This window comes from Marispirochaeta aestuarii, assembly GCF_002087085.1.
In the GTDB taxonomy this organism is placed as follows: Bacteria; Spirochaetota; Spirochaetia; order JC444; family Marispirochaetaceae; genus Marispirochaeta; species Marispirochaeta aestuarii.
In genome coordinates this window covers 1-115,343 of sequence record NZ_MWQY01000007.1, presented here as the reverse complement: position 1 = coordinate 115,343, position 115,343 = coordinate 1, and the positions used below count along the sequence as shown (strand labels likewise).

Genomic DNA, 115,343 nt, shown 5'->3' with positions numbered 1-115,343 from the left:
CAATACCAGCAACAACATTCGGGCCAGCAGCAGTACGTACAATGTCACGGACCCCGGGGCAAGCGATCCCGATTACACGGTCAGCGACATAAGCATGTATGCCCCGTATGTGACCGGCGGCAGTCCTGTGGAGGAGAGTTTCAGTATTGCCAATATCGGAACCAACGGCTCGGAAAATGTGACCTGGACCGCTTATGCTTCCTATAACGCGGTCCCTGATGCGGGGGAGGAGATCGGAAGCGGAACGGTGGGGCCTTTGAACGGCGGGCAGACCTTGTCCAATATTCCGACTCTGGGGGCTGTCTGGCCCGCGACGCCAGGGGAGTACTACCTGATTATAGAAGTACAGGCCCCTGACGAGATTAATCCCGATGATTACGCCGTATCCGCCGGCAGGTTTACCGTCAGCGATCCTCCTGATTACGAGATTCAGTCCGTAACCTTTCCCCTTGAGGCAGAGGCAGGCACTTCAGTTACCGGCGGATTTATACTAGAGAACAGCGGGAGCGGAGATGGAAGAAAAAACATCTTCTGGGAGGTCTTTTTGAGCTTCGATACGGGCTTCAGCGATGATGATCTGGAGATCGGTTCCGGTTCTGAGAGTCCCCTGGATGCAGGAGATAGTTTTTCCATTCATGCGGAGGATCTGGATATAAGCAGCTGGCCGGCGTACGGTCGCTGTTACATCCTTGTGCGTATAAGCGCTTCGGATGATCATATCCTTTTGAACAACAAATATATATCTTCGGCAGTGGAGTTGTATTTCGTTGATTCCGAAGGGGCCGATCATTCAGGCCTTTCTAATGATGGTTCAGGTCCAAGCCCGAACCCTTCGGGCACGCCAATTCCTAATACCCAGTATATCGGCAGTCTTGAAGTCGGACAGACCCTGGTTGTGCGGGGATGGCTCGATGATTCCGCCCTGAATGACAAATACGATACCTTCTCCTTCGATCTGGAGCCCGGGATCAGCACTATAAGTTCATACGCTGTATGGTCAACAGGTGATGATGCTGGCGCACTGCACCTCTGGGATGATTTTAAGAGTGATTTCATCAGCGCGGATAATGTTGCAGATCGTGAGCCGGATATCGGGAGTCTCAGTGTTACTGGATGGATACCTCCGGAGACAGCATATGTCGGGATTGAGTCATACGAGTATATTGTATATGGGAATCCAGCCTATGAGATACCCTATACTATCTACATTTCTGGAGAGGAATAATCGGGGTTTTTTGTCGGTTTTTCTCCCAGCAGCTCTTTCAGGTTCTCCAGAAACTGCAGCAGAAGCTCCCGCTGGCGGGCACTTTCCGCGGTGGCCGTGGGGGGGGAACTGGAAGGATTGTTCTCCAGGTAATCGGTAATGGCCACGACATCCCGGAGGGCTTCGGTTTTACCTTCCCGGCGCTGTTCCACGCCATACATATCAAGAACTTCATCAGCGTTCCTGTAGAGATCGGGATACTGCCTGCGGACCTCTTCGCTGGCCAGGGCCTGCCGGATAAGCAGCTTGGTGTTCAACAGAGTAATGAGGGCTTGCCGGGAAGCTTTTGACTCTTGCGTCGAGGAGCCCTCTGCATATCTTGAGCGGAGCAGGTCAAGCTGTTCCAGGAGCAGCCGGCGTCTTTCCTCCTCAGCCCTGGCTTTCTCGATACGTGCGGTATCTTCTGCGGGGATCTCTTCCCTGATGACCCTGGTAATGATTACCGGTTCCGGCTGTGCCTCGTTTTCACTGCGTAAATGATAGCCCGCGTCCATCAGATGGGTAACCAGCTGATCCAGGGGCGGCGCCTGCCTTTCCAGAATTCCCAGGGCTTCCCGGTAGCGGTCCACGGAAGCCTGGTACCTGGCTTCCCGGTAGAGCCTGTCCCCTTCTGCAAGGCGTTCTTCGAGAAGACTGCGCTCCCGGGCCAGCTGACCTTCCTCTATCTCCTGAAGACGGGCATAGCCGGTTTCAATCTCCGGTATTGTGTTCAGGGCTTCAGTATAGGCCTTCCCGGCCTCTTCCAGATTTCCTTCACTGAAGAGACGGTTGCCTTCTTCAACCCTGGCGGAGACGGATGCCAGCAGAGGGCCGAAGCGTGGAAGCTCCCCGCCTGTGCCGGCTTCAACGGCAATAAGGCGGCGCAGGGAGCCTAGAAGAAACTGTTCGACTTCCATTCTGTTATTCAGAACCATTATGGTTTCGGCGGCGCTACTGTTGATAAATTCCTCTATCCGATCGAGCTGCAGAGAGGCTTCCCGGTATTCTCCCCGCTGCAGCTGTGTATTGACGCCGTCATACATGGACAGAAGATGCTCCTCCACGAGAGTTTTCTGACCCTGCTGCCGATTGAGGGTCTCCAGCCTGTTCAGGGCGGCACTCCGGTCGGCCCCGGCCTCTTGAACAGCCCGGGCAGCCTCATCCCTGGCCGTGGCAAGCCTTTCCTGGATACTTTCCTGTTCTGTTCTGGCGCTGCTCAGGGCCTGCCGGTACTCCTCCATCTGCTGGTTCAGTTCCGCGGAGCGTTCTTCCAGGCGGGCTTCGAGTTCGGCGTTTACCGCGGCGAGCTGTTCCTCGTATTCCCCCTGCTGCTGCTCCCGGTAGCGGGAGAGCTGTTCATCGAGGTCGACTTGGTCGAGTCCGGCTGCCAGAAGGCGCCGGCGCTCCGCCTCGAGTTCCCGGGACATCTCTTCCTTCAGCTGGGCCTCCCTGCGCAACAGCTCGTTTTCTGTTTCGGCGATCAGGGCGACCCTGGCCTCCTGGGCTTGCCGGAGCTGCCGGTTTATGGAATTGATCTCTTCTTCCTTGCGGGCCAGTTCCTGGCGGGATTCCTCCCTCACGGCGGAAATTATCCTGCTTTCCGCGGAACTGATTCGCCCGGCAGGGTCGACCTGTGATGCCTCTCCCCGGTTGAAGAGGAAAAAGAGGCCTGTTCCGACGACAAGCATCAGGACTGCGGCGGTCAGGTTCAGTATGACAGGGAAACGGGCGCCCGAGGAGAGGGCAGAGAACTTCAGGGTCTCATCGGTTATGGCAAGACGGTTCTGTTCCAGGATGGAGTCCATCTCCGCCATGATTTCCTGCTCTTTTGTCCGCCGCGGGTCGAGGGATTCAATATCTGCGGAAGGTCTTCCGGTGATTCGTTCCTGGAGGCTTCGGGCCTTCCTCAGAAGACCTTGAGAAGGATGGAGGGGTCTCTCCCGGAGCATCCGGGCCCGTGAAAGAAGGCTTCCCATTATAAACGGCTCCGGCTGCCGGCATTACACAGGTTGACTCCCGGGAAATAGAGTTTATACTCAAAAGTATCTATGACCATACGGCGAAAGATCATTCTGATTGTCCTGCCCCTGTTGATGACGCCTCTTTTAATGACGGTCCTCGTCTCTTCATTATCGGCACGCAACGGTATAAGTATAATAGCCGCGGAGTTCCTGCGTTTTAAGAATGATACCGTTCTCAACTATGCCCGCAGCCAGTGGGACCTGCTGATGAACAACGGCTTTGATTCTGATCCGGAGTTCGTTGCTGCGGCAAAAGAAGCCGTCTCGAGCTTTGCGGGCACCATAATCCGCAGCGATACCGAGCTCATCCTTGCTGTGGACAGGACGGGCAGTCCCGTACTGGCTACCCGGAAGATAGAGCTTTCTCCGGCGGAGCAGGAATCTCTGGCTGAAAGCTTTGCGAAGGAACTGGAAGGCTGGCGGAGGCTGCGTCTCGCAGGGGAATCCTATGTAGGCCAGGCCGCATTCTTTGCCCCCTTTGACTGGTACATTCTCAGTACGGAAAAGGAGGAGGTCTTCTATGCCGCTCTGGGCCAGATTTACCGTCGTACGGCGATAATCCTGATTCTCTCCCTGGCTGCGGCAGCAGCCCTTCTGATTGTATTCTCCAATATCCTTACCCGCCCTCTGAATGCGATGGTGGATGTCATCCGGGAGATCATCTCCACGGGGGACCTGTCAAAAAAGGTAAGTCTCCAGTACCAGGACGAGACCGGCCAGCTGGGGCATTACTTTAACCTTATGACGGGGGAGCTGGATAAAGCCTACTCTCAGATAAAGAAGTACGCCTACGAAATGGTCCTGGCGAAAAACCGGGAAACACGAATTCGCCATATTTTCCAGAAATACGTTCCCAATAATGTGATTGAACAGTTCGAGGAGGCCCCGGAATCGATGCTGAAGGGGGACAACCGGGTGATGGCGGTGCTCTTTTCCGACATCCGTTCCTTTACCACGATTTCCGAGAATATGTCTCCGGATGTGCTTGTGGAGTCCCTGAACGGCTATTTTGAGAAGATGGTGGATGTAGTCCTCGCAAAGAACGGCATCGTCGACAAGTATATCGGGGATGCCATCATGGCCTTCTTCGGCGCCCCGGTGAAGGGTGACAACGATGCCCTTCTGTCGGTGGAGGCGGGGCTCGGGATGCTGTCCTCCCTGGAGGTCTTCAACAGACGGCAGCGCAGTCTGGGCATGCCGCCCTTCAGGATCGGCATCGGCATAAATTACGGTGTCGTGACGGTGGGGAACATCGGGTCGGAAAAGAAGATGGACTATACCGTCATCGGTGACATGGTAAACCTTGCCTCCCGGCTGGAAGGACTTACCAAGATTTACCATGAGCCGATAATCGTCTCCGAGTCGGTTCAGCAGCGGGTGGCGTCAAGCTATCCCTGCAGGCTGATTGACAGGGTAATCGTAAAGGGAAAAAGTTCCGCCGTACGCATCTACACTGTACGGGAGTCCCTGTCCGAGAAGGAGAAAGAGGCCTGGGAGATCTACCACGCGGCCATGGACCTGTATATCCGGCGGGATTTCGCCGAAGCGGGAAAGCGCTTTGAGCGGGTACTGGAGCTGCTCCCCCGGGATTATCCGGCGAAAATGTACCGGAAGCGCAGTGAAGATTTTTTCAGGAACCCTCCCCCCGCAGACTGGCAGGGGGAATCGGTCATGACCTCAAAATAATTCAGAACCGTGCAGCCCCTTCTACTTGCGGAAGGGCATTTCGACCCTGTAGTCGGGATAATCCGAGCGTTCGATCTCCAGAACAATCGCCGTACCCATGGATACCGGTTTGGTAAGCTTGTAGAACTTGCCGGTCTCCGGGCAGGAGAAGGAGACGGTCAGGCCGCTCATGCCGCCGGATACGTCAAAGTCTTCCACCGTGGCTTCGGAAAAATCGAAGTATACGTTTTCCGATGTATCGAGGATCCGGATGTTCTCCACCGACAGTTCCCAGACCGCGTCGTAATTGGGATCCAGCCAGGTACCGACGGGGAAGTCGCCCATGTCGATGCCTTCGGCGCTCAGGAACATCAGGGAGAATGTAAGTAGAACCAGGATAAACAGTGTTTTTTTCATGCTTCACTCCTCATTGTGTGATTATTAAATTGTACGTCCCGGGCAGGGTAAAAGCAAACCCCGGTGTGTATATTGCGGCGGATGCTCTTTTGGATTATGCTCCCTGTATGCCTGAACGACGAGCCAGAATCATTGCCCGGGCTTCGGTGATCGGTATAGTTGCCAACGCCCTGCTCTCGGCGGCGAAAATCATCGTCGGGTTCATTGCCGGCAGCTATGCCGTTATCAGCGACGGAATCGATTCTGCCACGGACATCCTTACCTCCGCGATCACCCTGGTAACCATCAATATCAGCGAAAAACCGCCGGATGTTAATCATCCCTACGGGCACACCCGGGCCGAGACCATCGCCACCAAGCTGCTGAGCTTCATTATCTTCTTTGCCGGCGCTCAGCTGGCGATCATCACCATACAGCACCTGATCTCCGGAGAGGTTTCCTCGGTTCCCCGGACCGCCGCTCTGGTTGTAACCGGAGTTTCAATCATCGGAAAACTCGGACTCGCCATGTACAAGTACCGGGTTGGCTGTTCAACGGGCAGTTCCATGCTGATCGCCGATGCGGCGAACATGCGGAACGATATCTTTATCTCCCTGACGGTGCTGGCAGGACTCTTTGCGACCCATGTGCTGCATATGCCGGTGATCGACCCGATCATCGCTTTTCTCCTCAGCATCTGGATCATGCGGGTCGCCCTGGGGATCTTTCTGGAGACCTCGGTGGAGCTGATGGACGGACAGGCCGATCCGGAGATCTACCGGAAGATCTTCTGCGCGGTCAGCGAGGTAGAAGGGGCCATGAATCCCCACCGGACCCGGGTACGCAGAATCGGCAGGCTGCAGGTTGTGGATCTCGATATAGAGGTCGACGGCAATGCCACGGTTCTGCTGGGACACAGGATCGCGGGCCGGGTGGAGGAGGCCATAAAGCGGGAGATCCCCGATGTGTACGACGTAATAGTTCACATAGAACCCCGGGGCAAGGGGGAGCATCGTGAGCGATACGGCCTTTCTCAGCAGATCATGGACGAGGAACAGAACAGCTGCTGATCAGAGAATGACCCCGTCCTTGAAAATCGCTATCTCCCGGTAGCCGTGTTCCTCGTTTCGGGTACGCTTCCCAGAGGCATGATCAAGCACAACTCCCATCAAATCCTTCCGCAGGGTCTCCATCAGGGTTCCGGGCTTTGAAACCAGGTCTCCGGCGCTGAAGTCGATCCAGTGCGCTTTCCTGACCGCCAGGTCGTTGTTGCTGGCGATCTTGACCGTGGGGACCGGCGAGCCCAGGGGGTTTCCCCTTCCGGTGGTAAAGAGGATTATCTGGGCGCCCGCGGCTGCCAGGGCGGTTACCGACACGATGTCGTTGCCGGGTCCCTGGAGCAGGTTGAGCCCCGGGGTCTTCAGCACCTGGCCGTAGCGGATAACATCCGCCACCGGGGCGTCCCCGCTTTTCTGGGTACAGCCCAGGGACTTGTCCTCCAGGGTGGATATTCCCCCCTTTTTATTGCCGGGACTGGGATTTTCGTAAACCGTCTGGTTGTGCCTGAGAAAGTATTCCTTGAAACTGTTGATAAGGGAGACAATCTTTCCGTAGACGTTATGGTCCGCTGCACGGTTCATGAGGATCGTCTCGGCACCGAACATCTCCGGCACCTCCGTCAGTATCGTGCTGCCCCCCTGGGCGATCAGGTCGTCGGAAAAGGCCCCTACCAGAGGGTTCGCCGTAAGGCCGGAGAGTCCGTCGGAACCTCCGCACTTGAGACCGACGACAAGTCTGGATGAAGGAAGCTCCCGGCGCCGGAAGCCCGCGGCATAGCTGATACAGCGCTTGAGGAGCTCCCTGCCGGTCTCGAGTTCATCCTCCACATCCTGGGTAACCATCCACCGGATGCGCTCATCGTTCCAGGATCCCCGTTCCTTCAGAAGCTCGATGAAGCTGTCCATCTGGTTGTTTTCGCAGCCCAGACCGATCAGGAGTACGGCTCCGGCATTGGGGTGCTCCGCAAGTCCCGCCAGGATACTGCGGGTGTGCTCATGGTCGTCCCCCAGCTGGGAGCAGCCATAGGGATGGGGAAAGGCGTGGATGCCCTCCACGTTCTCCGGCAGGGGAAGGCCGCTCTGTGCCAGCATCTGGGTTGTTCTGTTCACGCAGCCCGAGATGGGAATGATCCAGACCTCGTTGCGGGTACCGGCCTTGCCGTCGGGACGCGGAAATCCCATAAAACTGCGGGATTCCGCCGCCTGAAGGCGGGAGTCAACCGGTTCGTAGTCGTACTCCAGGGTTCCGGAAAGAGAGGTTTTCAGGTTGTGTACATGGATGTGGTCCCCGGCTTCGATATTCTGCAGGGCGGTACCGATGGGGTAGCCGTATTTGATAATGCTGCTTCCCGCCTCGATGCTGCGAAGGGCGAACTTGTGGCCCCGGGGGATTTCGCTCCTGCAGATTAGCTGAACATCCTCGATGTTCAGGGTTTCTCCGGCCTTCAGATCTTCAACTGCGACAGCTACATTGTCTCTGGTGTGAATGCGATAGGTGCTCATTGATGGGTGTATCTTCCTTATAAAAGGTCTTTTATTGCGGCGAGCATACCCGCCCGCTGAATGTTTTCAAGGTGTGCGGCAACGGCTGACGCAAGTCCCTTTAGCCCGGTCAGGTCCTCTCCCCAGAACCGGGATTCGGCAAGGGCCGCTTCTGCCACTGCCTTAAGGTCCTTTGAGCCTTCTGCGTGTTCCGTCCACAGGCCGCGGAAGAACTCCAGGACCTCCTGGTTGTCGGTAATCCGGTAGGTCCTTCCCCCACGGGTCCCGCTGAGGCTGCCGTTCTTGAGCTCGCTCCCCCGGTAAAAGCGTATCAGTGCCGCCAGGGAGAAGCTTAATATCCCGGGGACTTCCTTTTTCCGGGAGATATAGTCCTTCAGGGACGGAAGGACCCGGGCCTTGAACTTTGAAACAGAGTTCAGGGATATATCCAGCAGGTAGTGGGTTATGAAGGGGTTGGAAAAGCGTTCCAGCACCTCGTCGGCGTATTCCTTCAGCTCTTTTTTGGGCATCTCCATGACGGGCATGATCTCGTCGAAGATGCCCTTCTTCATGAAGGAGGCGACCACATTGTCGGCGAGACACTCCCCCACGGTTTCCATCCCCGCCAGGTAGGCCGCGGGAACGGTCATGGTGTGGGCGCCGTTGAGGATTCTCACCTTCCGGGTCCGGTAGGGGGTCATGTCATCGGTCCAGACGACCCGGATATCCGCATCCTGGAGGGGAAACTCCTCTTTCAATTCCGCCGGACCCTCGATAACCCAGAGATGAAAGAGCTCTCCGGTGTCCAGAAGTTTGTCCCGGTAACCCAGTTCTCCCTCGTACTCAACAGCCTGCTCCCTGGGGTAGCCGGTTACAATGCGGTCCACCAGGGTGTTGCAGAAGACATTGGCTTCCAGTATCCATCTCCGGAAATCCTCCGGCAGCGTCCACTCCCGGGTAAGCTGAAGAACGATTCGCTTCAGGTTGTCCCCGTTGCGGTCGATCAGTTCACAGGGCAGAAACACCAGACCCTTATCGGCCGCACCGTGGAAGCTGGAAAAACGCTGATACAGCAGCTGAACCACCTTTCCCGGAAAGGAGGCCGATGGGGCATTCAGGGGAAGTTCCTCCGGGGTGTAGGCTATTCCTGCCTCGGTGGTGTTGGAGACGACAAACCTGAGTTCCGGGTTTTCCGCGGCCCTTAGAAACGCATCGAAATCCCTGTAGGGATTTATGCCGCCGCTAACGGAGGCGATCACCTCCTTCTGCTCGATTACCGAACCCTTGCGCAGGCCCCTCAGAAAGAGGGTATAGATTCCTCCCTGCTCGTTAAGTTCCTCCACCATTCCCCGGGAAATAGGCTGCACTATCTGAACGCTGCCGTTAAAAACCCCGGCGCGGTTCATGCGGTCGATCATCCAGTCCACGAATCCCCGGAGAAAGTTCCCCTCCCCGAACTGCAGGACCTTTACCGGCCGGACCGTCAGATCCGGGGCCTGGATCTCCGGGGGGAATGTAAATGACGCGGCGTTTTCTCGTGACAACTGCTTCATCTTCTTACTCCTTTTTTCCCGTAAACGGGGAGGTACTCTCCCGGAGTACCAATTCCGGCCGTACCAGGGTGATTTTCGGGGGATCTTCCCCCTCCAGAACCCTGGACAGGATCGAAACGGCGGTTTCTCCCATCTCTTCGGGCCGGCTGTTAACGGAACTCAGTTCCGGATCGGTACTTCGGGCAAGCAGGGAATCGTTGAAGCCGGTGACGGAGACCTCCCTTCCGGGAATTCGTCCCAGCTTTTTGAGCCCCTTTATGACCCCGGCGGCACAGACGTCGTCTCCGGTCACAACGGCACTGAAGGGAACACCCAGTTCCGCAGCCCGCAGTACCCCGTTTATCCCGCCTTCGATTCCCTTTCCTGTTTCAATAACGGCAGCCTCAGCGTTTTCAAGACCCGCCGACTCCATTCCCCGGCGGAAACCGGAGAGTTTGCGCATGGCGCTGAAGGTGGTGGTGTCCCTGATGTAAATGATATCCCGGTGTCCCAGGGCGCTGAGATGGGCTACGCAGGCGGAAATTCCCTGGGCCTCATCGCAGACTACCGACCAGATGTTATCCCCCTGAAGGTCCCGGTTGAGCATGATTACCGGAATCCTGGCCGCCACGTGGCGTATGGCCTCCTCGAGCTCCCGGTTGTCGAAGTAGGAGCCTACCAGAATGATACCGTCCACCTTTTTGGTGGTCAACAGTTCCAGATAGTGAAGCTGGCGCTCCGGGATACCTCCGGTGTTACAGAGTACCGTGGTGTAGCCGGATCGGGAAAAAGCCTGTTCGATGGCGTGGGTGACGGTACCGAAGTAGAGGTCTCTGACGTCCACGGTCAGTACTCCGATGGTATGCATGCTGCCGTAGACCATGCCGCGGGCAAAGGCGCTGGGGGAGTAGTGGTGCTTTTCCAGGATCCTTTCAATCCTGGTCCGGGTTGATTCCTTGACCTTGGGGCTGCCGTTCAGTACCCGCGAGATTGTAGCTATGGATACCCCGGCCTCCCGGGCTATGTCGTAGATGTTCATGGATCCGCCAGTCCGTCTCCCGAAGATTTGTAAGCGCTTTCAGCTGCAGCTTTCATAACATCACAGAGGGGGCCGGATGTCAACATCGGCTTATTGCTGCTTAAGCGGGAATTCCAGAACAGTAACATTTCCCATTTCCGGCTCCCTCCGCAGACTTCCGCCGAGCTGATCGGCGAAGGCCTCGTTCAGTCGGATTCCCAGTCCCCCTTCCCGGGGCTCACCGCCGGTATTTCCTGAATCCCGGTACCTGAGGGTAAGCATTCCCCTGGTGTCCAGCCGGGTGGAGATGCTTATTGTATTCTGTGTTTCCCTGGAGCTTCCGAAAGAGTGTTTCAGGGAGTTGGTAATTAATTCGGCGATTATCATCCCCACGGGAATGGCCGTCTTTATCTTCAGTTCCACCGGATCTGCATGGATTCGCACTTCCGGCCGCTTCTCTTTTTCCTCCGCGGCGGCGGCGTTTATCATGTTCTCCGTCAGGTCCTTCAGATAGGCATCCAGGCGGATGTCCGGGGTGTCCGCATTTTCGGAAAGGTGCTTATGGACCCGCTGAATGGAATATACCCGGTTGATAAGCAGTGTCAGAATCTCCTCGTCCCGGGGATCAAAGAGGTTGTTCTTCTGCAGCTCCAGGAGGCTGATCAGCGTGGCAAGGTTGTTTTTTATCCGGTGCTGGTTCTCCCTCAGCAGGGCTCTGTTCTGATCCAGGGCCTCTGTCAGTTCCTCCTCGGCCTTTTTGCGCTGAACAATCTCCTCTCTGGCAAGCTGGTGCAGCCTTCGGAGTTCCGCGCTTCTGTTATGCTCCCGCGTTACATCCTGTACCGCGAAAAGTGCCAGGACCTCGCCTTTATCGGTATTGATGGAGGAGACGGTTATATGGTGGACCTGAGGGGGCATCCCCTGTTTGCGGCTGGGAAAGAGCCCCGCGTGGAGCTGGGGAGAGAAAATCGCCGGCGGACCCCCGTTAAAGAGCAGCTTGAGCCGGGAAGCGTATATCTCTCTGTTGAAAAGGGGAAAGAAGCTCCGTATATCCTGGTCCCGGATCTCCTCCAGGGTGATTCCGGTCCAGTCCTGCATACAGATGTTCCATCCCCTGACGGTGAAATCCCTGTCCATAAGACAGATCCCCAGGGGAATACGATCGAATATCGAGTAGTCCATGGCTCAGGATGTTCCCTGGCTGGCAGTGTTGTAGTCTTTCAGCCGGGATTTGAAAAGATCAAAGGCCCCCAGGGTAAAAAAAAGCAGAATATGGCCGCTTATATCCAGCTTGTTGATAAAAAACCGGGTTTTTACCAGCAATGCCGTGGTGCTTCTGATCTCCTCCGTGCGCCGGAGAAGAGAATCGATTTCGCCTTCCATGTACTGGGGTACCGAAAAGTTCAAATGCAGCCCCAGGCTGTTGCTCATGGTCCCGATTATGGCATTGATAACCACGTTCCCGACTTCGCTGATGGTTGCGGCCTGAAGCGCATCCAGGTCGGTTTCCGGAGCAAGGTCCTGGGTGATTGCCGAGGCCAGCCTGGCGGCTTCGGCGGTGTTGAAGATAAGCTCCACCTCCCCGATCAGTTCCCCGGCATAGCTCATACGCACCCCGGCCAGGGATCCTTTGTACTCAGCTTTAAGCTGCTCCTTTAGCTCCTCCATACCAACAACCGAGAGAACGGGGGCTTCGAGCTTGATGGGACTGTTGAGCATTGCGTTCAGGACTTCCGCCCCCTGCCGGACACCGGAGTCTATCAGGGTCTGGATATTCTGTTTTTCCAGTCTGCCGATGGAGGTCATTCTTTTGACTCCATAAGCTCCCGTACAAGCTTCTGCAGTTCCTCCGGCCGGGGCGGTTTGGTCATGAAGCGGCTGGCTCCGAGGGAAAGGGCTTTTTCCCGGGTGGAATCCTGAATATCCGCACTCAGCACTATGACCGGCGGCGTGAGTTTTTTCAGGGAAAGCTTTTCCAGCACCTCGAGCCCGCTGATTCCCGGCATCAGCAGATCAAGAACGACCACATCGCAGGAGCCGGGAAGAATCTTTTCCAGGGCCTCTTCTCCGGACGCGGCGGTATCGATGGTGTAACCCGTGGGGGCGAGGTATTTGCTTAACATTTGCCGGGAGATCATGGAATCGTCCACAATCAGTACCTTGTTCATGTCTGGCTCCTGCTTTTCCTCAAGCATATAGAAAATTCTTCTCTATATCCAGTGAATCTGTATACAAAAACGCTACTTGCGCCGCAGCTCTGCTCCGGAGTAGTATTGGATTGTACGGATACCGACAAGGAGAGATTGGTGAAGCTGCGGATAATTCATGCACCACTGGTTCCTTACGGAGAGGCCCTGACAATTCAGCAGAAGCTCAGGGAACTTCGTCAGGGGGAGGAGATTCCGGATACCCTGCTTCTTCTGGAGCATCCTCCGGTGGTGACCCTGGGCAAGCGGGGAGACCACGGGGACCTGCTGCTTTCCAGGGAGATTCTGGCGCAGAAGGGAATCGATGTCGCGGAGATCGACCGGGGAGGCCAGATTACCTATCACGGCCCGGGTCAGCTGGTGGGCTATGTAATCGTCAACCTGTATCATCACCAGCGGAAGCTCCGGCTCTTTGTCGAACGCCTGGAAAGCTCGGTGATCCGTTACCTGGCAGAATACCACGGTATAGAAGCGGGCCTGAGCGAGGAGCATGTCGGGGTCTGGGTGAAGGATGCCAAAATCGCCGCCCTGGGTATCAGCATCAGCCGCGGGGTTACCATGCACGGTTTCGCCCTGAATATAAACTGCGATCTGACACCCTTCAGCTATATAATCCCCTGCGGGATTACCGATAAAGGGGTTACCTCCACCCGCATGCTTACAGGGCGCGAATCCGACATGGAGCGGGCCCGTCTTGACTATGCCGGAGTCTTCCGGGATACCTACGGCTATAGCGAAACAGAGGAGTTTTCATGGGACGATCTGAACATACTCATCAGCGAAAACCGGACTGGCTGAGAATCCCCGTCCGGGGAGGGCGGGACCTGAACAGGGTAAAGGCCCTTCTGAAAAGCCTGCATCTGAACACGGTCTGCGTCGAGGCGAATTGTCCCAACCGGATGGAGTGTTTCGCCTCCCGTACCGCGACCTTCATGGTCCTCGGCTCCGTCTGCACCCGGAACTGCCGTTTCTGCAATGTCAGCCCTGGAACGCCTGAGCCTGTTGATGCCGAGGAGCCGGTCAGGCTTGCCCGGGCCGCCCGGGAGTTGGGACTGCGTCATGTGGTGGTGACCTCCGTAACCCGGGACGATCTGCCCGACGGCGGAGCGGGACACTTTGCGGCGGTCATCCGGGAGCTTCGGACCCGGCTGCCTGAAGCCAGCATCGAGGTCCTGATCCCGGATTTTCAGGGTGATCCCGATGCTCTGGCCACGGTAATCGAGGCCGGGCCGGAGGTGATCAATCATAACGTGGAAACCGTGCCGCGGCTCTACTCCAGGGTGCGTCCCCAGGCGGATTACCGCAGATCCCTGGAACTCCTTAAGCGGGCGGCGGACTGCGGAAGACCCATGGCGGTAAAAACGGGGTTGATGCTGGGGCTGGGGGAGACCCGGGAAGAGGTTCTCGAACTTTTCGATGATCTGCGCCGTGCCGGATGCGACTTTTTAACGATCGGTCAGTACCTCGCCCCGTCATCAGAGCACTACCCGGTGGCGGAGTATGTGAAACCTGAAGTATTTGACGATTATCGAAAAGAGGCGGAAAAGCGGGGCTTCCGGCATGTTGCATCCGCTCCCTTTGTGCGCTCCTCCTACAAGGCCGCGGAGGCCCTGGAGGGAAAAGCTGAGGCCTAAGCCGGATTATCGTTTTCCGGTAAACAGGTAGACAGCCGATTCTTCCGAGGCCGGCGTTGAGCCGTAATCCTCCCAGACGCTTATATTCTTCAATCCGGCTTTTAAAAAGGCCGCCGTTACAGTTTCCCGGCCGACAGGGAGAAGAGAAGTTTCAAAGCTTTTTTCAAGGCTCTTTGCGGGGTTCCGGTTGAATTCCACCCGCAGGGTACCTGTAAAAAGAATATGTTCCCTTTCGTAGCGGTAACGCCGGAAAAAGCTGAGCTTCAGATCATCCGTTTCCGTTCTCAGGGGAGGCAGTTCCTCCGGCCTCTCAGCGAGGATGCGGTCGTAATTGAGGAGCTGTATCGCAAGTCTGCCCCCCTCTGCCAGTAAAGATGCGAAGCCGGAGATTACCCTGTTCAGCTCCTGTGGGTCCTGCACATGGGCGATGGTGTTCCCCATGCAGAGCAGGGCACTGAAGGAGCTGGGCGTATACAGTTCGGCGGCTTCCCTTAGACCGGCTTTTCGGAAGTCGACGACGCCCTCTGTTCCAGCGGCTTTCTCCTTCGCCTTTCGGACCATCTCGTCATCGGCGTCGAAGCCTGATCCGGGAATGCCTTTGCGGACAATATGCAGCAGCAGTTCCCCCGTACCGCAGCCGGCGTCCAGCACCGGTCCCGTACCGGCACAGTCCAGAGCCCACTCCTTCTGTTCCCGGGATGGAGGAAAGAGAAGGTCATAATACTCCGACAGGGATGTGTAAAAGTCCATTCGTTAATTCTCCGCCAGACTGGCGTCAAGGGAGTCGGATTTCGGGACCCGCACAGCGGAAACCTGATTCCCCAGCACGTCGTAGGCGATCCGGGGGTTCCGTATATCCGTTGCCCGGGACCCGTTGACGTAGAAGACATAGCGGTGGTAACCCTTATACAGCCTCAGCCTGAGCCTGTATTCTCCCGGTGAACTCTCCTTCAGGGAATGGCTGAAAGGACTCCAGTGGTTAAAATCCCCTGCCAGGCGGACCTTCTGTCCGGGGCTTCCCAGATAGACGAATTCCACCGTACCGTCGGAATGAAATACCGGTGTCTCACCCCGGCGGGGCGGGCGCTGGGGAACGGGGCTCACGGAAATGGGAATGCCCCTGCTGTCGGGTACCTGCTTTGGGTTGCTCGGATCCCGCATCCACAGACCATCCACGATAATCCTGTATTTCAACTCCTGCCGGTCCCGGGGCAGGGACTGGAGAGGATAGGCGAATACAAAGACACCGTTCTGGTTTTTTTCGTAGATATGCATCCTGGTAAAATCTTCATGTTCAAAGGCCGCGGCTACATAGCGGACCGGGTTCCGGGACGAATAGGTCAATACCAGGTGTTCCGATATGACCCCCGGGGCCTCGGCTCCGGACAGTGAATGAAGATACGCGTCGAGGTTGGGATCATAGCCGTTTTGAGCGTTCAGGGGGCTCAGGGCACAGAAGAGGACGAGGAGTATCCATGGGGAGATTGCTCTGTTCATCATCATGATTTTCGGCCTGATAGCGGATTCTCTTAATCTGGGATACAATGGGGGAAATTCTTTACTTGAACAGAGTGGATAATTTGCCGAAAATCGGAGAGATCGAAAGGAATATCTGTGCCCAGGCTTGAAGAGATAGAACAGTTTAAAGCGGAACTCAACTCCCTCGGACATGAACCCTCCATTCTGGCCGAGCGCGGGGAACGTCTCGAGGATATTTCCGCCCCCGAGGCGGAACTGGACGAAGACCTGGATGCCCTGCTCAACCTTTCCGGGGAGAGTGAAACCGAAGAGGAGCCCTTCGGGGGAATCGAAGAGGAAACTGCTCCGGAGCTCCCTGACGAGGATGAGGATATCTTCGGTATCGATACCGGGGAAGACCAGATGCCTCCGGTGGATACCGGAGAGGAAGATGACTTTTCCATTCCCGAAGACCTGCTCTCCGGACTGGATTTTGAGGAGGAGACCGGCGAAGAGTCCTCCGCCGGAGAGGATGAGTTCTCCCTGCCTGACGAGTTTGATCTCGCCGGGGAGGAGCCGGGGGAAGAAGCATCTGATGAAGGCTTTGCGCTTCCTGACGATATAGCTCCATCCCCGGAGGGGGAGGAAAGCTTTGATGAGGGATTTTCCCTGCCCGATGAGCTGTCGGAGGATCTCTTTTCTCCGGAGGGGATGGATTTTACCGGGGAAGAGGCTGGAACCGAGGAAGCGGAAGAGCTGGCTGAAGAGTCCCTGGACCTTTCGGAAGAAGATTTCAGCCTGCCGGAGGAAGAGGCATTTTTTCCGGAGGAACAGGAGACGCCGGAGGAGGAGCCTGAGGGGGTCGAAGAGTTCGAGATTCCTGAGGAGTTTGCCGAGGCCGCGGATATCCTCTCCATGGAGGATGAGGAACCGGCGGCTGAAGCTGAGGATTTCAGCCCTCCCGATACGGCCGAGGAGATTCCCGAAGAGGAGGAGCTCTCCTTCGATGACGATGATATCGGGGAGATGGATTTCTCCATGCCCGAGGGCTTTCCCTTCGAAGAGGCGGAAGCCCCCGAAGCTCCTCCCGCAGCGCGATCTGGCGAAGCTGTCAGCGATGACTTTGAGATTCCCACCGCCGGAGACATTGAAGACATAGACGAGGCCAATTTCGAGGTAGACGAGTTCAGCCTGGGCGATCTGGGGGAGCAGTTCGGCGAGATCGAGGAGCCCCTGGATACCCTGACCGAGGAGGAGCTGAATCCCGCACTGGCGGTGAGTGAAGAACTCCCCTCGGGAGACGAGGAACTCGATCTGGATGAAGATGAGTTCCAGCGCCTGCAGGAGACCCTCAATCAGCAGCCCCTCAACCTGAAGATTGCAATCGAAGAGCTTATCGGGGAGCAGAACCTGAGCGGCCCCCATCTGCAGAAGCTTGTTCGGGCCCTGGTGGAGGGGAAAAGCTCAAAAGAGCTTGCTGCAATAGTAGGCTCCATAACCGGAAAGAAGATCCGTATTCCCAGCCGTTACGAAAAACGGAGCGGCGCCGAGTTCGAAGAGGAGAAGGGGACCTTCGCCTATGCCTTCCGGCAGAACATCCTGCCGATTCTCCGCCTGGTTGCCGGGGGTGCCCTGCTCCTGGGAATGATCGCTTTTCTGGGATTTACCTTCGTTTACCGGCCGATTCACGCCATTGTTCTCTACAACGCCGGGTATCGCCACCTGGAAGAGGACTCCTACCGGGAGGCCAACCTCTTTTTTGACGACGCCGTGGAGGAGTGGCGCTATAAAAATCAGTATTTTCGTTTCGCAGAAGGTTTTCAGGATAAACGTCAGTACAGCCTGGCGGCGGATAAATACGAAGAGCTCCTCAGGGGTCATATCAGTTTCGGAGACGAGGCCGGAGGGCAGATTGTAAAACTGCCGGATATCAAGCGGATCCGCGGAAAGGAGCGCCAGGCCCTGCTCGATTACGCCCATATGGAGTCCGACAAGCTTGAGAACTTCGAGCACGCTGAAAAGCTGCTGGCGGTCCTTCTGAATCAGGACAAGTATGACTACGAAGCGCTGCTTGCCGCGGGGGACAACTATCTTGACTGGGGAGAGTACGATTACGAGCGCTACGAGGAGGCCCGACGCTCCTACGCAACACTGATTCAGCAGTACGGGGCCAAGTACGAGCTGCTGTTTCGCATGCTCCGCTATTTTATTCGCACCGATAATTATACTGAAGTAACCCGGCTCAAGGAGCAGTTTCAGGCGAATTCCCGTCTGGAAGTGGAGCCCGATGCCTATGCGGAGCTGGGGGGATACCTCCTGGACAAGAATGATATCGGAGATGTGCGTCCGATTCTTCAGCGTGCCATGGATGCGGACAGAACCCTGCCGGAGACACATTATCACCTGGCCCGCTATTTCCGGCGGGTGGAAGAGCCGGTGGAGGAACGTAAGGCCCTGGATTTTGCGGAGTACTACTTCGAAGAGGTCCGGCCGCTGGGTAAAACCAGGCTGAAACTGCTGACGGATACCTATGACCGTCAGGGTGAGGCGGATTACGAGGACGGGCAGTATCTGACGGCGGAGGAGTACTTCCTGAAGGCCAGAGACCAGTACGAGGATGCCCTGGAACGGAGAATCCTGGAGCCCGAGAGCATGTTCGGCCGAATCTATCGCAACCTGGGCAACCTGTACTACTACATAGCCGCGGAGTTCGATTCAGCCTTCGATATGTTCAGCGCCGCCCAGGAGAACGGATACAAGAGTCCGGAGATGCATTACAAGAAGGGGTATATTCACTATAACCGGGAAGATTATCGGGATTCCCTTGCGGAGTTTCATCTGGCGGCTGACCTGTTCTCGCTGAATGAAAACCTGCTCTTTGCCACCGGAAACGCCCTCTTTATGCGATCCGATTTTTTCGCCGCCCAGGGCTATTACACCCATCTTCTGGACAGGCTGGAACAGCAGCGCCGGGAACTGAGCGTCCTGCTGCCCGATGAACGGGAGGAGGACCGGGCCCTGATTGAACGCCTTATTCGGGTCAATAATAATCTCGGGGTCACCCTGCAGCGTCTCTCCCTGGCCACCGGAGACAGGGAGAAGTTCTCCCGGGCACTGGTCCACTTTACCGACTCCATGGAGATGTTCGATCTTCTGGGGCGGGACCAGGAGACCATGGAGCGGGGCAGCGCCGTCAATCTGGGCTACCTGAACCAGCGGGCCATGCTCTACCCTGTGGAGAACTACGATCTGCAGATCTATCGGGATATACCTCTGGACCTTGAGACTCTTTCTATGCGCTGAAGGCTCTTCTTATGCCCTGAAGTCCAGGCTAAACCTGGACCATCCAGCCGTGGCGGTCTTCCCGGGATCCGTACTGAATCCCCTTGAGGTCCACCTGGAGTTCCCGGGTGGTATCGCCGATCTTTCCGCCGTTGAATACTTTGGTCTGTCCCTTGTGGGTGATGGATTCGAAGTAGCTGATTCCGGCGGCCGTACCGGTTACGAAGGCCTCGACGGCTGAATCCATGACCTCGTGGATGGAGATTCTCCGTTCTTCCACGTTGACTCCCAGGTCCTTCGCCAGCTGAATGACGCTTGCCCGGGTAATGCCCGGCAGGATTGTATCGCTCAGGTCGGGGGTAACCAGGGTTCCGTTCTTTAGTACGAAGAAGATATTGCAGGAAGAGCCCTCTTCAACGTACTCCTTGTGTTCAGCGTCCAGGAATATGGCTTCCATGTAGCCCTGGGCTTCCGCCTCTTTCTTTGCAAGAATCGGCACCACGTAGTTGGCATCACATTTTATCCAGCCCGTACCCCCGGGAAAGGCCCGTACCTTGTCGGTGGTTACCGCCTTGCTGTTGCCGGGGCGGAAGTAGGCACCCACGGGTGTGGTGATTATTACAACCCAGGGGCTGACGCTCAGGCCAAGACCGATGGCGGGTTCCGAGTAGCTGAAGGGGCGTACGTATACCGCATGACCTTCGGCAAAATCCCCGGCCTCCCAGGCGGGATCATAATCCGGGGCAAAACCGATATCCCTGTTGCGCCGGACCGTCTCGCGGACCGCCTTTACAAAGGTCTCCTCCGGGTAGCTGGGCATCTTGAGCCCCTCCATGGAGCTGCGGAAGCGTCTGGCGTTCCGGTCGGGCCGGAAGAGCTTGAGACTGCCGTCCTTCTGGGGAAAGGCCTTGAGTCCCTCGAAACAGCCCATACCGTACTGGGTTGTATAGTTGACCAGCGGGAGATCGGCAAAGGAGTTGCGCCGTGCAAGCAGCTCATTGAGCTCCGCTTCGCCCATGGCCGCCTCCTGTGCAGGAGTTTTGTGAGGTTTTTCCTGAAACTCCTCCTTCCAGCCGGAGTTCTCTGATTGAGCGACATAGACCCATGGGTATATGGAGAGGGTAAATCCCTTGGCGGCCATTTGCGGCACCTCCCGAAAATGTGTTGATTGCACCGATCATAATAAACCTGTAAAGGGAGATGGTCAACGAGGGGACTTAACAAAAACTTAAGTAACTTAAGAGAAATTTACCTCTCTTGCGGAGGGAACTGCTCTGGGCTACTATAAATCCGTTATGAAAAAGGAAAGCATCGTTCCGAATGTAATGATCCTTGCCGGAGGTTCCGGTACGAGGCTCTGGCCTGCATCCACGAAGGAAGTTCCGAAGCAGTACATGGCCGTCCGGGATGGCAGGAGTCTTTTGAACCTTACCCTGCAACGGGCTGCCGCCCTTCGTCCCGAACGGATCATGATCGTCACCCTGGCGTCCCAGGCGGAACAGGCTGCGGAGGAGCTGGCAACCTGGGCAGGAGAGGAACAGGGGGGGCTTCCGGAGCTCATTGTGCTGCCGGAACCGGCGGCCAGAAACACAGCACCGGCCATAGCCGCAGGTGCTGCAGCTCTGGAGCAGCTTGGCGGTGAAAACGAGGCTGTCCTGGTGCTTCCGGCTGACCATTTGATTGAGCCGGTGGAACGATTTGCTTCGGATATTGCTTCTGCAGCAGATGCAGCCTCCGCGGGGAGTATCGTCACCTTCGGCATAGCCCCCACACGGCCTGAAACGGGATACGGTTATATAGAAGCGGGTGAACCGATCTCCGGAGAGATGGGGAAAAGGCAGAAAATACGGAAAGTCCGTCGCTTCCGGGAAAAACCGGATTCCGCCACAGCGCAGCAGTTTCTTGAGGCCGGGAATTTTACCTGGAACTCCGGTATGTTCCTTTTCAGCCTTGGGGCATTTGTAGCGGAACTTGAACAGCATGCCCCGGAAGTGCATCGTCTGTATACGAGTCTTCTCTCCGTCTCTGTGAAAACGTCCGCCTCAGGGGTTTCCGTCATCCTCGATTCTCCGGAGGTCGCGAGAATCTACACAAGCGCTCCTTCCATCTCCATAGACTACGCGGTAATGGAAAAGACAGACCGCGCCGCGGTGCTCCCGGCCTCCTTCAGCTGGAACGACATCGGCAGCTGGGATGAATATTCCCGGGTATTCCCTGAAAGCGTTCCCGCCCGGGGGGAGGTCTCTTCTGAAGGCTGTTTTGTGCTGTCCGATCTTCCTGTATCCCTTGTGGGGGTTCGGGACCTGATTGTGGTAATACGCAACGGCCGGGCCCTTGTCTGCCGTAAGGGAGACAGTCAGGGGGTAAAGGATGCGCTGAATGAGCTGCCGGAAGAGTGGCGGTGAGAAGAGAAGAGGTTGCCACGGAGTTGCGGAGAACATTGAGGGAGTAGAAAGGGGCAGCGTTATTACGGCGGAACGCAGTGACAGTCGGGGTAGGAACCGCGCAGAGTACGCAGAGGAAGAGGAGGGAGAAACGGAAACAGGGAACAAAGATGGGGAGGATGGGAAGGATAGATCGCAAAGGGGCAAGAAGATCATTGAGAAAACCGGAATAGAAATAGATACATCGTGTAGATTATGCAGAGTAATAGGAGAGAAAAACTGGCTGGTTTTCTGCCTGGGAATTTGAAGATTCTGTGAGCCTGCAGCATTCTTTGTGAGCTTTGTGAGGAAGAATTTCACCCGATGCCTGCAGGAGGAATAAGAAAAGTTTTATTATCAGATATGCGAATATTGAATCATTGCCTTTTGAAAGTAATTACTATATAATTACAGATAGTGAGGGACGGCATGATAATATCGGTAATTCCCATTGGTAATTCAAAAGGCATAAGAATCCCCAAGGGTATCCTTAAGCAGCTTGAGATTGATGAAAAGGTTGAACTGGAAGTCCGGGATAAGGAGATTCTGATCAAACCTGTTAAAACCAGACCACGGGAGGGCTGGGAAGAGGCTTTTACAGAGATGCATAAGAATGGAGATGATGCTCTGATGTTTCCAGAAATACTTGATCAGGAATCCTTTGAATGGGAATGGTAATACGCCAATATGAGGTTTTTCTTGTTAATCTTGATCCCACCATCGGGCATGAAATTCAGAAAACGAGGCCATGCCTGGTTGTTTCTCCAAACGAAATGAATTCCTCGATCAAGACAGTTATTATTGCACCTATGACTACAAAATCTCATAGCTACCCCACCAGAGTTTCAGTGCATTTCCAAGGAAAGAACGGCTGGGTAGTACTTGATCAGTTGCGAACTGTGGACCAGTCACGTTTAATAAGGAAGCTTGGTATAGTCAGGAAAAAGGAGATCGAGAAGATTAAATCCGTACTGCAGGAAATGCTTGTTGATTAGGGGATCGAAGAGAAGAAGGGGGAACACCGATGGGGATGATGGGGAAAGCCACGGAGCCGCTGAGGTCTGGCTACCGCTTCTTTTTCTGGCTATTAAGAAGAAATCTCCATGAGCCCGGTGTCTCTGTGGTTCAAGGGTATTTCTCGGGAAATTTTACCTGAACGCTTCTTCTGCTTCCCGGTCCAGTATACGTACTATTTCCCGGGTGAACTCCATGGCGGCCCTGCGTTCTCCTCCTTCAAAGGGTTCGAGCAGGTTGTAGGCCTTGACCTCACGCTCCATGAGTCGGAACCAGGTCTCCCGCTGACCTAAAATGGGAATAAGTACATCCCGGGCACCGGAACGCTGTTCTTCTACAAAGGAGAACCTGCTTGCCAGGGTGGAGAAGGCTTTGGCCTGGGACAGATAGAGGGGTGCAAGCGGAGCGAGGTCGTAGGACGGAAGGCCCTTTAGCGGGGCTGCGGGTTTGGGTTCCAGCTCATCCAGGAGCTTCCGGTGGTTTTCCGAAGCGCTCCGGGTAATTTCTTCCACCCGTTTTTTAAAATTGGCCGCCAGTCCTGCGGCTTTTTCCCGGGGCATGCTTGCGGCAAGGCGCCTGGTTTCGGCGAGTTCCTTTTTATAGATGCTGATCTGCATGAGGATCTGTTTTATATGGGGATTTTTCTGAAGCTCAGGCTTGTTTTTCAGGCGTTCCGACACATCTGCAATGACGGTTTTAAGGTCCGTTGCCGAAGCCCTGGCGTTCTCTTTCTCCTGCTCAGGCGGTTCGTGTTTAGCCCTGCGGATCCGGATGGATCCCCTGCACATGAGGTGCTGGATCATGGAAAGATAGAGCCCATACTGAAGCCGATCGGCCCATTGCCCGATTTTATCGAAACCCCGGGCGTCGTATTTGAGGGATTCTATAAGCTCGAAGCTCCGGGATAAAAAGGATCGTTTGTATTCGACGATCCCGAGATCGACACAGTTTTGGAGCTCTTCCAGACGTTCCTTAAGAAAGGCTGCGGGGAAGGCGAAAAAGTCCTGCATGGTGTACAGGTCCTTTGCCTCGGAAAAAAAAAGCGACCAGTCTCCTTTTATTTTATTTTCCAGTTCGCCGTCCGTCATCAGAATTACTAATGTATAGCAGGGTCCTTTTTTACGCAATTATCCTGACAAAGAAAAATAGGCGGAATTTATTAATCCATTATCTTTTTTATGTCCAATATATTAAGCCACCGGCCGAATTAATTTTGTGTTAAATCAGTTTACCGGCTGAAAAAGGGTAACAAACGGAAGAAAGGCCGGGAAATAAATAGTTATTATTGAAACATTTATGTAACTTTTTTTACGCCGCGCTATTGCCCCTATTTTCTATTTTTTCTTGACAGCCCATATACCGGTTGCTATACTGACGTCAATAAATAATAAAAAGGGGACAACGCTATGCCGTGTTGCATGGTGCCCCTAAAAACGATGGAGGAAGGACAATTATGAAGAAGTTACTAGTCCTTTTTGTAGCTCTGGCTGTTGCCTCTACCGCATTTGCGGCGGACTTCAGCTTCTCTTGGGACACCGATTTCGGTTGGGCCGCTGGTGACAATGGTACCGGTGATGTGTACAACTCGAAAGTTAATGAGATGGAGTTGGCGGTTGCTGCTGATGTTGATGAATACAACTCATTCTCTACCCAGATCGAACCCGGTGCAACCGAATCTGCAAGCGATACCACTACGGTTACAAGTGCACAGATGTTTGACCAGCTGTTCATGGACAGCGTCAAGATTACCACTGACCTGGGTGCATACTTTGCGCTTTCCGGAGTCGGCCTTACGTGGACCAACGGTTACTTCGATGCCGGCGACCAGGAATATGCCGACGTGCTTAACGTAGGAAACCAGTTTGTTGAAGGTGCAGGCAGCACCAGCAAAGACCTCATGACCAAGGTTACCCTTGATTTCGGTATGTTTGCTGTCGATGCAAGCGCCAACTGGGACCTCATGGGCAAGGAATATGACGGCGAAGACACCGATCAGGAATTCTACGTTTCCGTATACTCTACTTCCCTGGTAGAGGGTCTTGCCGTTGAAGTTAACTACAACGTAGCAGACAACGGCGGTGGAAGTGCGATCAATAGTACTACCGAAGTTAAGAAATCCGTCTTCGACATTCAGGCCAACTATGTTTACGACCTGGGCGACGGTATGATGCTGACCTTTGCCGGTGAGTTCGCAACTGACAGCGAAGGCGACCGCGACGCAGGTTCCTGGGAACAGATGTTCGGTGCCGGTGCTCAGTTCGACTATGCCATAGACGAAGACCTTACCGCAGACGTATCTGTCTCCTTTATGGGTGACGACGATGAGTCCTTCCGCGTACTCGGTGGCGGTGCAAGCCTCTACACCGATGCTTACGGACTTGATGTAGACATGAACTATGCAGTTGCAGCTGTACCTGGTGCTGTAAACGAAGATAGCGAAGTTGCTGATGGCGACCTGCTGTATACCGATATTTCTGCCTGGTTCAAGCCCGGTGCTCCCAAGTTCCGCCTTGGTTATGCCATGACTGAGTTCGGTCTGGCCAACAACAGCCGTGCAACCGTTCCTGTAAACGGCGGTCTGTACATGAAGGTTGAATGCGACTTCTAAGTCGTTGTAACCAATGAACTTTTTCGGCCGCCTTCGGGCGGCCTTTTTTATTGACCATTCCATTGTGGCGGGGTACTATTGTCCCGGACTATCATAGGAGTTGTGCATGAGCCTTTTTCGTATAAGAACTTTTACGTTTCCATTATTTATTTTGATTTTATTTGTCTTTTTGATAAGCGGTTGTACTACCGCAGACCCGGTCAGGTATGAGCGTGTAGTCCACAGCATTCAGAGTGACAATTACAATATTCAGATTCGTATAGTTGAGGCTGAAGAGCTCGAACGGCAAAGCGGGCGCATCCCCAGTCCCTTCGTAATAGAACCAGGAGTATTTGATCCCAGAGAATACGTTGTTTTTGAGGTGGTAATAAAAAATAAATCGGACCATGGGGCAATGTTTGAGCTAAAAGACCTTGAGCTTAAAATGGGTGCGGCAAATTATTATACTAAGAATGGATTCCAGATAAAGCAGTACTGGGAAAAACAGGATGATGTAAAAAGTGCCGACAGAAACCGCATGGACAAGATAATTGACCGCCATGTCTTTCCCAGAAAGATTGAAATACCTTCAGATGGTTTAAAGCGTGGATATGTCGTTTTTCTCGCAAGGATGCCAAAATATGGTGAAATGACCCTCTTTTTGCCTATCTTTGGTGATGGTTTCAAGCCCGACATCTACGAGTTCACCTTTCCGTTTACGAAGATTTGAGGAAAGTGAACTGCACGGGAATAGGGAACAAAGATGGGGATGATGGGAAGGACGATATCGCCACAGGGGAATTAAGAATACGCATATAAGTCCAGGAAGCGAGAAAGACCGCGCGGAGTACGCTGAGGCAGGAGAGAAGGAGTGCGCCACCACGGTAGGACTGCTGCGATAGTCGGTATAGGAACCGCGCAGAGGCCGTATAGATAAAACACCGGAAGTTCGGCGGATTTACTGCCTGGAGGGACGAAGTATCTGCGTTTTCTGTGATGCTGTGATAAAAAGAAATTAAAAACTCCCATGAGTGCATCGATCAGAGTAAACCTTAAGCCCGTTATCCACTGCTGAGTCAGTATTCTTTTTTCCATTGTAACGAAACCCTGCTCAATAAGTTCCCGCTTGGATTTGAGCTCTTCTTCTTCCCTGTCAATATGTTCGATGAGATCGATTCCCTATAGTTTCTGAAGCCGCGCATCCATTCAGGAAGATGTAGGCGAACATAGTCCCCTATTTTCTGCATATCTTCCGGACCGACGTTCATTTCTGGATTTCCAATGCGTAAATATGGGAGAAGCTGGATGGTCAGGAGAAGGACCACGCAGAGTCCGCTGAGGGAGGGGAGAAAGAGTTCTCTAACACGGCAGAACGCTGCGATTGTAGGGATGGGAATCGCGCGGAGTACGCAGAGGAATAATACCAGCCGTATGACTGTTTTACTGCCTGAATAGGTAATGTTTCTATGAATGATGTTGAAGATCCCTATATCCTTGGTTCGCTGTTAATCTTTGTTCTGAATTTTGTCATAAAGATTGACAGGGAGGGAAGGGTTACTATAAATCCTGTCAGGAGGTAAGCAAACGAACATATTTGCCAACAGGTATTAAGCGGTATATATTGATTGTATGGAAAAGCTTTACTCAATTCACTTGATGATTTCCAAGGTTGAAAATGGGCAGTTCCTTGCCCAGTCTGATGACATTCCCGGTCTGGTAGCACAGGGGCGTACCATTCCTGAAGCTGTGGAAATCGCTCAAGATGTCGCCCGAAAACTTATTGAATCCTATATGGATCATGGGGACCCAATCCCACATTCGTTAAAACCACTTACAGATAGGTTTGAACTTGATGTTCCTGTTGGCGTATAAATGGGTCGGCTTGCTGGATTCAATTATAAAAAATGTATAAAGAAACTCAGAAAACTCGGCTTTGAATTTGACAGGGGTGCGCGTGGAAGCCACGAGATATGGTGGAATAAGCAAACAAGAGCGCGAACCACAATTCCTAATCACCCAGGGGATATTCCGGAAGGTACCATGAAGGCAATTTTGAAACAGGCCGGTGTGGATACTGATGATTTCTTGAATATATAAAAAGCTCGGTTTACACCGGGGCACACAGAATTGGCTGTGAACAACTCTGTATGCCTCGGTGTCTTCGTGGCAAGATCGACTGTACTTATTTTGACAGCAGCTCGTTGATGCTCTGGGCGGCTTTACGGCCTTCTCCCATGGCGAGGATTACCGTGGCTGCTCCCAGTACGATGTCGCCGCCGGCGAATACCCGTTCCATGCTGGTCTTTCCGTTTTCGTCAGCCACGATGTTGCCCCACTTATTTGTATCGAGTCCCGGGGTGGTCTTCTCGATGAGGGGGTTCGAGTTGTTTCCGATGGCCACTATAACGGTGTCGAACTCCATTTCGTAGTTGGAGTTCTTGACTTCCACGGGTCGGCGCCTTCCTGAATCGTCGGGTTCTCCCAGCTCGTATTTAAGGACCTCGAGGCCCCGTACCCGGCCCTTTTCTCCCTCCAGGATGCGTTTTGGACTGCGCAGGAAGTGAAAGGTGATTCCTTCCTCCTTGGCATGGGCGACCTCTTCCACCCGGGCGGGCATCTCCTTTTCGGTTCGCCGGTAAAGAACATGTACCTCCGCGGCTCCCATGCGAAGGGCGCTCCGGGCAGCGTCCATGGCGACGTTTCCTCCGCCGAGAACGGCGACCTTTTTAGCCTGGTAGATGGGGGTTGCGGAGCGTTCCTTGTCGTAGGCCCGCATCAGGTTTACCCTGGTAAGATACTCGTTGGCGGAGAAGACTCCGATAAGGTTTTCGCCTTCGATGTTCATGAATTTCGGAAGTCCGGCACCGGTACCGATAAAGACCGCTTCGAAGCCGTCCTTGTCTATAAGGTCCTGGATTTTCCGGGTGCGCCCGACCAGGAAGTTGGTCTCGAGTTTGACCCCCATCTCCTTGAGGGCTTCGATCTCGTCGGCAACGATGCGTTTGGGAAGCCGGAATTCGGGGATGCCATAGACCATGACGCCGCCGGGTTTGTGGAAGGCTTCGAACATGTGGACCTCGTGGCCTTCCCGGCGAACGTCGGCGGCAACGGTAATGGAGGCCGGGCCTGAACCGATGATGGCGACCTTTTTACCTGTTTCGGGTTTTACCTGAGGGACGGTCTTTTTTCCCTTGGCGTCCGCCCAGTCGGCTACAAAGCGTTCGATCCGTCCGATGGAAACGGCCAGGTCAACGTCTTTCAAGGACTTGCCCACGGTACAGGGCAGCTGACACTGGACCTCCTGGGGGCAGACCCGGCCGCAGATGGCGGGAAGAAGACTTGTGCGCTTGATTATGGAGAGGGACTTTTCGTAGTCACCTTCGGCGGCGGTCTTGATGAAGCCGGGGATGTCGATCTGCACCGGGCATCCGGAGATGCAGGGAGCGGTTTTGCACTGCAGGCAGCGTTCAGCCTCGATTTTGACCTGTTCCTCGAAGTAGCCCAGGGCCACCTCGTTCATGTTCTTTTTCCTGACTTCCGGGTCCTGGGAGGGCATCTCCTGCCGTGGCAGGGAGAGCCGGTCTTTGGGCTTTAGCTCCTTTCCTTCCAGTTCCTTTACGGTTTTTATGGCTTCCTCGTGCAGTTTGTCGGCGGGTATATAGCTCATTCCTTGTCCAGTCCTCGTTCCTTGATTTCCATTTCCAGGTGACACTGTTCGTGATCCAGGGTTTCCTGCTCCTTGTAGGAGCCCAGTCGGAGCATCATGTTGTCGAAGTCGACCTTGTGTCCGTCGAACTCGGGGCCGTCGACGCAGACGAACTTGGTCTCCCCTCCGACGGTTACCCGGCAGCCGCCGCACATTCCGGTGCCGTCCACCATGATGGTGTTCAGGCTGACTACGGTGTGGACTTCATAGGGCCGGGTGGTTTCGGCGCAGAATTTCATCATGATGGGAGGACCGATGGCCACAGCCATGTCGGGTTTCGGATCCCGTTCGCAGATTTCCTTCAGGGGGACGGTAACAAGGTCCTTGCGGCCGTAGCTGCCGTCGTCGGTACAGATGATCAGCTCATCGGCGATCTTTTTCATCTCATCTTCCATTATGATGAGGTCCCTGTTTCTGGCACCCATGATGATGATAACCCTGTTGCCAGCAGCCTTCAGGGCCTGGGCAATGGGATGCATGGGAGCGACGCCGATACCGCCGCCCACGCAGACGACGGTGCCGAAGTTATCGATATGGGTGGGGTGCCCCAGGGGTCCCAGTACGTTTGCTATATGATCTCCGACTTCGAGGTCCGCCAGAAGATGGGTGGTGCGTCCAACGGTCTGAAAGATTATGGTTACGCTGCCCTCGTCCGGGTCTGCATCGGCGATGGTAAGGGGAATGCGTTCGCCGAACTCCGAGTCGAGCTGAATAATGATGAACTGACCAGCCTTGCGTTCCCGTGCAATGTGGGGGGCTTCGAACTTCATCCGAAAGACTTCCTCGGACAGCTGCTCTTTGGCAAGTATCTTTTTCATGGGGGTTCCTCGAAATCGTATTTGGGTATTCCATTATTGAATAGATACTTAATAAAATCAAGTAGAATTAAAGAGTTGAATCCTGCCGGCTGGGGATACACAAACGCGCCGGATTGGAGGGACGCCCTGAAAAAGGGCGGTCGACCACGATTTTTGAGTGGTCGACCGGAGCCGGGCCGTGCCTGACTCTGTGCGCAGAGGCAGGCGCGGCAGGGACCCGGCGGAGTCCCGGAAAGCCGGGAAACGCGCCGGAAAATAGAGACTGTCTATTCTACCTTGAGGACGTCGCTGATGACCTTTTTGAAGGTCTCCTTGGGGAGTGCACCGGCGGCCATCTGGGGCTGTTCGTCCACGGGGATAAAGAGGATGCTGGGGATGCTCTGGATGCCGAAAGCCCCTGCCAGCTCCTGCTGCTCGTCGGTGTTGATTTTGTAAACGTCGATTTTGCCGTCGTATTCCTGGGCAAGTTCCTCCATGATGGGGGCGACCATCTTGCAGGGACCGCACCAGTCGGCGTAGAAGTCGATTATTGCGGGCTTGTCGCCTTCGAACTTCCATTCTTTGTTTTCTTCATAATTAAAAACCTTTTCGAGGAATGTCTCTTTGGTAAGTTGTACGGGCATTGTAACTCTCCTTGCTTGTGCTTACAAACATATAATAATCACTATATACGAATAAGTCAATACCTTGGCGGTACATCTGTATATGTGGGATTTTATGACGGGCCTTCAACTCTTCGTTCATTTAGAGTATAACAATATATGCTGAGTATTCAAAATTTCGGAGGTAAATTTATGCATATTGATTCCCTGAAGGCCGTTGCATTGAGCGTACGCGCCCTGTCGATGGACGGTGTCCAGAAGGCGAACTCCGGGCATCCGGGGCTTCCCATGGGCTGCGCGGAGCTCGGGGCACTGCTGTACGGCGAAGTTTTAAAGCACAATCCCGCTGATTCCGGGTGGTTTGACCGGGATCGTTTTGTTCTTTCCGCGGGCCACGGCTCGATGTTTCTCTACAGCCTGCTGCATCTGTCGGGCTACAAGCTGCCTCTGGAGGAGCTGAAGAAGTTCCGGCAGCTCGGTTCGAAAACCCCGGGACACCCGGAGTACGGCTGGACCGACGGGGTCGAGACTACCACGGGTCCCCTGGGAGCTGGATTCTCCAATGCCGTGGGAATGGCGATTGCGGAGTCCATGCTGGCTGCGAAGTTCAATACCTCTGAACACAAAGTGGTGGACCATTACACCTACGCCCTGTCCGGAGACGGCTGCATGATGGAGGGGATCACCTCCGAGGCGGCTTCCCTGGCGGGACACCTGGGACTGGGCAGGCTGATCGTTTTTTACGACTCCAACAAGATCAGCATAGAGGGGAATACCGACATTACCTTTACCGAGAGCGTCGCCGATCGCTACCGGGCCTACAACTGGCAGGTCCTGGAAGGTGACATGTACGATTTTGCGGGGATGGCCGGGCTGATTGAGAAGGCGAAGGCCGAGGGCGGAAAGCCCAGCCTGATTATCCTGAAGTCGGTAATCGGTAAAGGGTCGCCCAACAAGGCGGGCAGCCATGATGTTCACGGCGCACCCCTGGGGACGGATGAGGTGAAAGCTACCCGGAAAAACCTGGGAATTCCTGAGGATGCTGAATTCTACATTGCTCCGAAGGCCGTTGAATACTTCAAGGGCAAAAAGGCTGATTTTCAGGCCGCCCAGGATGAATGGCAGGCTGTTTTTGACGCCTGGGCGAAGGCAAACCCGGAGCTGAAGAAGGAGTGGGATCAGTGGATGGCCGGGATTCCCGACCTTTCGGGTATCAAGTGGCCTGAGTACAAGGTGGGTGATTCAGCGGCAACCCGGAGTGCATCGGGTTCCGCCATGAAGGCGATTGCCGCAGCCCTGGGTAATTTTATGGGCGGTTCGGCGGACCTTGAGCCTTCCAACAAGACCGGCCTTGGACAAGGGGATTACAGCCGGGAGAACCGCTCCGGCAGAACCCTGCGTTTCGGTGTCCGGGAACATGCCATGGGGGGCATTGCCAACGGTATTGCCCTTCACGGAGGTCTGCGTACCTTCTGCGCCACCTTCCTGGTATTTGCCGACTACATGCGGCCCCCGGTACGGCTGGCGAACCTGATGAAGCTGCCGGTTACCTATGTGTTTACCCACGACTCCATCTACGTGGGCGAGGACGGGCCTACTCATCAGCCGGTGGAGCACCTGGAGTCCCTGAGGATTATTCCCGGCATGACCGTCCTGCGACCCGGAGACGGTGAGGAGACCAACGTTGCCTGGGAGATGGCTCTGGAAAAGACCGACGGACCGGTGGCCCTTGCTTTGACCCGGCAGAACCTGAGCGTTTACGAGAAGGCGGACAAGGACTGGCAGAAAACCATGCGCAAAGGGGCCTACATAGTCAAAGAGGTCGACGGTATGCCCGACGTGGTGCTGGTTGCAACGGGTTCCGAGGTCAATCTGGCACTGAAAGCTGCGGATATGTCCGGCAAAAAGGTACGGGTGGTTTCCATGCCTTCCCGGGAGACCTTTCTTAAGCAGGATGCGGCTTTCCGTAAGTCCATTCTGCCGGAAGGCGTAAAGACCGTCGTGGCTGAGACGGGGATTGTCAACGGTTGGGAAGGAATTGCCAGCGACGCGGATTCTGTGCTCTGTATGAAGTCCTTTGGTGAGTCCGGACCCGCAGGAGACGTGGAAAAGCATTTCGGCTTTGTTCCGGAGAACCTGGCAAAGCTGCTGTAAAGTAAAGCGTTCAATAGCGTTTATATAAGGCCGCGGGCGGGGATGTATGAGTTCCTGCCTGCGGTTTTTTTATGCTGAGGGGTTCAGTGGGATGTATCAGGGGCACTCTGGGAGGGACCGCGCGGAGGACGCAGAGTCTGGGAAGAGGAAGTGCGGTATTGCGTTGATGGCTGGATGGTCGGGGTAAGGACCGCGCAGAGGACGCAGAGGTAGTGGCGGGGATGCGGTATCACGGTGGGGAGCTGGATGGTCGGGGAGGGACCGCGCAGAGGACGCAGAGGCAGTGGCGGGGATGCAGTATCACGGTGGGGAGCTGGATGGTCGTGGAGGAACCGCGCGGAGGACGCAGAGTCTGGGAAGAGGAAGTGCGGTATTGCGTTGATGGCTGGATGGTTGGGGGAGGGGCCGCGCAGAGGACGCAGAGGTAGTGGCGGGAAAGCGGTATTGCGGTGGGGAGCTGGATGGTCGTGGAGGGACCGCGCAGAGGACGCAGAGGTAGTGGCGGGGATGCAGTATCACGGTGGGGAGCTGGATGGTCGTGGAGGAACCGCGCGGAGGACGCAGAGTCTGGGAAGAGGAAGTGCGGTATTGCGTTGATGGCTGGATGGTTGGGGGAGGGGCCGCGCAGAGGACGCAGAGGTAGTGGCGGGGATGCGGTATCACGGTGTGGAGCTGGATGGTCGGGGTAAGGACCGCGCGGAGGACGCAGAGGTAGTGGTGGGGATGCGGTATCACGGTGTGGAGCTGGATGGTTGAGGAGGGGCCGCGCAGAGGACGCAGAGGTTTAAAACGGGATGCCTGAATAAAGGCCTGATCTGCTCATGGTGACTGCTCTGCTTTTGAGGGTGTAAAATTCCCCTTTGAAGCCTCGTGTTTTTCTGATACTATGGTCTAAATTCAAGCAGATCAACGAGTTTTACGGACCCACATGGCAAAACAGGCAGTACAGACAGAAAAGAAGCAGGCCGTCTACGACGAAAGCAAGATAAAAACCCTCAGTTCCCTCGAGCATATACGTCTCAGAACGGGTATGTATATCGGGCGGCTGGGAGACGGTTCCAATATGGACGACGGTATCTACATCCTCATCAAGGAGGTTGTGGATAACGCCATCGACGAATACATCATGGGCCATGGCAGTCGTGTCGAGATGTCCCTCAAGAAAGACACGGTCACTGTACGGGATTACGGACGGGGTATTCCTCTGGGCAAGGTTATAGACTGTGTATCCGTCATCAATACGGGGGCAAAATATAACGACGAGGTGTTTCAGTTCTCCGTAGGATTAAACGGAGTGGGAACCAAGGCGGTCAATGCCCTCTCTTCCAGCTTTACCGTTACCAGTTTTCGTGAGGGCAGGTATTTTCAGGCTTCCTTCTCCCGGGGTTCCCTGCTGGACAGCAAGGAGGGAAAGAGCACTGAGAAGAACGGCACCCTGGTTGAGTTTGTTCCCGATTCGGAAATTTTTGGGGAATACGCCTTTAACCAGGAATACATTGAGCAGCGCTTCTGGAATTACGCCTGCCTGAACTCGGGACTTACCCTGGTTCTGAACGGGCAGAAGTTCTATTCCGCCAATGGTCTCAAGGATCTCCTGAATGCCGAGGTGGGGGAGGACAGAATCTATGACGAGGCCTACTTCAAGGGAGACCGCATCGAGTTCGCTTTTACCCATACCCAGAACTACGGGGAAACCTACTTTTCCTTCGTCAACGGGCAGTTCACCTCCGACGGAGGTACCCATCAGAGCGCCTTCCGGGAGGGGATCCTGAAAGGGGTCAACGAGTTCTATAAGAAGAACTACTCCGGCGTGGATGTCCGGGACGGTATCGCCGGAGCCATAGCCGTCAAGCTGACCAATCCCATCTTTGAAAGCCAGACAAAAAACAAGCTGGGGAATACGGAAATCCGCGGATGGATCGTCGGTGAGGTAAAATCCGGGGTGGTGGACTTCCTGCACAAGAACAATTCCGCCTCCAAGCGACTGGAAGAGAAGATCGTCTCCAACGAGAAGCTCCGCAAGGAACTGAATGCGGTCAAGAAAGAGGCCAAGGAGGCAGCGAAAAAGATCGCCCTGAAGATCCCCAACCTCAAGGACAGCAAGTATCACCTGGGAGACAAAAAGGGGGATGAGTCGACCCTCTTTATTACCGAAGGGGCCTCCGCGTCAGGCTCCATGGTATCCAGTCGTGACCCCTATACCCAGGCCATATTCTCCCTTCGTGGCAAGTGTCAGAACATGTACTCCCGCAAGCGCGCTGACATCTATAAAAACGAAGAGCTCTACAACATGATGATGGCCCTGGGAATAGAGAACGGAATCGAGGGGCTGCGGTACGGCCGGGTTGTAATAGCCACCGATGCCGACCATGACGGTTTTCATATCCGCAACCTGCTGATGACCTTTTTTCTGACCTTCTTTGAGGAGCTTGTGGTCTCCGAAAGGGTCTATATCCTGGAGACTCCCCTGTTCCGGGTGCGCAACAAGAAGGAGACCCGCTACTGCTACTCCCCCAGGGAGAAGGAAGAGGCGCTGCAGCAGATAAGTTCCCCCGAGGTTACCCGCTTCAAGGGGCTTGGAGAGATCTCTCCGAAGGAGTTCGGGCAGTTCATCGGGCCGGATATACGCCTGGTCAAGGTCAATATCAAATCCCTGAAAAACATCAACAATACCCTGGGATTCTTTATGGGTAAGAATACCCCCGAGCGCCGGGATTATATAATGGAGAACCTGATTTAATGGCCTACGTACAGAAGCTTTTCGACAGCAACTTTATGGAGTACGCCTCCTACGTTATCAAGGACCGGGCTATTCCCAATATCGAGGATGGCTTCAAGCCGGTTCAGCGCCGGATTCTCCACTCCCTTTTCGAGATGGACGACGGTAAATTCCACAAGGTGGCAAATGTCGTTGGCCACTGCATGAAGTACCATCCCCATGGGGACGCCTCGATCTACTCCGCCCTCGTGGTCCTGGCCAACAAGGACCTCTTTATCGAGAAACAGGGGAACTTCGGGAACATCTATACCGGGGATCCGGCCTCTGCGGCCCGATATATCGAGTGTCGGCTCCTGCCTCTTGCAAAAAAGGTCCTCTATTTTCCCGAGATAACCGATTACGACGATTCCTACGACGGCCGAAACAGGGAGCCTCTGATTTTCCCCGCCAAGATTCCGGTGGTGCTGATTCAGGGGACCGAAGGGATTGCGGTGGGTATGTCCACCAGGATCCTCCCCCATAACTTTGTCGAGGTCCTGGAGGCTCTCAAAGCTGCCCTTAAGGGGGAGAAAATGACCCTGTATCCCGATTTTCCCACCGGCGGGATTATAGATGTGGCCGACTATCAGGACGGAATGGGAAAGGTCCTGGTCAGGGCCAAGCTGGACACCTCGGATCCCAAGCGTATCGTGGTGCGGGAGCTACCCTTCGGGACGACTTCGGATACCCTGATCGCTTCGGTGGAGAATGCCGCCCGGAAAGGCAAGCTCAAGATCGGCAGCATCAGCGATTATACGGCGGAAAATGTAGAGATCGAGATAAAACTTGCCCGTGGGGTCCATACCCAGGAGGTACTGGATGCCCTCTATGCCTTTACCGACTGTGAAACCTCCATCTCCGTCAATTCCCTGGTCATTATAGACAATAAGCCGGTCCTGGTACCGATTTCAAAGATCATAGAGTTTCATGCAGGGTTCATCATCAAGGTCTTGAAGGCGGAACTGAAGATCGAAGAAGGGCGGCTCAGGGACAAGATCCATGCCCGGACCCTGGAGAGAATCTTTATCGAGGAACGGATCTACAAGCGTATAGAGGACAAAAAGACCCAGAGCGGCGTCATGAAGGCGGTGCACACGGGGCTTGAACCTTTTCAGGACGAGATTCGCAGGGAGGTGACCGACGAGGACGTTGAACGTCTCCTGAAAATCCCGATTCGCCGTATCTCACTGTATGATATCGAAAAGGCCCGCAGGGAACTCCAGGAGCTGGATGCCCGGCTCAAGGAGGTACGGGCCAATCTGAAGGACCTGACCGGCTATGCCCTGGGCTTCCTGGACAGGCTTATTGAGGACCACGGTTCTGTCTATCCCAGGCTGTCGACGATAAAATCCTTCGAGAAGGTCGATGTCCGGGAGGCGGCTCAGCGTGACCTGGACCTGCGTTATGATCCGGATACCGGCTACCTGGGGTACGGAATTAAAACCGGCAAGGTAATGTTCCAGGTTTCCCCCTATGACAGGGTCCTGGTTATACGGAAGAACGGCTCCTATTCGGTAATCGATGTTCCCGAGCGTCTTTTTGTTGACAAAGGAATGCTGTGTTGCGTTCTTGCGGAAAAGGAACGCCTTGCCAAGCTGGTCTTTACTGTCCTGTATGTTGATAAGGCCACCCGCTATGCCTATATCAAACGCTGCAGGATTGAACAGTACATTCTGAACAAGGGCTATACCCTGATTCCTGAGGATGCCCTGGGTATAAAACTGACCACCCAGAAGGAGAAGGTGGGTGTTCAGGTCAGTTATAAACCCAAACCGCGCATGAAGATTCTGGAAGAGACTTTTCCGCTTGAGGATTTTGTCGTCAAGGGCGTCAAGGCCGGGGGTGTGCGTCTGGCCGCCAAGGAGGTCCGGAGCGCCAAATTCGTTCGTCAGAGTACTGGCGGGAACGGAAAAAGCGGGCTACAATCTAAAAAAGCCGCTTCAAAAAAGCGGACCGGCAGTAAAGACTGAAGAATGAGGTAATAAAAGAGTCCATGGCAGGCCGTTATGATCTGAATACCATCATCCGCGGTTATTCCCTCCGCATGGGAAAACCCCGCTTCAACTTCACCTCCTTTACAGCCTATGCCCAGAAGTATGCTGAGCGGCTTGTGAGTGAGGGGGAAGAGATCGACCCGCGTCTGAGTGCTCCGGAACAGCTTGATTCACAGCTGGAGGAGCTTGCCTCCAGAGGAATTCTGCGCCTGGAGAAGCAGGACGACCGGATAAAGACGATCTTCTATCCGAAATTCTACTACTACGAGATACACAAGCTTTACAAGGATATCGAGCAGAAACCTGAGGAGCCTTTTCCTTCCCTGGAGAGTACCGGGTACGAGATTCCCGACGGCGCCATGAACACAGTGGATGTGAAGACCGAGTTTGTTGAGCTCCTGAAAAAGAAAGACGATCAGGAGATTGTCAGACTCACCTTTCCCGACACCATCCCCTCGATTCTGACCACCTCGACCATGGTGGAAAATAAAATGCTTGAGTTCTCGGTCCAGAAAATCCGCAATTACCTGAATACCCACCGCAATGCGGAGTATATGCAGAGCCGGATGCGGGGAATCTTCAAGAACCGGGAAGCGAGCCTCAAGGACATGTTTTCCAAGGTCCTGACCCAGGTTCGGACTTCAATCTCCTCCCTGCTTGAACCGACGGATTTCTCCTTTCAGTTCTGGACACACCTGGCCAGTTCCATGATTCAGGAGTACAACAAGAAGAACAACCGTACCGCCCTGGAGAATGCCTATATTCAGTCCGCCTATATGCTGGGACTCTACAATATGTACTACAAGAGCATATCCCAGCGGGAAAAGGACAAGGAAAACGCCTTGAAGCAGGTGCGTCAGGGATTCCGGAACGCGCCCTACTTCTTTACCTTCAACAGTATCCACTCCTTCAAGGATAAAAACGGTGTGCCCCTCTCCAAGAGGTTCTCCCTGGATGATCTCAACGCATATTTGCGGAAACTGACCACCTCCGGGGACAATAAACAGCTGCCGGAGGTGGTGCGGGTCAGGACTCCGGACAATAAGGAGTATTTTATTCACCGGGAACTGATCATCCCTCTCACCCTGAAGAAGCTGCGGGACACCAATGAAATCCTGAAAAGGGAGTATCAGAACCTTTTTACCCTGCTTCTGAACAACTATCAGACCAGCCCCGAAATGAAGAATGATGAAGCTTTTATCCGGGATCTTGAACGTCGCCTGAAGGAGGAGGATCCTCTGCTCTCGGGGCTGCTCAGGTTTGATCTGCTCTTTTTTGCCCTGGAATCGGGGAAGTACGGCTTCGAAGCGACCAAAAATACCCAGGATCTCTTCGATTCCCAGCACCATTCCCTGAAACCCCTGGATGAGGTGCTGAAACTCAAGCGGGAGGAGCTGGTAAAGGACGCCAAGTTCAAGATTCCCCTGTGGAAAACCATCCCTCTTTTTGTAGCGGTGGCAAAGTTTTTCCGGAGCTTCTCCTCGGGCTTCAGCAGGAACAATCACGTACGAAGCGGTGGGGAGAAAAAGATCAAAAAGCGTGCCCGGGGCGAAGGATTCGTATCGACGTCTCTCTCTGACATGGACCAGCACGATGCTGCCCCTGTATCTCCCCCAAGTACCGGAGGAGCAGGCAAAAAGAAGGATCTCCTGAACTACAAGGAGGCTCTTGAGGTTCTGAAACGGAGAGTCGCGGGCAACGATAAGCCCATCGATCAGTCTCTGGGCGAACTGGCGGAGAAATGGAATCCCCTCTACGACCCCCAGGCAAAGGCAAACCTGGTGGAGGATGTCAATTCTCTGATCAGGGATTTTATCAGGTCGATCAAGAAACATTTTCGGGTGAAACCGCCGGACCTGGCCCGTATAGAGAATATGGCCCGGCAGTTATCTGAACATGATGCCTTTGATCAGATCAAGAACAAGGCTGCGCTGATGACCTATATAAAGCTCTATATTATCAAGATCCTCGGTAATCAGCGTATCAGTTAGGGAAGATCCTAGTGCTTACGGAACTCTTTCCAGGCGGCTGAGACCCCGGCCTCCAGGTCCTTGAGAGCGCTCTTGAGTCCTTCGCTCAGGTCCCGTGCCGCTTCTCCGGCGGATTTGCCGAACTCCGATGACTGGGCAACAAGTTCCTTCCGTTTTTTCTCCAGTTCCGCTATGCGGGTATCGATCTGTCTGCGAATTTCTCCCGAGAGTTCCTTCCTCCTGGCTTTCAGCTCCTCCAGTTTTGCGTCAACCTTGTCGATGGTGCTGTTGATGTTGCTTTTCAGTTTTTCCTTATCTTCTTCTTTCATGTCGGTACCTCCGCTTATTGTTTCCTCCCAGCAAAAGTACCCATGAACACATGGGAAGGCAAGGAAAGATCGGGGTTGTCCGGTTCAGTCGGCTGCAGGACCCGGTAGTCCCTGCAGCTTCACAGGGACCTCGGAGCAGCTGTTCCGTATGAAAGAGATCACGACCGGAACAGCACCCCGAAGGCTGCCATGCTTCTGGTTTACTCCTTTTCCTGTACGGGGACAGCCGCCAGGTGCAGTTCCCGGTACTGATCCGGTTCCGCCGGAGAAGGAGACTCGTCCATGGGAGAGATTCCCACCGTGTTTTTCGGGAAAGCGATCACCTCGCGGATCGAGTTCTCTCCGGCCATGATCATTACCAGCCGGTCGAGTCCCGGAGCGATCCCGCCGTGGGGCGGCGGTCCGTAGCGGAAGGCGTCCAGCAGAAAACCGAAACGGTTCTGGGCCTCCTCCTCGCTGAAGCCGACGATCTGGAAAATCCGTTTCTGGATCTCCGGATCGTGGACCCTGATGGAGCCGGAAGCCAGCTCAAACCCGTTGCAGACCAGGTCGTACATGTCGGCCCGGACATCCCCGGGATTCTTTTCCAGGGTGTCCAGGTACTGTGCCTGGGGCATGGTGAACATGTGGTGTGCAGGGTCCCATTTCTCTTCGTCGCTGTTCCATTCGAAGAGAGGAAAATCGATTATCCAGCAGAAGTTGAAGGTCCCCTCGGGAATCAGTTCCAGGTTGCGGCCCAGACGCAGGCGTACGGCCCCCAGGGAGGTGCAGGCGGTATGACGTTCATCTGCGACGCAGAGAATAAGGTCTCCGGGCCCGGCCTCGAGGCTGGAAAGGATCTCCTGTGCCCGGGGGGCGAAAAATTTGGCGATGCCGCCGTCAAGCTCGCCGGAGTCGCTTACCTTCATCCAGGCCAGGCCCTTGGCGCCGTAGGTTTTTGCAGTCTCTTCAAGTTCGTTGATCTGTTTGCGGGAGTATTCGGCGCAGCCCGGTGCAACCAGGGCCTTTATTACTCCACCGGATTCCAGCACGCCTTCGAAGACCTTGAATCCTGACCCGGAAACAAAGGAGGCGAAGTCCTGGAGTTCCATGCCGAAGCGGAGTTCCGGTTTATCGCTGCCGAAGCGGTCCAGGGCTTCAAAGTAGGGAAGCCGGGGAAAGGGGCGGGGCAGATCGATGTTCATGGTTTTTTTGAAGATATGGGCCATCATCCCTTCGGTGACGGCGAAAACGTCGTCCTTGGAAACATAGCTCATCTCCAGGTCGATCTGGGTGAACTCCAGCTGACGGTCTCCCCGGGCGTCTTCGTCGCGGTAGCAGCGGGCGATCTGAAAATAACGGTCACAGCCGCCGACCATAAGGATCTGCTTGAAAAGCTGGGGCGACTGGGGCAGGGCGTACACCTTTCCGGGATGCAGCCGGGAGGGAACGATGAAGTCACGGGCACCTTCGGGGGTGGATTTGATCAGGGTCGGGGTCTCTATTTCCAGAAAACCCTCCCCGTTCAGAAACTCGCGTACCGCGAAGGTAACATCATGGCGCAGCCGTATTTTGCGCTGCATCGAAAAGGACCGCAGATCAAGGTAGCGGAATTTCAGGCGCAGGTCTTCCCTGGCGTCGCTTTTCTCGTCAATCATGAAGGGAAGGACCTCGCAGCGGGAGAGGATTTCGATCTTTTCCGCCTTAAGCTCAATCTCGCCGGTGGGAATATTGGGATTCGGATTAAGCCGACTGCGGACGGTTCCGACAACGGCGATACAGTATTCAAACTTGAGTTCCGCCGCGGTCTCTTTGACCTCCCCGGCGGCGTCTTCGTCGACAACAATCTGGGTCAGACCATAGCGGTCCCGGAGGTCGATAAACTGGACCCCGCCGTGGTCGCGGCGGCGATGCACCCATCCGTTGAGAGTAACCGTAGCGCCTTCATCGGCGGCGCTGAGCTGTCCGCAGGTAGCGGTTCGTTTGTAGTGTTCCATGGTAGTCTGACTGTAGCATTAGCCCCGCTGTACTGGCAAGATCTGAAAATCAGTCTTCAGGATCTGCGGCGCATGCAGATCCGGCAGCCGTTGACATGGACGTGGACCTTGCCGGAGTTTTCAAAGAGCCGGGCAAACACCAGCTCGTCTCCTTCGAGTTCCCGTTTGCAGGAGGGGCAGTAGCGGCGGTGGGTCCTGTTGGGGGGATAGCAGTAGGGGCAGCCGTAGATCTCCGCCAGGCGGTCACCTTTTCCGGGGTACACCACCGAATGGACCCTCTCTCCCGGCTGCAGCATGCACCCGCAGAGGGGACAGGGACTGCGTTTTCCTGTTCCCGGAAGTTCTTCCGGGACTGCGGGCCTGTATTTCAGGTCCCGGGACGGGGAGAGACGGAAATAGACGCCAAGCAGCAGCACAATCAGGGCCGCCATCAGTGCAAGGATTATCAGGTTCATGGACTTCCCTCGCTCATTTTTCGGCAAATCCCGGGAGTATCAGCAGAGTATAGCCCCTTTTTCGTAAAAAGAATTGGAATTTGTACCGAAGCTTAGTACAATAAGATGTGGGTAGCCTCTTTATTGTTGCAACACCGATCGGAAACCTGGGGGACATAACCTTCAGGGCGGTGGAAGTTCTGAAGAATGTGGAAGTAATTGCCTGCGAGGATACCCGGCAGACCGTCAAGCTGCTGAATGCCTACGGTATTCGGAAGCATCTGATGAGCTGCAGGGCCGGAAACGAGGCTAAAGCGGCGGAAAAGCTTGTGGAGCACCTCTCCGGGGGCGCCGATGTCGCCTATGCATCCGACGCGGGTACTCCGGGATTGAGCGATCCGGGGGCGGTTTTGTGTAACCTTGTCCGGGATGCCGGTTTTCCGGTCGTCCCTCTGCCCGGGGCTTCAGCTTTTGCTGCGCTGATCAGTGTGGCAGGCTTCGGAGGACGAACGGTTACCTTCGACGGCTTTATGAGCCCCAGGGAGGGGAGGCGCAAGCGGAGACTGGCTGAACTGCTTGAGCGGGAAGAGAATTTTATTCTCTACGAGTCTCCTTTCCGTATCCTTAAGCTTCTAAAGAATCTTGCGGAGCTTGCCCCGGATCGCAGAATCTGCCTGGGCAGGGAGATGACCAAGATCCACGAGGAGTTTTTGCGGGGGTACCCGGCGGACATCTTGACAGAACTTGGCGAACGGTCCAGCATTAAGGGAGAGTTCGCAATTATGGTTGAGGGAAGGAATTTTTCTCAATCTTATGGGGAAAATGACGATAATGTCAGTGAAAGGAAGGGATGAGAAATGACAATTGAGGGTCTTGGACCGATAGATTCAATCTCAAAACTCAAGAAGAACAGCAACACTTCCAAACCGGAAAAAGTGGTGGAGAAGGATTCAGTCAACGTATCCTCAGAGGCGAAGAATCTTGCCGAGCTCTACCAGGTTAATGAGGCTGTGAAAAACAGCGCGGATATACGCATGGACCGTGTTGAGGAAGTAAAGCGAAAACTTGAAGATCCGAACTATATCAACGACAAGGTCATCGAGATGGTTGCGGACAACATAATGAAGAATTTCGGCCTCTAAAACTCATCCATAACCAGGACAAGGATATACAATCCCCCCGCAAGGGGGATTTTTTTTGCCCTGCCCAAAAGCACGGATCCGTACTATACTCATCGTCATGGACAGTCTCGCCTTTTATATGCCCGGAAGGGTCATCTTCGGCCTCGACTCCCGCCTGCGTCTGGGAACCGAAGCCCGCAGGTTCGGTTCCAGGGCACTCGTCATTACCGAAACAGCCTTTCGATCCTCAGCACTGCTGAAGGAGCTGCGTTCCAGCCTGGAGAGCGCCGGGGTCGAGACAATCAGCTATGCCGGGATAGGCGCAGAATCAACGAGCAGGGCCGGAGAGGAGTGCCTCGATCTGGCTAAATCCGCCAGAGTCCAGATGATTATCGGCTTCGGCGGCCTGCGGGTCCTTTCCCTGGCAAAGGCGGTGGCCGCCTTCGGCGCGGGTATCTCTGATCTCGACAGCCTCAAGGAGAAAGGGGAGGCCGGCACATCCGTCTATCCCTATATCGAGGTTCCCACCTCCTGCAGAAACCCCTTTATGCTGCGGGAGGATTTTTTTCTCATCGATGCCCGTAACCGACACAGCTCTGTTTTTCGTCGCAGAGAGGCTTTTCCGAACCTGGTCATCCTGGATCCGCGGTATGCGGCGGGCCTGTCCGAACGGAACCGTTCCGCCATTCTTCTGGATACGATGCTGAGTTCCCTGGAAGGCTATTTCTCCCAAAGCAGCAATTTTATCTCCAATACGATTTTTCTGCGCTCCCTCGGGCTGCTTGCCGGGTGTATCGGTTCGGTGCATGAAGAGGACCCTTCCGGGCCTGATCTCTGTTTGTACCAGGCAGGGCTGCTCTCTGCCTTCGGCCTGACCATGGGATCCCCGGGAATGGGAAGTGCTGTGGCCATAACAGCGGGAGGTCTGTTTCAGGTGCCGAAATCCGGGATTGCGGCCCTGATGCTGCCGGTGATTCTGGAATACGGACGCAGGGCCTGTCCCGCCAAACTTGCCCGTATGGCTCCCATCCTCGAGGAGGACACCCGCAGAATGGGGACTCCCGCTGCGGCTGATACGGTTATCGCCTCCCTGCGGCGCAAAATCGATTCGCTGCAGCTTCCGCTGCGTTTCAGCGACTACGGACTCGGCCCCCGGGAGCTTCCGGTCCTGGCGGATGCGGCGACAGCAATGGGCCTGGCCGACCAGATGCCCCAAGCCCTGGATCAGGAGGAGCTCCTAAACCTGCTGAAAGAGGTCCTATGATCGCCCTGCGAAAGCTGGCGGGACTGTCGACGAAAAACCGTCTGCGTAAGGCTGCTGAGCTTCTTCGCGGCTTTGAGGCCGAGATACGGGCGTCCAGACCGGTGGACAGCTATTATCTGGCGGGACTGTGCGAAACCCTGGTACGTTCCGATACGGCGGACGCCGTACGGGAACGGGCGGTAAAGCTGGAAGAGCGGCTGCGAAAAGCCGGTCTTAGCCTGTCTGGCCCCCTGTCGCCTGACTTTGGCAGAGAATGCGGGGTAATCTGCACTATTATTCTGACAGAACTTGGAACAGCCCTGGCGGACTGGGATCTGCGGATCCCCGGAACAGAGCTTCTCGATTCCGGAGCGCGACGTGTGCTGCCCGTCGATCTTTTTCTGGAAGACCTGCGTTCTCCCTTCAATGTAGGGAATATTTTTCGCTCCGCCGAAGCCTTCGGGGTGCGGCATATATACCTGAGTCCAGCCACACCGAGCCCCGAACAGCCCAGGGCAAGCCGTAGTTCCATGGGTGCGTCTCTGGCGGTCCCGTGGTCGGTGTGTAGCCTTCAGGAGGCCTGTCTTGCCTCCGGCGACAGTGGGAACGGCACGCAGGTCATTGCCCTGGAAACCGGAGGCACCGGTATCGGGTCGTACTCATTTCCTTCCGGGGGGCTGCTTTTGCTGGGGAACGAGGAGTGGGGCCTGAGTGAGGAGGCCCTGTTACGGGCCGATGTCAGGCTCTCCATCCCCATGGGCGGGGCCAAGGCCTCCCTGAATGTTTCAGTGGCCGCCGCCATTACTCTTCAGCGCTGGTTCGAGTCCAGGCAATAAAAAACCGGCGGAATGAACCGCCGGTTTTAACATGATCTGTTGAGTTCCTAGCGATGCAGGGCGCGTTCAATCTCCGGCTGGTTGAACCCCACGATGATCTTGCCGTTTACATCCACCACCGGAACACCCATCTGGCCCGACTTCTTTACCATTTCTTCCGCCCGGCGCATATCATTGGCCACATTATACTCCGTAAAGGAGATGTGATTTTCTCTGAAATACTGTTTCGCCTTATTGCAGTATACACAGCTTGGAGTGGTGTAGATTCTTACTGCCATTGTAGCCTCCCTCTCTTAATCGTATGCATATATATTAAATACTATATATATAAAAGTCAAGAGGCTTTTGTGTGGAATTACAATTTCTTGTTTCGTTCGTCGTCAAAGGCTAGGGACAGGCGCTGCTGCACCATATCCAGCTTATCCTGGGAGGTGATTCCGAAATCCCGGATAACTTCGGTTTCCAGCTGATCATATTCTATATCACCCCGCTCATACCCGCAGAGGGCGTTGGCCAGATAGACGGTGTAAACAACGTCCCGGAACTCGTTGTGAGCGGCCAGGGGATCATGGTGGTAACGGATGGCTTCGATAAGGGATACGGGGAAGTTCCACTTTTCTGCGATCAGTGCCCCGATTTCGGCGTGATTCAGTCCGGCGCTCAGGTCTTCGATGAAGTCGCGGTGAATATTACGGTCCGTGCAGAAGCCCTGGATCTTCTCCAGAAGGTTGGGATGTACATTGGAGAAGATGATTTTTCCCATATCGTGCAGAATGCCCCCCACATAGGCGTCATCCAGCAGCTCCTTCCTGCGTTTAAAGTTCTTTGCCAGGTTATAGGCGTAAAAAGCGGTCCGGTAACTGTGGTCCCAGAGCCAGCGCTGGTTTGAATCGAGGATTTTAAGGGTTCCGAAGGAGTAGAGCAGATTCTTGATACCCCGGAAGCCCACCAGTTTGACGGCCTCCACAATGTTGTCGACCCTCTTGGGCAGCATGAACTGGGCCGAGTTTACGTGCTTGAGAAGGTCCGCCGTCAGGGAGGGGTCGGTGCTGATCTGCCTGGCGATATCGGAGATCTCCGAATCGGGATCACTGATCAGTTTCTGAAGGTAGACGATATTGTCGGGAAACTGGGGCAGCTCGTTGATCTCGTTGACGATCTCCCTGGATAGTTCGTTGATATTCTCCAGGTGTACCGCAGAGAAAGGTACGGTAATCCGGGCAATGGTTTCGTCTCCGTCCACATCGATATCAAAGGCGTCCTCGTCCAGGCCCATCTTTTTCAGCATCAGTACCAGAATCACGATTCCCAGCCCGGCTCCCTCGGAATCATCCATCACCGAGGAGAGGGCCTCTTCCATGGAATCGAAGGCCCGGGAACGGGCGATGCGGTCGTAGACCCTGATCTGTTCCTTGCGGGAGATGCGGGAATTGTTATGGATGCTCATGGTAAAGGCATTGCCCTTGGCATGGTAGACGACCTTTACGTAGAGACCGGCGTCTTTCTGCTTGTTCAGGTAATAGTCGATGTTGTCCAGGGTTTCCTGCTTGAAGCGTTCCATTCCTTCTTCGTACTGCCGGGGATCGTTGATATCGAGGCTCTTTTCCTTGAAATAGATCCGTTTTGTGTTCGCTTTTTTTGCATTGACCGCAAGCTCCCGCATGCAGTAACCGATGCGGCTGGAGAGCTGATCCTGACCGAATTCCGAGAGAAAAATCTCGAGAATTCTTTCCATGTACTCTTCAGTTTCATGGGGAAGGGTAAAGGTTTTTATCGAAATTGGAATGGAATTCCTTGCTGCCCGTTTTATTTTTTCGACATCAACTGCTTTTGACATGTACACCACCTGGTAGGTATGACCTCTGGTGTATTCAGTATAGTCTCTGTAAAATTAGAGGTCAAGCAATCGTAAACGGTTATCAATTATTAAATTGCTTGACCAGGAGGGCCATGGCCCTCAGTTCCCGTTCGACCCGGCCGTTTAACGACTTGGGCGGGAACCGTCCGTCCCGTCCCGGTTCTCCCGCCGGTATGCCGGTGAGGATTTCCATCCCCTGATCGATGGTGCTTACGGGGTAGATATGAAACCGCCCGTCCTTCACGGCATCCCGGATTTCCGGGGGGAGAAAAAGGTTCTTCCTGTTCTGATCGGGAATAATTACTCCCTGCCGGCCGCTTAAGCCTCTCTTTTTACAGATGTTGAAAAAGCCGGAGATTTTTTCGCTGATACCTCCCACCGGCTGTATCTGTCCCATCTGGTTCATGCTGCCGGTTACGGCTATATCCTGCCGCAGGGGGAGCCTGCCGGCGGCGGAGAGCAGGGCGTACATCTCGGTGGAAGAGGCGGAGTCACCGTCTATTTCGCTGTAGGACTGTTCGAAACAGATTGTGGCATACATGGCCAGGGGAAAATCCACGGCGTAGCGTGCCCGAAGGTAGCCGTCAAGGATCAGTATCCCTTTGTCGTGAATTTCCCCGGAGAGGCCCACCTCCCGCTCAATATTAACCAGACCCTCTTCTCCGGGAGCGACCCTGGCGGTGATGAGGGTGGGCATGCCGAAGGCGTAGTATCCCCGGTCATGTATGGCCAGGCCATTGACCTTGCCGATCTCTTCTCCTTCGATGCTGATGAGAATATCCCCCTGGAGGATCAGTTCTTCGAGCTTTTCTTCGGGAAGGTTGAAGAGGTAGTTCCGCTCCCGCAATGCGAGCTGAACGGTTTCTCCGTCTATCTCCCGCTTGCCGCTTTTCCCTGCCCAGTAGGAGGCCTCCGCAAGCAGATCCGAGATAAGGGAAAACTGGGTGGAGAGTTTATCCCTCTGGTCCGCAAGATAGGCTCCGTAGGCGATTATCTCGGCCATACCGTCCCAGGAGATTTCCGGGCCCCCGGAATTCTTCAGGGATCGGCGCATGAAACTCATGTAGCGGGCAATGCCGTCGGGATTGAGGTCCATGCTGCTGTCGAATTCGGCGCAGATCTTGAAGAATTTTGCAAAATCCGAGTCTGCATTGTAGAGAATATCGTAGGCTCCTTCGTCTGCCACGAGGATAATCTTCAGGTCAACGGAGACCGCCTCGGGTTTGATCTGCGGCGCCGGAAGTCCCAGCATTCCCTGGGGGGGCTGAATCTCCACCATTTCGGTCTGCAGTACCCGCTTGAGCTGAAGCCATGCGCCGTCCTCCTGGAGCAGATCGTCAAGACGGATGACCAGGTATCCTCCGGATGAGCGGATCAGGGAGCCTGCCCTGATGGACATGAAGCTCATTACTCCCCGTCCGTTCATGTCCATGGAGAACTCGATGGTTCCCAGAAGGTTCTGGACTGTCGGATTGTTCTCGTAGATTACCGGGGGAGTCTCTCCTTCCCCGGCTTCCATAAGAATATTGACCCCGTAACGCAGGAAGATTCTGTTCCCCGCTGCGTCTTCCGCGGGTTCTTCTCCGGTGAAAACAAACAGACGGTCGATGATGTCCTGTTCCAGGGCCTCGAGGTAGGAACGGATCTGTTTCTGGGGAAAGGCCCGGTAGAGTTCTCCCATTTCGGTATGCAGGGGAGGACGAACGGTATCGGCCTGCAGACGGGCGAGCTCCTCTTCCATGGCTGCCCTGGAAAGCTGCAGATCGCTGAAGATGGAACGCATCTCGTCCATCAGACGGTAGTAGATCTCTCTGCGGCGTTCCCACTCCTCCTCCGCCAGGGCACCCGAGGCCACCATGCTCTGGAGCTGGTCGAAATCGGCTGCTTCGCCGTCGATGAGGGGAACAATATCCGTGGACAGGACGCCTTCATCCTCCACCCGGACCGCCGCAAAACCCTGGGCTGCCAGCTGGGCTTCGAATTCTGCCAGGCGGTGGTTTTCTTCCTTTTCGATTCCCGAAACGAGCCTGTCCCGGCGGTTCTTGTAGACCTCGCTGGAGAGCCGCGCCTTGATAAGGACCTTAAGCTTCTCCACGAGATCGTGGATGAGCTGTTTAAAGCGCCGGGCAGTCCCCGGGGGAAAGTAGAGCACCATGGGAACTTCTGGGCGCAGGAAGTTGTAGACGAAAGCGATATCCCGGTCCGGACCTTTCGTGGGGGGAAGCTCCTCCAGGATACGCCGGATCGCCGTATGCCGTCCGGTTCCGGGAATCCCGGAAACGACCAGGTTGAATCCCTTGGCGCGGATAAACGTGCCCATCTGGAGGGCCTTAACGGCCCTGGGCTGGCCGATTATCTGCTCATCATCCTCAGGGAAAGGAATGGCCTTCAGTTGTTCCGGGTCAATGGCAAAGGCGACCTCGTGGGGTCCCAGACGGTAAGCATCATTCATCAGTCTATAATGCGAGGCTCTTCCGCCCACTGTCAAGCACAGCGCCCTTTTCCAAATCTCATCGAGTCCCTATAATACGGGGCATGCGATTGGACGAATTCCACCACTATTGCCGGGATCTGCTCTGCATGGATGATTTTGCCGCCATCGATCCCTCCAGAAACGGCATACAGGTTGAACGGCGGGAACCGGAACTGAAAAAGCTGGTATTTGCTGTAGACGCCTCGCTGCAGACCTTCAGGCAGGCTGCGGAGCTGGGGGCGGATCTGGTTTTTGTGCATCACGGCATCTTCTGGGGGAGGGAGTCGGTCCTCACCGGGGCCCACTACCGGCGTGTCCGCTTTCTGATGGAGCATGACATCGCCCTTTACGCCGCTCACCTTCCCCTTGATGCTCATCCTGAACTGGGTAACAACGGCTGTATGGCCGCCGCTCTGGGGCTTTCCGCTGCCGAGCCTTTCGGCTGGTACAAGGGCCGCAGCATAGGCTTCAAGGGGGTTCTTCCCGAACCCCTTGAACTGGAGGAGGTGCTTCGGCGGCTGGATATCGAGATGGCTGACTGCAACGCGGTTCTCCCCTTTGGCCGACCGGAGATCCGCACCGTGGGCATAATCTCAGGAGGGAGCAGCCGGGATATCCGGCAGGCCATCGAGGAAGACCTGGACCTCTTTATCTCCGGTGAAGGGGATCACACAATCTATCACGAAGCCCAGGAAAACCGGATAAACATGCTGGCCGTCGGACATTATGCGTCGGAAACCTGGGGGGTTTCCGCCATGGCCGAACGCGTCGCAAGGGATACCGGTCTCGAGACCCATTTTATCGATATTCCCACGGGCCTATAAGGACGCACTGGTATGAATACAACTGCAGCCGACAGACCGGAAAAAACGAAAAACCTGAATCTGTACCTGCCCCTTGTCCTGACCGCTGTAATTATCCTTGCGGACCAGCTGACCAAGCTTTTGATTGTTGCCAACATCCCCTATCATACGGTGGGTTTTGCCTGGGGAGGGGACTTCCTCTGGATTCTCCACACCAGGAACCTGGGAGTGGCCTTCAGTATCGGGTATGGCCTCCCTGCTGCCGTACGGGGGATTGTTTTTGTACTGTTGCCCCTGGCTGTGCTTGCGGGGGTCCTGGTTTACTATTTCAGAACCAGTGAACTGTCGGTATTGCAGCGCTGGTGCATCGCGGTTATTATCGGCGGCGGTCTCGGAAACCAGATCGACAGGATTTTCCGGCCCCAGGGGGTGGTGGATTTTGTCTCCGTCAAATTCTACGGTATCATGGGACTTGAACGCTGGCCGGCTTTCAATGTGGCGGACGCCTCCATAGTCGTCGGGGGTATCCTGCTGGCCTTCTCATTCCTGCTGCAGGGACGGGAGAAAACCGGGAAAGAGGAACGGATGAAGAACGAGGTGGAAAATCGTGAATAAGAAAACCAACACTCTGCTTTTTGTCGCCGCAGCCACGGTGGTAAATATCATACTTATGTTTTTCTTTCTTGTTGCGGGGATTGTCATGCTTTCCCTGGTATTGCCCCGGGACGTTCATCCCGGACTGGCCCAGGGGGCCTTCATTCTGATCTTTATTCTGGCGGTGATCGGTTCCTTTCTTGTGTATCACCGGATCATGAAGCTGCTGGCCTCGAAGATCGATCTGGACAAGTATTTCGAGCCGATTTTCCCGAAAAAGAAGAGAGGCTAGTCCGGGTATCAGGACCGTTCAATACCCGTCTGACATGGAACGGTTTATATCCCGCTTGTAGAGCTCGTTGTAGACATAGCCCCGGTTTTTCAGGGAATCCCGCAATTCCTGGGGGAAGGGGCAGTAGCGCCACAGAATGCCCCGGACCTCCCGGTCCAGCTTCTGGGTTCCTTCGCTCTCCTTGGTTATCCACAGGATATAGTCATTGATAAAATACTCCCGCACGTCTCCCCGCAGCCGTCTGTCGCTGAACCACTGGTAGTAGCGGCCGGTGAGACCCTCTTCCATCCAGTAATGCTGGGCCTTCTCCTTGGCGACCTGCCAGCGGAGATCCCCCAGGGCGGCGATGATGGCGGTCTTGTTGTCCTTGGGAAAGAGGGGCACGGCAATTCTGCCCCGGCTCGTGGCACGGTTGTATTTTTCGAAGGGTTCCCAGCAGATTCCCCGTTCGCCGTAACTGGGAATGATAACGACATGGGGCACGATGCGGTTGGTCTGCTGTTTGAAGGTCCGCAGGAACAATCCGGGATCCAGACTTTCCACGGCGGCCATCTGCATGATGATGTTTTCCCGGGTGCAGATGTCCCGGATACTGTCCCTGAAATACTGCTTCATGGCAATGGGGAAGTGGTTTCCCTGCCTGCCCACACACATCTTGGCCATCTGGCGTACCGTGGCGAGCTCCGTCTGCAGGGCGTCATTGTTTACCTGGTAGGATTCCGCTCCCCCGGCGCTTTCCGAGAGTTTGCGGAATTCAGCTTCATTCTCCTGAAAATGCTCAAAGGTATTCGCAAGCTCCGTATCAAGGCGCTGCAGGTCTTTTACCAGGTTGGCAATTGTACTCAGGTACTGCCGCTGCTCCGGGGTATAGACCTCTTTTACCCCCGGCAGGTCCTGACGGGCGGCATGGTCGGCCACCAGCCTGGAGAGTTCCTTGAGCTGGTTTTCCATCCGCTCCTGTTCGCCGAACTTGCGGGTCAGCACGCTGAGCTGGAAATCCCGCTGTCCCTTGACCCGGTCGAGTTTGGTATTGACCTTATGTTCCTTGCGGCGGCTCACTGCCTTGGTTTCATCCGTGGCCGAGTTTCCGACGGTCCCCCGGGCGACCATGGTAAGCCACTCGTCCACGTAGTGGACAGGTTCTCCCGTGGTGTTGCTGTACACAATCCGGGAGATCATGGAGCGCTGCTCCTTGGAAAGCAGCGTCGGCAGCAGGACGCCGTATCTGAGAAGCAGGACCTTGGGCTGGGGCGGACTGGAGCAGACCTTCCTGCCGATGCTCTCCACCAGGTTCCAGTAGGCGGATATGAGTTTTCCCCTGTAGACGGATCGCTCCTTGGGGTCCTGGGTGTTCAGAAATTTCGAAAGGAGACTGTGAACCCTCTGGGAAACCTCGCCTTCCCCGGCAAGGGCTTTCTTGTAGTAATCCTTGTCCTGGAAATATGGAGCCGGGTCCTGTTCGAGACGGCTGACGGGATGAAAACGGTCCTTGCTTATATCGCTTACGTGCGCCTCGGCGGGAGTGCCGGAAGAGGTGTCTTCAAAAAGTTCTTCAAAATCGGGAACCTGAGCGGAGGGCGTGTCATCGATGCCCATCAATTCGGCGATATCGGGGTCAAGTTCCCCGGAGAAAAGATCACTTTTGGTGCTGTTGTTGTCGCTCATAGCGTTAAAGTATGGAGGTGGTGGGAATCGAACCCATGACCTCGTGAATGCCATTCACGCGCTCTAGCCAACTGAGCTACACCCCCGAAAACGTGCTTAGGATACCGATACTTGCCTCTCATGTCAACTACCTGGGCACTTTCATGCGCAATATGTCCTGGTCATGATAGTTCCCGCATGGAACAAAACAGTCCGCAAGCCCCGCGGGAATATGCTCCGCAGCCCTTCTGCTGATAACAAATTGCCCCGGCTGAGTATACTGCTGTCCCAGATGGAATATAAAATTTACCGCTTCGGAAATCAACGTTCCGGTGTTGCCCTTTTTTCTGTACACCGTAGTCCCCGTATCCAGGGAAAAGTGGTAGGGCAGCAGGGTTCCGTAGGAGAATACCTCCATGCTGATGAGTACCCTGTTCAGAATGAGTCTCATGCAGGCCGGGATAATATCGGAGCTTCCCTCGCTGTAGGGGAAGAGATAAAGCCCGCCGTAGTCGCTTTTCATCCAGAGCTGGCCGCCCAGGGGAAGAAAAACCCGGTTCATGTGGGATTCAAAGGTCTTCAGTAGTCCGGTAATAAAGCTGCTGCCGGATTTTGTCTTCCATTCCGGCAGGATGTCCAGTTCGGCGTAGAGGAGGTAGAAGGGGTACTCATCACCCTCCCTGATGGTCTCCCAGCTCAGGTCTCCGCTCTCTTCCTCCTCGTCCTCCACATAGGGATAGAAGTTCATCGCCTGGTTTATCCTGCTCAAGGAGAGGCGTTTATTCAGTAAATCCGGTCCGATGTAGTCGGAGGCGCCGCCGTGAAAAAGATCGGCGGGGTCGTCAATACGGCCTTCGGGATCGACAATGCCGTAGGTGAGGGTGTCCTGGGATTCAAGGGTCCGTATGGCCTTGCGAATCTCCCGGGGGCTCAGAGAGCCGATGTCCAGATAGATCATCGATCCGTTTTCACGGATAGTTTTTTTCCAGTCCAGGTCATCCCTGACTTCCAGGTCGATGCTTTTGGAGCGCCTGATGGTATCAAAACAGCTGAGGGATTCCTGCCTGCGGGTAATCAGAACAAGTCGTTTCACTCTTCCAGCTCCAGGCTGTAGGTATAATGGATCAGATTGTTGCTGCGAACGGGCAGAAACTGGGAGCTTACCAGATGGTCCAGCATTTCCCGGACGACGATGCTTATGGTGCAGTGCATGGGGAGGGTGTGGGATTTCTCAAGATTCACCAGCTGCTGGAGGGTCTCGGATTTGATCAGCGCCGCATTATCCTCGGTATACTCACACAGTCCTGAGTGGACTCCGATTCGTACGGACAGCGGTGTGGAAAGGGGACAGCTGGTTTTGTTGTACAGGAACAGTTCATGGAGTATCTCCATCGCCGCCAGGGCCGCCGCCTGGTTCCGGTTTCCGAAAAAGAAGGCCGCCACACCTCCGTCTCCCTCCCACATCCAGACTCTGCCGTTGCGCCGTTCCACCGATGCGTGCACCGTCTCCCGCAGAAAACCGTAGGAACGGTGAACTGTATCGGTGCTGTTGCTTTTAACCAGCTCCGTGTTGCCGGCGATATCGATCCGCAGAAAACAGATGGTGTACTCATTCCCCGGACGCAGTACTCCCCAGTTTCGGGTTTTCCGAATCCGGGGATCTTCCACGAACATGCGCTGGTCCTTATCGAAGAGGTAGCCCTGGGAGTAGACTTCCTTGAGTATATCCCGCAGGTAGGCGACGCTTATGCGCCGTCCCATGACGCCCTCTTCTTCATAACGGATAAGATAGGAGACAAAGTCGAGAAACCTGTCGTCCCTGATCAGGTCGTCAATTATACGGCGGGAGGCATCGAGGTTCGGAATGGCCATGCTCTCGCGAATCCCCATCCGTTCGTGAAGATTGTAGCCGGGCAACAGGTCCTTCGCGATATGGACCATGGTGGGCAGGTCCATGGACTCCACCAGAGATTTTATTGATATCCGTAATAGACTCTTTGAAATCTGCACAGTCTATTTAAAACCGGCAGACCGCAGACCGTCAAGGAATATATGCTTGATTCTTTATTCTGCTAATGCTAATTTCTAGGCGGATACCTGAGGGACTGAATTATGACTGATTTTTGGCCGATTGTCTTGTTCTTATATATCTCAGGAGATATATTCAATGTATGAACTTCGGCTCAATCCCGTCAGAGGCTGATGCAGACGGGTATGCGCAGCGGAGCATCCGAGTTTAATGATGGAGCCTTGTTCCATGGGTTTTCACAGTAGAGATCAGATCGTCGTCGACGATGCCTTCCTGTCATTAATATCTTCCAAAACCAAATATCTCATTACGATGCTGAGAGAAGCGGAAGAGCGAAACGGTGGTTTTCATTATACCCGTCCCTTTCTCGGGCGGCTGAACCTTGAAAGCCGGATAATCGAGGAGCTCCTGGACGAGTACGGCGCCCGACATAACATGTCCTGGTACGCCTTCCGACGTTCCATAGCGGCGGTTAAGGCCTTCTCGCAGATTGTCCATAATATTTCCCATATAAGCGCCTCCTTTCCCTGCTACAGGATAATCTCGGTAAAAGAGGATTTTCTCGCAGCCACCAAAAAGACCCTCAAAGAGAGCACCGCCGCCCTGAAAAACTCCATGGAGAACCTGCTGAAGGAGGCGGAACACCACGGACTTGAACCCGGCGAAGTCGTACAGGACTTCTCCGAACATCTTCCTGAGGGGACCCTGCGTCAGGATCGCCCCAGAAGACATCTGGAGAATCCCGGTCCCACCATTGTGAATCTCGCAACGACCTTTCTTAATCTTTCAGAGGATACGGAACTGTTTGGGATACGGGACAGAAACAAGCATCTGCGATATCTCGATTATGTTCCTGAACCGGTTTCGGAAGCCCGGATCCGCAATATGGAGCATGCCCTTCACTCCCTTCAATCGACCTACGATACCTATCTTCTGGATTCAGATGCGGAGGAACGGGATGAAGACCTTCTTGTTCTTCGGGGCCACGTAAGCACCATATTCCATCTGCTGGAGACGGGGACCGTCCTCAGCCACTATTACGAACGGCACATGCTGAATCAGGACGCCGTGGTGATAGGCGAGGACACACTTCTGTCCATTCTCATCGACTATATCCTGGCCTTTTCGTCCCGTTTCTTTAATGCCGCCCGGGAACTGTGCCGGAACATCATTCACTCCTACGCCGTCCAGGGGACCATATCCGTCCCGGTTCCCCAGTACAGGGGCTTCCATGTACGTCCCTCCACGCTGGTGGCGAAGATCGTTACCCATTACGGCAGCGATGTTACCCTCCGGCTGAACGGACAGAGCTTCAATGCCGCAAGTCCCCTGGAACTGTTCAGGGTAAACGAAGCGATCAATGCGGCCAAGCGCAAAACCCTGGGGGGTATTGTCTGTGAAATAGCCGAGACCATGGGCAGTGTTCCCCGGGAAGAGGGAGTCATGAAAAAGGCCCTGCGGCGTCTTATTGTCAAGCTCCTGGAGAACCATCAGATTGTAATGTATGAGGCTGATTTTTCCCTGGAGGAGATATCCTACATCGAGGGAGAGACCCTGGCGGAATTCGCAACCCGGGGTATTGCCCATCTGCTTGCCCTGGGACGCATCGATATCCGTACCGGTATTACCGTCGAATTTTCCGGTGATACCCGGGTGCTTTCAGATCTCAAGCTCCTGGCGGAGAACGGGTACGGGGAAGACAATTACGGTAATAACATAATGCTGCCTGCGGAACTCTCCTATCTGCGCCGATAATTCCTTCATGGAGAATCTTCAGACCCGAATTCAGGACCTCCTGCCCGATGTTTCCTGGAACTTCGTTTTTCCTTCTGAAATCAGTGCCCGCTACTGGCGAAGAGCGGTGATCCGACGGGGATTCTGCGATGCCGTCTGGGGGAGTCGCTTTCTTTCCTGGGACCGTTTCAAGGAGATAGCCTTCGGTCTGACAGAGTCGCGGCGGCCGGTAAACGGCTGCATCCGCCGGCTTTTTGCAGAAACCCTGGCGGAGGAAAACCGGGACTCTCCCTTTCTTTCCCGTCTTCTGCCCAGAGCCGAGGGGTCCTCCGGAGGCGCCGGAGAACTCAGCAGGATCCTTCCCCGCCTGCCGGGTCTGGTTCCCCGCCTGGAGAGCTGCAGCTGGCCTGTTGCCGATGACCTGAGGGAGCTCCATCGCCGGTACAGCAGCTTTCTTGCTGTAAACAGCCTCTACGAACCATCCATGCTCGAACCCTCCCTGGACAGCTTTTCCCAGAATTATCTTCTCTGTTTCCCCGAGGTTTTGGAGGACTATTCCCAGTACAGTGAAGGCCTCGAGGCCCATCCGCAGATCCGGCGTGTTTCTGTTCCACTGACAGGACGGGGGCATATCGATCTTTTTGAAAACCAGCGTCTGGAAGCCTCTGTACTGATGAAAAGAATCCGTGACCTTCTCAAGGAGGGCACGGACCCGGAGGAGATCGCCATTACCCTGCCGAAGATCGATACAAACAGACGCTACCTGGAGGAGGCCGCCGAACGCTACGGTATTCCTCTTCAGGTCAGGACAGGGCGACCCCTGACGGAATACGCGTCGGTCCGTTTTTTCCGGGAGCTTACCGAGGCCTTCGGCTCCTCCTTCGAGAATGCTGCCCTGAAGAACCTGATCATGAATGCCGGGGTCCCCTGGAAGGAGGCCGCCGCCCTGCGAAGCATGCTGCTGGAAGGGACCGGAGCGTATGTCATAAGAAACTGGCGGGATTCCGGGGGGCTTCACGGCTGGGAGGAACAGCTTTCCCGGGCGGGCTGTACGGAATCCCTGCAGCTGTACCGCCGGCTCTCCGCGGGGATCCGGGGAATCGTCAGCGCCGGAAGCTTTGCCGAGGTGGGAACCCGGCTGCAGGCCTTTATCGGAACCTTTCTTGATACGGAAAGGTGGAGAACCGAATCCCCCCTGCAGCTGAGGAGTTTCCAGCGCGCCCTTGAGGTACTGAATGACTTTGCAGGGACTGAAGAAGAGTTTCCGTCCCTCTCCGTATCTTCACCGTACGCTGTCTGGGTCGCCGCTCTCGAGGAAGAGAGCTATGTGGAGCAGCAGACAGCTGTGGGAATCTCCGTCTACCCCTACCGGGCTTCCGCCGGAATCGATCCCTTGTATCATTTTGTCCCCTTTCTGACCCAGGACTCGAGCCGGGTTGTCTGGGACAGAGGCTTCCCGTTAAACGAGGCACAGCGGGAGGATGCAGGCATCAGCGACGATGACGCCGGGGAGCTGTATCTGCGGCTCTATCTGGAGTCGGGAAAGGCTGTACGGGTCAGCTGCGCCGAGAACGGCTACGACGGACCGGGACTTCCCCCGGGATTCTTCGTGGAGAACCGCCTTGTCAGATCAGTTCCCGGGGAGGATCTTGCCGGAGACCCGGATGAGGCGGAAGAGGCCTTTTTCAAAGGGGGGATTTCCTCTGCTGAAGCGCTTGTTTCCCGGCAGGGAAGGGGATACGGTTGCTTTTATGCCACCGCTGCGGAGGGACGAAGCCTGGATCTGCTTGGCAGTCCGATCAGTCATGCCGGATTCGTCGATGTGCTCCGGGAACGCTATTTCTCCGGATCCGGAGAAAAAAAGTCGGCGGCGATCTCCGCCACCGATCTGGATGCTTTCTGGGCCTGTCCGTTCGCTTTTCTGTTTACCCGGGTTCTGGGACTAAAGGAGGAGGAGTACAGCCCCCTGGTACGGGACCACCGGCTGGAGGGGACCCTTCTGCACAGGGTACTGGAAAAGTTCAGCGCCAGTCTTGCGGGGGGGCGTTTCCTCTCTGCCGAGCTGGATGAGTACCGGATACGAACCGGGGAGATCCTTGACCGGGAGGCTGCACGGCTGAAAGGGCCGCTGCCTGTGCAGCCCGCCTGGGAGGCCTCCCTGGAGAACCTGAAACAGCAGCTTGAAGCCTTCCCCGTTGCGGAGGCAAAGTACTTCGACGCCTACTCCACGGGTCAAACGGAACGCCGGGTTTCCGCCGTTCTGGACGGAGTTCCGGTGGTGGGACGGATTGACCGCATCTCCCGGGGGCCTGCGGGGGAACTTCTGGTGGTGGACTATAAAAAGAGTTTCCGCCTGACAAAGGGGGACCTGGAGGATGGAAACGGACTGCCCGCAACCATGCAGATACCCCTCTATGTGCTGCTTCTGGAGGAGGCCGGGGTGTGGAATCCGGGGGATGACCTGATCTGCGCCTACTACTCCGCCTCGGACGGGAAATACCGGGTTGTCTACTCGAGCCTGGAAATCAGGGGAATCAAGCCCATGTTGAAGGATGAGCAGTTTACCAGTCTTCTGCGCACCACCCGGGAGTGTCTGAGCCTCATGCAGCGTCGCATCGGGGCGGGGGATTACCGGATGGATCCCCGGGAATGCGAAGGATGCACCCTGAGGGCCCTGTGCCGGGGAAAATACGTTGTCCGGGGGGCGGTATAATGGCTGAACATCCTTATGATGATGACCAGCTCCGGGCCGTGGGGGCCGGCGGAAACGTCGTTGTCGCCGCGGGTGCCGGTTCGGGGAAAACCACCGTACTCGCCGGGCGCTATCTGCGGCTTGTCAGGGAAGGGGCTGCTGTCCCCTCGATCCTGACCCTTACCTTTACCCGTAAGGCCGCGGCGGAGATGCACGTCCGAATCCACCGGCTCCTGACGGAGCATGCCGACGAGCCGGTGGTACGGGAGCAGCTTACCCTTTTCGACCAGGCCCGCATTTCGACCCTGGACAGCTTCTGCTCCCGCCTGGCAAGGAACGATGCTCCCCGGTTCGGACTGCCCCTCTCATTTTCCGTGGACCAGGAAGGACTCCGGAAGAGGGCGGAGTCCTTTGCTCTTCAGTTCATCCTGGAGAAGCGTCTTGATCCCGCCCTGAAGACCCTGATTGCCGCCAACGGGTTTGAAACGGTCTGGAAGGAGTTTTTTGCCTCCTATGCTGTCCGGGAACTCAGGATTGCCGATCCTCCGGATCATGAAGCCGATTTCAGCAGGCAGGAGGAGTACTGCCGACAGCAGGCCGCAGAAATCTTCTCCCGCCTGGATGCTCTCTACGGTCAGATGGGCGAAATCGCCCGGGATGCCGCAGCTTCCTCGAAGACCCTGGCGGAGGCCGCAAGAATTGCCGAAGAGTGGCCGGATCCTGATGAGCTGATCGCCCGCAGCGCCTGGGAGGATCTGCTTGATCTTGCCGGTAGAAAACTGCCGAAAAAACCCGGGAGCAACGTAAAAAACCCGGACCTCGTTCTGCTGCGGGACCTGATTGAAAAGCTGCGCCCCCTTCAGGAACAGGCCGCCTCCCTTACAGCCGTACTCTGCTACGGAGATGTCTACCGTGGTATCGCCGGGCTTATGGACGAGTTTACCGCCGGCTGGAACAACCTTAAACGGAGCCGGGGACTCGTCTCCTTCGGGGATGTGGTATCCATGGCGGTGTCTCTTTTGAAGGAGAGCCGGGAGCTCCGGAGCTACTACAAGGCGCAGTTCCGGCATATCATGATCGACGAGTTTCAGGACAACAATGAAATCCAGAAGGAGCTTCTGTATCTGCTGGCGGAAAAGCCGGACCGTTTCTCCCCGGGGATTCCTGATCCTGAGGACCTTGAAGAGGGAAAGCTCTTTTTTGTGGGGGATGAGAAGCAGTCGATCTACCGTTTCCGGGGGGCCGACGTAAGCGTTTTCAAACGACTTTCCCGTGAACTGGGGCGGGACGGAATTGAACTGGGCACCAACTACCGGAGCCATCCCGGGTTGATTAGCTTTTTCAACAGCTTTTTTCCTCCGGTTTTCAGTTCCGAAAAGGAACTGAAGGATTTTGAAGCCGAGTTTCGTCCCCTGACGGGAAGAAAAACCCGGGAAGGGGATACAAGTCCGGAGATCCGGCTCCACTATCTCGATGATTCCGGAGATGACGGGGAAGATGCCGGCGAGTATCTGAGCGCTGTGGAGAGCGAGGCCTTCGAGGCTGCCCGGCTTATCCGGGACGCGGTTGACGGCAGGGGGCTGCAGCTTTCCGATGCCGGGGGAATCAGGGCTCCGGCCTGGGAGGATTTTGCCCTTCTGCTGCGGTCAACGGGGAACCAGATAGTCTACGAACGGATATTCCGTCGTTTCGGCATTCCCTATACCACCGAAAACATCCGCACCCTCTTTCTCGAAGCCCCGGTCAACGATATCTATGCCGCCCTGCAGTGCTGCGTATACCCCGAGGACCGTATGGCCTATGCGGTCTACCTGCGTTCCTTCTTTGTTAACCTGAGCGACGATGCCCTGCTGGCGGAGCTTCTGGAGGAGAGGCTCCCTTTTGAGGGGCCTTCCGGGGGTTTTACCCCCGAGGAGGCGGAGAAGTACCGCCTGGGAGGGGATATCCATTTCCGCTTGAGGGAAATGATCGACCGGCTTCCCCACAGGGAAGTCCTCCGCTTTCTCTGGTACGAGGCAGGGTATCGCTACAACCTGCTGCGGGACCCGGCCTGGCACGGATACCTGGAGTTCTACGAATACCTTCTGGCCCTGGCGGACAAGAGCTGGGACGCCGGCGAGTCCATGGCCCTGTTTCTCGATTTCCTGAGGGAAAACCTGGGGGATTACAAAAAACTCGAGGAGATCGAGATCCTGCGTACCCGGGAGCAGGGAGTGCGTATTATGACCATCCATAAGTCCAAGGGACTGGAGTTTCCCATAGTCCTGCTTGCCTCCACGGGCCAGGGATCCAGTGAGACCGGTAAGCGGGCTCCCTATTTTGTTGATACCGAATTCGGCCTTACCGTAAACATGGTGGTGCCCGGAAGTCCGGTAAGCGGAAAGCGCCTTAAGCCGAATCCCTTCTATGAGCGGGGACTGGAACTTTCCAGGCAGATGGAGGCCGCCGAACTGAAGCGGCTCCTGTACGTAGCCTGTACCCGGGCGGAGCAGCACCTTGTGATGCTGGGCTACAGTCCGAAGCGGAAGAGCGCGAACCTGCCCTCCCTGCTGGACCTGATTTTTGCCGGCCTTGGCTGTTCTGTTGAAAATCCCGATTCCCCGTATGTTCGTCCTTTTTTGCCGGTATCGGGGGATGAGCTGCATCGACTGGGGACCGACTCTCCCGGGGTCGGTGACCGGAGAGAGCTCCTTACGGAGTATTATCGCCGTACACAGGATCCCTTTTTTGAGATGCCGGATTTTCACCCGGTATTGAGCGTCAGCCGGCTGAATCAGACGACCGCTGCTTCTTCCCCCCGGGCAGGGACCGAGCTGGGTATCCTGGAGATTGACCCCCTGATCCGTGAACGGGAGGAGCTCTTCGGTACCCTGGTCCACCGGGTCCTCGAGGGGATTATCACCGGAAAGAGCCCCGCCGGGATTGATTCCCTGCTTGCGGGTTTCACCGCTCCCGAGACGGAAGCCCTCCTTTCCTGTGCTGAGGAGCTTGCAGAACGCTTCTGGAACTCTCCTTCACGCCGGAAACTTATACCCGACGGTGTTCCCCTTCATTCGGAGGTTCCCTTCACTCTCGCCCTCGAATCCGGAGGACACCGGAACCTGGTGGAGGGGGTCATCGATCTCTATGCCGATCTTGGGGAAGAGATAATCTGTGTGGATTTCAAGACCAACCGCAGCCGGATTCCCGGGGAATATGCGATGCAGATGTGGCTGTATCGGAAGGCTCTGGAAAAACTCTGCGGAAAACCGGTACGGTCCTTCCTGCTCTATGTGAGGGAAGGTCTCCCCCGGGAAGAGCTTTCCGAGTTCAAAGCGGAGGCACTGGACGAGCTGATCTCTGCTGTTCATGAGAAAAACTGATCGTTTTTTTTGATTTTTATTCTCATTTCAACCGATAATGGTACTGAGAATAGTTATCGGGAGGTCTTAAATGGCAGAGTGTGAATGTCTACCCAGATGTCCCTTCTTTAACGACAAGATGCAGAACATGCCTTCCCTGGCGAGTATGATGAAAAAGCGCTATTGCCTTGGTGACAGCAGCGAGTGTGCCAGGCATATCGTCTTTCTGGCCCTGGGAAGCGAGAAGGTTCCCTCAGACCTGTTCCCATCCCAGGTGGATCGGGCCCGGCACATGGTAGCGGGACAGTAAAACAAGTCTCCGAATTCGGAACACGTTTCCCTGCCGGTCCTTATTGGGTATACTGGGAGGGATGAACTATCTGGCCCACGCTTTTTTATCTCCCCCTGAACCCCGTATTCTCGCGGGAAACCTTGCCGGTGATTCGGTGAGGCGAATAAAGCCGGATGCCATGCCGCCGGAATTCCGGGAGGGGCTGGTCCTGCATGAAAGGATCGATTCCGCCACCGATGCGCACCCGGCATTCAAGGATTTGCGCAGGGGGATTGCCGGCGCGGGACTACCCTACGCCGGTGTACTGGCGGACCTGTTTATCGATTACGCTCTGGCTTCCCAGTGGGAGAAGTTCAGTGGTCAGCCTTTTTCTCTTTTCAAGAACCGGGTTTATTCGGTACTGGAAGAGGAACGGCACCTGATCGAAGGCTTTGGTTTTACCGCCATGGTCCTGGTGCGGGAGGACTGGTTCGAAAGCTATCGGACACTCCCGGGGATGCGGATCGCCTTTTTCCGCCTCAACAGAAAAACCCGTAGACCTCTTCCGCTGGACTCCATCATGACTTACCTCGGTTCCAACAATCTTCAGGTCCTGGATGCCGGCAGAACAGTACTGCTGTCGGTTGCTGCAAAGGTCGGTTGTAAGCTTCCCTATAATTAATTAGAGTATTACTATGCAAACAGGGCGGCTTTGCCTGAAATCTGATATCCGCAGGAGTATCCATGACACCAGACACCTGGATCCTTGAGGAAACCGAATTTGATCCCGACCTGGTTCCCCGCAATGAAACCCTCTTTGCCCTGAGTAACGGTTACATAGGTATACGCGGTGACTTTGAGGAAGGGGATGGGAATTTCCATCCGGGAACCTATGTTAACGGGTTTTACGAGATACGGCCCATTGAATACGGGGAATCCGCCTACGGTTATGCAAAATTCCATCAGACCATACAGAATACCGCAAATCCCAAACTGGTAAAAGTCAGGGTAAACGGGACCCTCCTCAGCAGTCGGGAGTGCCGTCTTCTTGAATACCGGCGGCGTCTCGATTTCAGGACCGGAACCCTGGAGCGCAGTATGGTTCTGGAACTGCCTTCCCGCCAGAAGCTGCGATATCGGAGCCGCCGCTTTGTATCCCTGGCAGACCCCTTTTTGATGGCCATGGAGATAGAAATCACCCCCCTGGATTCCGATTCATCCGTGGTCTTTGAGTCCTATCTTGACGGAGGAACCACCAACCGTATCGATTTCGGAGACCCCCGGGTCGCCGCCCACACCGGGGAGAGCAAGAAGATCATCAGCTTCCAGCGGGAAGGCAATGCCGTCGGTCTTACAGAGCGCACCCGCCTCAGCAGGATTGCCGTCGCATCGGGTATAACCCATTCCGCCGACCGGGATCCCCAGGAGCTGGTAGCCCTGCCGGATGACAGGCAGCCGGGTACCGCCACGATATTCCGGGTTTCAGAGGGTGAGACGGTTACCTTCAGAAAGTTCGCCTATATCCGGCTGGTTCCGGAAGGAGATGAAGCCGACCTGACAGCCCTGATGAACGATCTGCGCTCCACTGCTGAACGGGGTTTCGATATCCTTTTCTCCGAGCACAAGGAGCACCTGAACAGGTTCTGGCGGGTCAGCGATGTTCGCATTGACGGTAACCCCGAGGTGCAGCGTAAAGTCCGTTACAGTCTTTTTCAGCTTTACCAGGCGGGACGTTTTCTGATAGACAGCAGCGTCCCCGCCAAGGGGCTGACCAGCGAAGGTTACGAGGGCCACTTCTTCTGGGATACGGAAATATTTATCATGCCCTTCTTTACCTTTACCCAGCAAAAATGCGCCAGGGAAATCCTGAGAAACCGCTACCGCATGCTCGATGCGGCCCGGGCGCGGGCGAGGGAACTTGCGGAGAAGGGTGCCCTTTTCCCGTGGCGGACCATAAACGGTCAGGAGGCCTCGGCCTACTTCCTTGCCGGGACCGCCCAGTATCATATCAACGCGGCTATCGCCTATGCCATTCGCCAGTATGTTGCTGTAACCGGAGACTATGAGTACCTGCTGGACGAAGGGGCGGAGATGCTCTTTGAAACCGCCAGGGCCTGGGTCTCCCTGGGCTTTTTCAACCAGGCCAAAGGGGGCAGGTTCTGCATTAACGGCGTCACCGGTCCGGATGAGTACACCGCCCTGGTCAACAACAACTGCTATACCAATATGATGGCCCGCTTCCACCTGCGCTATGCCAGGGAGATTTATTACTGGATGGCGGAAGAGCACTTTGAACAGCTGCAGCGGGTCAGCGGGATTCTCGGTCTGCAGCCCGACGAGGTGGATACCTGGATGAAGGCCGCCGAGGGAATGCACATTCCCTATGATCCGGACCTGGGAATCCATCTGCAGGACGACGATATCCTTGCCCGGGAGCCCTGGGATTTTGAGAATACCCCCAGGGACCGGTACCCCCTGCTTCTGAATTTTCATCCCCTGGTGATCTATCGTCATCGGGTGCTGAAGCAGCCGGACATGCTGATGACAGCCTTCCTGCTGCCCGAGGAGTTTTCCGACGGCGAACACCTGCGGGCCTATGAGTTCTATACCCCCATAACCACCTTCGACTCATCCCTGGGAGCTCCGGTACAGGCTATCATCTCCGCCAGGGAGGGACGGCTCCGGGAGGCCTGGAAGTTTTTCAAGCGCAACCTGAATGTGGATCTCGAGGATATCCAGGGAAATGTCCGGGACGGGCTGCACATGGCGGCGACGGGGGGAACCTGGCAGAGCCTTGTTTTCGGCTTCGGCGGTTTAAAGATCGATAACGGGGAGGCCTGGTTTGAACCCCACCTGCCCAGGGAGATCAACGGCCTTGAATTCAGGCTCCGGCTGAAGGAGAGTCTTGTGTCCGTCTCCTTTGACAGAAAGGAAGCACGCTACGAGCTCGAAAAGGGAGAGGAAATCAGTCTGCGCCACGAGTACGAAACCATTACCCTGGTTCCCGGAATCCCGGTTTCCCGAAGCCTGGTTCCGGAGCTGAAAAGCATGCTGATCTATCTTGCGGAACCCGAACCGAAGTCGCGGGAAAAGGTCGTCCGCCTCCTGGAGAACCTGGAAAGCCTGGGGATCCGGACCGTACTCTGCGGTGCTTCGGAAATCCATCCCCTCAAGGCCCATACTTCTCTTTTTGCCGGCCTGGAGGAGATCGTCAAGAACGTCCCCGATCCGGAACCCTTTTTTACCGGAGCCACCGTGGCGGAGGAGCCTTTAAGAAACTGCATGATTCTCAGCGATCATGAAGACGCTGTTGTCGCCGCCGGGCGAGCGGGGCTTCCCTGTTACTGTCTGAAGGAGCCGTATCCTGAGAATCTTCCCTCGGCGTCGGCGCTGATTGAGGAGTTCAGGAAGTTTCATCGGCTTTAGCACACCACAATATGTGTTCTTGACCGGCGGAGTAAGAATGTATACCCTGAGGCGGTAATGAGTATTAACGGACGGAAGGTCTTTCTTTTATATCCCCACAGCGTTATCCAGGACGACCTTATTTATACCCTGGTTCAGAGCGAGTACGAGGTGTACCGCCTTAAGGACCATAACCGGGCATTGAGAATCCTGGAGAAGTTTCCCGACTCCATCCTCTTTATCAACATTGACGAACGTCTGGATGAGAGCGAGTGGGAGGAGTACATCCGGGGGATCGCACGGAACCCCGCCCTGGACAGTATTCGTATCGGTATTCTCTCCTACAATAACAACGAGGAACTCAAAAAGAAGTATCTCATGGATATCGGGATTACCTGCGGTTTTATCCAGCTGAAACTCGGCCTTAAAGAGAGTACGAAAATCATCCTGACCGTCCTCGAGGCGAGCGAGGCCAAGGGGCGGAGAAAGTTTGTCCGGGTAAACTGTGAGCATGATTCCTCCGCACAGTTCAATGTGCGGGTTTTTGACACTGTTGTCACAGGAAAAATCATCGATATCAGTTCCATCGGAATGGCGATCCAGTTTGATACTGATCCTGAACTGCAGAAAAACACCCTGCTTGAGGGGATCCAGCTTCGGCTTCGAAGCAGCCTGATTAACCTGTCCGGCGTTGTGATGGGCTTTCGCGAAGAGAAACCCAAACGCTACGTAATTCTGTTCACTCCTAAAACCGCCGCATCAGAAAAGACGAAGATCCGCCGCTACATTATCCAGACCCTGCAGGGTTTCATCGAGTCCCTGCAGGTGTAGGCTTCGGGAAAAGGATGCTCTCCTCTATTCCCAGGTCCCCTGCCGCTTTTCGGGCGATGGTCTGGTTCAGCCAGTTCGGCTGATGGGCGTCTGAACCGAAAACAAAATTGAACTCCCCCGTCCAGGGCGAGAAGTAGTTCATGTAGTCTCCCCGCCAGATATAGCGGTTATTTATCTCGATAAAACACTCCCGGGGCACCCTGGCGAGGTTCGCTCCCATGGCCATGGGATGGCTGATGATGACCGGCTTGCCGGTGGAGACCAGAAATTCCGCCCCGCGGTATTCGCTTTCTCTGTCCCTGCAGTGGTAGATAAAATAGTCGTAAGGGTACTCAACAGCTTCCCGGGTCTCTTCGCCGGTGTTTATTTCACAGCCGAGATAAAACCCGTGGGCCCTTACGTCATGCCGGTAAGTCTCGAAAATTTCGCCCTGAAGGTACTCGAAGTGGTCGCTTATGCCGCGGATATCGGCGTGTTCCAGGGAGGCGATAAAATCTATGGTCATCTGGGGAACTACAGCGCTGTCCCCGACGGAGTAGACGGTATGGATATGGAGGTCCTGAAGAATTGTGTTCATTTCGACCCATATTACCCCAGAGTATTGTTTTCGTTAAGGGTATTAGCGGTTTACGATAAATGTTGATCGGTATTAATATTAAGGCAGGAGGCACCTATGCTGAAAACTCTGCTTCTCTTACGACATGGAAAAACCCATCGCGGAGGCTACACCCGTGACTGGGACAGGGAACTCAAGGGACGGGGAGTCACTCAGGCGAGACATATCGGAGGATACCTGAAGAAGACCGGCCTTGTTCCGGATCGCATAATCACCTCATCCGCGGTCAGGGCCCGGGCAACGGCGGAAATCTGCGCCCAGGAGACGGAGTATCCCGAACCTGTGGACGCCCGGGATGAGCTGTACAATATCGACGACTCCTCCCTCATCGAGTTTATCACCGGCCTGGACAACTCCCTGGACAGGGTACTTCTGGTGGGGCATAATCCCGCTTTTGAGGAAACCGCTTCCCTGCTGGGGGGAAAAAGTACCCCCCTGGGTACCGGCGACTGTGCTGTACTGCGCTTCGCCCTCAGCTCCTGGGAAGAGCTGCGGCAGCGTCCCTCTCCGGAGAGTGTGGAGATTATTCGGGGAGACTGAGTCCGCCAGGATTGCGAAAAACGGAAAATGCCGTATATAGTAGAAACCAAAATCGATAAGGAGGCCGCCGGGTGGAGTGGAGAGCCAGTCACATTCTGGTCAAGGACCGGGCCCTTGCGCAGGAGCTGTTAAAGAGAATCAAATCCGGGGGAAATTTCGCTGCCCTTGCCAGGGATTTTTCCACCTGTCCGTCAAAATCGAAGGGGGGAGACCTGGGCTGGTTCGGTCCGGGAAAGATGGTTCCCAAATTTGAAGAGGCCTGTAAAAAGATGTCCGTGGGAAGCATCAGTCCCGTTGTTTCCACCCAGTTCGGACATCACATAATAAAGCTGACGGGACGGCGATAGGGAAAACCGGAGTCTTGACGCCCTGGTGGAAAATTCTGTAATCTGGTCCCGGTTTTCGGGGCAGGGTGCGTCGATCTGATTCTTCGACAATTCCCGACCGGCGGTTAAAGTCCGCGAGTTCTCGGCGATATTCGCTGAAAGAGAGCTGAACCGGTGAAATTCCGGTACCGACGGTACAGTCCGGATGGGAGAAAACCAGTGGAACGGGGATCGTCCGTGTACCGCGGCATAAGTATATGCCGTCTCAGGTGAGTATCCCTGTCCTGCCTCCCGTCGTGAACAAAAGGCCCCGGGCGTTATGCCCGGGTTTTTTTGTGCCATGACGGGTCTCCCGCCATACCTGTGCGCCCCGACCGGGAGCGTTTATGAACATAGACTCATTTTTCTTTGAAAGGACCCTCGAGCTTGCCGCCAGGGGTCGGGGCAGGACCTCTCCGAATCCCATGGTCGGGGCAGTCCTGGTCAAAGACGGTCGGATCATCGCCGAGGGCTGCCACCGCCGCCATGGCGACCTCCATGCGGAAGCCGCGGCCCTTGAAGCCGCCGGATCCGAAGCCGGGGGAGCGGAACTCTACTGCAGCCTTGAACCCTGCTCCTACAGATCGCCGGAGAAGCTTCAGCCTCCCTGTACGGAGCGGATTATCGCCGCCGGGGTGCGGCATGTACACATCGGTCAGCCTGACCCGAATCCGAAGGTCAGCGGAAGGGGAGTTCTGGCCCTGCGGGAGGTCGGCATCGGGGTGAGTCTCAGCGAGGAAAACGAAGCCTTCTGGCGTTTCAATGACGCCTTCAATACCAGGATGGTCCTCTCCCGCCCCTTTGTTCATCTGAAATGCGCCATGAGCCTGGATGGCCGTATCGCCGCAGCCGGGGGGGATTCCCGCTGGATAAGCGATGAGTCCGCCCGCCGGGTTGGGCACAGGTTCCGGTCCGAGCGGGATGCCATCGCCGTGGGGATCGGCACCGTGCTGGCGGACGACCCCGAACTTTCTACCCGTCTCGTTGAAGGACACAGTCCCCGTCCTGTCGTATTCGACTCCTCCCTGAAAATTCCCCTTGAATCCCGACTGGTGAGGGAGCGGGGAGATGAGCTGATTGTTCTGGCGGTTCCGTCGGAAGATGTGACGGAAAACTTTTTTGACGTGAAGCACAGACTTGAACAGCGGGGAGTACGGGTTCTGTATGCAGAGCCTGATTCGACAGGAAAGGCAGACCTGTCGTCCGCCCTGGATCTGCTTTATGCGCAGGGGATCGGGTCCCTGCTCGTGGAAGGAGGTTCCGGTCTCCTGACATCCTTCCTGAAGCATCGATTGTATGACCGCCTCAGCGCCTTCGTCGCTCCCGTGCTTCTCGGTTCGGGCGTGGAGGCCGTGGGAGACCTCGGAATCACCAGGGCAGGAGACGGCCTTGCCTTTGAAGGGGTCAACTGGTTCAGGATCGGAGACCAGCAGCTTTTTGATGCCTACCGTTCCGGCTGGCTCGAAGAGCTGCGAAGTAATTTCACGGTACAGGAGGCAGCGTATGTTCACGGGACTTGTTGAGGAGATCGGGACTATCCGTTCCCTGCGGCGTCAGGGCGAGTATCAGCATATGGAGATTGCCTGTGCGAAGGTTCTGGAGGGAAGCGCCGTGGGTGATTCCATTTCCCTGGACGGTGTATGCCAGACGGTCACGGCGATTCGGGATGGAGCGTTTTGCGTCGAGGCCCTGGCGGCGACTCTGAAAAAGACGACCCTGGGTCATTTCCGGCAGGGGCGCAGAGTAAACCTGGAGCGGGCCATGTCCCTGGGGGACCGGCTGGGTGGTCATCTCGTGCAGGGGCATATTGACGCTGTGGGGAGGATTGCAGAACTCAGAATCGAGGATAAGAACGTCTTTCTTTCGGTAAAACTGCCGGATGAACTTCTGCCCCTCTGCGTAGCCGAGGGCTCCATCGCCCTGGACGGTGTGAGCCTGACCATTGCCGGGATTTCAGGTTCCCGGGTACGGGTAAACGTGATTCCCCTTACCTGGAGGGAGACGGTTCTGTCGGAGCGTAAAACGGGGGACGGTATAAACATCGAGGTGGATATTATTGGACGCTATGTGGCCCGCATGCTGGAATTCTCCGGCGACGGGACAAAAACCGGAGCGGGCTTGAGCCGCGCAAGGCTCGAATCCCTGGGGTATGTTTAGGTGCCCCGTAATCAAGAGGAGCAGAGAGTATGAACGGGAAGATACGAATAGAAAAAAAACTTGAACAGGTTCGGGAGGCCCTGGAGAAAATAAAGGCCGGCGGACTGGTCCTTGTCCGGGACGACGAAGGTCGGGAGAACGAGGGCGATCTGGTGGGAGCCGCCTCCCTGGCGGATGAAAGCATGGTTGCCTTTATGGCCGTCCATGGCCGGGGCCTGGTCTGCCAGTCCGTCACCGAAGAGACCGCCCGGCGTCTGCAGCTCCATCCCCAGACACCCTCCAACACCGACGCTATGGGAACGGCCTTTACTGTGAGCGTTGACGCCGCCCGGGGAATCAGCACCGGAATCTCCGGGGCGGACAGGGCCCGGACTGCACGGATCCTGGCGGATCCCCGGTCGGTTCCGGAGCAGCTGACCCGCCCGGGCCATCTGTTTCCCCTGGTGGCAAGAAAAGGCGGGGTGCTGGTCCGGCCGGGGCATACCGAGGCCTCCGCCGACCTGGCGCGACTGGCGGGGCTTGAGCCGAGCGGGCTGATCTGCGAGGTCATGCAGGAGGACGGGAGCATGGCCCGGGGCCCCGAGCTGGAAAAGCTGGCAGCGGAATGGGATATGCCCCTGATAAGCGTGAAGGATATCGTCGCCTACCGGGAAGCCCTGGGGGATATTGTTCTGGAGGAGACGGACTCTGCAATGATGCCCACGGAGCATGGCGAGTTCCGTATCCGGGCCTTCCGCTGTGAAGACGCTGCTGCCTCCGAGATGCTCCTCCTTGAAAGCAGGGATAGAGGCGAGGTCCCCCTGGTACGTCTTCATTCGGAGTGCCTGACGGGAGACGGTTTTCACAGTCTGCGCTGCGACTGCGGTCCCCAGCTCACTGCAGCCCTGAGCCGGATTGCCGCCGAAGGGGGCGCCCTGGTTTATCTGAAGCAGGAAGGACGGGGGATCGGCATCTTTGAAAAGATCCGGGCCTATACCCTGCAGGACCGGGGACTGGATACCGTAAGCGCCAATATTGCTCTGGGGCACGAGGCCGATCTTCGTCGGTACGGCAGCGCCGCTGCGGCCCTCAAAAAGGCGGGCTACACCAGGCTGCGGCTCCTGACCAATAATCCTGAGAAAGTGGCTGCCCTGGAACGGGCGGGCATCGAGGTGGTGGAAAGAATCTCCCACTATCACGGCGCCAACAGGCATAACCTGCGGTATGTACAAACCAAGATAGATCAGATGGGGCATTATGCGCCCCGGAAACTCAAGGAGATTGCACTATGACAGCGAATATCAATTCCGATGTAAAAACCCTGGAGGGGTCCCTTCATAACGGGGAAGGTAAAAGTTTCGCCCTGGTGGTGAGCCGTTTCAATTCCTTTATTACCGAACGTCTGTTGGAAGGAGCCCTGGATTGTCTGTCCCGTCATGGGGTCCGGAACGGGAACCTGACTATTGTTCGGGTTCCGGGGGCCTGGGAGATACCCCTTGCGGCGAAGCGTTGTACGACTTCCGGCTCCTGTGACGCCGTTATCTGCCTGGGGGCGGTGATCCGGGGGAGTACGCCACACTTCGATTATGTCGCGAACGAGGTCAGCAAGGGGGTCGCCGCGATCAGTCTGGAAAGCTGTGTTCCTGTGGTGTTCGGGGTCCTTACCACCGAGAGCATCGAACAGGCTGTGGAGCGGGCCGGAACCAAGGCGGGCAACAAGGGCTGGGAGGCCGCCGAAACGGCCCTGGAGATGACGGACCTGACGGAGAAACTTCGGAATCTTTAGTTTCTTCAAAGGATAATTCAGGGGCGGCGGAAGACTGCCGCCCCTGAATCTTCTGCCACGGGGAATCCAATTCTATATTGGTATAAAAATATCCATTTCCATTTTTCGCGGGATTTTTCGAGTTTCACCATAACTGCCAAATTAAATCAAGTTTCCACCTGCCAGGATCGCAGTGCTTTTTGTTGCGGGAATTCCGGAACCGGGCGTAGCATGATTTCACAAGCACACGAAAAAAGGAGTATTGTATGCAAGGTACTGCGTTAGGTGCCCGGGCCCATATTCAGAGGTTCGGCAGATTCTTAAGCGGTATGGTAATGCCCAATATCGGGGCCTTCCTCGCATGGGCTCTCATTACCGCACTTTTCATTCCCACCGGCTGGCTTCCCAGCGAGAAACTGGCCGCCCTGGTGGGACCGATGATTACCTACATGTTGCCGATGCTCATCGCCTACACCGGTGGAAAACTGGTCTGGGGAGTCCGGGGCGGTGTTGTAGGTGTCATTGCAACCATGGGCGTAATTGTCGGCGCGGACGTTCCCATGTTCCTCGGCGCCATGATGATGGGACCCCTGGGCGGCTGGGCGATCAAGAAATGGGACGAAGTGGTTGAACCCGTCATTCCCGTCGGTTTCGAGATGCTCATCAATAACTTTTCCGCCGGAATTATGGGGGGACTTCTCTCCCTGCTGGGTCTCATTGTTATCGGTCCGGTAATCAATGGTCTTTCCCACTTCCTGATGGCCGGTGTCGACAGTATTATTTCCATGCGTCTGCTGCCTCTGGCATCCATTCTGGTGGAACCGGGTAAGATTCTTTTTCTGAACAATGCGATCAACCACGGAGTTTTTGGTCCCCTGGGCGTTCAGCAGGTTCAGGAAACCGGCAAGTCGATTCTCTTCCTGATCGAAACCAATCCCGGTCCGGGCCTGGGTATTCTCCTGGCTTACCTCGTCTTTACCAAGGGTACCGTACGGGACACGACTCCCGGTGCCATCATCATCCACTTCTTCGGCGGAATCCACGAAATCTATTTCCCCTATGTACTGATGAATCCTGTTCTTATTCTTGCGGTCATTGCAGGTGGATTCTCCGGGGTCCTGACCAATGTACTTCTGAGCACCGGAGCCTTCGCGACCCCCTCGCCAGGGTCCATCTTTGCCCTGATGGCCGTTGCGGCGAAAGGCAGCCACCTGGGAATCCTGATGGCCGTTATCGTCTCCACCGCGGTGAGCTTTATTGTTGCCATGCCCTTTGTCCGTCGCTTCGACAGGATGAACCGTGAAGCCGGTGACAAACTCGAGGCAGCAAAGAAGCAGACCCAGGATTTCAAGGGACTCGGCAGGGTATCCAAGATCGTATTTGCCTGTGACGCCGGAATGGGATCCAGCGCCATGGGGGCAAACCGGCTGAAGAAAAAACTCAAGGCCGCAGGGCTGAATGTACACGTGGAGCATGCGCCGGTGGATGAAGTTCCGACGGATGCGGATCTGGTTATCTCCCACGTCAACCTGACCGAGCGTGCCCGCCAGTCGGCACCCAACGCCAGGCACTTCAGCATTACCAACTTTGTGAATGCCCCGGAGTATGATGAGATTGTGGCGGAACTATCGGGCAAGACCCCGGTGGATGTATAATAAGACGCACATAAAGTGTTTTTCTTCCGTCGCAGATCCTTGAGTACAGGGCGCCTGCGACGGAGTATATTGGAAAGGATCTGTTTTTCCGGTGGGCGATTATAGATGAAGCACACCCTATCAGTAAAGGAGATGGCTGTATGGCCTGTTTTGTGGACAGATTGATTGAAAGTAAGACTATCGCGGTCGGTTGTACGGCACGTGACTGGGAGGAAGCTGTCAGAATCGGCGGCCGGATGATGATCGACGCAGGGTTGATCGATGACCGCTACGTCCAGACGATGATCAGCAACCACAGGGAAATCGGTCCCTATTTTATTGTCGCTCCCGGCATTGCAATGCCCCATGCCAAGCCGGAAAACGGGGTCCTGAAAACGGGATATGCTCTGGTTACCCTGGCTTCGCCGGTTGAGTTCGGGGATGAAGAGAATGATCCGGTGGATGTGCTGATCTTCGCCGGTGCAGCCAACCGGGAAGAGCACAACCAGGAGGCGGTGCCCCAGATCGCCGAACTCTGCGACAGCGAAAAGTATGTGTACGCCCTTCGGAACGCCCGAAACAACGACGAAGCTGTCTCTGTACTGCAGAATTTTGCAGCTGCCTTCGAAGCCGGGGAATTCGATTGAGGCTAAGGGCAAGGAGGATACAATGCTTAAAGGGAACCTGGTGGTAACCAATGAAGAGGGACTTCATACCCGGCCTGCGAATCGTTTTGTAAAAGAGGTCAGGAAATTCGAGTCCCAGGTTGTTCTGAAACGCAACGGAAAGGAGGCCCCGGGCAAGAGTCTTGTCAAGCTCATGAAGCTGGGTATTGTCCAGGGTGATGAGGTAACCCTGATCTGCGAGGGGCCGGACGAAAAGGAGGCTTTTGAAGCCCTGACAGGTCTTCTGCAGCCCGAGGGTGCTCCCCAATGCTGACGGGAATTCCCTCCTCATCGGGGATAGGCGCCGGTACGGTCTACCTGCTCCATGAACGGGAGGTGCCCCTGGGACGTACCGGACCCAGCTCCAGCCGCAATGACGGCGGAACCCGGTCTCACACCAGGCGGAGCAGCGAAAGCGAGATGGAACGCTTCGGCCGGGGCATTAAGGTGGCCGCGGTCTACTACTCTGCCCTGATCGAGCGCATCCGGGAGAAGCTGGGAGAGGATGAGGCGGAAATCTTCGAAGGTCATCTGGAGATTCTTACCGGAGAAGATATGGCCGAAGCAGTGGAAGAGGCCATCATGGAGCGTGAGGCCATAGCGGAACGGGCGGTGATAGATTTTGTCGAGGAGACTGCCCGGGAGTTCGAGGAGCTGGAGTCGGATTACTTCAGGCAGCGGGCGGGAGATCTGCGGGACATCGGGCGCCGCCTTGCGGAAGCCATCTACTACGGGTCCATCAGCGATCCTGCGGAACTGCCGGAGAACAGCGTCATTGTGGCCGAAGAGCTTACCCCTTCGGCTACGGCACGCCTGGATACCGAACAGGTGGCGGCAATCATTACGGAAAAAGGCGGCAGAACCAGCCATGCGGCCATTCTTGCCCGATCCCTCTCAATCCCCTGCGTTACCGGTGTGGAAGGTCTGATTGCCGCGGTTCGCAGCGGTCAGCAGGTCCTGGTGGACGGTGATGCCGGCACGGTGGATACCGATCTCGACCACAAAAAGCTCAGCGAGGCGCGGAAGCGTAAAGAGACTGCCCGGAAAGAGGAGGAAAAGCGCAGGACCTGGTCGAAAATGGCGGCTCCTGAACTTGCGGACGGAAAGCCCTACGCCCTTATGGCCAATGTCGGAGGAGTCGCGGAAGCTGAACAGGCCGCCTCTTTCGGAGCCGCGGGGATAGGACTCTTTCGGACGGAGTTTCTCTTTATGCGTTTTTCCGATTTTCCCGGGCTGGACCAGCAGGCGGATGAGTACCGGGCAGTCTGCAGGGCCATGGCTCCTGCCCCTGTCATCGTCCGTCTCCTGGACTGCGGTGCGGATAAGCCTCTGCCCTATGCTCCTCACCCTCCGGAGGACAATCCCTTCCTGGGGGAGCGGGGTATCCGGTATCTCCTTGCCCGGGAGACCCAGCTGAAGATCCAGATACAGGCCATTGCCCGTGTATTCGAAGAGGGCCACCAGATCAAAGCGATGATACCCATGGTCATTTCCGCCTCGGAGATAGACGCCGTCCGTTCCCTGGTCCCGGCAGGAGCTTCAGCTCTGCCCGTGGGAATCATGGTGGAAACCCCGGCTTCGGTGATGATTGTCGACCGACTTGCCGAAAAGGCGGATTTTATCAGCATCGGCACCAACGACCTGGTCCAGTATCTTCTGACCGTGGATCGGGGAAACCCCAGGGTCTCAGCCTATTATCAGGAATTCCATCCGGCGGTTCTCGCAGCGATCTCCCGGATTGTGGAGGGGGCCCATAAGGCGGGCATCCACGTGGGGGTGTGCGGGGATATGGCGAGCCATCCTGATTCAGCCCTGGCTCTCCTGGCCCTCGGGGTGGATGAGATCAGCGCGGGGATCAATGCCATACCGGAGCTCAAGGCCTGCCTTGCAGGTACCCGGGCTTCGACTCTGGACGAGCTTGCTTCCCGCCTCATGACTGCCGCCGATGCCGACGAAGCCAGAATGCATGCGAAGAAACTGATCTCCGGGGATCCGGTCCCCTGGAAGGCGGAATAGGCAATGACCTCCCGACTCCTGGAAGTGCTGAAACTCCTCGCGGGCAGCTCAAACTACACAACCGTTGAGCAGATCGCCGAAGCGACCGGAGCGGGGGTCAGGACGATCCATCGGGACCTGGAGGTCCTGGAACGCAGCCTGAGCCTTCGGGGCGTGCGAATGGAGCGGCGGCGGGGATTCGGGGTACGGCTCATTGATCCGGTACCGACGCGGCTTATGGAAAGCGCCGGACATATGCGGGGACCCTCTGTTGCGGAAAGCGGACAGCGACCACTTCTGATCCTGCTCTACATGATTCTTGCCGCAGACTGGATAAAACTCTCCGAAATTGCCCATGTCCTCTTTGTCAGCGACTCGACGGTAAGCAGCGACATTTCATCCCTGGAGGAGATCCTGCCGGATTCCGTTTTTATCGAGAAGCAGAAGGGCACGGGGGTGCGAATGCTGGCGGATGAGACGGATATACGGATGCTGTTCCTGTCCGCTTTTCCAAACTTCGTACCGGTATATCTGTTATACGGGAGCGAGAACGATGGAGACAGCGGAAGCGGTGAGGAGCGGATGATCCGGCTCATTGGAATCCGCGACTACCGGGATCGTTTTTTTACGATCATACGCGAAGCTGAAGATGTCCTCGGGTACAGGCTTTCTCCCTCGTCCTCCGGGGTTCTTTACTCCTATCTGTTTCTTCTTGCCCGTCGTATACCTCTTACCGGAAACCTTCGCCGCCTCAGTCCCTCGGGTTTGAACATTCCGGAAATATATATCCAGGCCGCCCGCAGGATGATGACCGTCGATGCCTGGGAACTTTTATCCTCCGATTCCGATACCAATGAGGAAGTTCTTCTGCTGGCCCGGGTTCTGGCTTCCCTGGAAACGGCCGCCGCTTCAGTGGAATCCGTGGAGGAATATCTGGGAGATCTGTGGGGACCGGTGAATGCCATCATCGAGCATACCCTCGGCAGCCTGGAAGGGTCCCGCCGGGTCTGGCTCCATGATGACCGGCTGCTCCTGAACTATCTGCGCATGACCCTCTCCGCAGCGGCCCGACGGATCGATCTGGGGATCCCGGGATGGCGTGAAACCGGCCTGCATCCCTATCCCGGGCTGGAGGACTCCCCGGAGGCCGCCTCGCTGGTGACCCAGTTCATGGCGGAAATGGACGATCGCTTGCCGGATATCTCGCCGTCCAAGGTTCGCAGGGAGATACAGGAGGCATCTCTCGCCCTGGGGGCCCATATAGAGGTTCTTCAGTCCAGACATGCACCGGAGCTCAGGGTCAGGATACTTTGCCTGGAAGGTCTGGGTATGTCGAATTATATTGCCGCCCTTGTACGGGATGTTCTGCCCCGGGGAGTGCTTATAGATTCCCAGTGGGATCCCGATTTTGAAGAGAACCAGGTTCCCGGGGAGTATGATCTTGTGATCTCCTCGTTTCCTGTAAAAATCCGGGGGTGCCGGCATCTGATCATCCGGGTCGATTCTTCGCCGGAGGACATTCGGGCCCAGCTCCGGGAGGCTGCGGCGGATCTGGAGAGACCTGGAGTCCGGCCGGAAAACGATGAGCCGAAACGACCGGAGCGAAAGCGGGATGTGGTGACCCTGGGCGGACAGGCTCAGGATCTGTCTCTGCCGGTAATCATGTCGGTGATAAGCGGATTTTTTGTCGAGAAACGCCAGGCCCGCTCGGATCTTCTGTCCCAGGCGGTCCTGGCTCTTTCCGAACGGGGAGACTGTAATACCGAGATCCTGAGAAGGGATTTTGAACGCAGGGAATCCTACGGAAGCCTTGTTTTTGAAGAATTGAATGTCCGCATTCTTCATTGCCGTACCGAGGGGGTACCGGAACCCCGGGCCGGGGTCATCCAGACAGTCCCCATGGAACCGACGGTACTTGTCCTGGCGGCTCCGCTGACCGCTTCCCCGGTGCAGACCCACGCACTTTCGGAGATAGTCATAGCCCTTACGGACTTTGGGGACTTTGCTGATGTTCTCGCCAGGGGAAGCAGGCGGGATATCCAGGGACGGCTCCTGACCCTGTTCAGCCAGAAATTCGGCTGATCCCTTGTTCAGGACTTACAGAGGAAAGAGGAAAAGAATGCAGAAGGAAAAGGAAATGAAACTGGCGGTACAGTTTGGGGCGGGAAATATCGGGAGAGGTTTTATCGGTGCCCTCCTGTCCCGCTCAGGATACCGGGTTCTGTTTGTGGATATAAGCGATTCAATAATTCCCGAACTGCAGAAAAGGGGAGAGTATACTGTTGAAATAGTCGGAGAAACCCGCAGGGAAGAAACCATCACCCCGGTAAGCGGCTGTTATCCCGGTGATCAACTGCTCCTCGATGCAATCGCCGAGGCGGAGATTGTGACTACCGCCGTAGGGCCTGCCGTTCTTGAACATATTGCCCCCCCTATTGCGGCGGGGCTCAAACACCGTATGCAGAAGGGGGTCTCCGGAGCACTCAATATTATCGCCTGTGAGAACATGATTAATGCATCCAGCAGATTGAAGGAACTGGTGGAAGGCTCACTGGACAAGGATGTAAAAAGCTTCATCAAGGAGCATGTGGGATTTCCCGATTCCGCTGTAGACAGGATAGTGCCTCCCATGGAGAAGTCCGGAGACATCCTTCGGGTGCGGGTGGAGGAGTTCAGCGAATGGATTGTCGACCGGCGAGGCTTCGCCGGCAGCATCCCCGAGATCGAGGGGATGCAGCTGACCGACACTCTGACTGCCTTCGTGGAACGAAAACTCTTTACCCTGAACACCGGCCATGCCATCGCGGCCTATCTCGGTTCCCTGTACGGCCACCGGACAATAGACCAGAGTATACGGGATGAACAGGTCCGGCAGGTGGTCCGGGGGGCCATGGAAGAGAGCGGCGAGGTCCTGGTGCGACGGTATGGATTTGACCGGGACATACACAGGGGCTACATCGAAAAAATCCTGCGGCGTTTTGAAAATCCCTGGCTCAAGGACGATGTCCAGCGGGTCGGAAGGCAGCCGCTGCGGAAGCTCGGATTTGACGATCGACTGATCAAGCCCCTGCGGGGAACCATAGAGTACGGTTTCCCGAACCAGAACCTGCTGATCGGTATTGCTGCGGCCCTCTATTTCCGTAACGAGGATGATCCCCAGGCAGAACGCCTGCGGGAGCTGCTTGAAATCAGCGATATCAGGGAGGTGATTCCCCGCGTAACCTCCCTGAAGGATGCGGATGTGCTGACGGCCATTGAAAACGCCTACGAGGACCGGGGAGTCGAAGACCTTGTGCGGAATTACGTCCGGCAGTGGATCAGAATCGTCTCAATGAAGGAGGCCAGGGATAACTTCGCCCAGCTCGTGGATGAAGCCATGGCGGGACGGGAGATCATTGTGGCCAGCCGGGGGAAACCGGTGGTCCGCCTGACGCCGGTAACGCCTCCGACGAAACGGGAGAGCTCTCTTCCTTGAAGGCTGTTATCTTCGATCTGGACGGGGTCCTGGTGGATTCCGAACCCTTTCATGCCGAAACCCTGGTTGCCCTGGCCGGGGATCTGGGAATATCCCTTTCCCGGGAAGAGACGCGCCGCTTTATCGGGGTGTCCGATGAAGAGATGTGGGAAACTCTGATCAGTGAAAACCAGCTGACCGGGCACCCCGGGGCAAAGAACATGGCGAAGCTTCAGGCTGCACGGACCCTGGAAAGACTCTCTTCCCGGGCCCTTCTTCCCCGGGATGGAGTCTCTGAACTGCTGGTGGAGCTTCGTTCCCTGGGGATACTTACGGCAGTAGCGTCATCCTCGGCCAGGGCCTATGTCGATCATGTGCTGGAGACGGCCGGCTTTTCGTTATACTTTCCTGTGCGGGTTGCCGGTGACGAGGTGGACAGGTGCAAGCCGGATCCTGAACCCTATCGGAGGGCAACGGAACTCCTGGGGGTACCCTTCCGCAGTGCAGCGGCGATTGAGGACTCCCCCTCGGGGATCGAATCCGCCAGACGTGCGGGGCTTTTCTGTATTGGTCTTGAAACAGCGGAATCTTGGAATACTCCAGCCTTCGAGCCGGACCTGAAGATTACCGGTTTTTCCCGGAAGGAACGCAGGAGAATCCTCCGGTTTCTTGATCTACAGTGAATAGCTGACCGCGAACTCAAGGGGAGGGTTCAGGCTCATGAAGCGCAGAAGGGGAATCCGGAACTCTGCCGTGTCCGCCGAATGTCGTATTCCTCCCTCGATGTTTTCAATCCGTCCGGGTACCTGTATGCGGAGAAGAATGGCGGCGGAATCAATCATTCTTTCTATGGTATCCGCCGGGGCGTACTCCTCAAAGGTCCAGATCAGCATCTCCTTGAGCTCCTCTTCGTCGCCCCCGTTCTGAAAAACTCCGGTTACCGTTTGGGAAACGGGGTCGCTCCCCATGGGGATCATCTCCAGAATGGAGGCCACATTACGGGAATCTATGCGGATATTCAAGGTTCCGGTATTTCCGGAACGCCGGAAGGAGAAAACCGGGTTGCTCCGGGTATCGATATTACCGGGAAAAATATGCTGAATGTCGGCGAAGCTGGCGAGAATCCGCAGCGTCTCCGGGGCTTCAAGGATCAGTCCGGTAAGGGAAATCCCGTCGGCAGTGGCGAATCCCGCTGTCAGGGCGGCGGTATCAAAGAAACTGGTGGATTCGTCCACATCGGCCCCCTGCACTTCCGCCAGATCGCCCAGATACTCACGCAGGAGGGGATCCATGGTTATGCGTGTATTGACGTTCCCTGCTGCAGCGTCCTCCAACTGAATGGAGCTTGCGACGCTGCATGAGCTGAGGGCCGCGAGGATCAGACTGAGGATCAGAAGCACGGGGGTTGCGTTTCTCATACGCCTGAAAGTCTATCCCCTCGCCGGGGCTTCTTCAAGCGTAATCAGTCTGAAATCCTTACGGCAGTCTCTTCTTCTGCTTCTTCCATCGTCTCTTCCGCCCCGGACGCCTTTTCCGTCGCAGGAGCATCCCCGGCTTCATCGCTGCTGGTTATGAAGGCGGAAACCATGGATGAAAGGTTCGCCATATTCTCCCGGGTAACAGTACCGGCTTCGTTGAGGGAGCTTATGGCCTTTATGACCTCTTCGCCTCCTGCATCTATCTCCCTGATACCGTTCAGTACCTGGGCAGAGAGCTGTCGTACTTCCTGCACGTTATGGGAAATCTGTTCCGCTTCTTTCTGAATGGAACCGGCCCCCTGCTTGATCTCGTCGGAGGCACTCCGTACTTCGGTGGTACCGGAGACTACTTCGGTGGTGCCGTTTGCCATCTCCACCATTGCCTGGGAGATGTCCGTAAAAGCCCTCGAGGTATTGTCCACCTCGGTGTTTACCTCCTTCAGGGTCGCAAGACTCTCCTGGGAGCTTTCATCGGCTTCGGTTATACGGCTGGTAATGGACTTCAGCGATCTGGTAACCATCTGGGCGTTTTCCGTTGTTGACTCGGCGAGCTTGCGGATCTCTTCTGCGACTACGGCAAATCCCTTGCCGGCCTCTCCGGCGTGGGCGGATTCGATGGCGGCGTTCATGCTGAGCATGTCGGTCTGCTCGGCAATGGAGTTGATTATGTCGATTATTTCCAGAAGCCCTTCAATCTCCCTGGAGATCTGCCGGATGAGAGACGAGGTGGTTTCCACCCGCTCCGATCCCCTGGCGGTAACGTTAACCAGATTATGGACCCCCTCGGCCCGTTCCTGGGCCAGGCGGGATATGTTCTGAATTGAGGCGGCCATCTCCTCGATTGTGGATGATGACTGCACAATCGCCGCTGACTGCTGCTCGATGCCCTGGTTCTGGGAATTAATGAGGCGGCTGATGGAGTTGACCGACTTGTCAACGTTCTGAATTACCTCGTCCAGGGAGGTGAACTGGCGTTCAATATTCTTGATGTTCGCAGCGATCTGGGTCATTGCGGCGGAGGACTCGGCGGTGGAGGTGGAAAGCTCTTCCTGGAGGTGCATCGCCTCCATGGAGCTCTCCTTGATTTCATCAATGATATTCTTCAGATTTGAGATTACCGTGTTTATATGCTCCGCCAGCCGCCCTGTTTCATCCCTGACCTTTATACCCGACTGTACCGTAAGGTTGCGATTTGAAACGGCGCTCATGACCTCTTCGATGCGGACAATCCGCCTGCTGATGCGTCCGGAGAAGAGTATCGCGAACAGTACGGAGACAAGTCCCACCAGGGCAATGGCGGCCAGTACCATAAGCTGCTGTCTCTCGGAAACTCTCCGGATCTCTTCGTCCAGCAGGGTGGGCATCCGGGTGAGCAGCTTGTCAAAGGCATCGGAGGATATCTCAAGGCTGTTTATAAGGTTTTCGAAGCGCAGTGCCTCAATATAGAGTCCTGCTTCCTGGCGGTTGTTCTTTACCTGTTCCAGGAGCTGATAGAGACTCTGAGACCGCAGCCGCGACAAAAGTCCGGTATTTTCCTTGTCGGTATACAGGCTTCCTATGGATTCGATGTTCGGCTTTATCAGGGTGTACAGGTTTGAAAGGCTCTCCAGCTCATCCGCGATCCGGGGAATGCTGTTGAGCTCCCTGGATTCCATCAACCGTGTCATTCCTTCGTCGAAGGAATCGTATGCTTCCGGCCAGTTCTGACTGAAGTAGTCCGGAGAGTTCAATACAGACAAGAGTTTAATATTTACCAGGTTGAGCTTGTTCCAGTCCGAGAGGGCTGCGGTTGCAAAACGGCTCTGATTCGCCAGCTCAACGACATCCCGGGAACTCGTGAGCGTAACCTGAACGACTCCGGCGAATATTACAGCAAAGCAGAGAAAAGCCAGAAGCAGTTTTATTCTAAGATTCACAAGCGAAGTCTCCTTTTTTCGTATATTTTATCCGTAAAAAACAGTATACCAGCAATTTATTGAAAAGAACAGTAATCTCCATTCCTGATGACAACAGACAGGACCTCCCGATAATTCTTGCCCCGGGATCAGGAGAATAGTAGAATACTACCATGATTACAAAATATGTGTTCTGGTTTTTTCCTGCGATTACCGCAATAGTATCGATCTGTTACGCTCACCGGGGAAAAGGTCGTACGCAGGTAAAACTGACGGTAACAGGCAGCGTACTGCTCCTGCTCGTCGGCTATGCCCTCTACGCGGGGACAGCCGGGGAGGCTCTGTTCGTATGGGGCCTGGCCTTCGCCCTGGGGGCTTCCATGGTGGGGGATTTTTTCCTGTCCCGCGGCGATGATACCTTTATACACGGAGTAATCGGTTTCTTCTTCGCCCATGCGGGGTATCTGAGCGCTTTTCTTGTTCTCGGGGGTTTTAATCTGCCGATTCTGGCGGTGTTTTCCCTGGCGCTGCTTTTGTACCTTCTGCTGGTTCTCAGGCCGAAGATCGAGGATCCCCTGCTCTTCTGGGCCGTCTGCGGATACACGGCGATTTCCGCCCTGGTTATCGGTGCGGCCTTCGGTACCCGGCAGCCCCTGTTCATTGTCGGAGCCCTGCTGATCGCCCTCTCGGATTGTATAATTGCCTGGAACAAGTTTGTGCGTCCCGTCAGGTACGATGAACTGTCGATTCTTTCGACCTATTACATTGCCCAGATCAGTATCGGTATCGGCAGCTGGTTCCTGCTTTCATCCTAGTAAACGCAGCAGTTTCTCCAGGAGTTCCTTCTCTTTGTAGGGTTTGTAAAGGATATCGTCGGCACCGGATTCCATGATGTGTTTCTGATCGGCCATCTGTGCATGGGCAGTGACGGCGAGAATGGGTATCCGATTCCCGGTCCGCCTGCTCCGGATTTGCCTGATAGCTTCGATCCCGTCCATTCTCGGAAGCCCGATGTCCATCAGAATGCAGTCGGGTTTCTCCGTCCGGGCAGCGTCCACAGCTTCAAATCCGTCCCGTGCCTCAATAATCGTGAAGCCGTTTCTGCTGAGGATATGCCGCAGATACAGGCGGTTTACGGCCTCGTCTTCCACCAGGAGAATGCATGCCATTCCCTTTTCTCCTCGTAAGCGGTGTTAAAACCTATCGGGAAAGGTCCTTTGCTATGCTTATGCAGTCATCTCCGATTGTCTCGAAGCGACGGACTATCTCCATGAACAGCAGTTCTCCCTTCAGGTTGCCACCGGACTTTATCCGCTTTCGGGATATCTTGTCCAGCTTGTTTCTGAAGCGGATAATCTCTTCTTCCATTGTTCGGGCCAGTTCCATTTCCCGGTCAGCAACAGCATGGTCCAGCAGGGTGGAGATATATTCGAGAAAATCCCTGACTGCGAAGGCTATTTCCAGTATCTGGTCGACTGATTCGCTTCCGGCTCCGCTTTTTTTCCGCAGCAGTTTTTCCGACAGATTATGGATATTCACCAGGCCGTCGGCTATGCGTTCATATTCCCCGATTATGCGCATCCGGGCTGCCACCCACTGGGCCTGCTCCTCGCTCAGATTCTGCAGCGCACATTCGGAGAGATGGGTAAGGATGGATTCCTCCATACCGTCGACGCTTTGTTCCTTTTTCTCAATCAGAGCGGATAGCTCCTGCCTTTCATCAAGGCTGGGTTCAAAAAAGTTGATAACGTAGTCTGCCATGATCCGCACTTCCCGGGAGAGCTTCAGAACGGCTCCCCCGGCGATTATCAGGTTGGCATCCCGGGCTTCGGGAAGATTGCCGCTGATCCACGCAAGGGCTCCGCCTTCCGGGAGATCCGTTTTTCTGTCGGGAATCAGGCGGATAACAAGTTTCTCTATCTGCGGGATGAATCCCGCCAGGAGCAGGGTGTTCACTATGTTGAAAAGGCTGTGAAAAGCCGCCAGGTGAAAGGTGGTTCCCGGGGGGTTCGAAAGGGATCCGGGAACAAGGATATCCAGCAGAACAATCATGGGGTTCAGCAGAAAAAACATCCAGATTACACCGAAGATGTTGAAGAGCAGATGTGATCTGGCGCAGCGCCTGGCCTCCACGGACATCTCAAGAGCCGCAAAGTATGCAGTGAGGGTTGTTCCTACATTCTCCCCCAGTACGATGGCCGCCGCCAGGGAAAAGGGCAGCTGTCCCAGGTAGACCATGGTGAGGGTAAGGGTTATGGCGGCACTGGAGGACTGGAGTACCACGCTTAAACCGGCTCCAACAAGAATAAAGATCAGGCGGGTACCCAATCCCTTCTCGGGAAAAATAAGGAGGACCCGGGAGATAAAATCACTCTGATCGAGGGCGGACATCCCTGTCTTCATCTCGTTGATTCCAAGAAACAGCAGACCGAAACCCAGCAGAATCAATGCGAAACGCTTGTTCCTCTCCCGCCTGCTGAATCGGAAGGGAAGACTGATGGCGATGGCCGGGAGGGCGAAGGAGGAGATGTCCAGGGAGAATCCCAGAAGAGAGACCGCCCAGGCGGTGAAGGTTGTCCCGATATTCGCCCCCATAACTACTGCTATGGCGTTTCTGAGGGGGATAAGTCCTGCGTTAACCATGGATACGAGTACAACCGTTGTGGCGGAGGAAGACTGGATAAGGGCGGTAACTCCCGCTCCCGTTACTATCGCCGACAGCGGGGTCGATGTAAGCCCCTGAACAACGCCGTGAAGCCGCGGGCCTGCCCACTTGTGAATCCCTTCGCTCATGGTCTGCATACCGTAAAGAAAAATCCCCAGTCCCCCCAGAACCCGCAGAAGGATCAGAACAGGATTGTAGAGAAGTGCAGACCAGTCCATTCATCCCTCCAGAAGAAAATCAGATTCACCATGGTTGCGGAGAAACTCACCAAAAACATTCTCGTATTTTCCCCGCTTCATGTCGGTTATCCATTCTCCCTTGTAACTGAATTTTATCATACCCGAAAGGTTCAGATACTCAACTGCAGTTTCCCGGGATACCACATAGGGACCGAGCCCTTCTCCCATAAGATAATAATTAATGATGATATTTTCCGTACGATGATTCCCTTCCACGAAGAGCTGGGGATGACTCAGGGCCCGGGTGTAGTATCCCGCTGCAAGCCTGTAGGGTGTGTGCTTTTTATACTTCTTTCTGTACCACTCGAGGATTGATTTTATGTTTTTCTGAAACTTCGCCCGGGTTTCCTGCAGATGGGCAAAGTACTCCAGCCGGCGGCTCTTGTCGGTTCCGCATAACACGATATGGTTCAGTTCCAGCATATGGTAGAGTCCGGAAGGGGAAAAGAGGTTGATGCTGTTCTTCCATAAATGGTTGGCAAAATCGTAGGCCTCCATCAGCTGGGAGACGATCAGGGGGGTAAAATCCTCCCTGCTCATAATAAGGGCGGCGTTTATTTCGGTAAAATGGCTGCGAAAGGAGCTGAGGGACTGTTCTATCCTGTCCAGGTTGAATCCGGTATGTCTGCTGCCGGTCATGGGAGGATGGTAATGCATTCAGGGGCCATTTCCTACAGCTGTTATGTTTAATTTCTGTTAAAAAACCCGGCTTTACGTCTTCAGATATTCTGAAAGGGATTCCAGAAGGGAAGCTTCTTTTACCGGTTTGGTGATTACCCGGCTCATCCCGGCCTTGAGAAAGGTATCAATATCATCGGTGTGGGCATGGGCTGTCAGCGCAATGATCGGCAGGTTCCGGTATTTTCCCATACCGTGGATTTCCCTGGTAGCCTCTATACCGTTGAGCCGGGGAAGGCTGATGTCCATGAGAACCAGGTCCGGAGATTCGGCTACACAGCGTTCCACCGCCTGATGCCCGTCTGTTGCTTCCACTATGGAAAACCCGTGGCCGGAGAGCATTTTCGAAAGGTAGATCCGGTTGATTGCTTCGTCTTCAACTATAAGAATCTTGCCCCCGATTTTGTCCGCAGGTATTGACGGTCCCTCTTCCACGAAGCTTTCCGTTGTCTGCTTCCGGAAATTGTCCGGCAGATGTACCGTAAAACATGAACCCTGCCCCTCTTTTGATTCCACCGATATGGAGCCTTTCATCAGCTTCAGGAGTTCCGCGACAATAGCCAGGCCGAGTCCCACGCCCCTGACGCGTTTGTTGTAGGGGCTTTCCAGCTGGTGAAAGGATGCGAATATCTCTTCCTGCTGGGATTCCGGTATGCCGATCCCTTCATCGATTACCCGAATTTCCAGCCCTTCCCGGTCTCCGGCTTCCAGGCGTATGGTTCCCGAATCGGAATATTTAACGGCGTTGGAGAGAAGATTGACGATAATCTGCAGAATTCTGCTTCTGTCTCCCAGATACCAGGGATATGTAAAATGGATGCTGGTCTCCAGTTCAAGGCCCTTCTCCTTTGCCTGGGCCGCCAGGAGACCTGCTCCCATGTGCAGTGCCTCGGAAAGGTCAAAAACCTCATTCTTCAGCCCCAGGGCCCCCGAGTCGAGCTGACTGAAGTCCAGCAGGTCTCGGATCACTTCAAAAAGCTGCTGCGACGACTCCTGGGCCAGGGAGAGAAAGTAGCGTTCCTCCTGCTGAAGATCCAGATTTTCCAGGATACTCAGCATCCCGATTATTCCGTTCAGGGGGGTCCGAAGCTCATGGCTGATATTGGCGAGGAAGTCATTCTTGATTTTCAGCGCTGTTTCTCGTCCGCCAGGTTCTGGAGGGTTTCGATCTTGTCCGTCTCATCCAGAATAAAGGCGAAATTGCAGCGCCTTCCCCCGGTAACAATCGGACCGATAAAGAGTTCCACGTTTCTGATCTCCCCGGACGCAAGGCGGTGGCGGGTATGAATATTGGATTTATCGGATTCCGCTGCTCGCCGGATCCTCTGTTGAACGGTATTCTGATCATCGATGTTCAAATCAAATACGGTCTTCCTTTTCAGCTCATCCCGGGAGTATCCGTAAAACTCAAGGGCCGCCGGGTTCGCGTCCAGGATTTCCGCGGTTTCCGGGTCTATGAGCAGGACCATCAGCCCCGTATTGTTGACCAGGGCCCGGTATTTTTCGCTCTCCTCCGCCAGCTCCCTGCGAATACGGCGGATGACGCGGTTCAGGAGAATCACGAAGAGCAGGCTGCCGAAGCCTATCCCGCCGAGAAGGATCATCATGGAGAGCATCCAGGGAGAGGTCGTCAGGTTCCGGGGCACCTCCGCGAAAAGTGAAGGAGAACAGAATAAAAAAAGCGGAAGCGCGGGATGCGAAAGGGTATACCGGGCAAACCTTTTTATCATCTCGATTTCAGTATATTGAATTGTATTCGATTATCAAGCTTTACGGCAGCTTTTTGCTGCCCGGGGCCGTTGACCCCCCGGAAGATCCCGGATACCCTGATTTCAGGAGGAGTGGATTATGTTCATACGCCTGCTTCCCTTTTTTACCCTTCTGCCGATTCTTGAACTCTACCTTCTGATAAAGATCGGCTCATACATCGGTGCGGGAATGGCATTGCTTCTCGTTCTGGGTACCGGGGTTCTGGGAGCTGCCCTGGCGCGGCAGGAAGGCTTCAAGGTCTGGATGAAGATCCAGCACACCATGCAGCAGGGGATATTCCCGGCGGATGACATGATAGACGGCCTGCTGATATTCGCCGCGGGAATCGTGTTGATTACTCCCGGAGTAATTACCGATTTTCTCGGATTTCTGCTGCTGATTCCCTTTACCAGGATATTTTTCCGGGATTGGCTGAAGAGCCGTTTCGGCGGTATGATTCAGCGGGGGGACTCCGATTTTTCCGGTGTTTTCCGGCACGGGAGCAGACCCGAACGGGATGTCACCGACAGCGGGGATGACCTGAAATAAGAATTCCGGAGGATTCAAGGGGAATCGAGACGTTCCGCCAGCAGCCTTCCTGCTCTTTTTGCCTGTTCCATAACCGCCGAATCCCCGCCGACGCTTCCCGCGTCAAAGTGGCCGATTGCCTTGACCGAGGCGACTGCTTCGATTCCCAGATCTCTTGAAAAATCATTCAGGAGGCTCAGGGTGCTGCCCATCATCGATTCGTCATGCTGTTCACAGACCGCGGCGGTCACGCAGAGCTTGCCGGTCCCGGAGTATTTGCTGATCCACTCCCGCCGGCTCACCGGATACTGGATGAGGCTGTAGCTGCGGTCGATAAAACGCTTCATGTCCGAGGTGACGGAATACCAGTAGGTGGGGGAGGCGAGGATCAGCCCGTCGGCTGCATCGATGCGGGAGACGATAGCGGCGTAATCGTCCCGTATTATACAGTCCCAGCTTTTTTGACAGCCTTCGCATCCGGTGCAGGCCCGGATGTCAAAATCTCCGAGAAAAAGCAGCTCCGTTTCCACCGAAGGCAGAGCGGTGCGCAGGGCTTCCAGAATTTTTCTGCTTATGAACGCGGTATTGCCGTTTTTTCTTCTGCTCCCGACCAGGGCTGTTACCTGCATAAACCCGCTCCTTTTGTTATATCCGTTCACATCGCGGAGGAATGGCTGTTATTCTGCTCCGAGCTCTTTGACCCTTCTTTGAGAATAAGCTGCAGCGAGGTAATGCGGTTACGTACGATGCCCTCGATGGTCAGTTCTCCCCATTCGGTCTCCACCGTCTCGTTGCGCTGGGGAAGCCGGTCCAGGAGCTCCGATATGTAACCGGAAATGGTCTGGACATACTTGCCGTGGGGAAGCTCGATCCCCAGACTGTCCTCGATCTGTTTGAGGGAGGTGTCCCCTTTTATCCGGTATCGGTTACCTTTGATGTGGTGGATCCGCTCCCGTCCCTTCTCCTCGTTTTCGTCATAGAGTTCGCCGAAAAGCTCCTCGATTACATCCTCCTGGGTTACGATTCCGGCGAGCCCTCCGTACTCGTCCATGACGACGGCGAGGTTGAGCTTGCCGCCCTTAAAGGCGGTATAGATATCGGAGATCTTTTTTGTCGTGGGAATGAACATCGGTTCCAGCATAAGCTCCTGAAGAGGAATGCTTCCCCTGCCGTTGGCAATCTCCCGGGCGGCATCCTTGAAAAGGACCACGCCGACGATCTTTTCCGGGTCCCTGTCGTAGACCGGAATCCGGGAAAAACCCTCTTCGATCATCTCCGGAAAGGCTTCGGTGAGGCTGAGGGATTTCTCGAGGCTGAAAACCTCGGTTCGGTGGGTCATTATTGCCTTGGCGGAGACGTCGTTGAGCCGGAAAATGCTCTTGATCATCTCCTGTTCGTACTGTTTTACCACACCCATGGTTCCCGCCATATTGACGATGTGGAGTATTCCCTCCATGGAGAGGTGTTCCCGGCGTTCCGAAGAGAAGAACCTTGTTATCAGGGAGCTTATCAGGCTGATCATGCGGATGAATGGAAAAAGGATGACCGACAGGACCTGTATGGGGAAGGCTGTAACAAGGGCGATCCCCTGGTTATGGATTATTGCTATACGCTTGGGAGTTACCTCTGAGAATATCAGAATGATCAGGGTCAGGACTCCGGTCATGATACCGATGGCCTGGCTTCCGAAAAGCCGGATTGTCATTTCCGTGGCAATGGCGGAGGCCCCGATATTGACCATGTTGTTGCCGATCAGGATTGTTGTCAGCAGGACATCAGGCTTTCCCGACAGTTCCTTGACCCGTCGTCCCCGGCGGCCGTGGTTATCAACCATGTGCTGGATCTGAAGGGTAGACAGAGAGGTAAAGGCGGTTTCACTGGCGGAGAAAAATCCTGAAAGCAGTATCAGGGTAACAAGCAGGATGATGCTGCTCAGCATACAGGCTCCGGGGAGGGTAAACTGTCATTGAGAGGTAAACTGCGCGACGGAGGGTAGGGGTCATCGTCCATGATCGAAGTCAGTATAGCCGCCTTGGCAGAAGGTTTCAACACACTTTTTGCGAATTATTTCCTTCCCCCTGCCGATGAACTATAATAGGACCGTAACAGGCAGAATGAAGATATACCGGAAGAAACACCACTTTACAGTACTCCTCGCATTTCTCCTGTGGGCTGTCTCGCTGTATGCCGGGGGAAATCATGAGGAGAACGCTGCTGCCGGGTCTGCAGAGAGGCGTTTTCTGGTGTTTCCCCCCGAATATCTTGCCGGAACGGAAGAAGAAGGGTCTCTGGAAGGGGCCGACGGACTGAGTACCGATTTCGCCGGTCTTCTCGTACAGAGACTGGGAAGCTCCTCACAGCTCGGGGAACCCGGGGATTCCGGGATCGGCGATATACGGGAATACGCCCTGCTCCAGGGGGCAGATGCTGCGGTGAACGGATTTTTTGTCGCGGAGCAGCTCCGGAACTCGGAATTCTTCGGCAGGCTTGTTCTCAGGGTGAGCGACTTTGGAGCGGGCAGGGAGCCCTTCTCCCTGACCTACCAGGGGCGATTTTTCATGGACGACCTGGAATCTGTTTTCCCCCTTCTTGCACAACAGGCCGCTGCGGATATCCTCGAGAGAACCGAGCCTCTTTCAGAAGCAGAGCTGCAGGCCCTTGACGCCAGGTTGCGGGAGGTACGGGCCGAAAAACGGGCTCGCCGTACCGTGCTTTTTACCCTTCAGTCGAAACCTGACCCCGAAGCAAAGCTCCTGCTGCATGACGGCACAAGTCCCGGGACCCTTGCCGATGGAAAGCTGAGCTTCGAGATCCCCGCGGAGAGCCGATACCGCATGACGGTGGAAAAGCCGGGGCACTATACCCGGGTTGTGGAAGGCCTGGCGGGTACCGAGGATGTCTCCGTATCAATTCCCGAGCTTTACCCGGAAATGACCGTGGACAGGGGCTTTGTCTTCTCCTACCTGCGTCCCTTCGGGCTGCTGTTCGAGGGGCGTTACAGGCTGTTCCGGGAATCCGCCACCCTTGGTGCCTCGGTGGGGCTTTTTCCCCTGCCGGATTACTGGGAGGACCATATCTTTGCTCCCGATTTCGGTGATCTTCTTATTGAGAGTGAGCTTGGGTTTCATCTCGGCTGGTATCCCTTTTCCCGGCCGGATTCCGAAGGAAGGATTCAACTGGAACTCAACATGCGCATCAATACCTACACCAACCCGTATCAGGAATGGCGAACCTTCCGCGCTCTAATGACCGGAGCAGGGCTTCGTTTTGAACTGAACCGGCCGACCTGGCTTGCCCACATCGGAATCCGGGGCTATTACCCGAATTACACCCCTGCGAAGGTGCGGGAAAGCGGTATAGTCCTGATAAACCTGGGGGCGGCATGGAAAAACTGATGCGGATACCGATGCTGATTCTGACGCTCCTCCTGGCCTCCTGTGAATACCTCGGTTTTGACGGGTATATCAATCAGCTCGAAGAGATCGGAATAAACCACGAACTCGCGGACGCGGTAAGCCTGGGACAGCACCTGGTCTCCCGGCCCCGGGAGTTCAACGGCAGGGTCTATGTGCTGGGAACCCGGGGGGTCTACGTACTGCGGGCAAGCAGGCTCTCGAGCTACCAGTATTACCCTTACAGCCAGGACCTGGGATACGAGAGGGATTTCTGGGAGGACCGTCTTCCGCCGATAAACTGCTACCGTGATCCCGTGAGCGGGCGGGTGGTAATTAACGCTCTGCACGAAGACTGGGACCGTGGTCTGCGCTATGGCGATACCCTGACGCTGGATGAGGATACACAACAGGCGATATTTGAGCCTGCTGACATTTCAGCATACGGACCTCTGGTTTCCCACATTACCGAGTCTGGTTCCAGGGCCTATGTATTGATACCGTACTTTGATACTCATGTTGACAGTATTTTCTGGAGTTCAGATGTTGCAGTTAATCCCGGGGGTGACCAAGAGAGGCTCGCGTCAGCATCAGAACTCTTTGTTTCCCAATCGCTGCGAACGATGCCGCAGGGTGCTGGGATACGTGTTGTGGCCCAGAATGGGACAGGGTACTACGGTAAGGGCTCAGCCCAGTTTACTGTTTATAACATTACTCCGCCAGACTGGATTTCCGCTGCAGGGATCTCTCTGATGACCAGTGATTTGATATTCAATGATCGTTTCTTTACGGACGGTACGAACGACTATTATGTGGCATCCAGGCTCAACGTATCCGTCAACAACCGGTACCTTCTTCTTTGGGGCGATGCGATTGAAGACGAAGAGACCATGCTGATCTACGACTACGTGACCGGGGAGCGCAAACTGAAAACCGATATCCCCGGCAATGAGACCTTTCCGGAACTGGCGGAATCGGGAATGGACATCTTTGTAACGAGTATCCGGGGAGGAGTGGCCAGGTATGCCTATGATTAAGCGCCTCCTTCTGCTCCTGTGTCTCTTCCCGCTGTTCCTGTGGTCCCAGGACAACTCGGCGGTAAAGCGCAGCATTGCCGTCATCACTGAAGAGGAGCATCCGCAGCTGATGCTCCTGGCAGAGAACCTGGAGGCGGAGCTTCTGAACCTGGATACCCTGAAAATCGCGGCAAACCCTGAAGCGAGCGACGCGATCATTTATTCCGGGCGCCTTGAGTTCGGCTCCCGTTCCAGCCTCTGGGTGCGGGGCGTTGACCGGTATACCGACCAGGAGGTCTTTACCGATGCCTATATTTTCCAGGATTTCGATCTTGAAGAGCTTCTGACGGACTTTTTACCCCGGGTGCTGTCGGCCGTGAAAAAGGGCTTTCCTCCCCTCGCGGCGGAAGCCGCCCGTGCTGCAGCGGCAGGGGGAAAAGCGGACATTATCTTCAGCAGACCGAAAGCTGAAGGCGGACCTGTTCCCGTTACACTGAAGCTGAAGCTGCCCCCGGAAACGATCCTTGTCCTTGACAAGGGAATCCGGAAAAGTGAACAGAACGGATTCATCGAGCTTCGCGCTCTTCCCGGGTCCATACTTCCCTACCGCGCCGAAGCCCCGGGGTATGTTCCCGCAGAAGGAGAGCTCCTTTTCGGCGAGAAGGATGAAACCAGATCTCTTGATCTGGTACCCTATGCCGAATGGGCTGTGGAGCTGAAGGCCCGGCTGTGGGAGTTCGGTGCCGCCGCGGGTGTCATCCGCTTTCTGCTGGATGAGGAGATCTACCTGTATGCCTCCCTGGAACAGAACATCCTGAGCCTGAAAAATATGTTTACCCTCTGGACCGATCCCTCCCGGGGTTTTCTGCAGCCCGTGGCCGGTATCGGCGGTTACGGGCTCGGACCTGAATACCCTGTACGTCCCTACATGGGCTTCGGGGTTCTGACCCGCCTTGTCTTCGGCGACGAGGGAATGTACCTGTCTAAAACCCTGACCGCCGGTATCGATATAAGCATGGGACTGGATATGGCTTTTTTCAGACGTGATGACCTGCGCCTTGTTCTGGATTACACGCCGCGGTTCTTTTACAGCTCCTTTTACGACCATCCCTTCGAGGATTACCATGCGGGCAAGGGGCAGCCGGTGCATCTTGAGGGGCACTGGCATCTGCAGTGGTCCGGGCCGGTCAACCTTGGGATACGGTGGAAGCTATGAGATATCTGACTCTTGTTGCCGCCCTGCTTTTGTTGCTGAGTTCCTGTGAGGCCTACCTGGAGGAGAAGCTCGAGTTCCTGGAGCTTCCCTTCGAATACGAAGGACAGCTGCGGGACAATAATTTTAATCCCGACTGGGACCTCGCCTGGGGGGTTCCTGATAACGGAGACGGAAGCGGAGTGTATCTATGTACCTTCTGGGGCGGGCTGTTCTACCTGGATGATGGGAATCTTTTCTCTCTCTGGTTCCCGTATTTTGATCCTCTTTACCGGCGCATTGTTTCCCTTGACCGGAAAGGCTGGTTTGTACAACTTTTTGAGAGCGGGGCCAACGAGGGACTGGCCCTGATGGAGTATGATTTTACGAACTGGATGTTCAACGATTATGGTACCCAGACGCCCGGGTATGTATTCGGTACGACTTCTATAACTGTGTACAACAATATCATGCATCTCATACAAACCCAGGGTGACCCGGTGGTTGCGGAGTGGTTAGCTGATACTGGTACGGGGACTTTGACATACAATGTGAACCTGCTGAATCTTGGAGATGTTTTATTGTCAGATATCGTCAGTGCCGCCTTCCCCGAAGCCGACACTACCTGGGGCCCGGTTTCGGTTGACTTTCTTGCCTTCGCGCCAGCTACCCTTGCCTCCTGGAACGGAAAACACAAGTTCATCCTTGCCCGTAGCGACGGAAGTACCGGGGAGAGAAAGGTAATGCTGGTTTCCGTTGATGAGACCGACTACAGCCTGTCTGTTCGACGATTAAGCGCCGAACGGGATTTCCATTTTGTCTCCCGGGACCGCTTTGTGGGAATGGATGGGGAGACCCTGAAAATCTTCAATTCCACCGGGGAAGAGCTTGCCGACTACGAACTCGAAGGTATGCGCCTTTTGGGGTACCGCTCCTCCACTGACCCGGAGCTGGTTTTCCTGTATCGGTCGGAAGAGGACGGAGATCGGGTCTACGGGATCTACAGCCTGCCGGCGGCATTTGTGCGGGAGGCCCGGTGATGAAGCGATCTGCTGTATTTTTCCTTTTCATCTTTATTGTGCTGCTTACCGGCTGTGGCAGGGAGGAGCGAACGAAGGTTATTCTCAGGGACTATGATAATTCCGCCGGTACTGGAGAGGTTTTTCTGACCCTGTCATCGGAATTCTTTATTCCCACCTGGGGGGCCAGTGTAAACCTGTCGACTTCGATTGTTCCCATGGCTTCCGTCCGGGATGTTGCTCTGCTGGATGTATCTGAGTCGGATGCCCTGGATCGTTATTACCTGTATGTGCTCGAGGATACCGTGGACGATAATATGGCCACTGTCAACGATCAGTTCTGGCCGGTTATAGAGCTGACGCCCAAAAAGGGCCAAACCCTTGAACTGTACGGCTTTGTGAATGATACATCCCAGTCGGTGCCCTTCAGCCCGGACAGCCGCAGCTTCCTGCGGTTTGATTACCGGATTCCCGAACTGCCGGCACCGGACCGACCTCTCTATTTGCAGTTAATTGCGGGAAGCGGCACCATGGATTTTACGGTTATGAATCCGGATATCTCAATCCCGATTACCAGCCCTGCGGCCCTGAACATTCTCTGCTTTTTCCTCACCCCGGGGCAGAGCTACACCTATTTTGCTTTTCTCGATATGGACTCTTCCGGTACACCGACTGCCGGAGATTACGCCTCGGTTCCCGATGCCGCTGCTGTGACTGATTCTTTTACTGCATATAACGGAGACAGCGAGATTATGCTTCCATTATCAGGAATCAGGCTGTAATAACCACGCTTCCGCTGGTGAGTTCTCCAAGGGCCTGCTTCAGCTCCCCGGCGTGCTCTGTTTCAATACAGAGCTTCAGGGACACTTCCGTACCGAAGTCCTCGGCCTCGATTCGGGCCTTGTATTCCCCCAGCACCTTCCTGATTCCTTCGTAATAGTGATATCCAAAGCGCAGTCCCAGGACAGTCTCCTCCACGAGGAGTTTCCGGGGAATATCGTCGATTACGGCCTTCGTGGAGTCGGTATAGGCCTTGACCAGCCCGCCGGTGCCCAGCTTTGTTCCCCCGAAGTAGCGTACGATGCATACCAGGATGTTTGTAAGTCCGCTGTACTGCAGGGTCGAGAGGGCGGGCTTGCCGGCGGTTCCCCTGGGTTCCCCGTCGTCGGACATTCCCAGATGCTGGGTGTTTTCGTCTCCCAGAACGAAGGCCCACACCACGTGGGAGCTTTTGGGGTGTTCCTCCCTGGTTCTGCGGATAATTTCCTTTGCCTCATCCTCGGAGCTGACCGGATGGGCGGCCGCAAGAAACAGTGACTTTTTTATTTCCAGTTCGGCTGCACGGGATTGGGTCGGTACGAACATGATCTCTCTTTTTACTACATCCTGATCGCTTTCTCAATGACGGATCCGAGTTTCTCTATGCCTTCCCGGGTTGCCCGGGTAACGGGTGAACCGTAGCTGACGCGGATACAGTTCTTATGGCGGTCGCCTGAACTGAAGGCCTGGCCGGGAACAATGCCGATTCCCTCCTTCAGGGCGGTTTCGAAGAGTTGCAGGGAATCTATTTTTCCGGGTAGTTCCACCCAGAAGTAGTAGCCTCCCCGGGGATCACTTATGGCCGTTCCCGGGGGAAGGGCGCCCAACAGGAGCTGTTTGGTCTCCCGTGCCTGACCGGCCATCGCTGTCTGAAGCCTCCGGATATGGCGTGTATAGGATCCCATGCTGAGAAAGTCCGCCAGCCCTTCCTGCAGAAGAGGGCTCCCGCCCAGGCTGAGGGCGGTTTTAAGGGTCCTGCAGCGGCTGTGAAACCTTCCTCCCATCAGCCAGCCGATTCTCATCCCCGGTCCCAGGGTCTTGGAGACGGAGGCGCAGTAGAGAACATTTCCCCGGGTGTCGAAACTTTTTATTGGCGGAAAGACTTCATGGTTGAAGGATGAGTCGCTGTAGATATCATCCTCGATGAGCGGAACTGTGTATTTGTGCGCCATCTCCGCCATTTTTTTCCGTTTTTCCTCCGGCTGAAGAAACCCCAGGGGATTCTGGAAAATCGCGGTGGTAACAACAGCTTTTGCTTCCCCCTTTTTCAGTACTGTTTCCAGGCTCTCCAGGTCCATTCCGTCCCGCGCGGAAGTAGGTATGGGGACTACCTTTCTGCCCAGCTCGTTCAGAAGCTGAAGGGTTCCCAGAAAAACCGGGCTTTCAATGGCCACGGGATCCCCGACCCCGGTGCAGACCTGAAGCGCGAGACTCAGGGCTTCTATGCATCCGTTGGTGATGAGGATCTCATCTGCCGGCACGTTTACACCTCTGTCCAGCATTTTGCGGGCGATCCGGGTGCGCAGAGCGGCGCTGCCCGCCTCGTTGCTGTATTCCCGGAGTATGCCGGGGCGCCCCCGCATGACCCGGTTTATCGACTGACGAAGACTGCGCAAGGGGAGCAGGCCATTATCGGGGATTCCCGCTCCCAGGGGCAGAATCGTGGTGTCGTTGCTTGCCTCGACGATTCGGCCGATTATGCTGACCGGTTTTGCATCCTCACGTTTCAGGGTGTAGGTTTCGGCTTCCGGCTCCGGAGCTTGTCCGTTTCGCGGGCAGGTAGCGTAAAACCCTGATCTTTCAATGGAACATGCTTTTCCCAGACGTTCCAGCTGCTCATAGGCCTGCATTATTACAGAAACCGAACACCTGAAACGGGAGCTCATTTTTCTCAAAGAGGGGAGTTTCTCGCCGTAATGTATTGATCCCGAGTCGATTGCATCGGAAATACTGTCGGCTATCTTCTCATAGAGGAAGCGCCGTGAATCCGGGGAAAAAGCCATAGGAAAGTTTAAACTGTTATGGTCGTTAAATCAAATATCTGTATCTGTTATTGTTCTCCCGGATCTTCTATTCTCTGACGAAAAGAGTATGGAGGTTTCCATGTACGCTATTATCCTTCCGGTTTTTCTATTTACCCTTTCCATGACCATAACCCCCGGGCCCAACAACATGCTGCTCACAGCTTCGGGAGCACGCTTCGGCTACCGGCGAACCCTTCCCCTGATCGGGGGAATTGTCCTGGGGATAATCAGCCAGCTTGTTTTAAGCGCCCTGGGCCTGGGAGTCCTCTTTGAGAGTATTCCTGTCCTGAAGGGGCTGCTGAAGGTATTCGGGGTCCTGTATCTGGTGTATCTGGCGTACCGGATTGCCTTTACTCCCGGCAAGGAAAAACATGGGAAAGAGGCGGAGCAGCCCCTGGGTCTAATGGCAGGGGCGGGTTTTCAGTACCTGAATCCCAAGGCCTACATAATGTCCATCACCGCCATGTCGGTGTACCCCGTGCAGGGGGAGCTGTTTCTGCCGTCTGCCCTTCTCATTATCCTCTTCTTTCTGATAATAACCCCCCTGGCAATATCGGTCTGGGCCGGCTTCGGGACCCTGCTCGGCCGCCTGATGAGTTCGGCCCGCTATGCAAGGGGGGTGCGGATGCTGTTGGGAGGCATGACCGCAGCTTCCGTGGTTTTTATCCTTATTTAGCTGCGGTGACTATCGAAGCTCCGCTTCAATTTTACCGATAATCTCACGCGCTGTCGTTATCCCGTCCATATCCGTGTAGAGTTCGCCGGTGGAGCCGTCGGGACTGGAATGTCCCTGCAGTTCCAGTTCAAGCGGTCCGGCGCCGGTTTCAGATCTATCCACTTCGGCGGCATAGACAAGGGCCGGCTGTCCGCTCCCCCAGGGACCTCCGGAATATCTCGAAGACCCCTTTTCCGCCTCTTCGGGATACGAATGGTTAAAATCGAGAGAGGCGTTCACCTCTGCCAGGATCCTGAAGCGCGACACTCCTTCGGGAAGATCTGCCTGTATGCTGAAACCGCTTTTCGGTGTCGCCGAGCTTACCGCGTCCACCCCTGGCAGGGGCCCGTCCCATCGATCTGCCGTGCTGCCGGTGCTCCTGTGGGTCCACAGGGGAAGGCTTTCGGGACGCCGTAAATTCTCCTTCTGAGTCTTGTCCCCCGGGGCTTTTCGCCAGTCGGACAGGGCTGTCCTGCTGGTGACAAAGAGGGTCCGTATAAAATTGCCATCCATGTCCTCAAGCCAGAGGGCAAGCTGGGTCGGCGCCTTTACTGCGATAAATAGAAAGACCGGTACCCTGTGCAGGTAGTGCTCTCCTTCTTCAATGCGGATCTGCAGCATCCCGTTGCCTGCCTCCGGACCGGTTTTCTGATCCGGTTCTGCCGTCAGCCCTGCTGCAGCGAGCAGGAATATCAGCACCGGTATTATTCGTTTCATGTTTTTTCTCCTCAGTCTGTATCGTTATGTCTGGTGACCAGGGCACTCCGGCCCCGGGGCGTCAAGTATTCACGGATGAAAGCCAGGTAGCCACGGATCCCCTTGCCGATCATTTCTTCGGCATCCCTTATGCCAACTGCTTTCTGGAATCCGAGCCAGTAATCGTTGATGAGCCACTGATTCTGAAGGAAGATATCCTTCTCCTCCGGTGATTCAAAGGGCCGAATAAGTCCCTGTTTCTCCAGGGATGAAAAGAGTTTCTCCAGTTTTTTCCGCTTTATCCGGTAGTTTTCCCGGTATGCCTCCGCGAGGACCGGGTCCCGGTCCAGAAGCATGGACAGGTTCATATAGAAAAACCGGTATTTGAAATACAAACGGTAGATCTGTTCTATCATCGAAAGAAGCCCCGTAATTTCTCCCGAGACGGGATTCTCTACAAAAAGGGCGTCGAAATCTTCGGTGATCCGCTGGAATATGGAGAGGATGATCTGTTCCCTGTTCCGGTAGTGGTAATACAGGGTACCGGGACTGATTCCCAGGGCGTCGATAATATGGTTCGTGGTAACCTTGTGAGGGCCGAGTTCGTTCAGCAGTTCAATGGCGGCGCTTACAATCCGGTCTTTCACTGTTCCTCCTGTTGTCGAATAAATATTCGAGAGAATGAGTCGATATTATCGAATAATTATTCGACTGTCAAGTGAGAATTGCTGCCTTCTGAAGTTTACGTTTAGATTAGCGTATACCCGCGGGTTCGATCAGAATAACGTGTCCCTCTCTGGTCCCCAGGGCAATCAGGCTGTCCCCGGGAATTATTACCGGCCGTGTGGAGGCCTGTTCCGTCAGGTCAAGGCTCTTACTGGTTGTTCCCGTATCTGCCGCAGCGATAATCAGCTTACGGTCCCGGGTGCCGTAGACGAATTGCCGGCCCCCGTCCAGGATCAGGGGAGGTGTGGCTGCGCCGCGGATTGGGGTGAAAAGCTCGGTACCGTCATCCGGATCGAGTCCGTATATGGTCCCGTCCATGCCATAGGGATAGATGCCCGAATCACCCACAGCGATATCTGTAGCGATGGCTACGCCGGTGTCCCCGAGGCTTTTTTCCCAGATCACAACTCTTTTTTGCAGATCCAGGCAGACCACATCTCCCCGGCGTCCGGAAAATACGGCACGGTCACCATGAACTGAAACAGCCTGGGCAAGAGGCTGCAGGGCACCGGTGGGGATAGATGTTTCCAGCCTTCCGCCGGCACCAATCATAAGAAAGGTTCCTTCCTGGTCCGCAATCAGAATCATGTCACGATAAATCCCGGGGCTCATCCTGGATCCGGCGGTCCCGAGATCGGCAAATCTGCTGAAGGAGCCGGTGGCGGGATCGAGGAAGTCCAGGGATTTGTTGGCGGGGTAGAGGATTTTGTCCTGATAGGGGACGGCCCTCCGCCCAAAGAGGTGGGAGCGGCTGCTCTGGAGGGGGATCCGCTGCAGTGCCTTTCCCGTTACAAGATCGGCGATCAAAAGCTCCCTGCTGCCGGAGAAGACAAGTCTGGTGCCTGCAACTACCGGGAGGTTATTTTCGTTGGGCCGATTGGAACTCTCTGTCCTCCACAGGATTTTTCCGTCCAGGTCTACTGCACTGAGTGTCCCCCGGGCGTCCGAGGCCAGTAAAAGGCCGTCAGAAGCTGCCAACCCGATAAGGATTGTCTGAGAGGCTGAACTGCTGAACAGTACAGGTTGTTCCTGCAGGACTATATGTCTGCTTACCGGGCTGTCTCCGACCTCCAGGGTGATTCTTTCTTCAGTAAAACCCCGGCGGCTTACGGTAACGGAAAGTCGGTCTCCCGGCATGGCTTCGACGCTTGCCCGGCCGGTGCCGCTGATGCCCCTGTCAAGCTGAACCAGGGCGTCTGCCGGCGATGCTGTAAGGCTTATCCGGACTGTTTCGGGCCCTGCAGGTGCGGGCCTGGGTTCCGATGGCGGCTCCGGCTGAGCCGGTATTTCCGCTTCGGTCCGGGCTGTCGGCTCCGACTGCGATACAGGCTGTGGCCGGGGGGCGGGTTGCCGGGGGACTTCCGTCCGGGGGCTCGCCGCTGCGGGAGCAGGCGGAGGAGATTCAGGAGCTGGAGGTGCAGGGGCGGCTGCCACTGCGGCAGGGGGCACTGTCTCTGCCCGGGGCTGAGGTTCTTCCGAACGTGCAGGCACAGACTGCGCCTCCGGTGCCGCCTCGGTTTGGGGTTCAGGAGCGGAAGAGGCAGGAGGTACCTGGGGGGCCGCCGGCGGTGTGGGAGCCTGGGAGGAAAGTGAGGCCAGCTTGACGTTGTAGAGCCTGGCTGAATCTGAGCTCACGGAGATGGCAAGCTGGTACTCAGCGTATCCGTCCCTCCGCAGGGTAAAGGAGAGGCTGCTCCCCTCCTCAAAAAGGGCCGAGTAGCTTCCTTTTCCGGCCCTCTCCCCGTTCAGCAGAATCTCGACGTCCGCCGGATCTGCCTTGACGGCAATTTTGTGGAGCCTTATTTTCGGCAGTTCAGATCCGCCGTCTTTTGCGGCTGCCACGGGGATCTCCAGGATCCTCATCTTGTCGGTCTGCTTGAGGACCTCCCTCTTTTCCGGGGATATTTCCGCGGGGCCTGAGCTTTCGGTTCTGAGTATCCGGGCAGTCTGCGCCGTCGCCGCCGCCAGATCACGGGTTTTTTCCTCCCGCTCTTCAGGGCTCTCCGCCGCTGCAATTTCAGTTACGCTCCGCTTTATGGATTCCGCCGCCTCTCTGGTCTCCTCGGCAAAGTCAGGTCCCAGGGTTATTTCCTGGTTGGCTTCCACCCGGGGAGCTGTTTCCAGCAGCTGATCGATAAGCTCCTCCGTTTCAGCATCCTGACCGGCAAGCTGATCCTTCAGTTCCTCCGTATCTATATCGGGGGAGAGGATTGCAACGCTCCCCTCCTTGACTGCGAAGACCGACTGCCCGGAGGCATCGGTGCTAACGCTGAATTCGGTTCCCCGCACACCGCATACCGCGGACTGGGTCCGAACGCTGAAGCTGTCCGAGCCTGAAAGTTTCTGCACCTTGGAGAGCACCGTTCCTGCCGCCATGGCGATTCCGACCTTTGATGACTCCGGTGTAAGATTGATACGGCTGATGTCGATTTCCGTGTTTTCCTGAAGGCTGATAACAGCGATTCTGCCGAACTGTATCTCGCAGCTCGAGTCCGCGGCGGTTCTGATCCTGTCGGCGGGGGTAATCAGGTCGCCGATTTCCGCCGGAAACCAGCCGCTTTCGTCGGCTATATCCACCTCGCCGCTTATGTAGGCGATTATTCCCTCATCCAGAGCAGGAGCTTCAACCGGAGGGAGCTCCTGAGATACGACCGTCGGAGAGGGGACAATTGCTGTCGAGGTCTTAGGCTCAGGTTCCCTTTTGCTGCATCCGGCAACTAACAGAACCAGGATCAGGGAAAGCGGTAAGAGTACTCTTTTCATTCAGCGCCTCGTTATGACGATTTTCAGGCAGAAATATCCCCAGTATACGAATAAAAGTATAGTACAGGCGGGGGGGCATTTCAATTTTCTTGAATTTTTGTCCCCCGGCTAGTATATTTCCGCCAAACACAACATCTATATCTTTTATCTGCACCAAGAGGAGAGCACGGAAATGTCGAAACACCAGTTTCAGACCGAAGTATCCCAGCTTCTGCATCTGATTATTCACTCGCTCTATTCACACAAGGAAATATTCCTGCGGGAGCTTATATCCAACGCTTCGGACGCACTGGACAAACTGAAATACCTTACCCTTACCCAGGACGAGTTCAAGAAACTCACCTTTGATCCCCGGGTGGACATCAGTTATACCGAGGGTGACAAACCGACCTTGACGGTCTCCGATAACGGAATCGGTATGAACGAAGAGGACCTGGTTGAAAACCTGGGAACCATCGCCCGATCCGGGACCAAAAACTTCCTGGGCAAGCTGACGGGGGACGCCAAAAAGGATTCCAACCTGATCGGTCAGTTCGGAGTGGGATTCTACTCCAGCTTTATGGTAGCCGACTCGGTGGAGGTTATCTCCCGCAAAGCCGGTGAGGATACAGCCTATAAATGGGTTTCCGACGGCAAGGGCGCCTACGAGATTACCCCGGCGGAGCGGGAGAGTTTCGGGACCACCGTTACCCTGCATCTGAACGAAGAGGGCAAGGAGTATACCGGCCGCTGGCAGATCGAACAGGTAATCAAGAAGTATTCCAACCACGTGGCCTTCCCTATTTTCCTTCACTATACCGCCACCGAATACGAAGGGGAAGGGGAAAAGCGGAAGGAAAAGAAGGAGCAGAAGGTCGAACAGATCAACTCCGCCTCCGCCATGTGGAAGCGTCCCAAGTCGGAACTCAGCGATGAAGATTACAAGGAGTTTTACAAAACCCTTACCCATGACTACGATGAGCCCCTGTTCTGGCTCCACACCCAGGCCGAGGGGACCCAGGAATACACCACTCTTTTCTATGTACCCAAGAAGGCGCCCTTCGACCTGTACCAGGCTGACTACAAGCCCGGCGTCAAACTCTACGTAAAACGGGTATTCATTACCGACGACGAAAAAGAGCTGCTGCCGGTTTACCTGCGTTTTGTACGGGGAATAATCGACTCCGAAGACCTGCCCCTGAACGTCAGCAGGGAAATCCTGCAGCAGAACCGGATCCTCTCATCCATAACGGGTTCTTCCGCCAAGAAGCTTCTCTCCGAGTTTCAGCGGATCGCCGAGAACAATCCCGAGATGTACACCGAGTTTATCGAGCAGTTCAACCGTCCTTTGAAGGAGGGGCTCTACTCCGACTTTGCCAACCGGGAGACTTTGCTCGAACTTGTACGTTTCAAGTCCACCGAGGTCGAGGGCTACACCAGCCTGAAGGCCTACAAGGAACGCATGAAGGAGGATCAGAAGGGGATCTACTACATAACCGGCGAAAAAGAAGAGACCCTGCGGAACTCTCCCCTGTTGGAAGCCTATAAGGCCAAGGGCATCGAGGTTCTTGTAATGGACGATGAGATCGATGAAATCGTGGTGCCCTCCATCGGCAAGTACGAGGAGATCGACCTGAAGGCGATCAACAAGAGCGGTTCCTCCGACGACCTCAAGACCGAGGACGACAAGAAGAAGGAGAAGGAGATAAAGCCCCTGATCAAGAAGATCAAGGACGCCCTGGGAGACAAGGTAAAGGATGTAGTCGCATCCAGCCGGCTCTCTGATTCCCCCTCCTGCATCGTCGCCGACGAATCCGACCCCTCCATGCAGATGCAGCAGATGCTGAAGGCCATGGGGCAGAAGGATCTGCCGGAGATCAAGCCGATCCTGGAGATCAACCCGGACCATGAGATCGTTAAAAAGCTGGAGGCAAAAAAGGACGACAAAGCCCTGGTGGAGGACGTGGCCACCCTGCTTCTGGAGCAGGCCATGATGATCGAAGGGGCGGAGCTGAAAAAACCGGCGGAGTTCGTAAAACGCCTCAACCGGATAATGAACATGGCTCTGTAATACAGCTGTTAAAAAGAAAAAAGAAATAGAAACAGGATGGGGAGGATACTAAAGATCGGGATATATATTATCCCGGCTATTCATCATTCCCATCCTGTTTATCTTTGTTCCAAATATAAAATTATATTTTTAATGCCGCTATTATGTCGCAGGCTTCCCGGATATCCTGGGAGCTTACCTCCATGCTGGTTACGAATCGCAGCCGGTTGCCGTCGCCGGAACAGAGGACGCCCTTCTTTTTCAGCGCCGACGAGACCGCCGCGGCGTTCCCATCGGGGATCGTCGCAAAAAGGATGTTCGTCTCGACGCTGTCAGGATCCACCTTTGCCCAGGAGACGTTGTTCAGGACCTCCGCCAGTTTCTTTGCGTTCAGATGATCCTCCCGGAGCCTGTCAATGTTGTGCTCCAGGGCATAAAGACCCGCCGCGGCCAGGATTCCCACCTGCCGCATACCGCCGCCCAGCATCTTCCGGATCCGCCGCGCTTCGTCGATGAACTCCGAATCTCCGCACAGAAGGCTCCCCACCGGTGCGCCCAGTCCCTTGGAGAGGCAGAAGGTTACCGTGTCCACGTAGGAGCAGATCTTTTTAACCGGGATTCCCGTATGCACTGCCGCATTGAATACCCGGGCGCCGTCCAGATGAACGGGGATGTCGTGCTTTTTTGCAAAACGGTGAATTGCAGATAGCTCATCCTCCGTCCAGCAGGTGCCCCCCTCCTTGTTGTGGGTGTTCTCGATCTCGATAAGACCGGTCCGGGCCATATAGTAGATGTCCGGCCTCAGATGGGGGCGGATCGCTTCCGGTGTCAGGATACCCCGTTCCCCCGGTACAGGACGGGGCATGACGCCGGCAATAGTCGCGGCTGAAGCAAGCTCGTAATGCATTATGTGGCTGTTTTCGTGAAGGATCACCTCGTTGCCCCGGCCGCACTGTACGTAGAGGGGTATCAGGTTGCCCATGGAGCCGGAGGGCACAAATAGGGCCGCCTTTTTTCCGGTCATTTTTGCGGCGGTCTCCTCCAGCAGATTGACGGTGGGATCCTCACCGTAGACATCGTCCCCCACCTCGGCCTTGTGCATGGCCTTGCGCATCTCGCCGGAGGGACGGGTAATTGTGTCGCTTCGCAGATCATAGATTTTCATAGCATAAACTCCTTGTATCTCAGGTGTAGAGTGAACGTAAGAGGGGAAAAAACTGGGGAACCGTAACCGCCACAACCTCGGCATCCCGAATGGCGATGGGACGTTCCGCCCCAAGGGCCCCGACGGCCATGGCCATGGCGATACGGTGGTCCCGATGACTCCATACAGTCCCGCCTTTAAGGGGGGAGTGCCGTATTACCAGCCCGTCGGAACGTTCCTCGATATCGGCGCCGCATTTGGAGAGCTCTTCCCGCATGACGGCAATGCGGTCGGTCTCCTTGAGCCGGGCCTGGGGAACATTGACGAGTTCCGTCGTACCCCGGGCGTAGCAGGCGCTTACCGCCATGGCGGGCAGGGCATCGGGGATGGCGTTCATGTCGATGACCCGCCCTTCCATGGCCTTTCCGGAGATTGTGATGGCCCGTTTCTGAATTGTAACGGCGCAGCCCATGCGGGCCAGGATTTCCGCCACCTCCTTGTCGCCCTGGGGATCATTCATGTGCAGGTTTTCCAGGGTTATGGTCGATCCGGTAATGGCCGCGGCACAGAGAAAAAAGGTGGCGGTGGAAAAATCCCCGGGAATCAGACTTTCGAAGGCGGAGTAGCGTTGTCCTCCGAAAATCCTGAACCTGGCAAAACCATCGTTCTCGTAACGGATACCCTGGCGGTCCAGCCAGTCCAGGGTCATTTCCACATAGGGTTTCTCGTGGAGCAGGGGGACCTCTATCTCAGAATCTCCCTCCGCCAGGGGCAGAGCCAGGAGAAGACTGGAGAGATACTGGCTGGTGGGACATTCAATGCGTGTTTTTCCCCCCTTCAGGGGGCCCTTTATGCGTATAGGGGCGGACCCGTTTTTCTTTACGCTGACCGCATCGGCCCCAAGGTCGCTCAGGGAGCTTATCAGGGGCTGAACAGGCCGGGAGCGGATCTGTTCGTCCCCGGTCAGGACTATCTTCTTTTTCCCCAGAGCCGCGGCTCCCGCCCCCAGGTACAGGGATGTCCCGGAGTTTCCGACATCAATCTCGTCTTCGACGGGTTTTACAATCCCCCCGGTCCCCTGTACGCGCCAGGCGGAATCCTCCTCGGTAATCTCCGCCCCCAGGGCGCGGCAGAGGACAATGCAGGAGCGGGTATCCGAGGAGTCCAGGGGCGACGAGAGCAGGCTTTCCCCCTCCGCCAGGGAGGCGATCAGCAGCGCCCGGATAGTGTGGGATTTGGAGCCCGGAATGGTGATTGACCCCTCCAGGGACTCAACGGGAAAAACTGTCTGAATCATCCGCCACCTCGTCTGTTATCTGCGTCTTCGATTCTACCAGAGGGGGGGTGTGAGGGTCAAAGAGGTCTGTTTGAGGGCAGCTCTTTTTCTGTTGTATATTCGGGGCTATACTATGGTAAACATGCAGGAGGTACCCATCGCTGTGCCGAAACCACAGGAGAGACCCTACACCTACACCGACTATGTCGCCTGGCCGTCTGGATGAACGGGGGGGGCCCACGGAGCCCCGGACCCTGCCGTGGAGCTGCTGTCTGAATCCACCGGCTATAAAGACCAGACCGCAAAGCTGAACCTCTATGAAAAAAAAATACGGAGTCCGGGAGTACTGGCTGGTTAACGGCGAGGTTCCCTGGATCATGGTCTATCGTCTGGGACCGGCGGGCAAGTACGGAAAGCCGGATTATTACCAGCCCGGGGAAATGAATCGCTCCTAGGTGCTGGATGGTGAAGGAATCCCTTTAGACTTCATCGTATTGTCTCTCTGAACAATTTTACCTGCAACTCTTTTTACCAACGTGAATTGGTATTTTTATTTTGAAGTGTTATAATTACATTGTCGACTAAAAAGTGTCGATACAAATAAAACGTGATCCAGTTGCCATTAGATTCTGCTTCTTTAGATCAACCGACGGCAGCACCGTGCCTTTCTCAGGATCAATGGGAGCAGCCTTGTGAAGAATTTCCTATATATGCTTCTGATCCTTCTGTTTTTTTTCGGGTGTAACACTTCTCCGCCGGATGATGGAGGAATTACCGTTTATGTGGCCGGTTATTATGATACCGGCCTCAGCTATACGGCTGCCGCCTACTGGACCGACGACGGGACGACCATAACGCGGGTCGATCTGGATGTTCCCACGTTGAAAGATTCCCAAGCCACGGACATTTTCATCACCGACAGCGGCAGCATCTATATTTCGGGATATTATATCAACGCATCGGATATACAGGTGGCTGTTTACTGGAAGGACGGGGTGCAGAGCGGCGACCTCAGTAATCCCATGACTAATTCTGCCCAGGCTTCGGGGATAACCGTGGATTCCGGAGGGACAGTATATGTGTCTGGATACTATTGGAATCTTTCTGAATACAACGCTTCAGTATACTGGACTGACGACGGATCAATAAGTGAGACAGTGCTCGGCAGCGGAATTAATGCAAGAGCAACTGATATTATTCTTGACGGATCTTCAGTCTATGTTTCAGGTAAAACTGTGAATAACTACGCTGCCTACTGGTTGGACAATTCATCCGGCCTTGCCGAATTGGACACTACCATTACATCGACTGCCCAGGGAATCTTTCATGATGGAACCAATGTTTTCATAGCAGGGCGATACCAATCAGGAACTGCCGCTTACTGGCAGACTGACTCGTCGACACGAACCGATCTTGTTTCACCTGGTGGGCATGCCTACGGTATATGGGTCGATGACGGCAGTGTCTATGTGACTGGGGACTATTTTGTCAGCCTTACATATGGCAATCGTCGTGCAACATGGTGGCTCGATGACTCATCACCGCAGGCCGAGCTTGTTGGTGAGGACTCCAACTACGCGACTTCCGCCTATGACATCACCGTAGACGGCTCCGATATCTATGTGTCTGGAACGCAGACTACTGCAACAGTTACCGAAGCCATCTACTGGAAAAACGGCGCTGTGGTCCCCCTGGAGTCGGGAACCGAATCCAGAGCAAACGCGATTTATCTGGCGCAATGATCCGCTTTTGTCTATATTTATGGTAATATCAATGTTGTTTTCTGAAGAGGCTGAGTATGTATGTGAAGAAGAGAATATCTAGATTATTCCCTTTGGTATTGGTTTTGTTTACAATCGTGGCGTGCCAGATGCCCCTGGACGAAAGCTCCGACGCCGGGGCAACGGGGAATACGGTCTTTGTTCTTCCGCCGGACCAGATAGAAGACGAAGCGCGAACCGGCCGGGATGATTTTACTTTCGAAACCTTGCTGAGCTCCTCGGTCGAGCTTGATTTCAGGCTTTACGAAGGTAGTGGCGGTGAAAATCCACAGCCCTTGGACTTTTCCTTGAGTCTTCCGGATGATATTCCCTTGATTTTCCTGAGCTTCTGGGATCAGGGAGGGAATCGTCTTTACTCAACCTCGGTAAAAGCCGACGAGGTAGTGAAAGCCGAATTGGTTCTGCCGGCGGCGCCGAAGGTGTATCAGCTCAAGATAGAAGCCGAAGGGTATGTCTCACGGACGATATCGATTGATGATATGGCGGCTTTCTCGCATATCCGCCGCACCGTCTCCATGGTTCAGTCCTCATCAGGCAACTCGATAAGCCTTTCAGCAGGTGCTAGGGGTATCGGACCTATGCGGGACAGTGATGGTGACGGTGTTCCCGATAAATATGACGAATTTCCTGACGATCCTGACTCAGCCTTTGTCATGAATATACCTGCGGACCAGAATATTACCATCGCATTCGAAGATCTCTTCGGACAGGCCAACGCGGGAGACGCTGATTATAACGATTTTATCGCAAACTATAATATTCAGGAAATCTTGGATGCCGAAGGCAGGGTTAAACGGCTTATCATCCAGGCGAAAGCGCTGCAGAAGCTGGCCGGATATAATCATGCTTTCGGGCTCCGTATTGACTCTTTTGAGGGGAAAGCAGCTCTCAGTGGAACATTTATCAATAGCGGCGGCAATGAAGCCAGGCTGGCCCGCAGGGTCGGAGCTCCCGCGGAGATAGTGCTTTTCGCACGTACGGATAAAGCGCTAGGAAAAGAGGCCTACTTTGTACTGGATTTTGATTCTCCTCAATACTTCTTGGATGATGCTGCACCGGAGGGAACGGCACTTCTTTCCCGGCCTCCATTCAACCCCTATCTGTATGTGTACGATACTCGCCATGATATACATCTGGCGGATGCTGAATCTCTCAGCAGGTCAATAAACCCGGAAGTTCGATTTATCGACGATGATGGATTTCCCTGGGCTCTGTTAATTCCCATAGACTGGGTACATCCGGATGAAGGTCAGCGCATTGAGGAGCTCTACCCTGATTTTACTGATTGGCGCTTAAGCGGAGGTTTAGAGGCCAGGGATTGGTATGAAAATCCCTATGATCCTAATGATCCGGGAGAAGAAGCGTTAAAAGCCTACATTGCAGGTAATTATACGCCAGACTCCTATTCCGTGGCGGCGTACTGGATCGCAGAAGATACCACCGTCAATCGAATTGACTTGCACCCTTTGAGTGCATCCAAAGCTACTGACATACATGTCGACGGCGATGGTAATGTTTACGTATCAGGATTTTATCGGGATTCCTCGGGTCGTGATGTGGCCGTTTACTGGAAGAACGGTATTGCCGGCAGTGATCTCGCGGTCAATGCGCGGGCCACAGGGATTATCGTCGATACCGAGGGCACGGTGTACGTCTCAGGCTATTATTGGGACGGCTCCATGAGTACAGGGGCTGTCTACTGGAGCGACGACGGCGCTGTTTCGGAATTCGAGTTGCAGCGTGGCAGCTACGCAAGAGGCACGGATGTTCAGCTGGACGATGCGGGAAGAGTCTATGTGTCGGGTGTTTCGACTTCGCAGCTGGCGGTTTACTGGATCGATACCGCAACGGGTTTGAGCATACTCAGCGGAGGAGCCGGTTCCAATGCCCAGGCTATCTATCATAATGGAAACAATGCCTTCATCGCCGGACGCTACAATACGGGAACGGCAGCGTACTGGCGGGAAGGTGTATCGACGGAAATACAGCTGAACAGTGTCGGTGCCCAGGCCAGCGGGATCTGGGTAGATTCGGGTAATGTGTACGCAGCCGGATCCTACTTCGATTTGGACCTCCCCGGCAAACGGGCGGCCTGGTGGCTTGATGACAGCTCTGTCCAGACCGACCTGTTTGGTGAGGATTCCAGTTTTCCCACCAGTGCCACTGGTATTGCCGTGGATGGCTCCGACGTTTATCTGGCTGGAACTCAGACGACGGAAGCTGCGACTGAAGCGGTGGTCTGGAAGAATGGAGTAGCCACAGTACTTGAACCGGATGTAGTCTCCGAAGCTGTCTCCATCTTTCTGGCTGAGTGAATATTGGGTTCCAGGTGAGTCCGGAATCAACGATACTCCTCTTCCTTAGACCCCCATGTAAATCCTTTTCTCAAGTTACCCCTTTATGGAGGGGTAACTTGCAATTTGGAAAAGATTGTTTTAGAAAAAAATCGAAGAGTATGATAAATTCAAATCGCTGTATTACCTATATTTAGAAAGAGGAAAAACGTGTTGCTTGACCGCAGAATATCTATTGTTCTTCTCCTGGTTGCATCGATAATCTTTCCCTGTGTTTCTGTCTGGAGCCAGAGCAATATCCCTGCGGAACCCAACAACTGGCTGCAGCAAGCGGCTACTCTGGGCTCTGGCAGCGCTGACCTGTTTGCCGTTGTCTTTTTCGAAGTTCCCTCCGATGCGGTAGCGGACGACGAGTTTATCTATATCGGAATTAACGACGCTGGCTCCGACGGTGCAGTACCGGACCAGAATTCAGGTTCCACCGATTATTACCTTTTCGGAGGAACCGGAGCTCTGACCGATGCAAGTTCCCGGCAAAGAATATTTGGCTCTCTGGGAGAAACCCAGGCTGGCCGACAGCTCGGGTTCTTTACTGCCGACAATACGGCTAATTATAACATCACCGGCAGCGAGAGTTCTCACTGGACCTACTTCGGCGGAGTGAAACTATCCGACGGGGAACAGCTCGGAACCAAGGTCTACTTCAAGGTCGTCGTCGACGCGGCTACCAATGGAGGCAACTATAAAAATGCGTTTCAGCTGGATCTTTCCCGTTTCAGCAGCGGGGTACCGACCCAGATCAGCGGAGTGCGGAGCTTTGCTTATTCCTGGCCCATCTATAACGCGGAGACCGGTGACGGAGCACCGGACTGGACGATCTATCCCTTTGTATCCAACGCTATGGACGGCGAAGATCTGGGAGTACACGGCTGGGACTTCGACAGTACCGGTAACACCGCCGATCTGTACAATAAATCCACTGTACTGGTTATCAATGGCACCAGTCTGGATGGAGGCGCGACAAATTTTCCGGACGACGTTACGGAAGCATACCATACGATTACCACAATAGAAACCAACGGGTATTGGCGTATGGAACTCACCGAGGGCTCCGGTTCTGGATACCAGGATGCCGCCGAGATCTTTTTCTCCCTGGATAACGGATCGACGGCGGCGGCCTTCGACGCCAATGACGGTGTGGTACGGGCTTACGGGGCTGAATCTCCTGTATCGACGAATCCGGATTATGTAGCAGTTACCGCCGAAGACGGTATTGCTGTGAACAACGGGACCGACATAGAGACGGTTACCCTGCAGATCGTTGACTCTTCCGGGACACCTCTTCCGTATTCCATGTCCATCACTGTCAATGTGGGTGGCAGCGCGACGATCGATTATGTAAACGGCGGGGCGGTAGCTTCGGCGCAGAGCCAATCGGTTACAACAGATAGCGACGGACTGGCGACAGTCGGTGTCGTCGGCTCTGCAATTGAAATCGTCAATGTAACGGTGGACATCTTTTCGAGCGCCAATGAGACAGCTGCGATCTCCTTCGAAACGGATCCGGAGCCCCGTCTGGAGACCGCCGGCAATACCGAAATCGATCTCAGCACCACGGCAACTCTGCCGCGGGTAATCATAACAGAGACCGGAGGCTCGACGGTTATTACCAGATCCGGCGGAACGGAAACCCTGCAGCTACGCATCCCTGGCGGGCTGGATGCAAGCTTCGCTGCCTCCGCCCTGGACTTTGCCATCGGCGGCGGGGACATTAGCGCCGCCTCGTACACGAATGCAGGTGGGAGTATTATCACAATAGAACCATCTGCGACATTCTCTGTCGGTGATATCATGACCATCGACGGTATACAGGTGACGGCCGGGGCAACCGAGACCGCGGGATACCTTGAGCTTTCTTATGACAACGGTTTAAGCTGGAATGTTGTCGATACCGCCCAGATAAGCACTGTTTCCGCTTTGACAAACAGCTACGTCTGGACCGGTGCTGCAGGTTCTACGATATTCAATGATAACGCCAACTGGAGCCCCGTCGGAGTTCCGGGGGGAGCTGATTCCGCCTATATCCCGGCGTCGCCGGCTCTGCCGGTCTGGCCCGACCTCGATAATGGAAGCGTCAGTCCTACTGTTGGGCAGCTTATTATCGAGGCGGGGGCAAGCTTCGATGTCGGCAATCAGAATCTTACGCTCAATCAGGGACTGTTTGTCGACGGTGCCCTCACTGCAACCGCGGGAACCTTATCCGTCGGCGACGATACCGCCGGCGGAGGGTCGATTACCGCGGGCAGCGGCAATATTACCTTTTCGGGGGATCTGGGTATTGATACCTATAGCGCCACCAGTGGCATAACCTATATAGGTGGAGATTTTGCCCCGAGCACCTTCTCTCACAACAACGGCACCGTTGAGTTCGATGGAAACGGAGGCCAGACAGTCATTTCCGGTGGGAACTCTTTCGATTCCGTGGTTCTCAACAAGACCGCCGGTTCCATTAGCTTCCCGGACGCTCTGACCATTTCAACGGGATTGAGCGTCGGCGCCGGCGTGGCCTTCGATTTGAGCTTCAATGACAGCACAGGTGCCCAGTCAACCAGCATCGCCGGAGCCACAACCTTGGGTAACACCGGATCGATTTCCTTCGGCAACGCTGGAGGTGACGTTGTTAGCTTTGTTGACGGGCTGACAGCTGTGTCGGGTGTAAAATCCCTGGCGGGATCAATCCTGAGTGAGGGCGGGGCCATAAATCTGGACACTACTACCCTGAGCTTGACGAACACCGCCGTTATCGATACTACGTCCAATGGCAATCCCGCCGGAGCGAACCTGACTTTTGCCGAAATAACTGGCGGCTATGGCCTGACGATAAACGGGGGAACTGGAGGAACGGTGAGTTCTTCGGGTAACTGGGGTACGACAGCCGACCTTTTGAGCCTCGATTTGGATGCTGCAGGTTTTTCTCAAGGAGGGTTCATCGAGGCGGTCGGTCTTGTTGATATCAACGGGATCGCGAATAATCCAATTTCTATTGGATTCCCAATAACAAGCACTGGCGGGAACATCGTCATAAGCGGAACCGGAGCGGTGGACATCAACGGGGCGGTACTTGCTT

The 115,343-nt window shown here is 55.2% G+C and carries 99 protein-coding genes, 1 tRNA gene and 1 riboswitch (1 of these 101 running past the window's edge); of the genes, 58 read left to right on the top strand and 42 right to left on the bottom strand.

What is annotated here, in order from left to right; genetic code table 11:
• Positions 1–1,225, top strand: partial view of a hypothetical protein gene (locus tag B4O97_RS07635; RefSeq protein ID WP_143305600.1) — the 3' end only. Its footprint begins 2,150 nt before the window's first position; only the last 1,225 of its 3,375 coding nucleotides appear in the window; the start codon falls outside the window, past its left edge; its stop codon occupies positions 1,223–1,225.
• On the opposite strand, the gene B4O97_RS07630 is transcribed toward B4O97_RS07635, so the two are convergent.
• A complete protein-coding gene (locus B4O97_RS07630) occupies positions 1,204–3,219 on the bottom strand; it encodes a coiled-coil domain-containing protein (protein WP_083049733.1) in 2,016 nt (671 codons plus the stop codon). The genes B4O97_RS07635 and B4O97_RS07630 overlap by 22 nt on opposite strands.
• A gap of 72 nt (positions 3,220–3,291) precedes the next feature.
• On the opposite strand from B4O97_RS07630, the gene B4O97_RS07625 reads away from it, so the two are divergent.
• Positions 3,292–4,950, top strand: coding sequence for an adenylate/guanylate cyclase domain-containing protein (locus tag B4O97_RS07625; RefSeq protein ID WP_083049732.1), 1,659 nt, complete (start codon positions 3,292–3,294; stop codon positions 4,948–4,950).
• Positions 4,951–4,971: 21 nt separating this feature from the next.
• Here the strand turns inward: B4O97_RS07625 and B4O97_RS07620 are convergent, their stop codons facing one another.
• Positions 4,972–5,346, bottom strand: coding sequence for a hypothetical protein (locus tag B4O97_RS07620; RefSeq protein WP_083049731.1), 375 nt, complete (start codon positions 5,344–5,346; stop codon positions 4,972–4,974).
• 107 nt (positions 5,347–5,453) lie between these two features.
• Here B4O97_RS07620 and B4O97_RS07615 point away from each other — a divergent pair, with 107 nt between their 5' ends.
• Positions 5,454–6,395, top strand: a complete 942-nt coding sequence (locus B4O97_RS07615; RefSeq protein WP_083049837.1) for a cation diffusion facilitator family transporter — start codon at positions 5,454–5,456, stop codon at positions 6,393–6,395.
• Here the strand turns inward: B4O97_RS07615 and B4O97_RS07610 are convergent, their stop codons facing one another.
• The 6 genes from B4O97_RS07610 to B4O97_RS07585 form a co-directional block, all read right to left on the bottom strand.
• A complete protein-coding gene (locus tag B4O97_RS07610; RefSeq protein WP_083049729.1) occupies positions 6,396–7,886 on the bottom strand; it encodes a UxaA family hydrolase in 1,491 nt (496 codons plus the stop codon).
• A 17-nt stretch (positions 7,887–7,903) separates the two neighbouring features.
• A complete protein-coding gene (locus B4O97_RS07605) occupies positions 7,904–9,418 on the bottom strand; it encodes a tagaturonate reductase (protein WP_083049728.1) in 1,515 nt (504 codons plus the stop codon).
• Between the two features lie 4 nt (positions 9,419–9,422).
• Positions 9,423–10,436, bottom strand: a complete 1,014-nt coding sequence (locus B4O97_RS07600; protein ID WP_083049727.1) for a LacI family DNA-binding transcriptional regulator — start codon at positions 10,434–10,436, stop codon at positions 9,423–9,425.
• A gap of 90 nt (positions 10,437–10,526) precedes the next feature.
• On the bottom strand, positions 10,527–11,597 hold the full coding sequence (locus tag B4O97_RS07595) for a sensor histidine kinase (RefSeq protein ID WP_083049725.1): 1,071 nt from the start codon (positions 11,595–11,597) through the stop codon (positions 10,527–10,529).
• 3 nt (positions 11,598–11,600) lie between these two features.
• Positions 11,601–12,221, bottom strand: coding sequence for a hypothetical protein (locus B4O97_RS07590; protein ID WP_083049724.1), 621 nt, complete (start codon positions 12,219–12,221; stop codon positions 11,601–11,603).
• The gene (locus tag B4O97_RS07585; protein WP_158084203.1) at positions 12,218–12,583 is read right to left on the bottom strand and encodes a response regulator; all 366 of its coding nucleotides are present in this window, start codon (positions 12,581–12,583) and stop codon (positions 12,218–12,220) included. Before B4O97_RS07585 ends, B4O97_RS07590 begins: the two co-directional genes overlap by 4 nt.
• A gap of 138 nt (positions 12,584–12,721) precedes the next feature.
• On the opposite strand from B4O97_RS07585, the gene lipB reads away from it, so the two are divergent.
• Both lipB and lipA read left to right on the top strand, forming a co-directional pair.
• Complete coding sequence (gene lipB / locus B4O97_RS07580) at positions 12,722–13,420, top strand: lipoyl(octanoyl) transferase LipB (protein WP_158084202.1); 699 nt, start codon at positions 12,722–12,724, stop codon at positions 13,418–13,420.
• Complete coding sequence (gene lipA / locus B4O97_RS07575) at positions 13,375–14,256, top strand: lipoyl synthase (protein WP_083049720.1); 882 nt, start codon at positions 13,375–13,377, stop codon at positions 14,254–14,256. Before lipB ends, lipA begins: the two co-directional genes overlap by 46 nt.
• Before the next feature lie 6 nt (positions 14,257–14,262).
• Here lipA and B4O97_RS07570 read toward each other — a convergent pair whose 3' ends face one another.
• Both B4O97_RS07570 and B4O97_RS19475 read right to left on the bottom strand, forming a co-directional pair.
• Positions 14,263–15,006 carry a class I SAM-dependent methyltransferase gene (locus B4O97_RS07570; RefSeq protein ID WP_083049718.1) on the bottom strand — a complete coding sequence of 248 codons (744 nt, stop codon included), beginning with the start codon at positions 15,004–15,006 and terminating at the stop codon, positions 14,263–14,265.
• A gap of 3 nt (positions 15,007–15,009) precedes the next feature.
• A complete protein-coding gene (locus B4O97_RS19475) occupies positions 15,010–15,759 on the bottom strand; it encodes a hypothetical protein (RefSeq protein ID WP_158084201.1) in 750 nt (249 codons plus the stop codon).
• A gap of 111 nt (positions 15,760–15,870) precedes the next feature.
• On the opposite strand from B4O97_RS19475, the gene flcA reads away from it, so the two are divergent.
• Complete coding sequence (gene flcA, locus B4O97_RS19470; protein WP_158084200.1) at positions 15,871–19,017, top strand: periplasmic flagellar collar protein FlcA; 3,147 nt, start codon at positions 15,871–15,873, stop codon at positions 19,015–19,017.
• A gap of 28 nt (positions 19,018–19,045) precedes the next feature.
• On the opposite strand, the gene ilvE is transcribed toward flcA, so the two are convergent.
• Positions 19,046–20,137, bottom strand: a complete 1,092-nt coding sequence (ilvE, locus tag B4O97_RS07555) for a branched-chain-amino-acid transaminase (protein ID WP_083049714.1) — start codon at positions 20,135–20,137, stop codon at positions 19,046–19,048.
• A 154-nt stretch (positions 20,138–20,291) separates the two neighbouring features.
• Here ilvE and B4O97_RS07550 point away from each other — a divergent pair, with 154 nt between their 5' ends.
• The 4 genes from B4O97_RS07550 to B4O97_RS07535 all read left to right on the top strand — a co-directional run bounded on the left by B4O97_RS07550 (position 20,292) and on the right by B4O97_RS07535 (position 22,414).
• Complete coding sequence (locus B4O97_RS07550; protein WP_083049712.1) at positions 20,292–21,401, top strand: mannose-1-phosphate guanylyltransferase; 1,110 nt, start codon at positions 20,292–20,294, stop codon at positions 21,399–21,401.
• Entirely contained in the window at positions 21,376–21,687 is a 312-nt protein-coding gene (locus B4O97_RS07545; protein WP_083049711.1) for a hypothetical protein, read from the top strand. The genes B4O97_RS07550 and B4O97_RS07545 overlap by 26 nt, the downstream gene beginning before the upstream one ends.
• A gap of 161 nt (positions 21,688–21,848) precedes the next feature.
• Positions 21,849–22,097: an AbrB/MazE/SpoVT family DNA-binding domain-containing protein gene (locus tag B4O97_RS07540; protein ID WP_083049709.1), complete on the top strand. Its 249-nt coding sequence runs from the start codon at positions 21,849–21,851 to the stop codon at positions 22,095–22,097.
• Positions 22,085–22,414 carry a type II toxin-antitoxin system PemK/MazF family toxin gene (locus tag B4O97_RS07535; RefSeq protein ID WP_096348853.1) on the top strand — a complete coding sequence of 110 codons (330 nt, stop codon included), beginning with the start codon at positions 22,085–22,087 and terminating at the stop codon, positions 22,412–22,414. The genes B4O97_RS07540 and B4O97_RS07535 overlap by 13 nt, the downstream gene beginning before the upstream one ends.
• A 153-nt stretch (positions 22,415–22,567) precedes the next feature.
• Here B4O97_RS07535 and B4O97_RS07530 read toward each other — a convergent pair whose 3' ends face one another.
• The gene (locus tag B4O97_RS07530; RefSeq protein ID WP_083049708.1) at positions 22,568–23,521 is read right to left on the bottom strand and encodes a hypothetical protein; all 954 of its coding nucleotides are present in this window, start codon (positions 23,519–23,521) and stop codon (positions 22,568–22,570) included.
• 365 nt (positions 23,522–23,886) lie between these two features.
• On the opposite strand from B4O97_RS07530, the gene B4O97_RS07525 reads away from it, so the two are divergent.
• The 4 genes from B4O97_RS07525 (at position 23,887) to B4O97_RS07510 (ending at position 27,117) form a co-directional block, all read left to right on the top strand.
• Entirely contained in the window at positions 23,887–25,041 is a 1,155-nt protein-coding gene (locus B4O97_RS07525) for a hypothetical protein (RefSeq protein WP_083049706.1), read from the top strand.
• Positions 25,042–25,147: 106 nt separating this feature from the next.
• Positions 25,148–25,750 carry a hypothetical protein gene (locus B4O97_RS07520; protein WP_083049704.1) on the top strand — a complete coding sequence of 201 codons (603 nt, stop codon included), beginning with the start codon at positions 25,148–25,150 and terminating at the stop codon, positions 25,748–25,750.
• A gap of 899 nt (positions 25,751–26,649) precedes the next feature.
• The gene (locus B4O97_RS07515) at positions 26,650–26,892 is read left to right on the top strand and encodes a type II toxin-antitoxin system HicB family antitoxin (protein WP_083049703.1); all 243 of its coding nucleotides are present in this window, start codon (positions 26,650–26,652) and stop codon (positions 26,890–26,892) included.
• Positions 26,893–27,117 (top strand): type II toxin-antitoxin system HicA family toxin, encoded by a 225-nt coding sequence (locus B4O97_RS07510; RefSeq protein ID WP_083049701.1) that lies wholly within the window; start codon positions 26,893–26,895, stop codon positions 27,115–27,117.
• Positions 27,118–27,202: 85 nt separating this feature from the next.
• Here the strand turns inward: B4O97_RS07510 and gltA are convergent, their stop codons facing one another.
• The 3 genes from gltA to trxA form a co-directional block, all read right to left on the bottom strand.
• Positions 27,203–28,687 (bottom strand): NADPH-dependent glutamate synthase, encoded by a 1,485-nt coding sequence (gene gltA / locus B4O97_RS07505; protein ID WP_083049700.1) that lies wholly within the window; start codon positions 28,685–28,687, stop codon positions 27,203–27,205.
• The gene (locus tag B4O97_RS07500) at positions 28,684–29,544 is read right to left on the bottom strand and encodes a sulfide/dihydroorotate dehydrogenase-like FAD/NAD-binding protein (protein WP_083049698.1); all 861 of its coding nucleotides are present in this window, start codon (positions 29,542–29,544) and stop codon (positions 28,684–28,686) included. Before B4O97_RS07500 ends, gltA begins: the two co-directional genes overlap by 4 nt.
• Positions 29,545–29,810: 266 nt before the next feature.
• Positions 29,811–30,167, bottom strand: coding sequence for a thioredoxin (gene trxA, locus B4O97_RS07495; protein ID WP_083049697.1), 357 nt, complete (start codon positions 30,165–30,167; stop codon positions 29,811–29,813).
• 171 nt (positions 30,168–30,338) lie between these two features.
• On the opposite strand from trxA, the gene tkt reads away from it, so the two are divergent.
• From tkt to B4O97_RS07470, 4 genes are all read left to right on the top strand, one after another.
• Entirely contained in the window at positions 30,339–32,300 is a 1,962-nt protein-coding gene (tkt, locus tag B4O97_RS07490; protein ID WP_083049695.1) for a transketolase, read from the top strand.
• Positions 32,301–33,228: 928 nt separating this feature from the next.
• Positions 33,229–35,040 carry a DNA topoisomerase IV subunit B gene (locus B4O97_RS07480; protein WP_083049691.1) on the top strand — a complete coding sequence of 604 codons (1,812 nt, stop codon included), beginning with the start codon at positions 33,229–33,231 and terminating at the stop codon, positions 35,038–35,040.
• A complete protein-coding gene (locus B4O97_RS07475; RefSeq protein WP_083049690.1) occupies positions 35,040–37,028 on the top strand; it encodes a DNA topoisomerase IV subunit A in 1,989 nt (662 codons plus the stop codon). Before B4O97_RS07480 ends, B4O97_RS07475 begins: the two co-directional genes overlap by 1 nt.
• 23 nt (positions 37,029–37,051) lie before the next feature.
• Positions 37,052–39,043 carry a hypothetical protein gene (locus B4O97_RS07470; RefSeq protein ID WP_083049688.1) on the top strand — a complete coding sequence of 664 codons (1,992 nt, stop codon included), beginning with the start codon at positions 37,052–37,054 and terminating at the stop codon, positions 39,041–39,043.
• Positions 39,044–39,051: 8 nt separating this feature from the next.
• Here B4O97_RS07470 and B4O97_RS07465 read toward each other — a convergent pair whose 3' ends face one another.
• The 3 genes from B4O97_RS07465 to B4O97_RS07455 all read right to left on the bottom strand — a co-directional run bounded on the left by B4O97_RS07465 (position 39,052) and on the right by B4O97_RS07455 (position 41,782).
• Positions 39,052–39,351, bottom strand: a complete 300-nt coding sequence (locus B4O97_RS07465) for a sll1863 family stress response protein (protein WP_083049686.1) — start codon at positions 39,349–39,351, stop codon at positions 39,052–39,054.
• A gap of 200 nt (positions 39,352–39,551) precedes the next feature.
• Entirely contained in the window at positions 39,552–41,327 is a 1,776-nt protein-coding gene (gene aspS / locus B4O97_RS07460; RefSeq protein ID WP_083049685.1) for an aspartate--tRNA ligase, read from the bottom strand.
• Positions 41,328–41,383: 56 nt separating this feature from the next.
• Complete coding sequence (locus B4O97_RS07455; RefSeq protein ID WP_083049683.1) at positions 41,384–41,782, bottom strand: hypothetical protein; 399 nt, start codon at positions 41,780–41,782, stop codon at positions 41,384–41,386.
• 107 nt (positions 41,783–41,889) lie between these two features.
• Here B4O97_RS07455 and rsmI point away from each other — a divergent pair, with 107 nt between their 5' ends.
• From rsmI to B4O97_RS07435, 4 genes are read left to right on the top strand one after another with little or no spacing between them, the layout of a single operon-like run.
• On the top strand, positions 41,890–42,615 hold the full coding sequence (gene rsmI / locus B4O97_RS07450; RefSeq protein ID WP_083049682.1) for a 16S rRNA (cytidine(1402)-2'-O)-methyltransferase: 726 nt from the start codon (positions 41,890–41,892) through the stop codon (positions 42,613–42,615).
• 3 nt (positions 42,616–42,618) lie between these two features.
• The gene (locus B4O97_RS07445; RefSeq protein WP_083049680.1) at positions 42,619–42,903 is read left to right on the top strand and encodes a flagellar biosynthesis anti-sigma factor FlgM; all 285 of its coding nucleotides are present in this window, start codon (positions 42,619–42,621) and stop codon (positions 42,901–42,903) included.
• Positions 42,904–42,958: 55 nt separating this feature from the next.
• Positions 42,959–44,146, top strand: coding sequence for an iron-containing alcohol dehydrogenase (locus B4O97_RS07440; protein ID WP_143305597.1), 1,188 nt, complete (start codon positions 42,959–42,961; stop codon positions 44,144–44,146).
• Positions 44,143–44,961 (top strand): TrmH family RNA methyltransferase, encoded by an 819-nt coding sequence (locus B4O97_RS07435; RefSeq protein ID WP_083049676.1) that lies wholly within the window; start codon positions 44,143–44,145, stop codon positions 44,959–44,961. The genes B4O97_RS07440 and B4O97_RS07435 overlap by 4 nt, the downstream gene beginning before the upstream one ends.
• A gap of 47 nt (positions 44,962–45,008) precedes the next feature.
• Here B4O97_RS07435 and B4O97_RS07430 read toward each other — a convergent pair whose 3' ends face one another.
• The 3 genes from B4O97_RS07430 to B4O97_RS07420 form a co-directional block, all read right to left on the bottom strand.
• Positions 45,009–45,239, bottom strand: a complete 231-nt coding sequence (locus tag B4O97_RS07430) for a glutaredoxin family protein (RefSeq protein ID WP_083049674.1) — start codon at positions 45,237–45,239, stop codon at positions 45,009–45,011.
• A 77-nt stretch (positions 45,240–45,316) separates the two neighbouring features.
• Entirely contained in the window at positions 45,317–46,798 is a 1,482-nt protein-coding gene (locus tag B4O97_RS07425; protein ID WP_083049672.1) for an HDOD domain-containing protein, read from the bottom strand.
• Positions 46,799–46,880: 82 nt separating this feature from the next.
• The gene (locus B4O97_RS07420; protein ID WP_083049670.1) at positions 46,881–49,271 is read right to left on the bottom strand and encodes a Lon protease family protein; all 2,391 of its coding nucleotides are present in this window, start codon (positions 49,269–49,271) and stop codon (positions 46,881–46,883) included.
• 83 nt (positions 49,272–49,354) lie between these two features.
• Between B4O97_RS07420 and B4O97_RS07415 the strand changes: the two genes are divergently transcribed.
• From B4O97_RS07415 to B4O97_RS07405, 3 genes are read left to right on the top strand one after another with little or no spacing between them, the layout of a single operon-like run.
• On the top strand, positions 49,355–50,116 hold the full coding sequence (locus tag B4O97_RS07415) for a Nif3-like dinuclear metal center hexameric protein (protein WP_083049668.1): 762 nt from the start codon (positions 49,355–49,357) through the stop codon (positions 50,114–50,116).
• Between the two features lie 12 nt (positions 50,117–50,128).
• Positions 50,129–50,710 (top strand): signal peptidase II, encoded by a 582-nt coding sequence (gene lspA / locus B4O97_RS07410; protein WP_083049665.1) that lies wholly within the window; start codon positions 50,129–50,131, stop codon positions 50,708–50,710.
• Positions 50,703–50,981 carry a leader peptide processing enzyme gene (locus B4O97_RS07405; RefSeq protein WP_083049664.1) on the top strand — a complete coding sequence of 93 codons (279 nt, stop codon included), beginning with the start codon at positions 50,703–50,705 and terminating at the stop codon, positions 50,979–50,981. Before lspA ends, B4O97_RS07405 begins: the two co-directional genes overlap by 8 nt.
• Positions 50,982–50,999: 18 nt before the next feature.
• Here B4O97_RS07405 and B4O97_RS07400 read toward each other — a convergent pair whose 3' ends face one another.
• The 4 genes from B4O97_RS07400 to B4O97_RS07385 form a co-directional block, all read right to left on the bottom strand.
• The gene (locus B4O97_RS07400; RefSeq protein ID WP_083049662.1) at positions 51,000–52,646 is read right to left on the bottom strand and encodes a hypothetical protein; all 1,647 of its coding nucleotides are present in this window, start codon (positions 52,644–52,646) and stop codon (positions 51,000–51,002) included.
• Positions 52,647–52,658: 12 nt separating this feature from the next.
• Positions 52,659–52,732 (bottom strand) — tRNA-Ala (locus tag B4O97_RS07395).
• 41 nt (positions 52,733–52,773) lie between these two features.
• Positions 52,774–53,718 carry a hypothetical protein gene (locus tag B4O97_RS07390; protein WP_083049661.1) on the bottom strand — a complete coding sequence of 315 codons (945 nt, stop codon included), beginning with the start codon at positions 53,716–53,718 and terminating at the stop codon, positions 52,774–52,776.
• Entirely contained in the window at positions 53,715–54,635 is a 921-nt protein-coding gene (locus tag B4O97_RS07385) for a nucleotidyl cyclase domain-containing protein (protein WP_143305595.1), read from the bottom strand. Before B4O97_RS07385 ends, B4O97_RS07390 begins: the two co-directional genes overlap by 4 nt.
• Before the next feature lie 247 nt (positions 54,636–54,882).
• Between B4O97_RS07385 and B4O97_RS07380 the strand changes: the two genes are divergently transcribed.
• The 7 genes from B4O97_RS07380 to B4O97_RS07350 all read left to right on the top strand — a co-directional run bounded on the left by B4O97_RS07380 (position 54,883) and on the right by B4O97_RS07350 (position 66,928).
• The gene (locus B4O97_RS07380; RefSeq protein WP_083049656.1) at positions 54,883–56,409 is read left to right on the top strand and encodes an HPr family phosphocarrier protein; all 1,527 of its coding nucleotides are present in this window, start codon (positions 54,883–54,885) and stop codon (positions 56,407–56,409) included.
• Positions 56,410–56,416: 7 nt separating this feature from the next.
• Entirely contained in the window at positions 56,417–59,101 is a 2,685-nt protein-coding gene (locus B4O97_RS07375; protein WP_083049655.1) for a PD-(D/E)XK nuclease family protein, read from the top strand.
• Positions 59,101–62,442, top strand: a complete 3,342-nt coding sequence (locus tag B4O97_RS07370) for a UvrD-helicase domain-containing protein (RefSeq protein WP_158084199.1) — start codon at positions 59,101–59,103, stop codon at positions 62,440–62,442. Before B4O97_RS07375 ends, B4O97_RS07370 begins: the two co-directional genes overlap by 1 nt.
• A gap of 70 nt (positions 62,443–62,512) precedes the next feature.
• Positions 62,513–62,731: a hypothetical protein gene (locus B4O97_RS07365; RefSeq protein WP_083049650.1), complete on the top strand. Its 219-nt coding sequence runs from the start codon at positions 62,513–62,515 to the stop codon at positions 62,729–62,731.
• A 61-nt stretch (positions 62,732–62,792) separates the two neighbouring features.
• Positions 62,793–63,374 carry an ACP phosphodiesterase gene (locus tag B4O97_RS07360; RefSeq protein WP_083049649.1) on the top strand — a complete coding sequence of 194 codons (582 nt, stop codon included), beginning with the start codon at positions 62,793–62,795 and terminating at the stop codon, positions 63,372–63,374.
• A gap of 62 nt (positions 63,375–63,436) precedes the next feature.
• A complete protein-coding gene (locus B4O97_RS07355) occupies positions 63,437–66,118 on the top strand; it encodes a glycosyl hydrolase family 65 protein (RefSeq protein WP_083049647.1) in 2,682 nt (893 codons plus the stop codon).
• Positions 66,119–66,175: 57 nt separating this feature from the next.
• On the top strand, positions 66,176–66,928 hold the full coding sequence (locus tag B4O97_RS07350; protein WP_083049646.1) for a PilZ domain-containing protein: 753 nt from the start codon (positions 66,176–66,178) through the stop codon (positions 66,926–66,928).
• On the opposite strand, the gene B4O97_RS07345 is transcribed toward B4O97_RS07350, so the two are convergent.
• The gene (locus B4O97_RS07345; protein WP_083049644.1) at positions 66,906–67,505 is read right to left on the bottom strand and encodes a PHP domain-containing protein; all 600 of its coding nucleotides are present in this window, start codon (positions 67,503–67,505) and stop codon (positions 66,906–66,908) included. The genes B4O97_RS07350 and B4O97_RS07345 overlap by 23 nt on opposite strands.
• Before the next feature lie 96 nt (positions 67,506–67,601).
• Here B4O97_RS07345 and B4O97_RS07340 point away from each other — a divergent pair, with 96 nt between their 5' ends.
• The 13 genes from B4O97_RS07340 (at position 67,602) to B4O97_RS07280 (ending at position 80,781) form a co-directional block, all read left to right on the top strand.
• Positions 67,602–68,084 carry a SixA phosphatase family protein gene (locus tag B4O97_RS07340; protein ID WP_083049642.1) on the top strand — a complete coding sequence of 161 codons (483 nt, stop codon included), beginning with the start codon at positions 67,602–67,604 and terminating at the stop codon, positions 68,082–68,084.
• 71 nt (positions 68,085–68,155) lie between these two features.
• Complete coding sequence (locus B4O97_RS07335; RefSeq protein ID WP_083049640.1) at positions 68,156–68,431, top strand: peptidylprolyl isomerase; 276 nt, start codon at positions 68,156–68,158, stop codon at positions 68,429–68,431.
• Between the two features lie 47 nt (positions 68,432–68,478).
• A riboswitch (FMN riboswitch) is annotated at positions 68,479–68,631 on the top strand.
• 165 nt (positions 68,632–68,796) lie between these two features.
• Complete coding sequence (ribD, locus tag B4O97_RS07330) at positions 68,797–69,972, top strand: bifunctional diaminohydroxyphosphoribosylaminopyrimidine deaminase/5-amino-6-(5-phosphoribosylamino)uracil reductase RibD (protein ID WP_083049639.1); 1,176 nt, start codon at positions 68,797–68,799, stop codon at positions 69,970–69,972.
• Positions 69,953–70,606, top strand: coding sequence for a riboflavin synthase (locus tag B4O97_RS07325; protein WP_083049637.1), 654 nt, complete (start codon positions 69,953–69,955; stop codon positions 70,604–70,606). Before ribD ends, B4O97_RS07325 begins: the two co-directional genes overlap by 20 nt.
• 29 nt (positions 70,607–70,635) lie before the next feature.
• Positions 70,636–71,877: a GTP cyclohydrolase II gene (gene ribA / locus B4O97_RS07320; RefSeq protein WP_083049636.1), complete on the top strand. Its 1,242-nt coding sequence runs from the start codon at positions 70,636–70,638 to the stop codon at positions 71,875–71,877.
• Entirely contained in the window at positions 71,874–72,371 is a 498-nt protein-coding gene (gene ribH, locus B4O97_RS07315) for a 6,7-dimethyl-8-ribityllumazine synthase (RefSeq protein ID WP_083049634.1), read from the top strand. Before ribA ends, ribH begins: the two co-directional genes overlap by 4 nt.
• A 245-nt stretch (positions 72,372–72,616) precedes the next feature.
• Complete coding sequence (locus tag B4O97_RS07310; protein ID WP_083049631.1) at positions 72,617–74,005, top strand: PTS mannitol transporter subunit IICB; 1,389 nt, start codon at positions 72,617–72,619, stop codon at positions 74,003–74,005.
• Positions 74,006–74,145: 140 nt separating this feature from the next.
• On the top strand, positions 74,146–74,631 hold the full coding sequence (locus tag B4O97_RS07305; RefSeq protein ID WP_083049630.1) for a PTS sugar transporter subunit IIA: 486 nt from the start codon (positions 74,146–74,148) through the stop codon (positions 74,629–74,631).
• 22 nt (positions 74,632–74,653) lie between these two features.
• The gene (locus B4O97_RS07300) at positions 74,654–74,923 is read left to right on the top strand and encodes an HPr family phosphocarrier protein (RefSeq protein ID WP_083049627.1); all 270 of its coding nucleotides are present in this window, start codon (positions 74,654–74,656) and stop codon (positions 74,921–74,923) included.
• Complete coding sequence (gene ptsP, locus B4O97_RS07295; protein WP_233142981.1) at positions 74,917–76,665, top strand: phosphoenolpyruvate--protein phosphotransferase; 1,749 nt, start codon at positions 74,917–74,919, stop codon at positions 76,663–76,665. Before B4O97_RS07300 ends, ptsP begins: the two co-directional genes overlap by 7 nt.
• Before the next feature lie 3 nt (positions 76,666–76,668).
• Positions 76,669–78,726, top strand: a complete 2,058-nt coding sequence (locus tag B4O97_RS07290) for a BglG family transcription antiterminator (RefSeq protein WP_083049625.1) — start codon at positions 76,669–76,671, stop codon at positions 78,724–78,726.
• Between the two features lie 37 nt (positions 78,727–78,763).
• Complete coding sequence (locus B4O97_RS07285; protein WP_083049624.1) at positions 78,764–80,119, top strand: mannitol-1-phosphate 5-dehydrogenase; 1,356 nt, start codon at positions 78,764–78,766, stop codon at positions 80,117–80,119.
• Positions 80,116–80,781 (top strand): HAD family hydrolase, encoded by a 666-nt coding sequence (locus tag B4O97_RS07280; RefSeq protein ID WP_083049622.1) that lies wholly within the window; start codon positions 80,116–80,118, stop codon positions 80,779–80,781. Before B4O97_RS07285 ends, B4O97_RS07280 begins: the two co-directional genes overlap by 4 nt.
• On the opposite strand, the gene B4O97_RS07275 is transcribed toward B4O97_RS07280, so the two are convergent.
• Both B4O97_RS07275 and B4O97_RS07270 read right to left on the bottom strand, forming a co-directional pair.
• Entirely contained in the window at positions 80,773–81,516 is a 744-nt protein-coding gene (locus B4O97_RS07275; protein WP_083049619.1) for a hypothetical protein, read from the bottom strand. The genes B4O97_RS07280 and B4O97_RS07275 overlap by 9 nt on opposite strands.
• A 44-nt stretch (positions 81,517–81,560) precedes the next feature.
• Entirely contained in the window at positions 81,561–83,492 is a 1,932-nt protein-coding gene (locus tag B4O97_RS07270; RefSeq protein ID WP_083049617.1) for a methyl-accepting chemotaxis protein, read from the bottom strand.
• Positions 83,493–83,644: 152 nt separating this feature from the next.
• Here B4O97_RS07270 and B4O97_RS07265 point away from each other — a divergent pair, with 152 nt between their 5' ends.
• Positions 83,645–84,286: a lysoplasmalogenase gene (locus B4O97_RS07265; RefSeq protein WP_083049616.1), complete on the top strand. Its 642-nt coding sequence runs from the start codon at positions 83,645–83,647 to the stop codon at positions 84,284–84,286.
• On the opposite strand, the gene B4O97_RS07260 is transcribed toward B4O97_RS07265, so the two are convergent.
• The 5 genes from B4O97_RS07260 to B4O97_RS07240 are packed head-to-tail and all read right to left on the bottom strand — an operon-like array spanning position 84,278 to position 88,783.
• Positions 84,278–84,640 (bottom strand): response regulator, encoded by a 363-nt coding sequence (locus B4O97_RS07260; protein WP_083049613.1) that lies wholly within the window; start codon positions 84,638–84,640, stop codon positions 84,278–84,280. The two genes, B4O97_RS07265 and B4O97_RS07260, sit on opposite strands and share 9 nt — an antisense overlap.
• A gap of 31 nt (positions 84,641–84,671) precedes the next feature.
• On the bottom strand, positions 84,672–86,354 hold the full coding sequence (locus B4O97_RS07255; RefSeq protein ID WP_083049611.1) for a Na/Pi cotransporter family protein: 1,683 nt from the start codon (positions 86,352–86,354) through the stop codon (positions 84,672–84,674).
• A complete protein-coding gene (locus B4O97_RS07250; protein ID WP_083049609.1) occupies positions 86,355–87,032 on the bottom strand; it encodes a hypothetical protein in 678 nt (225 codons plus the stop codon).
• A gap of 54 nt (positions 87,033–87,086) precedes the next feature.
• A complete protein-coding gene (locus B4O97_RS07245) occupies positions 87,087–88,178 on the bottom strand; it encodes an ATP-binding protein (protein ID WP_269844553.1) in 1,092 nt (363 codons plus the stop codon).
• A gap of 2 nt (positions 88,179–88,180) precedes the next feature.
• Positions 88,181–88,783 carry a PAS domain S-box protein gene (locus tag B4O97_RS07240; protein ID WP_083049605.1) on the bottom strand — a complete coding sequence of 201 codons (603 nt, stop codon included), beginning with the start codon at positions 88,781–88,783 and terminating at the stop codon, positions 88,181–88,183.
• 118 nt (positions 88,784–88,901) lie between these two features.
• Between B4O97_RS07240 and B4O97_RS07235 the strand changes: the two genes are divergently transcribed.
• Positions 88,902–89,351 carry an FxsA family protein gene (locus tag B4O97_RS07235; RefSeq protein WP_083049603.1) on the top strand — a complete coding sequence of 150 codons (450 nt, stop codon included), beginning with the start codon at positions 88,902–88,904 and terminating at the stop codon, positions 89,349–89,351.
• 14 nt (positions 89,352–89,365) lie between these two features.
• Here the strand turns inward: B4O97_RS07235 and B4O97_RS07230 are convergent, their stop codons facing one another.
• Positions 89,366–89,959 carry a flavodoxin family protein gene (locus B4O97_RS07230; RefSeq protein ID WP_083049602.1) on the bottom strand — a complete coding sequence of 198 codons (594 nt, stop codon included), beginning with the start codon at positions 89,957–89,959 and terminating at the stop codon, positions 89,366–89,368.
• A 26-nt stretch (positions 89,960–89,985) separates the two neighbouring features.
• Positions 89,986–91,269 carry a hemolysin family protein gene (locus B4O97_RS07225; RefSeq protein WP_083049600.1) on the bottom strand — a complete coding sequence of 428 codons (1,284 nt, stop codon included), beginning with the start codon at positions 91,267–91,269 and terminating at the stop codon, positions 89,986–89,988.
• A 175-nt stretch (positions 91,270–91,444) separates the two neighbouring features.
• Here B4O97_RS07225 and B4O97_RS07220 point away from each other — a divergent pair, with 175 nt between their 5' ends.
• From B4O97_RS07220 to B4O97_RS07200, 5 genes are read left to right on the top strand one after another with little or no spacing between them, the layout of a single operon-like run.
• Positions 91,445–92,725 (top strand): hypothetical protein, encoded by a 1,281-nt coding sequence (locus B4O97_RS07220; protein WP_083049599.1) that lies wholly within the window; start codon positions 91,445–91,447, stop codon positions 92,723–92,725.
• Positions 92,713–93,759, top strand: a complete 1,047-nt coding sequence (locus tag B4O97_RS07215) for a hypothetical protein (protein ID WP_083049597.1) — start codon at positions 92,713–92,715, stop codon at positions 93,757–93,759. Before B4O97_RS07220 ends, B4O97_RS07215 begins: the two co-directional genes overlap by 13 nt.
• Positions 93,752–94,954 (top strand): hypothetical protein, encoded by a 1,203-nt coding sequence (locus B4O97_RS07210; protein ID WP_083049595.1) that lies wholly within the window; start codon positions 93,752–93,754, stop codon positions 94,952–94,954. The genes B4O97_RS07215 and B4O97_RS07210 overlap by 8 nt, the downstream gene beginning before the upstream one ends.
• A complete protein-coding gene (locus B4O97_RS07205) occupies positions 94,951–95,970 on the top strand; it encodes a hypothetical protein (RefSeq protein ID WP_083049593.1) in 1,020 nt (339 codons plus the stop codon). The genes B4O97_RS07210 and B4O97_RS07205 overlap by 4 nt, the downstream gene beginning before the upstream one ends.
• Positions 95,970–96,731 carry a hypothetical protein gene (locus B4O97_RS07200; protein WP_083049592.1) on the top strand — a complete coding sequence of 254 codons (762 nt, stop codon included), beginning with the start codon at positions 95,970–95,972 and terminating at the stop codon, positions 96,729–96,731. The genes B4O97_RS07205 and B4O97_RS07200 overlap by 1 nt, the downstream gene beginning before the upstream one ends.
• Here the strand turns inward: B4O97_RS07200 and B4O97_RS07195 are convergent.
• Both B4O97_RS07195 and B4O97_RS07190 read right to left on the bottom strand, forming a co-directional pair.
• A complete protein-coding gene (locus B4O97_RS07195) occupies positions 96,721–97,314 on the bottom strand; it encodes a YigZ family protein (protein WP_083049590.1) in 594 nt (197 codons plus the stop codon). The two genes, B4O97_RS07200 and B4O97_RS07195, sit on opposite strands and share 11 nt — an antisense overlap.
• A gap of 14 nt (positions 97,315–97,328) precedes the next feature.
• Positions 97,329–98,771 carry an aminotransferase-like domain-containing protein gene (locus tag B4O97_RS07190; RefSeq protein WP_083049589.1) on the bottom strand — a complete coding sequence of 481 codons (1,443 nt, stop codon included), beginning with the start codon at positions 98,769–98,771 and terminating at the stop codon, positions 97,329–97,331.
• A gap of 100 nt (positions 98,772–98,871) precedes the next feature.
• Here B4O97_RS07190 and B4O97_RS07185 point away from each other — a divergent pair, with 100 nt between their 5' ends.
• A complete protein-coding gene (locus tag B4O97_RS07185; protein WP_083049587.1) occupies positions 98,872–99,468 on the top strand; it encodes a LysE family translocator in 597 nt (198 codons plus the stop codon).
• 9 nt (positions 99,469–99,477) lie between these two features.
• Here B4O97_RS07185 and B4O97_RS07180 read toward each other — a convergent pair whose 3' ends face one another.
• The 3 genes from B4O97_RS07180 to B4O97_RS07170 form a co-directional block, all read right to left on the bottom strand.
• Positions 99,478–100,224, bottom strand: a complete 747-nt coding sequence (locus tag B4O97_RS07180) for a hypothetical protein (RefSeq protein WP_083049585.1) — start codon at positions 100,222–100,224, stop codon at positions 99,478–99,480.
• Between the two features lie 11 nt (positions 100,225–100,235).
• On the bottom strand, positions 100,236–100,850 hold the full coding sequence (locus B4O97_RS07175) for a TetR/AcrR family transcriptional regulator (RefSeq protein WP_083049584.1): 615 nt from the start codon (positions 100,848–100,850) through the stop codon (positions 100,236–100,238).
• Between the two features lie 106 nt (positions 100,851–100,956).
• Complete coding sequence (locus B4O97_RS07170; RefSeq protein ID WP_083049583.1) at positions 100,957–103,692, bottom strand: FecR domain-containing protein; 2,736 nt, start codon at positions 103,690–103,692, stop codon at positions 100,957–100,959.
• Between the two features lie 172 nt (positions 103,693–103,864).
• Here B4O97_RS07170 and htpG point away from each other — a divergent pair, with 172 nt between their 5' ends.
• Entirely contained in the window at positions 103,865–105,742 is a 1,878-nt protein-coding gene (gene htpG / locus B4O97_RS07165) for a molecular chaperone HtpG (RefSeq protein ID WP_083049581.1), read from the top strand.
• Between the two features lie 121 nt (positions 105,743–105,863).
• Here the strand turns inward: htpG and ltaE are convergent, their stop codons facing one another.
• Together ltaE and aroA are read right to left on the bottom strand one after the other, a co-directional pair.
• On the bottom strand, positions 105,864–106,886 hold the full coding sequence (ltaE, locus tag B4O97_RS07160) for a low-specificity L-threonine aldolase (protein WP_083049580.1): 1,023 nt from the start codon (positions 106,884–106,886) through the stop codon (positions 105,864–105,866).
• Between the two features lie 19 nt (positions 106,887–106,905).
• Positions 106,906–108,162 carry a 3-phosphoshikimate 1-carboxyvinyltransferase gene (gene aroA / locus B4O97_RS07155; RefSeq protein ID WP_083049577.1) on the bottom strand — a complete coding sequence of 419 codons (1,257 nt, stop codon included), beginning with the start codon at positions 108,160–108,162 and terminating at the stop codon, positions 106,906–106,908.
• Between the two features lie 296 nt (positions 108,163–108,458).
• Here aroA and B4O97_RS19315 point away from each other — a divergent pair, with 296 nt between their 5' ends.
• The 4 genes from B4O97_RS19315 to B4O97_RS07140 form a co-directional block, all read left to right on the top strand.
• Entirely contained in the window at positions 108,459–108,596 is a 138-nt protein-coding gene (locus B4O97_RS19315) for a PDDEXK family nuclease (protein WP_143305593.1), read from the top strand.
• Between the two features lie 237 nt (positions 108,597–108,833).
• Positions 108,834–109,883 (top strand): hypothetical protein, encoded by a 1,050-nt coding sequence (locus tag B4O97_RS07150; protein WP_143305591.1) that lies wholly within the window; start codon positions 108,834–108,836, stop codon positions 109,881–109,883.
• 128 nt (positions 109,884–110,011) lie between these two features.
• Entirely contained in the window at positions 110,012–112,237 is a 2,226-nt protein-coding gene (locus tag B4O97_RS07145) for an LruC domain-containing protein (RefSeq protein WP_158084198.1), read from the top strand.
• A gap of 189 nt (positions 112,238–112,426) precedes the next feature.
• Positions 112,427–115,343, top strand: a 2,917-nt coding sequence (locus B4O97_RS07140) for a beta strand repeat-containing protein (RefSeq protein ID WP_408606629.1), incomplete at its 3' end; no start/stop codon positions are given.

Coding starts and splice junctions, on each gene's coding strand:
- ilvE (WP_083049714.1), bottom strand. CDS start 20,137: ATGGCCGCCAAGGGATTTACCCTCTCCATATACCCATGGGTCTATGTC.
- trxA (WP_083049697.1), bottom strand. CDS start 30,167: ATGCCCGTACAACTTACCAAAGAGACATTCCTCGAAAAGGTTTTTAAT.
- B4O97_RS07465 (WP_083049686.1), bottom strand. CDS start 39,351: ATGAAAGAAGAAGATAAGGAAAAACTGAAAAGCAACATCAACAGCACC.
- B4O97_RS07585 (WP_158084203.1), bottom strand. CDS start 12,583: ATGAACAAGGTACTGATTGTGGACGATTCCATGATCTCCCGGCAAATG.
- B4O97_RS07260 (WP_083049613.1), bottom strand. CDS start 84,640: ATGGCATGCATTCTCCTGGTGGAAGACGAGGCCGTAAACCGCCTGTAT.
- B4O97_RS07220 (WP_083049599.1), top strand. CDS start 91,445: ATGAAGATATACCGGAAGAAACACCACTTTACAGTACTCCTCGCATTT.
- B4O97_RS07290 (WP_083049625.1), top strand. CDS start 76,669: ATGACCTCCCGACTCCTGGAAGTGCTGAAACTCCTCGCGGGCAGCTCA.
- B4O97_RS07195 (WP_083049590.1), bottom strand. CDS start 97,314: ATGTTCGTACCGACCCAATCCCGTGCAGCCGAACTGGAAATAAAAAAG.
- B4O97_RS07250 (WP_083049609.1), bottom strand. CDS start 87,032: ATGCATTACCATCCTCCCATGACCGGCAGCAGACATACCGGATTCAAC.
- B4O97_RS07545 (WP_083049711.1), top strand. CDS start 21,376: ATGAGCTGCCGGAAGAGTGGCGGTGAGAAGAGAAGAGGTTGCCACGGA.
- ribD (WP_083049639.1), top strand. CDS start 68,797: ATGAACATAGACTCATTTTTCTTTGAAAGGACCCTCGAGCTTGCCGCC.
- aroA (WP_083049577.1), bottom strand. CDS start 108,162: ATGATTCAGACAGTTTTTCCCGTTGAGTCCCTGGAGGGGTCAATCACC.
- B4O97_RS07370 (WP_158084199.1), top strand. CDS start 59,101: ATGGCTGAACATCCTTATGATGATGACCAGCTCCGGGCCGTGGGGGCC.
- B4O97_RS07230 (WP_083049602.1), bottom strand. CDS start 89,959: ATGCAGGTAACAGCCCTGGTCGGGAGCAGAAGAAAAAACGGCAATACC.
- B4O97_RS07240 (WP_083049605.1), bottom strand. CDS start 88,783: ATGATAAAAAGGTTTGCCCGGTATACCCTTTCGCATCCCGCGCTTCCG.
- B4O97_RS07480 (WP_083049691.1), top strand. CDS start 33,229: ATGGCAAAACAGGCAGTACAGACAGAAAAGAAGCAGGCCGTCTACGAC.
- B4O97_RS07235 (WP_083049603.1), top strand. CDS start 88,902: ATGTTCATACGCCTGCTTCCCTTTTTTACCCTTCTGCCGATTCTTGAA.
- B4O97_RS07550 (WP_083049712.1), top strand. CDS start 20,292: ATGAAAAAGGAAAGCATCGTTCCGAATGTAATGATCCTTGCCGGAGGT.
- B4O97_RS07325 (WP_083049637.1), top strand. CDS start 69,953: ATGTTCACGGGACTTGTTGAGGAGATCGGGACTATCCGTTCCCTGCGG.
- B4O97_RS07530 (WP_083049708.1), bottom strand. CDS start 23,521: ATGACGGACGGCGAACTGGAAAATAAAATAAAAGGAGACTGGTCGCTT.
- B4O97_RS07340 (WP_083049642.1), top strand. CDS start 67,602: ATGCTGAAAACTCTGCTTCTCTTACGACATGGAAAAACCCATCGCGGA.
- htpG (WP_083049581.1), top strand. CDS start 103,865: ATGTCGAAACACCAGTTTCAGACCGAAGTATCCCAGCTTCTGCATCTG.
- B4O97_RS07375 (WP_083049655.1), top strand. CDS start 56,417: ATGGAGAATCTTCAGACCCGAATTCAGGACCTCCTGCCCGATGTTTCC.
- B4O97_RS07425 (WP_083049672.1), bottom strand. CDS start 46,798: ATGTCAAAAGCAGTTGATGTCGAAAAAATAAAACGGGCAGCAAGGAAT.
- B4O97_RS07305 (WP_083049630.1), top strand. CDS start 74,146: ATGGCCTGTTTTGTGGACAGATTGATTGAAAGTAAGACTATCGCGGTC.
- B4O97_RS07285 (WP_083049624.1), top strand. CDS start 78,764: ATGCAGAAGGAAAAGGAAATGAAACTGGCGGTACAGTTTGGGGCGGGA.
- B4O97_RS07455 (WP_083049683.1), bottom strand. CDS start 41,782: ATGAACCTGATAATCCTTGCACTGATGGCGGCCCTGATTGTGCTGCTG.
- B4O97_RS07605 (WP_083049728.1), bottom strand. CDS start 9,418: ATGAAGCAGTTGTCACGAGAAAACGCCGCGTCATTTACATTCCCCCCG.
- ptsP (WP_233142981.1), top strand. CDS start 74,917: ATGCTGACGGGAATTCCCTCCTCATCGGGGATAGGCGCCGGTACGGTC.
- B4O97_RS07255 (WP_083049611.1), bottom strand. CDS start 86,354: ATGGACTGGTCTGCACTTCTCTACAATCCTGTTCTGATCCTTCTGCGG.
- B4O97_RS07210 (WP_083049595.1), top strand. CDS start 93,752: ATGATTAAGCGCCTCCTTCTGCTCCTGTGTCTCTTCCCGCTGTTCCTG.
- B4O97_RS07535 (WP_096348853.1), top strand. CDS start 22,085: ATGGGAATGGTAATACGCCAATATGAGGTTTTTCTTGTTAATCTTGAT.
- B4O97_RS07310 (WP_083049631.1), top strand. CDS start 72,617: ATGCAAGGTACTGCGTTAGGTGCCCGGGCCCATATTCAGAGGTTCGGC.
- B4O97_RS07420 (WP_083049670.1), bottom strand. CDS start 49,271: ATGAATGATGCTTACCGTCTGGGACCCCACGAGGTCGCCTTTGCCATT.
- B4O97_RS07265 (WP_083049616.1), top strand. CDS start 83,645: ATGATTACAAAATATGTGTTCTGGTTTTTTCCTGCGATTACCGCAATA.
- B4O97_RS07510 (WP_083049701.1), top strand. CDS start 26,893: ATGGGTCGGCTTGCTGGATTCAATTATAAAAAATGTATAAAGAAACTC.
- B4O97_RS07630 (WP_083049733.1), bottom strand. CDS start 3,219: ATGGGAAGCCTTCTTTCACGGGCCCGGATGCTCCGGGAGAGACCCCTC.
- B4O97_RS07435 (WP_083049676.1), top strand. CDS start 44,143: ATGATCGCCCTGCGAAAGCTGGCGGGACTGTCGACGAAAAACCGTCTG.
- B4O97_RS07615 (WP_083049837.1), top strand. CDS start 5,454: ATGCCTGAACGACGAGCCAGAATCATTGCCCGGGCTTCGGTGATCGGT.
- B4O97_RS07600 (WP_083049727.1), bottom strand. CDS start 10,436: ATGAACATCTACGACATAGCCCGGGAGGCCGGGGTATCCATAGCTACA.
- B4O97_RS07365 (WP_083049650.1), top strand. CDS start 62,513: ATGGCAGAGTGTGAATGTCTACCCAGATGTCCCTTCTTTAACGACAAG.
- lipA (WP_083049720.1), top strand. CDS start 13,375: ATGGGACGATCTGAACATACTCATCAGCGAAAACCGGACTGGCTGAGA.
- B4O97_RS07215 (WP_083049597.1), top strand. CDS start 92,713: ATGGAAAAACTGATGCGGATACCGATGCTGATTCTGACGCTCCTCCTG.
- B4O97_RS07355 (WP_083049647.1), top strand. CDS start 63,437: ATGACACCAGACACCTGGATCCTTGAGGAAACCGAATTTGATCCCGAC.
- B4O97_RS07610 (WP_083049729.1), bottom strand. CDS start 7,886: ATGAGCACCTATCGCATTCACACCAGAGACAATGTAGCTGTCGCAGTT.
- B4O97_RS07225 (WP_083049600.1), bottom strand. CDS start 91,269: ATGCTGAGCAGCATCATCCTGCTTGTTACCCTGATACTGCTTTCAGGA.
- B4O97_RS07400 (WP_083049662.1), bottom strand. CDS start 52,646: ATGAGCGACAACAACAGCACCAAAAGTGATCTTTTCTCCGGGGAACTT.
- B4O97_RS07145 (WP_158084198.1), top strand. CDS start 110,012: ATGCCCCTGGACGAAAGCTCCGACGCCGGGGCAACGGGGAATACGGTC.
- B4O97_RS07185 (WP_083049587.1), top strand. CDS start 98,872: ATGTACGCTATTATCCTTCCGGTTTTTCTATTTACCCTTTCCATGACC.
- B4O97_RS07360 (WP_083049649.1), top strand. CDS start 62,793: ATGAACTATCTGGCCCACGCTTTTTTATCTCCCCCTGAACCCCGTATT.
- B4O97_RS19475 (WP_158084201.1), bottom strand. CDS start 15,759: ATGATGATGAACAGAGCAATCTCCCCATGGATACTCCTCGTCCTCTTC.
- B4O97_RS07170 (WP_083049583.1), bottom strand. CDS start 103,692: ATGAAAAGAGTACTCTTACCGCTTTCCCTGATCCTGGTTCTGTTAGTT.
- B4O97_RS07475 (WP_083049690.1), top strand. CDS start 35,040: ATGGCCTACGTACAGAAGCTTTTCGACAGCAACTTTATGGAGTACGCC.
- B4O97_RS07625 (WP_083049732.1), top strand. CDS start 3,292: ATGACCATACGGCGAAAGATCATTCTGATTGTCCTGCCCCTGTTGATG.
- B4O97_RS07540 (WP_083049709.1), top strand. CDS start 21,849: ATGATAATATCGGTAATTCCCATTGGTAATTCAAAAGGCATAAGAATC.
- aspS (WP_083049685.1), bottom strand. CDS start 41,327: ATGGAACACTACAAACGAACCGCTACCTGCGGACAGCTCAGCGCCGCC.
- ltaE (WP_083049580.1), bottom strand. CDS start 106,886: ATGAAAATCTATGATCTGCGAAGCGACACAATTACCCGTCCCTCCGGC.
- B4O97_RS07200 (WP_083049592.1), top strand. CDS start 95,970: ATGAAGCGATCTGCTGTATTTTTCCTTTTCATCTTTATTGTGCTGCTT.
- B4O97_RS07620 (WP_083049731.1), bottom strand. CDS start 5,346: ATGAAAAAAACACTGTTTATCCTGGTTCTACTTACATTCTCCCTGATG.
- B4O97_RS07520 (WP_083049704.1), top strand. CDS start 25,148: ATGAGCCTTTTTCGTATAAGAACTTTTACGTTTCCATTATTTATTTTG.
- B4O97_RS07445 (WP_083049680.1), top strand. CDS start 42,619: ATGACAATTGAGGGTCTTGGACCGATAGATTCAATCTCAAAACTCAAG.
- B4O97_RS07275 (WP_083049619.1), bottom strand. CDS start 81,516: ATGAGAAACGCAACCCCCGTGCTTCTGATCCTCAGTCTGATCCTCGCG.
- B4O97_RS07515 (WP_083049703.1), top strand. CDS start 26,650: ATGGAAAAGCTTTACTCAATTCACTTGATGATTTCCAAGGTTGAAAAT.
- B4O97_RS07190 (WP_083049589.1), bottom strand. CDS start 98,771: ATGGCTTTTTCCCCGGATTCACGGCGCTTCCTCTATGAGAAGATAGCC.
- B4O97_RS07590 (WP_083049724.1), bottom strand. CDS start 12,221: ATGACCTCCATCGGCAGACTGGAAAAACAGAATATCCAGACCCTGATA.
- B4O97_RS07205 (WP_083049593.1), top strand. CDS start 94,951: ATGAGATATCTGACTCTTGTTGCCGCCCTGCTTTTGTTGCTGAGTTCC.
- gltA (WP_083049700.1), bottom strand. CDS start 28,687: ATGAGCTATATACCCGCCGACAAACTGCACGAGGAAGCCATAAAAACC.
- ribA (WP_083049636.1), top strand. CDS start 70,636: ATGAACGGGAAGATACGAATAGAAAAAAAACTTGAACAGGTTCGGGAG.
- ribH (WP_083049634.1), top strand. CDS start 71,874: ATGACAGCGAATATCAATTCCGATGTAAAAACCCTGGAGGGGTCCCTT.
- B4O97_RS07570 (WP_083049718.1), bottom strand. CDS start 15,006: ATGGACTTTTACACATCCCTGTCGGAGTATTATGACCTTCTCTTTCCT.
- lspA (WP_083049665.1), top strand. CDS start 50,129: ATGAATACAACTGCAGCCGACAGACCGGAAAAAACGAAAAACCTGAAT.
- B4O97_RS07300 (WP_083049627.1), top strand. CDS start 74,654: ATGCTTAAAGGGAACCTGGTGGTAACCAATGAAGAGGGACTTCATACC.
- B4O97_RS07345 (WP_083049644.1), bottom strand. CDS start 67,505: ATGAACACAATTCTTCAGGACCTCCATATCCATACCGTCTACTCCGTC.
- B4O97_RS07415 (WP_083049668.1), top strand. CDS start 49,355: ATGCGATTGGACGAATTCCACCACTATTGCCGGGATCTGCTCTGCATG.
- B4O97_RS07350 (WP_083049646.1), top strand. CDS start 66,176: ATGAGTATTAACGGACGGAAGGTCTTTCTTTTATATCCCCACAGCGTT.
- B4O97_RS07380 (WP_083049656.1), top strand. CDS start 54,883: ATGGGTTTTCACAGTAGAGATCAGATCGTCGTCGACGATGCCTTCCTG.
- B4O97_RS07180 (WP_083049585.1), bottom strand. CDS start 100,224: ATGAAACGAATAATACCGGTGCTGATATTCCTGCTCGCTGCAGCAGGG.
- tkt (WP_083049695.1), top strand. CDS start 30,339: ATGCATATTGATTCCCTGAAGGCCGTTGCATTGAGCGTACGCGCCCTG.
- B4O97_RS07430 (WP_083049674.1), bottom strand. CDS start 45,239: ATGGCAGTAAGAATCTACACCACTCCAAGCTGTGTATACTGCAATAAG.
- B4O97_RS19315 (WP_143305593.1), top strand. CDS start 108,459: ATGAAAAAAAAATACGGAGTCCGGGAGTACTGGCTGGTTAACGGCGAG.
- B4O97_RS07500 (WP_083049698.1), bottom strand. CDS start 29,544: ATGAAAAAGATACTTGCCAAAGAGCAGCTGTCCGAGGAAGTCTTTCGG.
- B4O97_RS07525 (WP_083049706.1), top strand. CDS start 23,887: ATGAAGAAGTTACTAGTCCTTTTTGTAGCTCTGGCTGTTGCCTCTACC.
- B4O97_RS07470 (WP_083049688.1), top strand. CDS start 37,052: ATGGCAGGCCGTTATGATCTGAATACCATCATCCGCGGTTATTCCCTC.
- B4O97_RS07595 (WP_083049725.1), bottom strand. CDS start 11,597: ATGGACTACTCGATATTCGATCGTATTCCCCTGGGGATCTGTCTTATG.